Below are 86,018 nucleotides of genomic sequence, written 5' to 3'. Positions count from 1 at the left end.
CTATGTGCGGAAGGGATAAGTGCTGAAAGCATCTAAGCATGAAGCCCCCCTCAAGATGAGATTTCCCATAGCGTAAGCTAGTAAGATCCCTGAAAGATGATCAGGTTGATAGGTTCGAGGTGGAAGCATGGTGACATGTGGAGCTGACGAATACTAATAGATCGAGGACTTAACCATATAATATGAAGCAAATGTTATCTAGTTTTGAAGGAATATGCCTTCATAGTTTGGTGATGATGGCAGAGAGGTCACACCCGTTCCCATACCGAACACGGAAGTTAAGCTCTCTAGCGCCGATGGTAGTTGGGACCTTGTCCCTGTGAGAGTAGGACGTCGCCAAGCAAAAACCTAAGTCGATTCGACTTAGGTTTTTTTGTGTTTATTTTTATTTACCAAATGTCATAATCCATAAATTAAATAATCTTAAAGAAGAGAAAAGAATGGAATAGAGGCTGTTTAAAGTACTAGCAATGATTTTTTGTTCTCTAGGTTTTCCGAGTGTTCCTAAAATAATCTTTATGATAGGAAACGTTATTTCTACCACAAGTATATATTTAAAAATGTGGGATGATATAAATAAGTATTCAATCATTACAGCAAAGACTGCGATAAAAAGGAATAAATACGAAAAAAGTGTAGTTCGTTTTTTCATTATTGTCTTCCTTATAAATAAAATGAATATAAATGATATGCTTTATATTAAAGCATACGGAATAAGTATACAAACCGTTATGTGTACAATAGATCTCTAGAAATATAAATTCTAATTTCTTATCCTTCTTGCATATAGTTACAATTATTCTTTTGAATATAACTAAAACACGAACGTTATTGGCGAGTAATAAAAAAACATTCGATTATTTATTGACATTGTTTATGAAATATTGTTAATATAGCCATAGAAAGAATAATATATAAGACCTCATATAATCGCGGGGATATGGCCTGCAAGTCTCTACCTAACGACCGTTATTCGTTAGACTATGAGGGAAAGTCACTCGGTATTTTTCTATTCACAAGGGATACGTATGCCTGAGTAGAGCACTTTCTCTCATAGTAAAAGAGAAACTGTTCTATTTCAGGCTTTTTTTATTTGAATCGGGGGGATTCTAATATGAAATCACTAGTTGGAGTCATAATGGGAAGCACGTCAGACTGGGAAACAATGAAATATGCTTGTGACATTTTAGATGAATTAAATATACCGTATGAGAAAAAAGTTGTATCTGCTCATCGGACTCCGGATTATATGTTTGAATATGCAGAGACGGCTCGTGAACGTGGGTTGAAAGTTATTATTGCTGGAGCTGGTGGAGCAGCGCATTTACCAGGGATGGTTGCAGCGAAGACGAATCTTCCTGTAATCGGAGTTCCAGTTCAATCAAAAGCGTTAAACGGCTTAGATTCATTATTATCCATCGTCCAAATGCCAGGAGGGGTTCCAGTTGCAACTGTTGCAATTGGTAAGGCTGGTTCAACAAATGCTGGTTTACTTGCTGCACAAATACTTGGATCATTCCATGATGATATACATGATGCATTAGAATTGAGAAGAGAAGCAATTAAAAAAGATGTGCGCGAAGGTAGTGAGCTAGTATGACGAGAATCATTTTACCTGGAAAAACAATCGGCATTATTGGAGGCGGCCAGCTAGGAAGAATGATGGCATTGGCAGCTAAGGAGATGGGATATAAAATTGCTGTTTTAGATCCTACAAAAAATTCACCATGTGCACAAGTTGCTGATATTGAAATTGTTGCACCATATGACGATTTAAAAGCAATTCAGCATTTAGCGGAGATCAGTGATGTTGTCACATATGAATTTGAGAACATTGATTATAGATGTTTAAAATGGCTTGAAAAACATGCTTACTTACCGCAAGGCAGTCAGTTGTTAAGTAAAACACAAAATCGTTTTACAGAAAAGAATGCGATTGAGAAAGCTGGGCTACCAGTAGCAACGTATAGAATAGTTCAAAATCAAGATCAGCTTACTGAAGCAATCACTGAGTTATCATATCCTTCCGTCTTGAAAACGACGACAGGCGGATATGATGGGAAAGGTCAAGTTGTTTTAAGAAGTGAGGCTGACGTTGATAAAGCGCGAGAGCTTGCGAATGCAGCAGAGTGTATTTTAGAGAAATGGGTGCCTTTTGAAAAAGAAGTATCAGTTATTGTGATTCGTAGTGTAAGTGGTGAAACGAAAGTATTTCCGGTAGCGGAAAATATTCATGTAAATAACATTTTGCATGAATCTATCGTTCCAGCTCGCATTACAGAAGAACTTTCTCAAAAAGCAATTGCTTATGCAAAAGTGCTCGCGGATGAACTAGAACTTGTGGGAACACTAGCGGTAGAGATGTTTGCTACAGCTGATGGTGAGATTTATATTAATGAATTAGCACCAAGACCTCACAATTCAGGACACTATACACAGGATGCATGTGAAACGAGTCAATTCGGTCAACATATTCGAGCAATCTGTAATTTACCTCTTGGAGAAACAAATTTGTTAAAACCAGTTGTCATGGTAAACATTTTAGGCGAACATATAGAAGGGGTCCTAAGACAAGTGAATAGATTAACCGGGTGCTATTTACACTTGTATGGAAAAGAAGAAGCAAAAGCGCAGCGAAAAATGGGGCATGTTAATATTTTAAATGATAATATTGAAGTCGCTCTAGAAAAAGCGAAGAGTTTGCATATTTGGGACCATCAAGAACAACTGTTGGAGGGAAAAAGATGATTAGTCGTTATACACGCCCAGAAATGGGTGCAATTTGGACGGAAGAGAACAAATTTAAAGCATGGTTAGAAGTTGAGATTTTAGCTTGTGAAGCATGGGCTGAGCTTGGCGATATTCCAAAAGAAGATGTTAAAAAAATCCGTGAGCATGCATCATTTGATATTGATCGTATTTATGAAATTGAAAAAGAGACACGTCATGACGTAGTTGCATTCACTCGTGCTGTATCAGAAACACCAACATTAGGTGAGGAACGTAAATGGGTTCATTACGGTTTAACATCTACAGACGTAGTAGATACAGCGCTATCTTACATCTTAAAACAAGCGAATGAAATCATATTAAAAGACTTAGAAAACTTTGTAAGCATTTTAGCTAACAAAGCGAAAGAGCATAAATACACGATCATGATGGGAAGAACACACGGTGTTCATGCAGAACCAACAACATTTGGTTTAAAACTTGGTCTTTGGTATGAAGAAATGAAACGTAACGTAGAGCGTTTCAAACAAGCTGCTGATACAGTTCGCGTTGGTAAATTATCTGGTGCGGTTGGTACATACGCAAATATCGATCCATTCGTAGAAAAGTATGTTTGTGAAAACTTAGGATTAGAAGCAGCACCAATTTCAACACAAACATTGCAACGTGATCGCCATGCTCATTACATGTCAACACTTGCACTAATCGCAACATCTATCGAAAAGATGGCAGTTGAGATTCGTGGTTTACAAAAGAGTGAAACACGTGAAGTTGAAGAGGCTTTTGCAAAAGGCCAAAAAGGCTCTTCTGCAATGCCACATAAACGTAATCCAATCGGATCAGAAAATATGACTGGTTTAGCTCGTGTTATCCGCGGTTATATGATGACAGCATATGAGAATGTTCCATTATGGCATGAGCGTGATATTTCTCACTCTTCGGCAGAACGCGTAATTTTACCAGATGCTACAATCGCATTAAATTATATGTTAAATCGTTTCGGTAATATCGTTAAAAACTTAACTGTATACCCAGAGAATATGAAACGCAATATGACAAGAACATACGGCTTAATTTATTCTCAGCGTGTAATGCTTACATTAATCGACAAAGGTATGGTACGTGAAGAAGCTTATGATATCGTACAGCCTAAAGCGATGGAAGCTTGGGAAACACAAGTGCAATTTAAAGAGCTTGTAGAAGCTGATGAGCGTATTACGAGCAAGTTATCACAAGAAGAAATTAATGAATGCTTCAACTATGAGCATCATATGCAACACGTTGATACAATCTTTGAACGCCTTGGGTTAAATGAAGCGTAAAATTTCATATGGCACAGAATAGAGTCATTCTGTGCCATTCTTTATAAAAACATTATTCACATTTTTCAAACTACAGGGGGCTTGCGAAATGCAAAAGCTAGAATTGCTGTATGAAGGTAAGGCAAAAAGAATTTATCGTACAGAATCAGCAGATATGGTTTGGGTAGAGTACAAAGATAGTGCGACTGCTTTCAATGGGGAGAAAAAAGAGACGATTACAGGAAAAGGTCGTTTGAACAATGAGATTACAACTTTATTGTTCAGAAAGTTACAAGAAGTAGGAATAAAAACACATTTTGTAGAGAAGTTATCTGAAACAGAGCAACTTGTTAAAAAAGTGAGTATTATTCCTCTAGAAGTTGTCACAAGAAATGTAATTGCAGGAAGTCTTTCAAAACGATTAGGAATGGAAGAGGGAACTGTACTTGCAGAACCGATCGTAGAATTTTACTTCAAAGATGATGATTTAGGAGATCCGCTTGTAACGGAAGATCATATTCGTGTATTAAACGTTGCATCACCAGAGCAAGTAAGCGTATTACGAGATATGGCTCTACAAATCAATCAAGTGTTGATTGATCATTTCGCAAGCTGTCGTGTAAGACTAGTAGATTTCAAATTAGAGTTTGGTGTAACAGATGAAGGAAAAATCATTTTAGCAGATGAAATTTCACCAGATACTTGCCGTTTATGGGATGAAACGAGCAATGAAAAATTTGATAAAGACGTATTCCGTCGTGACCTTGGAAATTTAACAGAAGCTTATGAAGAGATTTTAAAACGTTTAGGGGGAATTTCACATGTATAAAGTTAAGGTATATGTAACATTAAGAGAAAGCGTATTAGATCCACAAGGAACAGCAGTAAAAGGGGCACTTCATAGTCTTTCGTTCACAGAAGTACAAGACGTTCGAATCGGAAAATATATGGAATTAACAATTGATAAATCAGTATCTGACCTTGACGCAAAGGTAAAAGAAATGTGTGAAAAACTATTAACAAACGTTGTAATGGAAGACTTCCGTTATGAAGTTGAGGAGGTTGTCGCACAGTGAAATTTGCAGTCATAGTATTCCCAGGTTCGAACTGTGATGTCGATATGTTCCATGCAATTAAAGATGAGCTTGGTGAAGAAGTAGATTACGTTTGGCACGATAGAGAGAATTTAGATGAATATGATGCAATTTTACTACCTGGTGGATTCTCTTACGGTGACTATTTACGTTGTGGTGCTATTTCTCGCTTCGCGAATGCAATGAAAGCAGTGCAAAAAGCTGCTGAGCAAGGAAAGCCGATTTTAGGTGTATGTAATGGATTCCAGATTCTTGTTGAATCAGGATTACTACCAGGAGCGTTAATGAGAAACGAAAACTTAAAATTTATGTGCCGAACAGTTCAGCTGCGTGTTGAAAATAATGAAACGATGTTTACATCACAATATGAAAAAGATGAAGTAATCAATATTCCAATCGCGCATGGTGAGGGGAATTACTATTGTGATGAAGAGACTCTTAAACAATTAGAAGAGAATAATCAAATCGCATTCCGTTACGTAGAAAATCCGAATGGAAGTGTTTCAGATATTGCTGGTATTGTAAATGAAAAAGGAAATGTACTTGGTATGATGCCACACCCAGAGCGTGCTGTAGATGAATTACTTGGCGGTGCTGAAGGGTTAAAAGTCTTTCAATCTATCTTAAAACAGTGGAGGGAAACATATGTCGTTAATGCTTGAACCAAATCCAACACAAATTAAAGAAGAGCGCATATATGCGGAAATGGGGCTAACAGACGAAGAGTTTGCCATGGTTGAAAAGATTTTAGGCCGTCTGCCAAATTATACAGAAACAGGATTATTCTCTGTTATGTGGTCTGAACATTGCAGTTATAAAAATTCAAAACCAGTACTTCGAAAATTCCCAACAACAGGTGAGCGCGTTCTGCAAGGACCTGGGGAAGGTGCTGGAATTGTAGATATCGGTGATAATCAAGCGGTTGTATTTAAAATGGAAAGTCATAACCATCCTTCTGCTATTGAACCATATCAAGGAGCAGCAACAGGCGTTGGTGGTATTATCCGTGACGTATTCTCTATGGGAGCACGCCCGGTAGCTCTATTAAACTCACTTCGCTTCGGTGAATTACAGTCACCACGTGTGAAATATTTATTCGAAGAAGTAGTAGCAGGGATTGCAGGATACGGTAACTGTATCGGCATTCCGACTGTTGGCGGCGAAGTACAATTTGATCCATGTTATGAAGGAAATCCACTTGTAAATGCAATGTGCGTAGGCTTAATTAATCATGAAGATATTAAAAAGGGGCAAGCGCACGGTGCTGGAAACACAGTAATGTACGTAGGAGCATCAACTGGTCGTGACGGTATTCACGGTGCAACATTCGCATCTGAAGAGTTATCTGAAAGCTCAGAAGCGAAGCGTCCAGCAGTTCAAGTAGGAGATCCATTTATGGAAAAACTTCTTATTGAAGCTTGCTTAGAACTTATTCAGTCGGATGCACTTGTTGGAATTCAAGATATGGGTGCAGCTGGTTTAACATCATCTTCTGCAGAAATGGCAAGTAAAGCAGGTATGGGTATTGAAATGTACTTAGATGATGTACCACAACGTGAAACAGGAATGACACCATATGAAATGATGCTATCTGAATCACAAGAACGTATGCTAATCGTTGTGAAAAAGGGTAGAGAGCAAGAAATAGTAGATTTATTTGAGAAGTATGGTCTTGCAGCCGTTACGATGGGGAAAGTAACGGAAGACAAAATGCTTCGCTTATTCCATAAAGGTGAAAAGGTAGCTGAAGTACCAGCAGATGCTCTTGCAGAAGAAGCACCAATTTATCATAAGCCATCAAAAGAAGCAGCATACTTTGCTGAATTCCAGGCAATGAAAATGGAAACACCAAAAGTAGAAAATTATAAAGAAACGTTATTCGCTCTATTACAACAACCGACGATTGCAAGTAAAGAGTGGGTTTATGATCAATATGATTATCAAGTTCGCACAAGCACAGTTGTTACACCAGGTTCAGATGCAGCAGTTGTACGTGTACGCGGTACAGAAAAAGGATTAGCAATGACGACAGATTGTAACTCTCGCTACATTTATTTAGATCCAGAAGTGGGCGGTAAAATTGCAGTAGCAGAGGCAGCGCGTAATATCGTATGTTCTGGGGGAGAGCCACTTGCAATTACAGATTGCTTAAACTTCGGTAATCCAGAAAAACCAGAAATCTTCTGGCAAATTGAGAAATCAGTAGATGGTATGAGTGAAGCTTGTCGCATATTACAAACGCCAGTTATCGGCGGAAACGTATCAATGTATAACGAACGTAGTGGTGAAGCTGTATACCCAACACCGACAGTTGGGATGGTTGGACTTGTACACGATTTAAAACATGTAACAACACAAGAGTTTAAGCAAGCTGGCGATTTAGTTTATATCATCGGAGAGACGAAAGCTGAGTTTGGTGGAAGTGAATTACAGAAAATGATTCACGGCAAAATTTTCGGTCAATCACCAAGCATCGATCTAGACGTAGAATTAAAACGTCAAAAACAAGTATTAGCAGCAATTCAAGCTGGTCTTGTTCAATCTGCTCATGATGTTGCAGAAGGTGGTTTAGCAGTTGCAATTACTGAGAGTGCAATTGGTGCAAATGGTTTAGGTGCTACTGTGAAATTAGATGGAGAAGCAACAGCGGCATTATTTGCTGAATCACAATCTCGCTTCGTTATAACTGTAAAACGTGAAAATAAAGAAGCGTTTGAGACGGCGGTAGAAGCAATTCAAGTTGGAGAAGTGACAAATACAAATGAAGTAACAATTCATAATGAAGAAAATGAAGTATTACTTACAGCAAATGTAGATGAAATGAGAAAGGCTTGGAAAGGGGCAATCCCATGCTTGCTGAAATAAAGGGGTTAAATGAAGAATGTGGCGTTTTCGGAATTTGGGGGCATGAAAATGCAGCACAAGTTTCGTACTACGGATTGCATAGTTTACAGCACCGTGGACAAGAAGGCGCAGGCATCGTCGTAAATAATGGTGAGAAAATCGTCGGTCACAAGGGGTTAGGTTTAATATCGGAAGTATTTTCAAGAGGTGAGCTAGAAGGCTTAAACGGAAAATCAGCAATTGGACACGTACGATATGCGACAGCTGGCGGAAGTGAAGTTGCTAACGTTCAACCATTATTATTCCGTTTTTCTGATCATAGTATGGCATTAGCTCATAACGGAAATTTAATTAACGCAAAGATGCTTCGTCGTGAATTAGAGGCAGAGGGAAGTATTTTCCAAACAAGTTCAGATACAGAGGTACTTCTACATCTCATTAAACGTAGTACGAAAGATTCTTTAATTGAAAGTGTAAAAGAAGCTCTAAATAAAGTGAAAGGTGCGTTTGCATATCTTTTACTAACTGGAAATGAAATGATCGTTGCGCTAGACCCGAATGGATTCCGTCCTCTTTCAATTGGAAAGATGGGAGATGCTTACGTTGTAGCATCAGAAACATGTGCTTTCGATGTAGTAGGTGCAACATACATTCGTGATGTAGAACCAGGTGAATTACTTATCATCAATGATGAAGGAATTCATGTAGATCGTTTTACAAATGAAGTAGATCATGCAATTTGTAGTATGGAGTACATTTACTTTGCACGTCCGGATTCTAATATTGCAGGTATTAACGTCCATGCAGCACGTAAAAACATGGGAAAACGTTTGGCGGCAGAAGCTCCTATTGAAGCTGATGTTGTTACTGGTGTACCAGACTCTAGTATTTCAGCGGCAATTGGTTATGCGGAAGCCACAGGAATTCCATATGAGTTAGGATTAATTAAAAATCGTTACGTTGGACGTACGTTTATTCAACCTTCTCAAGAACTGCGTGAGCAAGGGGTTAAGATGAAGCTTTCAGCAGTAAGAGGCGTAGTTGAAGGAAAACGAGTTGTGATGATTGACGATTCTATCGTAAGAGGAACGACGAGTAAACGAATTGTTCGTATGCTTCGCGAGGCTGGAGCGACAGAAGTCCATGTAAGAATTGCTTCACCACCTCTTAAGTATCCATGTTTCTATGGCATTGATATTCAAACAAGAAAAGAATTAATCGCAGCAAATAATTCAATAGAAGAAATCCGTCAAATCATCGGAGCAGATTCTTTAACGTTTTTAAGTGAAGATGGATTAGTAGATGCAATTGGACGTCCATATGAAGGGAAATACGGCGGTCTATGTATGGCGTACTTCAATGGAGATTATCCAACAGCTCTTTATGATTATGAGCAAGAGCTTTTAGAAAGTATGAAATAAGAAGAAAAAAGCTTCTACTTCTTTTGATGTAGAAGCTAGCTTCTTTCTTAAAATGGCCCGCCCTGAATAGGGAGAAATTAAAAGACGAGGTGTAGATAACGATGGCGAATGCATATAAGCAAGCAGGAGTAGATATTGAAGCTGGATATGAAGCGGTATCTCGCATGAAAAAACACGTACAAACAACAATGAGAAAAGAAGTACTAGGCGGTCTAGGCGGTTTTGGAGGTATGTTTGATTTATCAAAATTTGCATTAGAAGAACCTGTATTAGTATCTGGAACAGATGGCGTGGGAACAAAATTGATGCTCGCTTTTATGGCAGATAAACATGACACAATTGGTATTGATGCAGTAGCAATGTGTGTAAATGATATTGTTGTCCAAGGAGCAGAGCCGCTTTTCTTCCTTGATTATATTGCTTGTGGTAAAGCTGAACCTAGTAAAATTGAAAACATCGTCAAAGGTATATCAGAGGGCTGTCGCCAAGCTGGTTGTGCATTAATTGGTGGAGAAACAGCTGAAATGCCAGGAATGTATTCTATGGAAGAATACGATTTAGCTGGTTTTACAGTTGGAATTGTTGATAAAAAGAAAATTGTAACAGGTGAAAAAATTGAAGGTGGTCAAGTATTAATTGGCTTAGCATCTAGCGGTATTCATAGTAATGGTTATTCTTTAGTACGAAAATTATTACTAGAAGATGGAGAACTATCTTTAGATCGCATTTACGGACGCTTAGAACTACCTCTTGGTGAAGAATTATTAAAACCAACGAAAATTTATGTCAAACCTATTTTAGAACTATTGAAGAAATATGAAGTATACGGTATGGCGCATATTACAGGTGGCGGATTCATTGAAAATATTCCACGTATGTTACCAGAAGGAATCGGTGCAGAAATTGAATTAGGATCTTGGAAAATTCAACCGATCTTCAGTTTACTTCAAGAAATGGGAAAACTAGAAGAGAAAGAAATGTTCAATATTTTTAACATGGGTATTGGTATGGTAGTAGCGGTGAAGGAAGAAGAGGCAAAAGATATCGTTCGTCTTCTTGAAGAGCAAGGAGAAACAGCTCGTATTATTGGACGTACTGTACAAGGAACTGGCGTTACCTTCAATGGGGGCACGGCACTATGAGTAGATTAGCAGTTTTTGCTTCTGGAAGCGGCTCTAACTTTCAATCTCTCGTTAATGCGGTAGAAGAAAAAAGATTGGATGCAGAAATTAGTTTATTAGTATGTGATAAACCAGAAGCACGTGCTGTTGGACGGGCACATTATCATCATATTCCGTGTTTCGCCTTTTCAGCGAAAGCATATGAGTCAAAAGAAGCATTTGAAAAAGAAATATTAAAGAAGCTAGAAGAGTATGAGATTGATTATGTCATTTTAGCTGGATATATGCGTTTAATTGGGCCGACTTTATTAGGAGCGTATGGTGGGAAGATTATTAATATTCATCCGTCACTATTACCGAGTTTTCCTGGTAAAGATGCTGTCGGTCAAGCGTTAGAAGCAGGTGTGAAAGTAACTGGAGTAACAATTCATTATGTAGATGCAGGTATGGATACAGGTCCAATTATTGCGCAAGAAGCAGTAGTTGTTTCTGAAGGGGATACGAGAGAAAGCTTACAAAAGAAAATTCAACAAGTTGAACATAAATTATACGTAAATACAGTGAATCAAATTGTTCAGTCTGCGAAAGAAACAACTGTTAACTAACATACAACCAGGGGTGAAGGATAAATGAAAAAGCGTGCATTAGTAAGTGTTTCAGATAAAACAGGAGTAGTAGAATTTGTTAAAGGTTTACTAGAACAAGGGATTGAAGTTATTTCAACAGGTGGTACGAAAAAATTACTAGAAGAAAACGGCTTACAAGTAATCGGTATTTCTGAAATAACTGGTTTCCCGGAAATTATGGATGGACGTGTAAAAACATTACACCCAAATATTCATGGTGGGCTATTAGCGGTTCGTGATAATGAAACGCATGTAGCACAAATGAATGAATTAGGTATTCAAGCAATTGATTTTGTTGTTGTTAACTTATACCCATTTAAAGAAACAATCGCTAAGCCTGATGTAACATTTGCTGATGCAATTGAAAATATTGATATCGGTGGTCCAACAATGATTCGCTCTGCTGCGAAAAATCATAAATTTGTATCGGTAATTGTAGATCCAGTAGATTACGATGTTGTATTAGCAGAACTGAAAGAGAACGGTGAAGTAAAAGAAGAAACAAAACGTAAATTAGCAGCGAAAGTATTCCGTCATACAGCGGCATATGATGCGTTAATCTCTAACTACTTAACAGAGCAAATGGGTGAAGAAAGCCCAGAAACATTAACAGTGACATTTGAGAAAAAACAAGATTTACGCTATGGAGAAAATCCACATCAAAAAGCAACCTTCTATAAAGCACCATTCGCTGTAACTTCTTCTGTTGCATACGCAGAACAATTACACGGTAAAGAATTATCTTACAACAATATTAATGATGCAGATGCAGCACTTAGTATTGTAAAAGAATTTACAGAGCCAGCAGTAGTAGCAGTAAAACATATGAATCCATGTGGTGTTGGAGTGGGTACTGATATTCATGAAGCATACACACGCGCTTATGAAGCAGATCCAGTATCAATTTTTGGTGGAATTATTGCAGCAAATCGTGAAATTGATAAAGCTACAGCAGAAAAGTTACACGAAATTTTCTTAGAAATCATTATTGCACCTTCTTTCTCAAAAGAAGCTTTAGAAGTATTGCAAAGTAAGAAAAACTTACGTCTACTAACTGTAAATATTGAAAAAGCGACAAGTGCAAGCAAAAAACTAACTTCTGTACAAGGTGGTCTTCTCGTTCAAGAGGAAGATACGTTATCATTAGATGAAAGTACAATTTCAATTCCGACAAAACGTGAACCATCAGAGCAAGAGTGGAAAGATTTAAAACTAGCTTGGAAAGTTGTAAAACATGTGAAATCAAACGCAATTGTTTTAGCGAATGATAACATGACAGTTGGTGTAGGCGCGGGACAGATGAACCGTGTAGGTTCTGCAAAAATCGCAATTACACAAGCTGGCGAAAAGGCACAAGGTAGCGCACTTGCATCTGATGCTTTCTTCCCAATGCCAGATACAGTGGAAGAAGCAGCAAAAGCAGGGATTACAGCAATCATTCAACCAGGCGGATCAATCCGTGACGAAGATTCTATCAAAGTTGCGGATAAGTATGGGATTACGATGGTGTTCACTGGCGTACGTCATTTCAAACACTAATAGAGGATATTTAAAAAGTCCGGTCAAGATAACTGTCGCATGTCGTCGTTGCTCTTGATCCTCCTTTTTAAACTTTTATTGATATGAAAACAAACTAGGAGCAGAGCTTCTAGTTTGTACTTATTTAAGTATTGGGGGATGAAATATGAATGTTTTAGTAATTGGCCGCGGTGGGCGTGAGCATGCTTTAGCTTGGAAGTTTGCGCAATCTGAAAAGGTGGAAAAGGTATATGTAGCACCTGGTAATGAAGGTATGCGCGATGTTGCAACACCAGTTGATATTGATGAAAATGATTTTGACGCATTAGTTTTATTTGCTAAAGAGAATAAGGTTGAATTAACTTTCGTTGGACCAGAAATTCCGCTTATGAATGGAATTGTTGATCGCTTTAAAGAAGAGGGACTTCGTGTGTTTGGCCCAAATAAGGCGGCTGCTGTTATTGAAGGTAGTAAGGCTTTTACGAAAGAATTGATGAAAAAATATGATATTCCAACTGCGGCATATGAAACTTTTACAAACTATGAAGAAGCAGTACAGTATATTCAAAAAGTTGGTGCGCCAATCGTTATTAAAGCTGACGGCCTAGCTGCTGGTAAAGGTGTAACGGTAGCAATGACGCTTGAAGAAGCATTACAAGCTGTGAAAGAGATGCTACAAGATGTGAAGTTCGGCGAAGCGAGCAAGAAGGTCGTTATTGAAGAGTTTTTAGATGGACAAGAATTTTCATTAATGGCATTTGTAAATGGAACAACTGTGCATCCGATGGTAATTGCGCAAGATCATAAACGAGCTTTTGATGGTGATAAAGGTCCAAATACAGGCGGAATGGGTGCGTATTCTCCAGTACCACAAATTTCGGAATCAGCAGTTCAAGAGGCGATAAAAACAGTATTACATCCAACTGCTAAAGCGATGATTGCAGAAAATCGATCGTTTACAGGGATTTTATATGCGGGACTTATTTTAACAAATGATGGCCCAAAGGTAATTGAATTTAATGCACGCTTTGGTGATCCTGAAACGGAAGTAGTATTACCTCGCTTAGAAAATGATTTAGTTGATGTATGTAACGCTGTATTAAATGAAAGTGAATTAACGTTACAGTGGTCAGAGGAAGCGGTAATTGGTGTTGTACTTGCTTCGAAAGGGTATCCGGAAGCATATAAAAAAGGTGACATTATTAAAGGATTAGATGCACTGAACGATGTAATTGTTTTCCATTCAGGTACAGCGATGAAGCATGGTGACTTTGTAACAAATGGTGGCCGTGTACTATTTGTTGCTTGTAAGGCGGACAGTTTACAAGCGGCGAAAGATAAGGTGTATAAAGAAATCGGTAAAATTGAGAGTGATGGTCTATTTTACCGAAGTGATATAGGATATCGTGCAATTGGTCATGAGATGACGAGAAGCTAGTAATATTAAATGTTTTAGCGGTAAGAAAAGCGGAGAATGAGGTAGTTCATTCTCCGCTTTTCTTATTATTTTATTTAGGAACTTTTATAAGATCAATAATGTCAGGGCATTGTAATTGATAAGTTATTGCTGTTGATGAAACTTTCTTTGAAATTTTTCGGCAACTACTATTGGAATATTGAATTTTTTTGTTTTCTGTATTTCGGTCGCTTGTTTTTGAGTAATCAACATCATAATACAAAGATGTTGTCTCTCTTCCTTTTTTTACTGTTAAATCTATGATGAGAGGCTCATCTTTTTCGTTAAATCGAGTGATGCGAATGGAGTGACTCTTATTTGAATTATATTTTTTAATGAAGATATCTAATTTTTCGATATTGTAAACTGTGTCATTCTTTTGAATGACATCACCATATTTTTCGGCGGTTTCAAAACTATATTCTTTATTGGATGTATCAATTGTTGGTCGTTTATTTGAGCAAGTGACAAGATTGAATGAGAGTAGTGCAATAAATAATAAACTCGTTTTTTTATAGTAATGTTTTATAGGCAAAGCGAACCACCTCTATTAATAATGTTATATTTGTATTTTTCGATATAATTACAAAGAAAACATCATCATTGTATTAAAAAATCCCGCTGATTTCTCAGCGGGATTTTTTATGCATCTTTATCTTTTTTCAATTTTCCTTTTTGCTTTGCCATTTCTCGAAGTAAATACTCGATGTGTGCATTGACGCTACGAAACTCATCATTCGCCCATTTTTCGATGACTGCGTGTAATTCAGGATCAATACGTAATGGAAAGCTTTTCTTTTTAGCCATAATGATTTACAACCCTTTAGTATAGGCTTCCTGTATTAATAACTGGTTGCGCACCTTTATCTGAAACGATGGCAACTAATAAGTTGTTCACCATATTTGCTTTACGCTCGTCATCTAATTCAAGTACGCCTTCCTCATCTAACATATGGATTGAATCTTTCGCCATCTTCACAGCACCTTCAACAATCTCTTTTCTAGCAGCTAATACTGCTTTTGCTTGTTGACGTTGTAGCATTGCATGGGCAATTTCTGTTGCGTAAGCTAAATGTGTTAAACGAGTTTCTAATACTTCTACGCCAGCGATTTCAAGGCGCGCTTCTAACTCACGTTTTAATTCTTCAGAGATTTCTTCAGTATTTCCTCGTAACGTGATGCAAGTTTCATCTTGGAAATTGTCATAAGGATATTTTGTTGCGACGTGGCGGATTGCTGTTTCACTTTGAATTTCTACAAATCGATCGTAATGTTCAACACCGAACATTGCTTTTGCAGAATCAACTACTTTATATACGATAACGGCTGCAATTTCAATTGGATTTCCCTCAATATCGTTTACTTTTAACTTCTTACTATTAAAGTTTTCAACACGTAACGATACAGTTTGACGGAATGCGAATGGAATTGTTAAAAATAAACCATTTTGACGAATTGTTCCTAAATAATTACCGAAAAACGTAATAACTTTTGCTTGGTTTGGTTGAACAATACCAATACCTGTAGCAAGAACGGCGGCTAAAATAATAGTTAATGCCGCTCCTATGAAAATTTCTTGTACAAGGAAAAATACACCGATAGCGGCTAAAATTAAAATCCCGATAATACCGAGAAAACCATTTACATAAAAAACTTGTTTTTCTTTCATATGATCGCCTCCTGATATAAAAATGATATCACTTTTATATCATTTTATGCAAGGGCTTTACACCTAATTTTCTGAAATTATTGATTAGGTATTTCTTATGTATATTTTGAGGTTTGAAATGAGAATGTATGTTCTATTTTGTGGTAAAATAAAGAAGACTTAACCGCCCACTGCAGCAGCTAAGTCCCTTTGAGAGCATCTTGCATCGTGACAAATGATTCAAAGCGGTTTTGCCAGGATTATATCTTCAATCGCTGACTCAATCTCTTTGTCAGAAGTGTCATAACTTCCATTTGACTTTGGTTTGTCGTGGTTGGAAGTTTGGTTCACTTCTTCTTTAGCATGTCCCTTTTCGGTAAAATTCATGCTAGGCATTTTAAATGCCCCCATATTCATGTATTTTCCGAATTTCCACATTTCAACAACGGGGCAGAAACGAACAATTCCCTCTGCGATTTTCATTGCACCAATCCATAGCAAGACGTTAGACCAAGTGCACCACGGCTTGCGTACAAGTTTAGCACTACTACAGCCGAAGAGGATAAGTCCGAGTGTAATTCGAATTAGGGCATTTATTGTACCGATGTTTTGCTTCATTAGAAAAACACTCCTTTTTATGAAAGTTGAAATAGATAATACTATTTCTCTTATTAGTATCCCGTGTGATTTTGGGGATATGTAATCCAACATTTGACGTTGAAAAAGATGTTGGAATGTGCGTGTGTGTAAGTAGCTTTTTTTGTTATAATGAAAGAATGCACAAAAGGAAGTTCAAAATTAAATCCTCTCGTTTGAAAAACTATGGAAGAGGGAATTCCAAACTTAATTCTCCGTTTTAAACAAATATTTAAGATGAAGTTAAAAAAATCCTGATGAAAATAAACTGTTATTTTGAGCAGAAATATATATAACTAGAGAAAAGAAAGGGTGTTTTCATGTACGATATTTCCGGGTGGAAACATGTATTTAAGCTTGATCCAAATAAGGAGTTAAGTGACGAACATTTAGAAATGATTTGTGAGTCTGGAACAGATGCTGTTATTGTAGGCGGAAGTGATGGAGTTACAATTGATAATGTATTACACATGCTAGTTAGCATTCGTAGATATGCAGTTCCTTGTGTGTTAGAGGTTTCTGATGTGGAAGCAATTACACCAGGATTTGATTTTTATTATATCCCAAGCGTTTTAAATAGCCGAAAGGTAGAATGGGTAACAGGTGTTCATCATGAGGCTTTGAAAGAATTTGGGGATATTATGGACTGGGACGAAATTTTCATGGAAGGGTATTGTGTTTTAAATCCGGAAGCGAAAGTAGCTCAGCTTACAGATGCGAAATGTGATGTAACAGAAGATGATGTAATTGCATACGCGCGTTTAGCAGACAAGCTATTACGTTTACCGATATTTTATTTAGAATATAGCGGTACGTATGGAGACGTTGAACTTGTTAAAAATGTAAAAGCAGAATTAAAACAAGCGAAGTTATATTATGGCGGCGGTATTTCTAATGCTGAACAAGCGAAGGAAATGGCACAATACGCTGATACAGTAGTGGTTGGGAATATTATTTATGATGATATAAAATCCGCGTTAAAAACAGTTAAAGCAGTAAAAGGAGAGTAGGTGCAGGCGTATATGAGTAAGACAGATAAGTTATTAAATGGTTTAAATCCGCAGCAACAAAAAGCAGTACAAACAACGAACGGACCACTTCTATTAATGGCAGGTGCAGGTAGTGGTAAAACACGTGTGTTAACACATCGTATTGCGTATTTACTTGGTGAAAAAGGTGTAGCGCCATGGAATGTACTAGCTATTACCTTTACAAATAAAGCGGCTCGAGAAATGCGCGAGCGTATTGATACACTTGTCGGACCAGAAGCAGAAGATATTTGGATTTCTACGTTCCACTCTATGTGTGTACGTATTTTACGACGTGATATCGATCGTATTGGTATTAATCGTAACTTTACAATCTTAGATTCAGGCGATCAGTTAACTGTAGTCAAAAAAATTATGAAAGAGCGCAATATTGATCCGAAGAAATTTGAGCCACGCTCTATTTTAGCTGGTATTAGTAATGCGAAAAATGAATTGTTATCTGCAGATAAATATGCGAAAAAAATTACAATCGCTGATCCATATGAAAAATTAACGAGTGATGTATATACAGAATATCAAAAACGTCTTCTGAAAAATAACTCATTAGACTTTGATGATTTAATTATGACAACGATTCAGCTATTTGAACGTGTTCCAGAAGTACTAGAGTTTTATCAGCGTAAGTTCCAATATATTCACGTGGATGAGTATCAAGATACGAACAAAGCGCAGTACCTTCTTGTAAAACATTTAGCAGCACGTTTTAAAAATTTATGTGTTGTAGGTGACTCAGATCAGTCTATTTACCGCTGGCGTGGGGCTGACATTTCTAACATTTTGTCATTCGAAAAAGACTATGAGAATGCGCAAGTTATTCTGTTAGAACAAAACTATCGTTCGTCACAAAATATTTTAAATGCAGCGAATGCTGTTATTGAAAAAAATTCAAACCGTAAACCGAAAAAATTATGGACAGACAATCAAGTTGGAAGCAAAATCTCATATTACCGTGCTGCGACGGAAAAAGACGAAGCATATTTTGTTGCGAAAAAAATTCGTGACGATATTCAAATGGGAAAACGAAAATATACGGACTTTGCAGTATTATATCGTACAAATGCCCAGTCTCGTATGGTCGAGGAGATTTTCCTGAAATCTAATATTCCTTACAAAATTGTCGGCGGTACGAAGTTCTACGATCGTAAAGAGATTAAAGATATTTTGGCGTATTTACGTTTAATTGGGAATCCAGATGATGAGATTAGTTTCGCACGTATTATTAACATGCCAAAGCGCGGAATTGGTGCGACTTCTATCGATAAAATTATTAATTACGGTGTACAAAATGGAATTTCATTAACTGCTGTATTCGATGAGATTGAGCATGTTGGTGTAAGTGCAAAAATAACAAAGGCAGTAAAAGAATTCGCAGGTCTATTACACAACTGGGTAAATATGCAAGAGTATTTATCTGTTACAGAATTGGTAGAAGAAGTTATTGAAAAAACAGGCTATCGCGATATGTTGAAAAACGAGCGTACTTTAGAAGCAGAAGGTCGTTTAGAGAACTTAGATGAGTTTTTATCTGTTACGCAAACATTTGAATCTCAAAGCGAAGATAAGAGCCTTGTTGCATTCTTAACAGACTTAGCGCTTGTTGCTGATATTGATCGTGTCGATGAAGATCCAACTGCGGGTGAGGAAGTTATTTTAATGACGATGCACTCAGCGAAAGGGTTAGAGTTCCCAGTTGTCTTTATTGTTGGGTTAGAGGAAGGAATATTCCCACATACTCGTTCTCTAATGGAAGAAGATGAAATGCAAGAAGAGCGTCGCCTTGCTTATGTAGGTATTACTCGTGCAGAAGAAGAGTTATATTTATCCAATGCACAAATGCGTACTTTATTTGGTAGAACAAGTATGAACGCTGCTTCTCGATTTATTACAGAAATCCCGGCAGAGCTAGTAGAATCGTTAAATGAAACAGCGCCAAAGCGTGAAACTTCGTTTGGTGCAAAAGGAAGAACGACAAGTACAAGTAGAATGACAACTACAACCACAACACGCTCTCGTTCAGCTTTCGTGCGTCCTGCAGCTAAGACGACAGGTGGCGAGCAAATTGGCTGGGCAGTAGGCGATAAAGCTTCCCACCAAAAATGGGGAGTCGGTACAGTTGTCAGTGTAAAAGGTGAAGGTGATGCAAAAGAATTAGATATTGCGTTCCCAAGCCCAATTGGTGTTAAACGTTTGTTAGCAAAATTTGCACCTGTGACGAAACAATAGGAAAGGAATGAGGATATGTCAAAAGAGATAGCAAAACAACGTATAGAAGAACTGCGTGATTTGTTAAATACATTTAATTATCAGTATCACGTATTAGACAATCCTTCTGTTTCTGATGCGGAGTATGACCGTAATATGCAGGAGCTTATAAAATTAGAAGCAGAGAATCCAGAGTTTATGAGTGAAGACTCTCCCTCCATTCGCGTTGGGGGAACTGTTCTAGATATATTTGAAAAAGTAACACATAAGTCACCGATGTTAAGTTTAGGAAATGCATTTAACGAAGGAGATTTACGTGATTTCGACCGACGAGTACGCCAAGGAATTGATGATGCGAATGTAAGATATATATGCGAATTAAAAATTGACGGACTTGCTGTTTCACTTCATTATGAAAAAGGACGCTTCATTCAAGGGGCAACGCGTGGTGATGGTGTAACAGGTGAAGATATTACTCAAAATTTAAAAACGATTAAAGCGATCCCGCTCCGTTTAAATGAAGAAGTAACATTAGAAGCACGAGGCGAAGTTTATATGCCGAAGCGTTCATTCGTTAAGTTAAATGAAGAAAAAGAACAAAATGGTGAAGATGTATTTGCGAATCCGCGTAATGCGGCAGCAGGTTCAATACGCCAACTTGATCCAAAAATTGCAGCGAAGCGTAACTTATCTATGTTTGTGTACGGTCTTGCGAATGTAGAAGAAAAAACAATTCCATCACATAGTGAATCGCTTGATTTCTTAGGTGAACTTGGATTCAAAACAAATCCAAATCGTCGTACATGTGAAACAATCGAAGAAGTTATAGCTTATGTAGAAGAATGGCAAGAAAAACGCCCGCATCTTGATTATGAGATCGATGGAATCGTTATAAAAGTGGATGATGTTGCTCTTCAAGAAAGTTTAGGAACTACAGCAAAGAGTCCAAGATGGGCGATTGCTTATAAATTCCCGGCTGAAGAAGTTGTAACAAGATTAACAGGCATTGAATTAAGTGTTGGTCGCACAGGGGTTGTAACACCGACTGCAGAGCTAGAGGCAGTGCGAGTGGCTGGTACTATCGTTCGTCGTGCCTCTTTACATAACGAAGATTTAATTCGTGAAAAAGACATTCGAATTGGTGACTATGTTGTTGTGAAGAAGGCCGGAGATATTATTCCTGAAGTTGTGAACGTTATTTTTGATAAGCGTACTGGTGAGGAAGAAGAATATCATATGCCAACGCATTGCCCAGCATGTGAGAGTGAACTAGTTCGTTTAGAAGAAGAGGTAGCACTTCGCTGTATAAATCCAACTTGTCCGGCTCAAATTCGAGAAGGATTAATCCATTTCGTTTCAAGAAATGCAATGAATATTGATGGACTTGGAGAACGTGTCATTACACAACTCTTTGATGCTGATTATATTCGTACATTCGCTGATTTATATTCGTTGACGAAAGAGCAATTATTGCAGTTAGAACGATTCGGTGAAAAATCAGCAACGAATTTAGTACAAGCAATTGAGAATTCTAAAGAAAACTCATTAGAGCGATTATTATTCGGTCTTGGTATTCGCCATGTCGGAGCGAAAGCAGCCCGTACATTTGCAGAGCATTTTGAAACGATGGATGCGCTTGTGAAAGCAACGGAAGAAGAACTAAAAGCAATTAATGAAATTGGTGAAAAAATGGCTCAATCTGTCGTGACGTATTTTGATAATGAAGACGTATTAGAGTTATTACAACAATTTAAAGAGTATGGCGTGAATATGGCATACAAAGGTATAAAAATGGCTGATTTACAAAATGTTGAATCTTGCTTCGCAGGAAAAACTGTCGTTTTAACAGGTAAATTAGAAGTTATGGGACGTAGTGAAGCGAAGAAGAAGATTGAGGCATTAGGTGGAAAAGTCACAGGAAGTGTTAGTAAAAGTACGGATTTAGTTGTTGCAGGTGAAGCGGCAGGTTCGAAATTAGCACAAGCAGAGAAGCATAATGTTGAGGTTTGGAATGAAGAGAGGTTCTTACAAGAGCTAAATAAGTAAGAGGTGCAAACTTACCATGAAAAAAATAGCATTAGCGGTATTAAGCCTTGGCCTACTCGTAAGTGGGTGTAGTGCAGGTGCCGATAAAGATGAAAAAGTGGTTGAGAAATCGGGGAAAGCAAAAGAACAAGCAATCGTTCCGAAGTACGCTATTTCGGATGAATATTATAAGGCGACTATTCCATTTGAAGCAGGAGCTGCACGCGGATTAGTTGTACAAGGATTAAGTAATCGTCTTGATATAGATGAATTTGAAACAGGATTAATGCGTATTGCAAAAGAATCCTTTAGTACGAAAGATCATTTCTTTAAAGGTGGAGATGTTCTAGATACTCAAAATGTGCAGATGCTTGTTAAAAGAAAGCGTACAGATGCTGAACAAAAGGAACTAGAGGACAAATTAAAAAAAGATGCAGTTAAATTTCCAAACATTGGGTTAAACCCAGCGTTAGGTGGAGGATCTGAATCATTAGAGGCAAAAAATAAAAAAAATCCAATATATATTTCAAATATTTTAGAGCATGATTATTATGTGAAAAAAGGCGAAACAGATGAGCGCAAAGGCATAGTAGTTGGTTTAGCGATGAATTCGGTTCATTATTACGAGGAAGAGCATGGTTATCCGCGTGAGGCTGAAATTGAGCAAGAAAAAATGTTAGCGGAAGGGAAAAAAATGGCGCAAGAAGTCTTGAAATTTATGCATCAAAGACAGCCTGCAACAAAAAATCTTCCGATAACATTTGCAATTTATCGTCAGGCTCCAAAGGCTTCACTCGTGCCAGGTAACTTTGTTTCTTATGCAAATGTCGAAAAAGGCAGTGAAACGGTTGAGGATTGGAAACAAATTAATGAGAACTATTATTTGTTCCCATCTGAACAAGCGAAAACAGATAATAAACGTGAAGATCTGGCGAGAGTATCAAACTTTAAAGCAAAACTAGGGGATTATTTCCAAGGAGACTATACAGCTGTTATCGGTACTGGTATGTATAGAGATGATGAATTAAGAGAAATAAAGCTTGATATTCCTGTCCAGTTTAATGGGAAAGCAGAAATAATTGGTTTTACACAATATGTAGCCGGGCTTGTTATGGAATACTTCCCGAATTATATGAAAGTACAAGTAACGATTAAATCTGTAGAACGTCCAGAAGCGATTATTATACGTGAAGCGAAGCAAGATGAACCATTTGTGAAAATTTTAGATTAAATAGAAGGGCCGTTCCTTTGTGGAACGGCTTTTTTTCTTAGGTAATTTTGTTATAATTTAAAATGTTATAAATAATGGGGCAAGGGGTAAAGCACATGGACGAATTAAGTTTTCAAGTCATTATTTTATTAATTGCATTCGGCTTTTTAGCAGCTTTTATTGATTCAGTTGTTGGCGGTGGAGGATTAATCTCGCTTCCGGCACTTATGTTTGTTGGTTTGCCACCAGCTTCGGCAATTGCAACGAATAAATTAGCTGCAACGATGGGGACGTTTACGAGTGCAGTTTATTTTATTCGATCAGGAAAGGTCGATTTTAAAATTGTAGGAAAGTTAATCCCGTTAACTGTTATAGGAGCGGTCGCAGGCACTTTAGTAGTAAAGTTTATTCCGCCGGATATTTTACGTCCGTTAGTGCTTGTGATGTTGGTGTTTATTGCCATTTATATTATTGCAAAAAAGGATTGGGGAAGTGTATCTACCTATAAGAAGATGACGAAAAGAAAAACATTAATATTTTTCTTTGTTATTTTAATGATAGGGTTTTACGATGGTTTTTTTGGACCAGGGACAGGATCCTTTTTAATTTTTGCATTTTTATTAGTTGGTTTGGATTTTATTCAAGCGGCAGCATCTGGAAAACTTTTGAACTTTGTTAGTAATATCGTATCTTTAATTACTTTTTTATTTTTAGACGTAATTCATTTTGAATACGGTATTATTATGGGATTGTCGATGATTTTTGGCGCTTATTTTGGATCGAAGTTTGCAGTACAAAAAGGTGTTGGATATGTAAGAACTTTATTTTTGTTAGTAACTATTTTATTGATTGGAAAAAACATTTTGGAATATACTCATATTTTGTAGAGTTATACGTATGTATAACTCTATTTTTTTATTATATTTTAAAAATTTATTAATTTTTAAAATATAAGTCTAGGAATATTTGAATAAATCTAAATTATCGTGTAGAATAATGTTGTAAAATGTAAACGTTTTTCTAAGGGGAGGCTAAAAAGAATGGTAGTAGCATACAAACATGAGCCATTTACAGATTTTTCAGTGGAGGCTAACAAATTAGCGTTTGAAGAAGGTTTAAAGAAAGTAGAATCTTATCTTGGACAAGACTATCCATTAATTATTGGAGGAGAAAAAATCACTACAGAAGACAAAATTGTTTCTGTAAACCCTGCAAATAAAGAGGAACTTGTTGGTCGCGTTTCAAAAGCAAGCCGTGAGTTAGCTGAAAAAGCAATGCAAGTAGCGGATGAAACATTCCAAACTTGGAGAAAATCAAAGCCAGAAATGCGTGCAGACATTTTATTCCGTGCTGCAGCAATCGTTCGTCGCAGAAAGCATGAATTCTCTGCTATTCTTGTAAAAGAAGCAGGTAAACCGTGGAATGAGGCAGATGCTGATACAGCAGAAGCAATCGACTTTATGGAATATTATGGTCGTCAAATGTTAAAATTAAAAGACGGAATTCCAGTAGAAAGCCGTCCAATTGAATATAATCGTTTCTCTTACATTCCATTAGGAGTAGGTGTTATCATTTCTCCTTGGAACTTCCCATTCGCAATTATGGCAGGTATGACAACAGCTGCTTTAGTTTCTGGTAACACAGTATTACTAAAACCAGCTAGTACAACTCCTGTAGTAGCAGCTAAATTCATGGAAGTATTAGAAGAAGCTGGCTTACCAGCTGGCGTAGTAAACTTCGTTCCAGGTAATGGTTCTGAAGTTGGTGACTACTTAGTAGATCACCCTCGTACACGTTTCGTGAGCTTCACTGGATCTCGTGATGTAGGTATCCGTATTTATGAGCGTGCAGCGAAAGTAAACCCAGGCCAAATTTGGTTAAAACGCGTTATCGCTGAAATGGGTGGTAAAGATACAATCGTTGTTGATAAAGAAGCAGATCTTGAATTAGCAGCTAAATCTATCGTAGCATCAGCATTCGGATTCTCAGGACAAAAATGTTCTGCATGTTCTCGTGCAGTAATCCATGAAGATGTATACGATTACGTATTAAATCGTGCTGTTGAATTAACGAAAGAATTAACAGTTGCTAATCCAGCTGTTTTAGGTACAAACATGGGTCCTGTTAATGACCAAGCTGCATTTGATAAAGTGATGAGCTATGTTGCAATTGGTAAAGAAGAAGGTAGAATCTTAACAGGTGGCGAAGGAGACGATTCTAAAGGCTGGTTCATCCAACCAACAATCGTTGCTGACGTTGCAGAAGATGCTCGCTTAATGAAAGAAGAAATCTTCGGACCAGTAGTAGCATTCTGTAAAGCAAAAGACTTTGATCATGCACTTGCAATTGCAAACAATACAGAATACGGTTTAACAGGTGCTGTTGTTACTAATAACCGTGACCATATTGAAAAAGCACGTGAAGAATTCCATGTGGGTAACTTATACTTCAACCGTGGATGTACTGGTGCAATCGTAGGTTACCAACCATTCGGTGGCTTTAACATGTCTGGTACAGACTCTAAAGCTGGTGGCCCTGACTACTTAGCACTTCACATGCAAGCAAAAACTACTTCTGAAACTTTATAAGAAATAGTAGAAGAGATCTTCGCAGTCTGCGAAGATCTCTTTTTTTTTTTTTTTTTTGAAAAAATTTCTATATATGGATTAAGATAGATATAAGTAGAGAAACTAATAATGTAATAAGGTTTACTTCAGTAAATAAGGTATATTATATTTGTTGAATAGATTCTCTTTAAAGACAAGAAAAGTAGGTGAACAAAGTGGGAAAATATCAATTGGATTACAAAAGTCAGGTATCTGTGGCAAAGTTTCATGAAAAACAGACGCCTGCCAAATTTGATAAAAAGCAGCAAATTGAAAAATTGCGTGCGGAGTATTTGAAAAAGAAGCAAAAACAAACAGATAAATAATATGTTACGTTTTTGATAGGAGAAACTAGTTCTAATTACCGTATATTACCATTCGATAATTAGAACTAGCTAAATCCTATTAATATCGGGATAAACATGTAAATAGAAACAAAACAATGAGAAAAGTTGACTTATTAGTCATATTTTTTAGTATTCATTTTAAGGATTTCCTGTATAATACAATTTGAAAGAAAATCTATGGTTTGACAAGAAACACTCTTTTCGGTTTTGCTCACTGAAGGGAGTGTTTTTTTGTAGCCACAAACTCCTCTGTACTCATTATAGTTGCGTATACTCCATTTAAACTAGCCAAAATTGTGTTATGAATATAAACGGCTGGTATAGTAGCATTCTTAAAAGAAAGATCTTTTGTAGCACAAGCATCATGTATAACGGTACATGGAAAGCCGAAATCAAAAGCAGCCCTTACGGTAGCATCAATACACATATGAGTCATCATCCCGCATATGACGACGTGCTCAATGTCTAAACGTTGTAATTGTTCTAGAAGATCAGTTTCGCGAAAACTATTTGGATAATGTTTGAGTATAACGGTTTCTTCTCTAAGTGGACGTACGCTTTCATGAATATGTACACCCTCTGTATTGGGTAGGAAAAAAGTAGCGTCATCTTTTATTGCTACATGTTGGATATGAAAAATAGGTTCGTTTTTCGTTCTAAAGAGTTGTAGCAGCTGACGAGCATATTTGCTTGCTTCTATTGGATTACGCAATTCCATCTTTCCGTGTTGAAAATAATCATTTTGAATATCAACGAGTAAAAGAGCTGTTTTCATATATTTATCTTCCTCCGGTTTCATATTCAAATAATGGTATTCAATTTATCCGACATTAACGGGCAGTAAAACTCCCACCTCAAAATTAGGCTGGAGCAAAGAAGTTAGGTGGGAGATCAACTGTCCGTAAATGTCCGATTGGTTCAACTAATAATCAGTGGGGGATGAACAAAACCCCCACTGATTATAGTTTCACTTTATAGAGAGGATTCTCCTTTTAAAAAAATATGAAGGAGAAGAATTTTACATAACTTTAAAAAGCAATATTATATTGTGATTTTTTATTTGAAAATTTTAATAGAGAAATAATTAATATTTTTCTGAAAAATGTATTGACTCTTATTATTCTGAGTTCTATAATGAGAATTAATTAAACGACAATTAAATCGATACATTCTTATCCAGAGAGGTGGAGGGACTGGCCCTACGATACCTCAGCAACGGGTTTTTTAATACCGTGCTAACTCCAGCAAGCCTTATAAAAGGCTTGGAAGATGAGAAGATGTGACCGAGTACATATAAGTGCTCTCCTTCTTAATCTTTACGGTTGATAAGAAGGAGAGCACTTTTTATTTTACCTCGAAAGCTCTACTTCAAGTTTTTACAGCATATAGGAGGCGAAAAAATGATTTCTTTTAACAACGTAAGTAAAGTATATGAATCAGGTGGGCAATCTGTTCATGCGGTGGAGGATGTAACATTATCAGTTGAGAAGGGCGAAATTTTTGGCATTATCGGTTTTAGTGGCGCTGGAAAGAGTACGTTATTACGCCTAGTAAATATGTTAGAGAGACCAACGGCGGGAACGATTTCAATAGATGATAAAGATATTACATCACTATCGACGAAAGAATTACGGAAGCTAAGACAAAGAATCGGGATGATTTTTCAAAGTTTTAATTTATTTAATTCAAGAACAGTGTTTGGGAATATTGCTTATCCATTAAGGTTAGCGAAAGTACCAAAAAATGAGATAAAAGAAAGAGTAAATGAACTGCTAAAGTTTGTAGGATTAGAAGATAAAGCAAACTATTATCCAGAGCAACTATCAGGCGGACAAAAGCAGCGTGTTGGCATTGCAAGAGCACTTGCAACATCGCCAGACATTCTTATATGTGATGAGGCAACATCAGCTTTAGATCCAGAAACAACGACAGAAATTTTGAACTTATTAAAGAAAGTAAATCGAGAATACAATGTAACAATTCTTCTTATTACACATGAAATGCATGTTGTGAAAGAAATTTGTCACCGTGTAGCTGTAATGGAGAAGGGAAAGGTTATTGAAGAAGGAAAACTGTTTGATGTTTTCACACAACCAAAAACAAAGACAACTCAAAACTTTGTACGCTCCATCATTAATGATCATTTACCGGAAAGTGTTCTAGGGAAAATTCAAAATGGTGGACAGATTTATCGCTTAACATTTACTGGGGAAGAGACAGGGCAGCCGGTACTATCATATATCGCGAAAAACTATAACGTCGATGTAAACGTACTGTACGGAAATATTATTGAACTTCAAAATGTGCTATTTGGAAATCTACTTGTAGAACTGCAAGGTGAGCAGAAAGAAATTCAAAAAGCATTACAACATCTAAGACTGCAAGTGCAGCTGAAGGAGGTAGAAGCTCATGCGAGTTGATTGGAGTATATTTTGGCCTCGCATAGTAGATGCGACGGGGGATACCCTCTTAATGGTAATCGTAACCCTTATATTTGCTACAATTCTTGGTATACCTCTAGGTTTACTGTTATATGTAACGAGGAAAGGAAACTTTTTAGAAAATAAATGGGTCTTTTCTATTCTTAATATCATTATTAATACAATTCGTCCGGTTCCATTCATCATCTTCTTAGTAGCTTTAAGCCCACTAACAAGAAGTGTTATCGGAACGACGATTGGAACAGCAGCAGCAATCTTTCCAATGACGTTAGTTGCGTCAATTGGTATTGCTAGAATGGTTGAAACAAATCTTGTTTCAGTTCCAAAGGGAGTCATTGAAGCAGCTCAAGCGATGGGTGCTTCACCATTTAGAATTGTTTTTGAAATTCTTGTACCAGAAGCGTTAGCGCCATTGATTTTAGGTGTTACGTTTATGACAGTTGGTTTAATTGAATTTTCTGCAGTTGCTGGGCTTGTCGGTGGTGGCGGTCTTGGTGACTTAGCGATGACATATGGTTATCAACGTTTTGATACATCAGTTATGTTCGTAACGGTCGTTTTACTTATTATTCTCGTACAGGTAGCTCAAAATTTAGGAAACTACTTTGCGAAAGTCTTTTTACGTAGATCATAAAAAGGAAGAGGGGAAAAGAAAATGAAGAAAATTTTAGCATTTGCATTATCAGCGATTGTAGGAATTTCAGCGTTAAGCGGCTGCTCAAGTGGAGACACGGGGGCAGGAGCAAAAGAGAAAGTAGTTCGCGTTGGCGTAACCGGAACAGATGGAGACGCTTGGGAAATTTTAAAGAAAAAAACTGAAAAAGAGGGAATTAAAATTAAACTGGTTGAGTTCTCTGATTACACAACGCCAAATAAAGCGTTAGCTGATGGAGATATTGAACTAAACTCATTCCAGCACGTTGCTTTCTTAGAGCAATTTAAAAAAGAGCATAAGTTAGATATTACAGCTGTCGGTACAACGCAAATTGCACCAATGGGCTTATACTCTGAAAAATATAAGAAGGCAAATGAAATTCCAGATGGTTCAGAAATTGCGATTCCAAATGATCCAACGAACCAAGCTCGTGCATTAAAACTTCTTGATGCAGCTGGATTATTAAAGCTTAAGAAAGACTTTGGCTTATTCGGAGATCCAAGTGGCATTGCTGAAAATCCGAAGAAGTTAAAAATTACACCGGTTATCGCACAGCAAACACCTCGTGTATTAAAAGATGTTGCAGCTTCAGTTATTAATAACGGTGTTGCTGGTCAAGCTGGATTAGATCCAGCGAAGGATCCAATTTTCTTAGAAGATCCAAAGAATGAAAATGCGAAGCCATATATTAATATTTTCGCAGCTCGTACAAAAGATAAAGATGATCCAACACTGAAAAAAGTAATTGAACTATATCATTCAAAAGAAGTAACAGATGCAATTAAGAAAGAAACAAATGATGGTTCCATTTCAGTAGATCTTTCACTTGAGGAGCTTGAAAAAATCGTAAAATAATTATCGGGTTTAACGATTAACAGTAGGAACCCCTCCGCTGTTAGCTCGTTCAACATATAATCTACTTAACAAACAAAACCCTAATTTTGTACCTTCCAATTCTGTATAACGTAGAATCCAATGTTTGTTAAGTAGAGTGATGGACCAGGAGTTTTCCTGGTCTTTTTTTATGAATGAAAGTAGCTAGCGAATAGTAAGGTAATCCAAATTATAAAAGGGTAAGCAAATAAGCTGAAAATGAGTGTAATTACGAATTGTTTTTTATGAATGAGGTGTTTTTCGAATGAAAAAAAGAAAATAGAAAAAATCATAATGAAAACGGCTGATATTACGCCAGGATTATATGAACGATAAATGAAAAACAAAATAATATGTTGAACAGAGTTGAAGAATATCGCCCCCTGTATAAAAATAATCCAGTATATAGAAGACAAGAAGTTTAGTTGATATAGAAAGACGATAAGTAAGACAAAGATTGTTAATACGAAAATCGCAATGAAAAATTGTCGGCTTGTTATAAAATGAATTGAAAATTGATTAGCAAGATATTGTGGCATTTGAAAAGATTCTTCAAGGTTATGAACGAAAAATAATAAAGGAATGATCCAGAGTATAATAGTGGAATGTTTTTTCATCAACTTACATCACTCCAATAAAATATAGAAAGCCTAAAAAAGGCCCTCTATACAGGGATAGTTATTCAATTATGATACTTTTTAAATTATCCTCATGATGCTCTTGTTTTTTCGGATAAGTAGCTAGTTCCTCTTGCAAAATGTTTAGTGCTTGCTTAGCTGATTGCTGGATTGGGGCAGGTAACTCTTCTAATATATTCATACCGACTTTTATTTTTGTACGAATTACCTTCCTTAGTAGTTCCTCACGCATGTACTACACCTCCAAATCGAATGTTTAGTACATCATCTTCGAATTTTGCTCCTTGAATAGAAAGGTGTGTTAACGTTTTGGGTAATGTGATGTTCCGTTTCACAGAACCTGAACGAATGATAAGTTCATCACCTTTTTGATTTAATGAAAGTTCACTTTTATTTGAGAAGGGAATGGATAATACAAAAATATATTCATCGCCATCTTTTGTTACATATTGAGTGCGACCGTTAAATTTCACTTCCGTAGGAGAAGAATCTGATTTAAATAAAGCATCTCCTACACGCTCTAACATAGACAAACCGACAACCTCTTGTTCAAACATAGGAGCTTCGTAAATAGGAAGCGGCTGAAAACTATCTTGAATCAATGTTTTATATTTCTTTTGAGTATCTTTCCATGCTTGAAAATAAGGATCGGTGACAGTGTTAGGGATGACGCGATTAATCATAATGGCATCCACGTTATAATCGTATAAGTTTAAATACGTAAAGCTGCGCTGAGCTTCTTTAATGACCATCTTTTCAGGATTTACAACGATGCGGATACTTGTTATGTCTCGGTTTGATAAAATATCTCTCATTTCTCCAAGTTGTTCAAGTGTATTCGTTAATTCGTCCATAATATCATCGGTTGGAAGGGGGACACCAAGAAGTGGTTGAGCTACAGGACGAACAACTTTTAAAACTTTTCTTTTAATAGGAAATAATTTTTCCATCCACCAGCCGAGCATGTCTGGAAAGCTGAGCATTGCTAATGTTTCTCCTGTTGGAGCACAATCAATGATAATAACATCATATGTGTTTTGTTTATAATAATCGAGTACGCGAAGTAAGCTAATTAAATCTTCCATACCAGGAAACATTGTTAATTCTTCTGTTGTAATATCATCAGCTGCTTTGAAAGTGAAGAGTACTGTAATATATTTCTGTAATTTCCCCCAGCCTTTTTCCATCTCATAAATCGTATTAATTTCTTGTGCCCACAAATTTTCACGAATTGCTAATGGCTCAGAAGATAGCTTTATACCAAATGAATCTCCTAAACTATGAGCAGGATCTGTACTCATTACTAATGTTTTTAACCCTTGTTTTGCGCTTTGAAGTGCTGTTGCTGCTGAAATGCTAGTTTTTCCTACGCCGCCTTTACCTGTATACAAAATAATTCTCATTATTCTATCCCCTTTGTTTCGAGTATCGAATATTACGAGTTCCGAAATAAAATGTTGAATAAAAACCCAACTAGGGTTTTATTCAATCGGAATGTTTTTCATTTTAGGTGTAGAAACCTTTTCTTCTGTTTTTTGCTGTGACGTAGCAATGTGATTCATAATCTTTTGGAAGATTTGTAGTAAGAATGCTTTTTCTTCTTCTGATAATGCTTCTGTCACTAGGTTAAAGTAATGGGCTGCATTTTGTTTTACTTCTTGAACGAGCATTACGCCGTTTTCTGTTAAACGAATTAATACAATGCGTCGGTCGTTTTCATCACGGTACCTTTCAATATATCCCTTTTTTACGAGGCGATTTACAACACCTGTCGTTGTACTCATCGGTATATCAAGAAGGTCAGCGATTTTTGTCATTGTAATATCTGTATTTCGCTCCATCCAAAGTAAACAAAATACTTCTGTTTTAGAAAGTGTTAAATCTAGGCTTACCCATTCTTCAGGATAAAAAAGTTTCTTGGCGTTATCTAGCAGTAAGTCTAAAAAATGTTCGTATTGCAACAATTATTTCCACTCCCGTATATTTCGAGGTTCGTAATATTTGTTTTTATTTTATGCAGAATTGAAATAAATGTCAATATTTTTAACTGTTTTTTCAGATTAGACAGAAAACTAACTTTAAAATAGCATTCTTTTATGATAGATTTATAAATATAAAACTAGAATTTACATAAAAATCCATCATAGTAAATATACTTATCTATAATGGATGTACAGCTAACGAGGGGGAGAACAATGAGAAGACGTAATACGCAAGCGTTCACGTTTTTAGCATGGACTTCATTTGTTTGTGCACTTTCAGGTATGCTAATTGGAATTTATACGTTAGATGAAACGCTTAGTGTAAAAGGATATTATTTAATTGGAACATTATTTTTAACGATGTCTTGTTTTGTATTACAAAAAACAATTCGTGATAATGAAGAAGATAACGAGAGATTTCCGAAAAATAAACCGTTAGATAAAGAGTAAATCGTAAAGAAAGGCATTCGCCTTTCTTTTTTTATGTAAAAATGCAGTAAGTGCCGTGTGTTGACTTGCTTGAAGTACTGAAAATTTGGTATCATCAATAGTATTGTAGATTGAACGATATATTATGGAGGTGGCCTAGCCGTGTCAAGAATTTCCGTTGAGAATGTAAAGCACGTAGCACATTTAGCACGTCTTGCAATTACTGATCAAGAAGCTGAAAAATTTCAAAAACAACTAGATGCAATTGTTACATTTGCAGAACAGTTAAATGAATTAGATACAACTGATGTAAAACCAACAACTCATGTATTAACTATGAAAAATGTTATGCGTGAAGATGTACCAGAAAAAGGTTTACCAGTCGAAGAAGTATTAAAAAATGCACCGGATCACAAAGATAATCAAATCCGTGTTCCAGCAGTATTAGAATAGAGGAGGGGAATTTCGATGTCATTATTTGATCATTCCGTATCAGAGTTACATAAGAAGTTAAACAACAAAGAAATTTCCGTTACGGATTTAGTAGAAGAATCTTACAAACGTATTGCGGATGTTGAAGATAACGTAAAAGCTTTTCTTACATTAGATGAAGAAAACGCACGCGCGAAAGCGAAAGAATTAGACGCGAAAATTGGTGCTGAAGATAATGGTTTATTATTCGGTATGCCAATTGGTGTAAAAGATAACATTGTAACTAACGGTCTTCGTACAACTTGTGCGAGCAAAATGTTAGCAAACTTTGATCCAATTTATGATGCAACAGTTGTGCAAAAGTTAAAAGCTGCTGACACAGTTACAATAGGTAAGTTAAATATGGACGAGTTCGCAATGGGTTCTTCAAATGAAAATTCAGGTTTCTACGCTACGAAAAATCCATGGAACTTAGATTACGTTCCAGGCGGATCTAGTGGTGGTTCTGCAGCAGCTGTAGCAGCAGGAGAAGTATTATTCTCTCTAGGTTCTGATACGGGTGGTTCTATCCGTCAGCCAGCTGCATATTGCGGCGTTGTAGGTTTAAAACCAACTTACGGACGCGTATCTCGTTACGGATTAGTAGCATTCGCATCTTCACTTGACCAAATCGGACCGATTACACGTACAGTAGAAGATAATGCATACTTATTACAAGCTATTTCAGGTATTGACCGTATGGATGCAACTTCTGCTAACGTTGAAGTAGGAAACTACTTAGCTGGTTTAACAGGCGACGTTAAAGGTTTACGCATTGCTGTACCGAAAGAATACTTAGGAGAAGGTGTTGGCGAAGAAGCTCGTGAGTCAGTACTAGCTGCTTTAAAAGTATTAGAAGGTATGGGCGCAACTTGGGAGGAAGTATCTCTTCCGCACTCTAAATACGCTCTAGCAACGTATTACTTATTATCTTCTTCTGAAGCATCTGCTAACCTTTCACGCTTTGATGGCGTACGTTACGGTGTTCGTTCTGATAATGTAAATAATTTATTAGACCTTTACAAAAACACACGTAGCGAAGGTTTTGGTGATGAAGTAAAACGTCGTATTATGCTTGGTACATTTGCACTTAGCTCTGGTTACTATGATGCATACTACAAGAAAGCACAACAAGTACGTACATTAATTAAAAACGACTTTGAAAATGTATTTGCTAACTACGATGTTATTATTGGACCAACAACGCCAACTCCGGCATTTAAAGTGGGCGAAAAAGTTGATGATCCAATGACAATGTATGCAAATGACATTTTAACAATCCCAGTAAACTTAGCGGGTGTTCCAGCGATTTCTGTTCCATGTGGATTCGGTGCTAACAACATGCCACTTGGTCTACAAATCATTGGTAAACACTTTGATGAAGCGACAATTTACCGCGTTGCACATGCGTTTGAGCAAGCAACAGACTATCATACAAAAAAAGCAAGTCTGTAAGGAGGCGAGCATAGATGAATTTAGAAACAATTATTGGTTTAGAGGTTCACGTTGAGTTAAAAACAAATTCGAAAATTTTCTCTGCGAGTCCAACAGAATTCGGAGCGGAGCCAAATACACAAACAAGTGTAATTGACTTAGGATACCCAGGGGTACTTCCTACTTTAAATAAAGAAGCAGTTAACTTTGCAATGAAAGCTGCAATGGCATTAAACTGTGAAATCGCAACGGAAACGAAGTTCGACCGTAAAAACTATTTCTACCCAGATAATCCGAAAGCTTACCAAATTTCTCAATTCGATAAGCCAATTGGTGAAAATGGTTGGATTGAAATTGAAGTAGACGGTAAAAAGAAACGTATCGGTATTACACGTCTTCATTTAGAAGAAGATGCTGGTAAATCAACGCATACAGCTGATGGTTCATTAGTAGATTACAATCGTCAAGGTATGCCTTTAATCGAGATCGTATCTGAGCCAGATATGCGTACGCCAGAAGAAGCATATGCATACTTAGAGAAGTTAAAATCAATCATTCAATACACTGGCGTATCTGATTGTAAGATGGAAGAAGGTTCCTTGCGTTGTGATGCGAACATTTCCCTTCGTCCAGTTGGACAAGAGAAGTTCGGTACAAAAGCGGAACTGAAAAACTTAAACTCATTCACTTACGTACAAAAAGGTCTTGAGCACGAGCAAGTGCGCCAAGAGAAAGAATTGTTATCTGGTGGTATCATCCAACAAGAAACACGTCGTTATGATGAAGCAACGAAGAAAACAATCTTAATGCGTGTGAAAGAGGGATCTGACGATTACCGTTACTTCCCAGAGCCAGACTTAGTTGAACTTTACATCGATGATGAGTGGAAAGAAGAAATTCGTGCTTCGATTCCAGAACTTCCAGATGCACGTAAAGCTCGCTACGTTGCAGAAATTGGCTTACCAGCTTATGATGCACACGTATTAACATTAACGAAAGAGATGTCTGATTTCTTTGAAGCAGCAATTGAAGATGGAGCAGATGCGAAACTAACATCAAACTGGTTAATGGGTGAAGTGCTTGCATACTTAAACAAGCAACAAAAAGAATTAAAAGACGTTGCATTAACGCCTGCTGGTTTATCTAAAATGGTTCAATTAATTGAAAAAGGTACAATTTCTTCTAAAATCGCGAAGAAAGTATTTAACGAGTTAATTGAAAAAGGTGGAGACCCAGAGGAAATCGTTAAAGCAAAAGGTCTTGTTCAAATTTCTGACGAGGGTACACTTCGTAAAGTTGTAACAGAAATTCTTGATAATAATGAGCAATCTATCGAAGACTTTAAAAACGGTAAAGACCGTGCAATTGGCTTCTTAGTTGGTCAAATTATGAAAGCTACAAAAGGACAAGCAAATCCGCCGCTTGTTAACAAAATCTTACTTGAAGAGATTAATAAGCGATAATAATAGTAACTTGTAAAGATTAAGCAGAAAAACACCCGTACATGGGTGTTTTTCTAGGTTAATCAAACGTTTGTTTAAATGAGAGAAGATCGTTTAAACAAACGTTTGATTAACTGTCAAAAGTGTAAAAATGTTTGTATAGCAACTATGGTATGATAGTTGCAAAAAGGTGGGAATAATGATAAATCTAGACATAGAGGTTTTTTTCATCTCATGAAATAATAGATAATTATTATTCGTTATATGTAAATTGTTGTGAGGAAATAGATGGACATAAATTTTTTGTCAAATAAAACAAAACCATTGAAATGAATATTTACTTTTGATGGACTACACGAATCGGGTTCTTACTGCCTGTTTGAGCGAGATAAAAGAAGGATAGGAAGATGAGAGGAGGTAGGCATGGGAATACTGAATAGAAGTTCGGTATGTTCTTTTTCAATATATAAAGAAATTTCCTGTGCTAATAAATGATGAAGCGAGCAAGAATTATTTATAATCCTACTTCTGGGCGCGAGCTATTTAAGAAGAGCTTACCGGAAGTATTACAAAAATTAGAACAAGCTGGATATGAAGCGTCTTGTCATGCGACAACTGGTCCTGGAGATGCGACTGTGGCAGCGAGGCAAGCTGCGGATCGTAAGTTTGATGTTGTTATCGCAGCTGGTGGTGATGGTACATTAAATGAAGTGGTGAACGGCTTAGTAGGACATGAACATCGTCCAAAGTTTGGAATTATTCCAGTTGGAACGACAAATGATTTTGCGCGTGCGATCGGTGTACCTCGTGCTATTGAAGAGGCTGCGGATATTATTTGTGAAGGGAAAACAGTTCCGTTAGATCTTGGTAGAGCGAATGATACATATTTCATTAATATCGCTGGTGGCGGCCGTATTACAGAATTAACATATGAAGTGCCAAGCAAGCTAAAGACGGTATTAGGCCAACTTGCTTACTATTTAAAAGGAATCGAAATGTTACCGTCATTACATCCAACATATGTTGAAATTGAGTATGATGGGAAATTACTACAAGAAGAAATTACGATGTTTTTAATTACGAATACTCGTTCAGTGGGCGGCTTTGAAAAGGTAGCACCATATGCATCGATTAACGATGGATTATTTGATTTATTAGTACTGAAAAAAGGTTCTATTGCTGACTTAATTAAAGCAGCAACACAAGCGCAGCGTGGTGAACATATTAACAATCCAAAAGTACTATACACACAAGCAAATCGAATTAAAGTGCATTCACCAGATAAACTAATGATTAACTTAGACGGTGAATACGGTGGAGATGCACCGATGGAATTCGAAAATATATATCATTGTCTTGAACTATTTGTTCCTGAACAACAAGAGGATGCCCTGTAAAGGCATCCTTTTTATTATATAGAGGAATTGTAAATTGGAAGTTAGTTTGATTTTTATGGTATTTTTACAATTCGTTTATTTTATATCCATACTTTATTGATACACTGGAGGAGATAAGAAACGAGAGGTAGGATGCTATGGAGAAGGTAAAGGCAATACTATTTGATAAAGATGGGACATTAATGGATTTTCATTCAATTTGGATAAAAGTGGCTGAAGAGCTTGTCGCTGAATGTATAAAATTATATCAACTCCCACAGTCAATGCAGCAGGCTTTATTAAAAGAAATCGGTGTGGATGGGGCATTTGTTCATCCTCGTAGTGCAATAGCTGCCGGAACAAGCCTCGATGTAGCAAAGGGGCTTTGTAAGTATATTACGTCATCTAAGGAAGAGGAAATGCATGAGTGGGTAAGTGAAAAATTATTTTCTCTTATGTATGAACACCGCTCCTATATGAAAATGACGGCGGATTTACCGAGGATTTTACAAGGTTTAAAGGATAGAGGATTTATTTTAGGTGTTGTGACAGCTGATGATTTTGCACCAACAGAATTATTTTTGAAACAATATCAATTAGAGTCCTTTTTTGATTATGTTGTAGCTTCAGATACATTTCCGGCACAAAAACCAGATAAAAGAATTGTAGAATCTTTTTGTGAGAAGTTTCATTTAGAAGCATGTGAAGTAGCCGTCGTTGGAGATACACCAACTGATTTATATTTAGCGAGAAATGGTGGCAATTGCTATGCAATTGGAGTACTGTCTGGTACAGGAGATCGTCAAACGTTAGAACCACTTGCGGATTTGGTAGTACAATCTGTTGGGGAGTTTATTTCTCATTCGGGTGAGTTGATTTGGGAACAAGGAAAGTCTAATGTGTAAGAAAAATAAGTCTATAAGGACTCTTAATGAGTCTTTATAGACTTATTTTTTATGTCGACATAGAAGGTATGCAGGATGAATGCTGGGAAAGAACGTTGGCATACATTTTGCAATGAAAAGAGAAAACAATGTAAAGAAAAGGATGGGGTACGTAATGAACACAAAAAAATTTGCTAAAGTAAATGAACAAATTCCTGGACCGAAAGCAGCGTCTTTATTAGAACGCCGCCAAAATATAGTACCAAAAGGAGTAAGTAACGGCATCCCAACGTTTGTACAATCTGCAAATGGTTCTCTTGTAACAGATGTTGATGGCAATCAGTACATTGATTTCGCGGGAGCAATCGGAACAATTAACGTAGGGCATTGTCATCCAGCTGTTAAAGAGGCGCTCCATAAACAAGTAGATCAATACATTCATACTGGATTTAATGTCATGATGTATGAGCCATATATTGAATTAGCAGAAAAACTTGCGGCATTAGCGCCGGGAAGTTTTGATAAGCAAGTACTATTTTTAAATAGTGGTGCAGAAGCGGTTGAGAACGCTGTGAAAATCGCTCGTAAATATACAAAAAGACCTGGTATTATCGCATTTTCTAAAGGATTCCATGGGCGTACATTAATGACAATGACGATGACAAGTAAAGTAAAACCATATAAATTTGGATTTGGTCCATTTGCGCCTGAAGTCTATAAAGCACCATTCCCGTACGAATATCGCCGCCCAGAAGGATTAACGGAAGAGCAGTACGATGACTTTATTATTGAAGAGTTTAAGAATTTCTTCATATCAGAAGTAGCACCAGAAACAATTGCAGCCGTTGTAATGGAACCTGTTCAAGGGGAAGGCGGATTTATCGTTCCAAGTAAGAAGTTTGTGCAAGAAGTACGCAATATTTGTTCAGAACACGGCATCTTATTTGTAGCGGATGAAATTCAAACAGGATTTAGTCGTACAGGAAAATATTTTGCCATTGATCATTATGATGTCGTTCCAGATTTAATTACGGTATCTAAATCATTAGGCGCTGGTGTACCGATTAGTGGTGTTATTGGGCGCAAGGAAATTATGAATGAGTCTGCGCCGGGAGAGCTTGGTGGAACGTATGCAGGAAGCCCACTAGGATGTGCAGCAGCATTAGCAGTGCTTGATGTAATAGAAAAAGAGAATTTAAATGATAGAGCGATAGAATTAGGAAAAGTTGTAATGAATCGATTCGAAGAGATGAAAAATAAATATAATTGCATCGGTGATGTGCGTGGTTTAGGAGCAATGTGTGCATTCGAGCTCGTTCAAGATCGGAAGACGAAAGCACCTGATAAAACGTTAACAGCTAATTTGTGCGCAGAGGCAAATAAACGCGGATTACTCCTACTATCAGCAGGGACATACGGTAATGTTATTCGTGTGTTAATGCCATTAGTTATTACAGGTGAGCAACTTGAAGAAGGATTAAATATAATTGAAGAATCATTGCAAGTCTGTTATGAGAAAGCAAATACTGCTCGTGTTTAAAAGTTAAATAATAAATCGCAAACATTCTAGCTGACTCTATATAAAATACAGAAAATTCACTTTATAATAAGGGTAGTGAAGTGAATCGATGGATTGGAAGTTAGGGGTGGCTAGGATGGTTGGAGAAAAGGAACGAGTGTTAATGGATTTACAAGATGTATTTGAATATGCGTTTGACGAAATTTTTGTGACTGACGAAAAGGGAATCGTTGTGCGTGTAAATAGTACATGTGAAAGGCACTATCAACTAGCTGCTAAAGAGTTGGTAGGTAAGCATGTGAAAGAATTGCAGAAGGATGGTATCTTTTATCCATCGGCAACGTTAGAAGTAATTGAAAAAAAGAGACCGATTGAACTCGTTCAAACGACAAAATCAGGAGAGTATTTACACGTTCGTACAAGGCCTGTTTTTGATAATGAGGGAAATTTAAGAAGAGTAATTAGTTATTCACGTGATCTGACAGAGCTCTACCAATTACGTCAAAAGGTAGAGGAAATGGATAATCAGTTAAAAACATATAAAAAAGAATTAAGAGAAACATATGAACATGAAGGACTTATTTTTAAAAGTATCGCTATGCAAAAAATAGTCGAGACAATCAAGAAAGTATCCGTGGTAGATAGTACAGTTCTCGTTTTAGGTGAGACAGGAGTAGGGAAGAGTCGATTAGTACGTCATTTACATGAAGTGAGTAACAGGAAGAATGAAAGTTTCTATGAAATTAATTGTGCGGCATTGCCAACGAATTTAATTGAATCAGAGCTTTTTGGATACTCAGGTGGATCTTTTACAGGTGCGAATCGTGAAGGGAAAAAGGGATTATTAGAATCAGCTCATAAAGGAACCCTTTTCTTAGATGAAATTGGCGAAATGCCACTTGAAATTCAAGCGAAACTTTTGCAAGTGTTGCAAGAAAAAACGTTTCGTCCTATTGGCGGAAGAGAATTAAAAAAGGTGGACGTTAGAATTGTAGCGGCTACAAATAGAGATTTAAATATGATGGTGAAACAAGGAACATTCCGGAAAGATTTATATTATCGTCTGAATGTCATTCCAATTGTAATTCCACCACTCAGGGAAAGAACCGAAGACATTTTGCCACTCATTTATCATTATTTACAGCACTTTAACGAAAAATATGGCCGGAATGTAAAATTAGCGCCTAGCACATTGCAAATGTTTGTTGGTTACCCGTGGGAAGGAAATAATAGAGAAATTGAAAATGTGATTGAGCGAATTGTTATAACTGCTGATGATATCGTTACGATAGAAGATTTGCCAATAGCGATGCAAGAATCAACGGTTGAACAGTCCGGCCAAAGTCTCTATAAAATGTTAGAAGAAGTAGAACGGAATATTATTTTGAAAGCATATAAAACATATGGATCGAGTTATAAAGTAGCGGAGTTTTTAAAAATAAGTCAATCTGCTGCCACTAGGAAGATAAAGAAACTTATAGAGGAGGAAGAACACATTGGATAAAAAAGCGACATTTGTAAATGTAGAGAAAAAGGCGATGTATATAAATGGTGAGTGGATTACATTGCAAGAACAAATCGAAGTAAATAATCCAGCAACGAAGGAAATATTTGCGACGGTACCAAAGGGCGGGGTAACAGAGGCAAAGCAAGCTGTTGATGCTGCTCATGAAGCTTTTAAATCATGGTCTAAGTTAACAGCAGCAGACCGTGCAGTGAAGTTAAAAAAATGGTTCACACTTATCGATGAAAATAAAGAAGAGATTGCAGCGATTATGACGAGAGAACAAGGAAAGCCATTTGTAGAAGCACTTGGTGAAGTGAATTATGCCAATAGCTTTGTTGAATGGTATGCAGAAGAAGGTAAACGCGTATATGGCGAAATGATTCCTGCTTCTCATCCGAATAAACGTATTTTAGTTATGAAACAACCGGTTGGAGTTATGGCCGCTATTACACCTTGGAACTTCCCGGCTGCTATGATTACGAGAAAGGTAGCCCCGGCGCTTGCAGCGGGATGTACGGCAGTTGTAAAACCGGCAAGCCAAACACCTTTAACTGCTTTGAAATTAGCTGAATTAGCCCATGAAGCGGACATTCCAAAAGGTGTAATAAATATTGTAACAGGTAGTGCGAAAGCAATTGCTGATACGTGGATGGAAGATGGGCGTGTTCGAAAAGTTTCCTTTACAGGATCAACTGAGATTGGGAAAGAATTAATGGCTAGTGCTGCACAAACGATGAAAAAGGTTTCACTTGAGTTAGGTGGTCACGCGCCGTTTATTGTTATGAATGATGCGGACTTAGATAAAGCGGTAGAGGCGGTAATCGGTTCGAAATTCCGTAACGCAGGACAAACGTGTATATGTACAAACCGAGTATTTGTTCAGGAAGAAGTGTATGAAGTATTTGCAGAGAAGTTTCAAAAGGCAGTAGGGCAGTTAAAAGTAGGAGACGGTTTCGGTGATGGAACGACTGTAGGACCACTTATTGACGAGAATGCAGTTTCGAAAGTACAGGAACATATCGAAGATGCTATTCAAAAGGGTGGAACAGTTTTAGTTGGTGGTCAAAAGGTTGCAGAGCTAGATGGACACTTTATGCAACCAACTGTAATTGGATTGGCGAACGATACGATGCTTTGTATGAATGAAGAAACATTCGGACCAGTAGCACCAGTTGCGAAATTTAAAACGGTTGAAGAAGTAATCGAACGTGCAAATAATACACCATACGGCTTAGCTGCTTATATTTTCACAAAAGATATTAGTCAAGCATTCCAAGTTAGCGAGGCATTAGAGTACGGTATTATTGGATTAAATGATGGACTTCCATCAGTTGCACAAGCACCGTTTGGTGGCTTTAAAGAAAGTGGCATTGGCCGTGAAGGAGGGCATTTCGGTATCGAGGAATATTTAGAAATTAAATATATTTCATTAGGACTATAAGTAGTATACTAGAATCTCTATAAGGTAACAGAGAAGGAGATTCTAGTATGGTATATTGGTTATTATTACTTGTTACAATTATTTTTGAAGTAGCTGGAACAATTGCGATGAAACTATCAAATGGTTTAACAAAGCTTGTTCCAAGTGTACTTATTTTCGTATTTTATGGAATTTGTTTCAGCGTATTTGCTATCGTTGTCAAAAAAATTCATTTAAGTATTGCTTATGCGATTTGGTCTGGTGTAGGAACATTACTTATTACAATTATTAGCGTGTATTTCTTCAAAGAGCACATTAACTTATTCCAAGCATTTTGTATTCTTTTTATTGTTTTAGGAGTAATTGGACTTAAGGTTTCATCGGCATCATAAAAGGCTATCTTCCGGTGTGGAAGATAGCCTTTTGTTTTTATTAAAATGCCCAGTTACCTTTACGGAAGATTGGTTCATGTCTTCCATCATCTGTAATACCATCGATATCAAGCTCAGCTGATCCAATCATGAAGTCGTTATGTGTAATACTATTGTTTGCTCCATTTTCGGCAAGTTCTTCTTTAGACATTGTTTTTCCGCCAACTAAGTTGAAAGCATAAGCACTTCCGATTGCAAGGTGGCAAGATGCGTTTTCGTCAAATAGTGTATTGTAGAATAAAATATTTGTATTTGAAATTGGTGAATCATGAGGTACTAAAGCAACCTCGCCTAAGAAGTGAGAGCCTTCATCTGTTTCTACTAAATGTTTTAAAGCCTCTTCACCAGTTTCAGCTTTATAGTCTACGATACGTCCGTTTTCAAATGTTAACGTGAAGTTATCGATAATATTACCTGCAAATGCTAACGGTTTTGTGCTAGATACTTGGCCGTTTACACCTGTTTTAAGTGGCATTGTAAATACTTCTTCAGTTGGAATGTTCGCCATAAATGGTACGTTCTTTTCATTTAAGCTACCAGCACCAGCCCATACATGCTTTTCTGGAAGTTCGATCGTTAAATCTGTTCCAGGAGCTGTATAGTGAAGGGCTTTATAATGCTTTTCGTTTAAGTAATCAACTTTTGTATGTAACGTTTTATCGTGTTCTTTCCATGCTTCCACAGGATTTTCTAAATCCGCACGAGTAGCTTTGAAAATAGCATCCCATAGTTTTGCTTCTTGTTCTTCTGGTGCAACGTCAGGGAATACTTTCGCAGCCCATTCTTTCGTAGGAACAGAAATGACACACCAGCTTACTTTATCAGCTTGTACGTAATCACGGTATACTTTCATTGCTTCACCAGCTACTTTATGAGCTGTTGCGATACGCGTTGCTTCTACACCTTTTAATAAATCCGGGTTTTCTGCATAAATAGACATAAATGCAGCGCCTTCTTTTGCTAATTCTTCACGAGCGTGTGCTTTCCAAGATGGGAACTCAGCGAATGCTTCTTCAGGAGCTAGGTCGAACTTTAAGCGTGTTAACGTCTCATCATTCCAGTCCACATATACGTGTTTTGCACCAGATTTATATGCTTTTTCTGTAACGAGGCGCACAAATTGTACAGCTTCAAGAGGTGCACTAATTGATAGTGTTTGTCCTGGTTGAATATTAACACCAACATTGACTGCAAGAGCAGCATATTTCTCTAACGTTTGTTCAAATGACATATGTATAATCTCCTTTAATTTGAAAGATTTCTTACTATATATAATACAAGAAAATTCAAAAAATATATATAAATATAGCGTAAAAAGAGAGCTCAAAATATATTGAGCTCTCATCGTTATTTAATCGAAGAAGCAAATTGTTCTACAGTCGTCGAATTGTGTATGCGAACACGCTTCATTTTTAGTAATTCATCGGGTTCACCTTTCGTAATGAACTTTCCGGGTTTTGTTGTCGTCGCAAATTGATAATATTTCTTCGTTTCTGCAACAACTTTATCATCCACATGACCGAATGGATAAGCAACTGCAATAACAGGCTTACCTGTTATTTTCTCTAGCTTTTCCTTTGATTCTTTTAATTCTTCTTCATAGTTTGTAATTTTCGGCAAGTCTGCATGTGTTGCAGTATGAGATTGCATAGAGAAAATGCCGGAATCAACCATTTCTTTTATGTCAGATGTAGAAAGTGATCCTTCTACATCAACGTTATCAACAATCATATATTCTGTTGCTGTAGGTTTAAACGTATCGTCTTTTAGTTTTTGTAAAACATGAAATGCATTCATATTATTTTTCATACCGTCATCAAATGTAACAAAGATAGGTTTATTTACTTTATTAATATCGCCCCAACGTTCAAAAGTTAGTAATGTATAGCCGTTGTCCTTTAAATATTTCATTTGGGCTTCAAAATTAGCAGGTGATACGAATAAATCTTTAATGCCTTGTCCGTAATAATCATCGATTGCATGGTACATAAGAACGGGAACCTTTTGCTCGAAAGTAATAGTAGATTTTGTGAGTGGAATGTTTTTCCCATCTTCTTTCATTCCTATTGCTTCAATTTGAAACTCACCGCGTTTTCCTTCAAATTCTTTTATGTCAAAAGGAAGTGTAAACTGTTTCTCCTTTTCTTTAGAAGAAAAAGATTTAGCGTGTTCCTTTCCGTCAGCTGTGCGCCAGATTTTATATTGTACTTCGGTTAAAGCATCTTTTATGCCTGCAATATGAATACTTGTGTTTGTAGATTCGTGTGTAATAGGAGTATAAGAAATTTTACCTTGTTCTTGCATAATCTCTTCTTGTTTCTTAGATTCTTGAACCTTTTTCTCTTTTTTAGGCTCTTGACTTACATCGCTAGTATTACAACCTGCTAGAATGGCAGACGTACATAAAGCGATTGCTGCGTATTTTCTCATAAGATCACCTTCTATTGTGTATTATGTTGCATACGTATTTAAAATCCCCACCGCTGTAAGAGAGGTGGGGACATACCCTTGTTCATCATATCATTTTAGTAATGTTTACTTTATCCCGCTATTTGTGGGCAGTAAGATCCCACCTCAGAATTCAGCAAAAGCAAAGAGGTTAGGTGGGGGGATCAACTGCCCGTAAAAGCCCAATTGGTGAGGGCTAATAATCAGTGGGGGTGAACAAAACCCCCACTGATCAAAGTTTTACTTTATAAGAGATATGAATTTTTCCATTGATGTATTAGGCCCTACAAAGTGGCGTTTAATTAAGTACTGTTCGTTTGGCATCCCTTTTGTAATGTGATTACCGTGATCAGTAGTTACTGCGAACTCATAATGTTTTTTTGTTTCTTCAACAGCTGGGTCATTATAAGAACCTACTGGATAGGCGAGAGCGATGACCTTTTTACCAGTAAGGGCTTCGATTTTTTCTTTCGAACTACGTAATTCCTCATCATAATTGCTTGAATGAGCCATCATCGTATGATTAGCAGTATGTGATTGAATAGAAAAAATGCCTGAATCCATCATTTGTTTTATCTCATCTGTTGATAGACGATTTGGTTTGTCTATCTCATTTGCAGTAAGAAATTCAGTAGCCGTAGGTTGGAATCTATCATCCTTTAATTTTTGTAAAATATGAAGAGCATTCATATTATTTTTTCGACCATCATCCATCGTTACAAAAACAGGTTTATTTACACGATTTATATCATTCCAACGTTCAAACGTAAGCATTGTATAACCGTTATCTTTCAAATATTGCATATGCTTTTCGAATTGCTCAGGTGGTACGTATAAGCCGTAATCCCCATCACTTGGTCCAGGGTATTTTTCAATCGCATGGTACATTAATACGGGTACATGTTGCTGGAATGTAATTTTAGATGTTACTAGATTTGTTTCAGTATGATCTTCTTTGATTCCTACTGTTTCAATTTGAAATTCGCCACGTTTTAAATGAAATGATTTTAAATGTAGTGGGAGGGCAAAGTCACGTTCTTTTTCTTGTGAAGTAAAAGTTTGTTTGCTTTCAGGACCATCAGCAGTACGCCAAATATTGTAACGTACTTGTGTGAATGAATCTCTTAAATCCTTTGTATAAAGCGTGGTGTTTTGTGCGTTATATTCATACGGATCCCATGTAATAATCCCTTGTGTTAAAGGCAGTTCAACCGCTTTCGCTTTTTTTGGTTCAACTGTTTGTTTCGCCGTTGATTCTTTTATTTGTTTATCACTAGTGCTACTAGTGTTACAACCTACGAGAATAGCAGAAGAAAGTAAAGCGATATATGTATATTTTTTCATTCTATCATCCTTCTATTGTGTTTTAATTATCATCACTTATGTCTTGAAATTATCATTCGTATAAGTGACACTAACTCAAATTTTCGATTTTAAAAATTTGAATTATACCCTTGTACATCATATCACTATAGAATATAGAGGGGAATACATTTTTGGGATAATTCGGAAAAACACCTTATATTTTTCTGGTGAGGTTTACATAAAAATACATATAGAAGAAAGTAAAAAAACTCCACCTAAATTTCCTTTTGAAAAAGGAGAAGTAAGGTGGAGTTTTTTATTATATAAACAATCCAGCGATTGTTGCAGATAAGATAGAAGCAAGTGTTGATGCAAATAACATTTTCCAACCGAATCTAGATACGACACTTCCCTGTTTTTCAGAAAGAGCACGGATTGTCCCAACGATCGCACCAATTTGGCTAATACTTGCGAAGCTAATTAAGAATACTGTAACGATTCCGACTGTACGTGGAGATAATGTTGATGCAACACCTTTTAAATCAAGGATTGCTACAAACTCGTTTAATACAATCTTCGTACCCATAATTCCACCAGCTGGGATAATATCTTGAGTTGGAATACCCATTAAGAATGCGAATGGAGCAAGTATATAACCGAAGATTTGTTGTAAAGTAACAGCATATCCCATTGCACCTGAAGCTGCGCTAATTACGTAGTTTACAACTTCCATCACACCGATGAAGGCAATCATTAATGCAGCAACGATACCAGCTACTTTTAAACCATCAAGCGCACCGTTAATCATTGCGCCGATAAAGCTGTCTCCGAATAAAGTTCTATCAAATTTTTGAATCACTTCATCTTCTTTCTTCGTATCAACTGGTGTTAATAGCGAACAAACGATTAAGCTTGAGAATAAGTTTAGCGGAAGAGCGGCTAGTACATATTTCGCATCTAACATCATTACGTATGATGCTGTAACAGAAGCAGAAACGGAACTCATTGCAGAACAACAAATGATAAACATACGGTTTTTGTTAAAATGCTGTAAATCGTTTTTAATAACGATTAACGCTTCACTTGAACCGAAGAATACAGAGTTTACTGCGTGGAATGACTCGACGCGTGGTAAACCAGTAATTTTTGAAATTGCACCGCCGACAACGCGAACGATGAATGGTAAAACACCTAAATAACTAAAGATAGAAAGTAGTGCTGAGAAAAATACGATAATTAATAATACATTTAAGAAAAAGACAAAATCTCTTTGAATTCCATTAAAGAGAAAATCGACGCCTGTCGTACCAAGTTTAATTAGTTTGTTGAAAACTTTACTAATGAAGATGATAATTTGTTGACCAATTTTTGTGCCAAACATAAACCAACCGATTAAAATTTGGAAACCAATCATAATAGCAATTGCACGGAAGTTGATTTTACTTCTATTGTTTGACAAAGCAAAGCATAAACCTAAAACGACAAGAATACCGATAATGCTCATTACATATTGCATGTAGTTGCCCCTTTCAGAAGTTCGTATAAAGTTTGTACATAAAACGCTCGTTATATTACTAAAAATAAAACAAAGAGGTTTTATGTCATACGTAAGATGTCTGACCTTTTAGAAAAATGAAAATAAAAAAAGACCCATATGGATTCACTTTCATCTATGAGAGAAAGCTAATCAATATGAGTCCTTTTTGCACATAGGCTAATATTCATTAGTTTTCCCCATAGTCCAGCAATTTAAGGTTGCCGGGTAGAAACTCTCGATCCATATTATCGAGTATATATGAGGTAACATCGTCCGTATTAAATTAGTAGTAGCGTAACATTAACAGAGAACTATCGTCAATAGCTTTTTTTCTTCCGATAGAAATAGACCATATAAGTATGATAAAATGTAACGCAGTGTTATGAAAAAGAGAGGTCGGAAAATGAGTACAAAAATGACGCCACCAGTTGAGAAAAATGAGTTTATAGATGTAGTATTTGAAGATTTAACACATGATGGTGCCGGTGTTGCGAAAGTAAAGGGCTATCCTATTTTCGTTAAAAACGGATTACCAGGTGAAGAAGCACAAATTAAAATTATTAAAGTGAAGAAAAACTTCGCATTCGGTCGTTTAATGAAGCTTCATACAGAGAGCCCATATCGTAAAGATGCAGAATGCCCAGTGTACAATCAGTGCGGCGGTTGTCAGCTTCAGCACTTAACATATGAAGGACAATTACAAGCGAAAGAAAAACAAGTACGTGACGTTATGCAGCGCATTGGCGGATTAAGCGATGTTCCTGTGCACCCTGTACTTGGTATGAAGAACCCATGGGTATACCGTAACAAAGCACAAGTACCAATTGGAGAACGTGAAGGTGGACTTGTAGCTGGTTTCTATCGCCAAGGAACACATGACATTATTAATATGGAATCATGTTTAATTCAGGCAGAAGAAAACGATACATTAATCCAGGAAGTAAAACGTATTTGTGAGAAACACGGTATTTCGGCATACAACGAAGAGCGTAACAAAGGAACACTTCGCCACGTAATGGCTCGTTACGGACAAGTAACAGGAGAAATCATGCTTGTCTTCATTACTCGTACAGCAGAATTACCAAACAAAAAAGCAATCATTGAAGAAATTGCTGCGAAATTCCCAGAAGTAAAATCGATTGTTCAAAACGTAAACACGAAACGTACAAACGTAATCTTCGGAGACACGACGACAGTACTGTACGGATCAGAATACATTTATGACTTTATCGGTGACATTAAATTTGCAATTTCAGCACGTTCATTCTATCAAGTAAACCCAGAGCAAACGAAAGTGCTATATGATAAAACGTTAGAATATGCAAAACTAGATGGCAACGAAACAGTAATTGATGCCTATTGCGGAATTGGATCAATTTCCTTATTCCTAGCGCAAAAAGCGAAAAAAGTGTACGGCGTTGAAATCGTCCCAGAAGCAATCGAAGACGCAAACCGAAACGCAGCACTAAACAACATGACAAACGCTGAGTTTGGCGTAGGAGAAGCAGAAGTAGTTATTCCAAAGTGGTACAAAGAAGGCATAATCGCCGACACAATGGTCGTAGATCCACCGCGTAAAGGTTGTGATGATGCACTACTAAACACAATCATCGACATGAAACCAAAACGCGTCGTATACGTATCATGTAACCCAGCAACATTAGCACGTGACTTAAAAGTACTAGAAGAAGGCGGATATAAAACGCAGGAAGTACAACCTGTTGATATGTTCCCGCATACGACTCATGTGGAGTGTGTAGCTTGGCTTAAGTTGGTATAATAGGAAAGCAGTTGATATAGGAGAATCTATACCATCTGCTTTTTGGTTTACAAAAATACCATTTATAAGCGATTTTAGTTAAAATAAATATTGCTGATTTTCATAAATTAAAAATTGAGAGTTTGAAATTGCATTCATATTGAGAGGATTTGAATTTGAAATGATAGATAATTTTTGGAGTGATTTACCACGACCATTTTTTGTACTTGCACCAATGGAAGATGTGACAGACGTTGTTTTCCGTCACGTAGTAAGTGAAGCTGGTAGCCCAGATGTATTCTTCACAGAGTTCACAAACTCGGATAGCTATTGTCATCCAGAAGGTATGAAAAGTGTACGTGGCCGTTTAATTTTTACAGAAGATGAACAACCGATAGTGGCGCATATTTGGGGAGATAATCCTGAATATTTCCGCCAAATGAGTATTGGTATGGCAGAGTTAGGATTTAAAGGCATCGATATTAACATGGGTTGCCCTGTACCGAACGTAGCATCAAGAGGAAAAGGTAGTGGCCTTATTCTACGTCCAGACGTTGCGGCAGAACTTATTCAAGCAGCAAAAGCAGGCGGACTACCTGTCAGCGTAAAAACACGACTGGGCTTTAAAGAGTTAAGGGAATGGGAAGAGTGGTTAACGCATATTTTCAAACAAGATATCGCAAACCTTTCTATTCACTTGCGTACAAGAGAAGAAATGAGCCAAGTCGATGCGCACTGGGAGCTAATTCCGGAAATTAAAAAATTGCGTGATCGCATTGCACCAAATACGTTAATAACAATCAATGGAGACATCCTTGATCGTAAAATGGGGCTGGAACTTGCTGAAAGATACGGCATTGATGGTGTAATGATCGGACGAGGTATCTTTAAAAATCCATTTGCTTTCGAAAAAGAGCCAAGAGAGCATAGCAGTAAAGAACATCTTGATCTTTTAAGACTACAACTTGATCTTCAAGATCAATATGCAGAAGTATTACCACGCTCTATCACAGGACTACATCGCTTCTTCAAAATTTATGTAAAAGGCTTCCCTGGAGCTGCTGAACTAAGAAATCAATTGATGAGCACAAAATCGACGGATGAAGTGCGTGCGTTGCTTGATAAGTTTGAGGCGAGTGTTAATGTGGTAGAAGGTAGTGAAACAGTGTAACTTTTGAAAGTTACACTGTTTCATTTTAATTAAGGTGAACCGTACCACAAATAAAAAGTAAAACCTAAGTAAACATAATCAATCTATTTCACCTGAATTTTGCGTAACATTTACGTTTGAGTTGCCTACTAAATTAGAGTTGCATAAAAAGAAATGGACTAACCTATATCAGGTTAGTCCATTTTTTAGTGTGTTAATTAATAGTAAATCCCCATCCTTTTTTGCTTTATTAATATCATCCTCAAAGGAAGGAGCTATCCCACTACCAACTAAAATACTTTTTACAGTATTTGATTGAAGGCGTTTCTATCGATAGGACCTTTCTTAATTTCTAATACAATAAATTCGTTATTAGAAGTATCTCTTAATAATAAATAAAATCATCCCCACAAGCATTAATCCACCTAAGACTACAAAACCTACCTCTAAAATGTTAAAGTAGTAATTTGACGACATTAATTTATACATGCTAAAAAGCATTATTATATTTAACATTTCAGGAGGCAAAACAATGGCAATGAGCAACAACGATATATTAAAAAGAGTAAGGTACGCTTTAGATATAAGAGATATAGATATGGTAGAAATCTTTAAACTTGGTGGTATGGATGTAACGAAAGAAGACGTAGTTGATATGCTTACAAAAATAAAGAGAGCACCTCAGCATGAAGCTGAAAATGATGATGTAATCGAAGATGAGTACGTAAAAACATGCGATATGATGATGTTAGAGGCATTTTTCAATGGATTTATTACTTTAAAAAGAGGGAAGCAAGATCCGAAACCAGGACAACCGGCACCTGTACAAAGCAAAGAGAGTGCGAATAACCTTCTTCTAAAGAAAATGAAAATTGCACTATCTTTAACGAGTGAGGATGTACTTGATATATTAGATAGCGTAGGCGTTACGGTAACAAAGGGAGAATTAGGAGCCCTATTAAGAAAGAAAGGCCATAAAAATTACAAAGAGTGCGGCGATAGATACGCAAGGAATTTCATTAAGGGATTAGGTGTAAAGTATAGAGGGTAATGAGTTTGTTAAAGCAGCAAATGATATAATAGGTAGAGTAGGGCGTTCGTATCCTACTCTTTTTTATTTGTAAAAATAATATGCTAGGTGATGAAATGGTACATACATATTTAGGTGAGACAATTAATTTTCATATAACTTATAAAAAGAAAAAGTCGGTGCGTCTTTTTGTAGATTCGTACGGAAATGTGGAAGTGCAGGCTCCGAAAGGGACACCTGTTGAATACTTAGTACAGTTGCTGGAGGAGAAGTGGGATTGGATTCAGAAAACACGTAAGGAAATGCAGGAGCGAGCGCTTGGACCACAGGAAAAGGATTATGATCAAGGAGAGGGTTTTCTGTATTTAGGGAATACGTATCCGATACAGATCTCCCAAGATGCAAGTATTACACAAGACAATGCAGTGTTTGAAGAAGATAAGCTACATATTTATGTGAAAGAGCTTAAGGATGAGAAAATTCAACAAGCGTTAAAACGATTTTACTATAAGCAGTGTAAGTCATTAGTAGAGAAGAGTATTAAAGCACATCAAAGTAACTTCAAAACAAAACCACGTTCTATTCGTATTACAGATAGTAGCCGCACATGGGGCACTTGTGATTCAAATTTACAGCTAACATTCAATTGGAAGCTAGCGATGGCACCACAGCGAGTACTTGATTATGTAGTTGTTCATGAAATGTGCCATATGGTTCATTTAAATCATGATCGCTCTTTTTGGCGTCTTGTCGGGAAGATAATGCCTGATTATAAGGAAATGGAAAACTGGTTAGCGTTATCTAGTTGGAAGATGACGGTTTAGTGGTGAAATTTATATAGGTTGCGATTATTGTCAATACTTGTCGGTAAGTCGATATAATTCAAAAATCGCTGATATATTTGGAGTTGCAATCGATATGATCAATGAAGAGAAAGTAAAAGGAGATGTCACAGCAGACATCTCCTTTTTTTCAGGTATATAAATCATCGTCCAAACTTCACAACAAAATCTCCGTCTACTTTCTCCATTCCATACCCACGATAACCGTTCGAAAGTAAAGCTTGCTGTCCAACAGCATCACTCATCGGAACACTCTTAACATCCGTCCAATTTCTTTTCTTGCTTCCACGCAATTCCTTCACAAACACATACCGCATACTACCACTATACTTCTCCTTCAATGCAGCAATCTCCATTCCTTGCGAAAACTTATCTTTTAAACTTGGAATGTTAAAAGGAGCAACGGTGCAGCAAACATAGTCGTACTGGCCATCTTCTTTTTGTAATTCGTCCATGATGACTGTTGCTAATATTTTTTGGATCCCATTTCCTCGGTTGTTCGGGTGAACATTTGAAATTTCTTGATAGATGACGCGATGTAGTTCGCTTTCTGCTATGCCAATATCAAGTCCTAAATGTTCGTCGTCGATAGGAGGAACGAGTAGCGCACGAAATGCGATGAGTTCGTTTTCGATAAAAGCACCGATCATCATGCCGTTTCCTTCTAGAATGTATTGAAATTCTTCTAGCGAGAGTGGCTGTAAGCGACTTTTATCCTCTAGCGCCTCAACTACAACGTTTTGTAATGATAAGATTTGTTCAATGTTCTCTAGTGTTAGTAATGTAACGTGAAATGGTTCGTTATTTTGTTTTAATGATCCTTTGTATAGAACTGTCATGCGTTAGTCCTCCTTTAGCGTACAACGTCTTGAAAGACGGTTAGTTCTTGCAATGTATCTTCATTTATTTCAATGCCGAGTCCTCGCTTTTCGTTTAAGCGAATAAATGGTACGTCGTAATGTAAGTTTCCGATGTCTTTCGTGAACTTTAATGGACCTGTAAGTTCAACGCTCGTAATGATTTTTTTCGAGAAAGCGACATGGAATCCTGCGGAAGAGGCAACGGATGATTCGACCATAGATCCAACTTGGCATTCAATGCCTGCCATTTCTGCTTGATGAGCGAGTTTTACAGCGGGATATATGCCGCCGCATTTCATTAGTTTTATATTTACTTTATCAGCCGCGTCTAATTTAATGATTTGGCGCATTTCACGAGAACCTTTTAATCCTTCATCAATCATAAGCGGAAGGTCTGTTTTAGAACGAATGTGAGCCATTGCGTCAATATCGTCTGCGACAACAGGCTGTTCAATCCAGTCGATGTTTAAATGACCTAATGAACGAAGTGCCGTTAATGTGTTGGCGCTATTTTTCCATCCTTGGTTTACATCAACGCGAATCGCAATATTATTTCCTACACGTTCACGTACCGCTTCAATTCTTTTTACATCTTCTTTTACATTCGTACCGACTTTCATTTTGAAAGATTGGTAACCTTTTTGAATCATGGAAGCAGCTTCTTCAGCCATGTCTTCAGGTTCGGCGATACTTAAGACGTGAGTGACAGGGAAGTCTTCATGGTAGCGTCCGCCAATTAATTGATATACAGGTTGATTTAGTTTTTTGCCCATTATATCAAAACAAGCAATATCAATCGCGGCCTTCGCAGTAGGCACACCGTAAATTGTATTGTCCATCATATCGTGTATTTTCTCGATATTCATTGGATTTTGCCCAATGAGCGCAGGAGCAAGTGTATGTTTTAAAGTATGGAAAGTACTTTCCCATGATTCGCCTGTAACGTGATCATCAGCAACGCCCTCACCGTAACCGATAATGCCTTCATCTGTTTCCATTTTGACAATAATAGAAGGCATATCAGAATAAGAACCATAACTAATAACAAACGGATCGCGAAGCGGTAAACGAATTGCGTAAAGATGAATAGCTGTAATTTTCATTGGGTAGAGACCCCTTCCTGTTTACAATAGTTTTGTACATTTGATATAGTTGACGTTAAATAGTCGTTAATTAATGATAAGGAGTTAGAGAAATGATGATAAAAATTGCAGTTGTCGGTTCAAAAGAGTTTATGGAGACACTTTTACCTGTCGCTCATAAACTAGAAGAAATAGAGATTGATCCATATATTTACCTTCATCCGGCGGAATCTTCTGAACTTTTAAAGCGTTTAAAGCCGTGTGATTTCATCTTTTTCTCAGGTGCTTTACCTTATTATATGGCAAAAGAAATAAGAGAACAATTACGAATTCCAAGTACGTACTTACAGCAAGACGAGACAACTGTCGCATCTTCCATTCTTTCTGTCATGTATCACCAAGGTATTCAACCACATAAAATTTCAATTGATTTAGTAGACCGCTCATTCATTACAAATGTGTTCCATGATATCGGTATAAAAGAAAATCCACAAGTGTTAGATTATGAAAATATGCTGTGGAGTAAAGATGAAATAAATAGAGTTATTGATTTTCATGTAGCTAAATATCAATCTGGAGATGCTCATTTAGCTTTAACTAGTATTCACGCTGTCTATGATGAACTTCAAAAAATAGGTATTCCTTCAGAGCGTATGATAGATCCAAAGCAATCCATTATACATGGGTTAAAAGATGCGAAAATAAAAGCTGAGTTAGCAAAAAGCCATTCAGCTACTGTTGGTGCTTGTATGATTTCTTCTTTAGAATTACGAGAAGGTTTGCTTGAGCAATTAGATGCTATTTCAAAAGAACTACGGGGTTCATTTAAAAAAGTTGATGAAATGACGTTCATTTTGTATACGACTCGTGGTGATATTGAATCGATTATAAAAACAAATATGATAAATAATTTATTTGCGAGTATAGAAGGAACAATAGCTATTGGATTTGGTTACGGAAAAACTGTTAAAGAAGCGGAGCAAAATGCTAAAATTGCTCAAAGTTTCGCGAAGAATAATCCAATAGACCACTGTTTTTATATACTAACAAGTGATAAAGAACTATTTGGTCCGTTCCCGAAAGAACAGAGAGTACAAAGTTTGAAGAATGACAACCCAGAACTCATGAAAATAGCGAAGGAAACGAAACTTAGTCCAGCCAACTTGTCAAAAATTATTCAATTTAGTCAATCACATCCATCATTGAAGTTTACAGCAGCGGATCTTTCTGAATACTTACAAGTGACTCGCCGATCAACAGAAAGGTTATTAAAGAAACTAGTTGATTATGGGTATGCTCATATTTGCGGCGAGGAAATGCCCTATCAACAAGGGCGCCCTCGCGCAATATATGAAATGAATTTACCGGTATCTCTAAGCTTCTAGTTGAGCCTTTTGTTTTTTTAGTAGTTCCGCTTTTTCAATGTCTGATAGTTTCGTAATTGTGAGACCAGTTATGCCGTAAATGATTGAAATAATAGGTACGATGAAATTCAATATAGCATAAGGAGCATATTCGAATGCGCCAACTCCAAGTGTTGCGAGTATAAATACACCACATGTATTCCAAGGTACGAAAACAGAAGTTAATGTTCCGCCATCTTCTAATGCTCTGGATAAATTTTTAGAATGTAGTCCTTTTTCTGTGTATGCATTTGCGTACATTCTTGAAGGAACAACAATCGAAATATATTGTTCAGAGCAAGTAAGGTTGGTTGCAAAGCAAGATGCGATAGTAGAAGCGATAAGTCCTTTTGCTGATGTCGCTAATTTTAAAATTTGATTTACAATTGCGCGAAGAATACCAGTATGTTCTAATACTCCTCCAAAGGTCATAGCGACAATTGTCATCGAAACTGTATTCATCATCGAATTTAAGCCACCGCGGTTAAAGAGTTCGTCTACTAGCTTGTTGCCAGTGTCTATGACAAATCCATTTTGGAGTGCACCGACAGACGCGGAGACAGAACCACCTTGAATAAAGACTTGTGATAAAAATCCTAAAATTATACCTACGAGAATAGCTGGTATAGCAGGAACTTTTTTAGCGACCAATACCATAACGACTACAGGTATGATTAGTAGGAAAGGGGAGATAACAAAGTTTTGTTGCAATACTTGTAACGTTTGATCGATACCTTTTGCATCAATATTGTTAGCGCCAAAATTTCTTCCTAAGAATGCATAAACGATAAGAGTAATAATTAAACCTGGAATTGTAGTAAATAACATATGACGAATATGTGTGAATAAATCTGTATTTGTTAATCCTGCGGCTAAGTTTGTTGTGTCTGAAAGCGGTGACATTTTATCGCCGAAGTAAGAACCGGAAATGATAGCACCGGCAACCATTGGAGCTGGGATTCCCATACTTAGGCCAATTCCCATTCCTGCAACACCAATTGTTCCCATTGTAGACCAAGAGCTACCGATAGCTAATGCAACAATAGAACAAATAATTGTAATTGAAACTAAAAATAGTGATGGAGTTAAAAGATTTAAACCGTAATAAATCATTGTTGCGACGATTCCGCCGCCAATCCAAGCACCAATCGTTAAACCTACTAGAATAATGATAACGATAGCGGGTAATGCGAGGCGAATTCCTTTATACATTGCTTCTTCAATGTCGTTCCATTTGTAACCGTAACGCCAAGCGACGATAGAAGCAACGGTTGTACCGATAATAAGTGGGACGTGAGGGCTTTGTTTTAATACAACAATTGTAACCATCATAACTGCAACTGTAATGATAATAGGGATTATTGCTACGCCAAAAGGTATTTCTTTTTTCATAAACTGCCTCCTCATTATGTATGTTTATATTTTTAGAATTGTCGCAAAATAGACGCTATTAAGTTATAATAACTAAAAAATGATATAAGCGTCAATAAAAAACAGAAAATAAGGAATGTTCTATCGTTATGAAGTGAGTTGTCGATCGCATTTAAAAATAAACAATTGACTTTTTTCTTAAAATTCAATATGTTCATAAAAACATCTGTTTTTCATAAGTATAATTAACCTGAATGGTTTTGGAATTTGGGAAGGAGAATGTAGCTTTGAAAACATTAGAACTACAAGAGCGGTTAACTGAAATTTTTCAGCATTTACATGAAAACCCTGAAGTGAGTTGGAAAGAGCATGAAACGACAGCGTATATTACTAACTTTTTAAAAGAAGAAGGAATTTCATATAAAATATTTGATGATTGCCCAGGTGTGATTGCTGAAATTGGAAGCAGAAATCCAGTTATTGCAATTCGTGCCGATATGGATGCACTTTGGCAAGAAGTGGACGGAGAGTTTAAAGCGAATCATTCATGTGGTCACGATGCTCATATGACAATTGTGATGGGGCTTATTTTACAATTGAAAAATATGAGATGGGATAGTGGAACGGTTAGATTTATTTTTCAGCCGGCAGAGGAAAAAGGAAATGGTTCTTTAAAGATGGTAGAGAAGGGTGCCGTGGATGATGCTGACTTCTTATTTGGTGTTCATCTAAGACCGATTGAAGAACTACCTTTGAAACAAGCTGCCCCATCTATTCGTCACGGAGCAGCAGGATTTTTAGAAGGAACGATTCATGGAGATGATGCACATGGGGCACGCCCACATCAAGGGATAAATGCAATTGATGTCATTTCTATGATCAATATCGGTTTGAAAAATATATGGCTACCACCGCAAAGCTCATATTCAGTGAAGATGACAAGGTGCCAGGCTGGCGGGGATAATTTGAATATTATTCCGGGTAACGGCCATTTTAGCTTAGATGTTAGGGCAGAGAGTAATACATTATTAGAAGAATTGAAGAAAAAAATAGAGCATGTAATAGAATCGGCCGCATCTATGGGATCGAAAACCTCATACAAATGGATCGACCTTGCACCAGGAGCTGAAGTGTCAGAAGAAGCTGAGCGCTTTATGCGAAAAGGCATTCTTGAAGTGTACGGGGAAGAGGGATGCACTGGACCACTGTATACAACAGGAAGCGATGATTTCCATTACTACACAGTGAAGAGACCACATTTAAAAGCTGTCATGCTTGGACTAGGTGCCAACCTACAACCTGGATTACACCATCCGTATATGAAGTTCGATCATAGTTGTATTATGGATGGAGTAGAAATATTGAAACAAACTGTATTGAAAGTATTAGAGGACAGGGGCTAGATAGCTCCTGTTTTTTTGTAGGAATGTGTCGTTAAGTCGATATATTGAAAAAATCGTTGATATATTCTAAGTTACGATAGATATATTCAGAAAATCATTCATATAATTTCACGTATCAGTTAACTTGATGCAAAATGAGTCTTCAGTACATGGTGTATAATAATAAGTACCATTTTCTAATAGGAGAAGACGAATGAATGAACAATATTACGATGCAGTATTACATATAAAAACTGTCGGTGAGCAAAAGGGTTTTAACAAGTCTATGCATTATCACCGTTATGAACCGACGCCATATAGCGGATTAGATGAGTTATTGAATCAATATGAAATAAGAAGTAGCGACCAGGTTGTAGATTTTGGATGTGGAAAAGGACGATTAAATTTTTACATGCACCATAAGTGTGGTGCTTCAGCAGTTGGAATTGAAATGAATGAAGAGTTTTATAAAGAAGCAATGGATAATCTTGAGCGCTATGCACGAAAGGTAAGAAACAGTAAAGATAAAATTGGGTTTGAATGCTGTTTAGCGCAAGAATATGAGATTGATCCACGTGATAATCGGTTTTATTTCTTCAATCCATTTTCTGTACAAGTGTTTATGAACGTAGTAAATAACATTTTGCTTTCGGTAGAGGAAACAGAGAGAGAAGTAGATATTATTTTATACTATCCTTCTGAAGATTATATTTTCTTCTTAGAGAACCAGACTACGTTTGAGCTGAAGAGAGAAGTAAGGTTGCCAGGTGCTTATGAGAAGAATGGGAATGAGAGGTTTTTAGTTTATACATTAAGATTATAAAAAAAGCAGGTGCCAAGGCACCTGCTTTTCTTTACTCACGTCTATATAATTAGTTACGGATTAAGTAATCAAATGCACCTAAAGCTGCGTTTGCACCTGAACCCATAGAGATGATGATTTGTTTGTACGGATTATTTGTACAGTCACCTGCAGCAAACACTCCTGGTACGTTTGTAGCGCCGTGCTTGTCTGTTACGATTTCACCGCGAGCGCGTTCAACTGTTTCGCCTAACCAGTCTGTGTTTGGCACAAGACCGATTTGTACGAATACACCTTGTAATTCAACGTGATGAACTTCTTCAGTTTCACGATCGATGTAAGAAATACCGTTTACTTTATCAGTACCAGTGATTTCTTTCGTTTGAACGTTTTTCAGAACAGTTACGTTTGGTAAGCTGTTAAGACGCTCTTGTAATACAGCATCAGCTTTTAATTCTGGCATGAATTCAAGAACAGTTACGTGCTTAACGATACCTGCTAAGTCGATAGCTGCTTCAATACCAGAGTTACCTCCGCCGATAACTGCTACGTCTTTTCCGATGAATAATGGACCGTCACAGTGTGGGCAGTATGCTACACCTTTATTTTTGAACTCAGCTTCACCTGGTACGCCAACGTTACGCCAGCGAGCACCTGTTGAAACGATTACGCTTTTACTTTTCAGAATAGCGCCGTTTTCAAGTTCCACTTCAATAAGTTCTTTTTTCTCTAAACGTTTTGCACGTTGTAGATTCATTACATCGATGTCGTATTCTTTTACGTGCTCTTCAAGGCTTGCTACTAGCTTAGGACCTTCAGTGCGTTTTACGCTGATGAAGTTCTCAATGCCCATAGTATCCATTACTTGACCACCGAAGCGCTCAGCAACGATACCAGTGCGGATGCCTTTACGTGCTGCATAAATTGCTGCACTTGCACCAGCAGGGCCGCCACCAACAACAAGAACATCGTATGGATCTTTATCAGAAAGCTCTGATGCATCTGGACCGTTACCCATTTTAGCTAAAATTTCTTCAAGTGTCATACGACCGCTTCCGAAAGATTCGCCGTTTAGGAAAACTGTTGGTACTGCCATGATGTCTTTGCTTTCTACTTCCTCTTTGAATGCAGCGCCATCAATCATAGTATGTGTAATACCAGAGTTTAGAACGCTCATTACGTTAAGAGCTTGTACAACATCAGGACAGTTATGACAACTTAGGCTGATATAAGATTCAAAATGATATTCGCCTTGAATGTTTTTAATTTGATCGATTAATTTTTGTTCAACTTTTGGAGCGCGTCCACTTACTTGTAGTAAAGCTAACACTAATGAAGTAAATTCGTGTCCTAATGGAATACCAGCGAATACGACACCAGTGTCTTCACCAGGGCGATTTACGCTAAAGCTTGGTGTTCTCTCTAATCCAACTTTTTCTACTGTAATCTTAGATGACATAGTAGCTAATTCGTCTACTAGAGCTAACATATCTTTAGATACGTCGTCGTCTCCAGCGCTTACTTTAAGTAAAATATCGTTCTCCATTAACTGAAGGTATTGGGATAGTTGTGTTTTTATATCTGCATCTAGTATCATTTTGATCGAACTCCTTAGATTTTGCCTACAAGGTCAAGGCTTGGTTTAAGTGTTGCAGAACCCTCTTGCCATTTAGCTGGGCAAACTTCACCTGGGTTGTTACGTACGTATTGAGCTGCTTTAATTTTGTTAACAAGAATGCTTGCGTCACGGCCGATACCGTCAGCATTGATTTCCATAGATTGGATAACGCCGTCTGGATCGATGATGAATGTACCACGAGCAGCAAGACCTTCTTCTTCCATTAAAACGTTGAAGTTTGTAGTGATTGTGCGAGTTGGGTCACCAATCATAATGTATTCGATTTTGCCGATAGTTTCTGAGCTATCATGCCATGCTTTATGAGTGAAGTGAGTGTCTGTAGATACAGAGTATACTTCAACGCCTAAGTCTTTAAGAGTTGCATATTGGTTTTGTAAGTCTTCAAGTTCAGTTGGGCAAACGAATGTGAAGTCAGCTGGGTAGAAACAAACTACACTCCATTTTCCTTTTAAACTTTCGTCAGTAACTTGGATAAATTCTCCATTATGGTAAGCATTAGCTTTAAACGGTTTTACTTCTGTGCCGATTAATAACATATTAAAATTCCTCCTAAATGTTGGTTTTGAGCATCAAAAAATAGTGTGCTCATAAAATATATTTTTTAATTAACTATAATAATTCTAATTCGATATTAATTATCATATAGAAGTGGTTATTTTGTCAAGAGAATAAACCAACTTTATATCAATTTAATTAATATTTATTCTCAATTAAGTTTATTAGAGAATGAAAAGGTAATTTTCATGTAATCGATTTTCAATGAGTATGTAAAAGAGTAGTGTGTATGTTAGAGACATGGTGTAAGTATAAATTGTTAGGAAGAGAATACTTCTTAGAAGTTGTGGAGTTGAAAAGGATTGCTTATTTCTATTTTACAAAGAATTGTGTGATAAATAAAATAAAATGAATTAAAATCTTTTTGAACAATTTTTGTCATCTCAAATATATAATTAGGAAGTATATTGCAATGATATAGAAAGATTGACTCAAGGTGCTAACAAGATATAATAAAATCTAGATATACCTTTCAAAAAGAAGATATAATATAGGATGAAAAAATTTCACCCTATTATTTTTTTATGACCTTTAGAAAACGCTTACAATTAGTGTGGAGGGGAAACCATGTCTAAGTTCACGAAGTATTTTTTAATGGAAGCTAACGATGTGATTGTATATGTGAAAGAGAAATTATGTAAGTTCGAGGATGCAAAGGGGTTACAGTGTAAAGAAATAGGCGATGGTAATTTAAATTATGTATTCCGCGTTTGGGATGAACAGAAGGATATTTCTGTCATTGTAAAGCAAGCTGGGGATACAGCTCGTATTTCAGATGAGTTTAAGTTGTCGACGAATCGTATTCGTATAGAATCAGATGTTTTGCGGTTAGAGGAGGAGTTAGCATCTGGACTTGTTCCAAAGGTGTATTTGTTTGATAGTGTGATGAATTGTTGCGTAATGGAAGATTTATCAGACCACACAATATTACGTACAGCACTTATAAATCATCAAATATTTCCGAGGCTTGCTGACGATGTAACGACTTTTTTGGTAAACACACTTTTATTAACATCGGATGTTGTAATGAATCATAAAGAGAAGAAGGAGCTTGTAAAAAACTATATAAATCCTGAATTATGTGAGATTACAGAAGACCTCGTATACGCTGAGCCATTTACAAATCATAATAAGCGTAATGAGCTGTTTCCGTTAAATGAAGGATGGATTAGAGAGCATATTTATAGTGATAAAGAGCTTCGTATGGAAGTAGCAAAACGTAAGTTTTCTTTTATGACGAATGCACAGGCGCTTATTCATGGTGATCTGCATACTGGTTCCGTTTTTGTGAAAAGTGATTCCACGAAGATTATTGATCCTGAGTTTGCCTTTTATGGACCGATGGGATATGACGTTGGAAATGTAATGGCGAATTTAATGTTTGCTTGGGTGAATGCAGATGCAACGATGCCGCCCGGTACTGAGAAAGATACGTATATGAGTTGGCTACAATTGACAATGGTAGAGGTAATTGATTTGTTTAAGAAGAAGTTTTTAAATGCTTGGAATATTCATGTGACCGAGATTATGGCGAAGGAAGAAGGCTTTAACGAAGTATATTTACAATCTGTATTAGAGGATACAGCTGCAGTAACAGGTCTTGAGTTAATTCGTCGTATTGTTGGGCTAGCGAAAGTAAAAGATATGACTTGTATCGAGAATGAGGAAGCACGTGCTAGAGCAGAACGCATTTGTCTTCAAGTAGCAAAGAGATTTATTTTACAGGCGAATCAATATAAAACAGGCACAAGCTTTGTAGAAACGTTAAAAGAACAGTCAATGAACTATGCGAAGTAAGGGGAGAAGATGATGGAAGAGCAATTAATACCCATTCAGTGGAAAGATGATTCGTTAGTTTTATTAGATCAAACATTATTACCGAATGAGGTTGTCTATGAATCTTTCAAGACAGCTGAAAGCGTGTGGGATGCTATTCAAGTAATGAAAGTACGAGGAGCGCCAGCGATTGGTGTTTCAGCAGCGTATGGTGTGTATTTAGGCGCTAAGGAAGTTACTCAAAGTACGGTGGAAGACTTTATAGCGGAAGTCAAAAAGGTGTGTGCATATTTGGCAACATCAAGGCCGACAGCAGTAAATTTATTTTGGGCACTTGAAAGAATGGAGGCAGTCGCGGCAGAGAACTCACATTTATCAATCGCTCAGTTGAAAGATAGATTACTAGAAGAGGCGAAAGAGATTCATAGGGAAGATGAGGAAATTAACCGTCAAATCGGGGAACATGCATTAACGTTATTCCATGATGGAATGGGAGTATTAACACATTGTAATGCTGGTGCGTTAGCGACGACTAAGTATGGTACTGCGACAGCTCCAATGTACTTAGCGAAAGAAAAAGGATGGGACTTAAAAATCTATTCAGATGAAACTCGTCCTAGGTTACAAGGTTCAACGTTAACAGCATTAGAACTACAGCGAGCGGGAATTGATGTTACTGTCATTACGGATAATATGGCAGCTATGGTCATGTCACAAGGAAAAATCGATGCTGTAATCGTTGGATGTGACCGCGTGGCAGCAAACGGTGATGTAGCAAATAAAATTGGGACATTAGGCGTATCTATTTTAGCAAAATACTACAACATTCCGTTTTATGTAGCGGCACCAACACCGACAATCGACTTGAAAACAAAGGCAGGAAAAGAAATTCCGATTGAGGAAAGAGACGCTTCTGAAGTGATTAATCGTTTCGGACAATATTCTGCTCCAAAAGAAAGTAAAGTATATAATCCAGCATTTGATGTCACACCACATGAAAATGTAACAGCGATTATTACGGAAAAAGGGATTGTAAAAGCACCGTTTACGGAGAACTTAAAAAAGCTATTTCAATAAGTAGATAGAATGAAAAAGTCAGTCATCATAAGCTTCATACTTAGGGGGATGTATATGTTATTACAAAAAGAAAGAGAAGAAATTGTAGCGTATGGAAAGAAAATGATTTCTAGCGGTTTAACAAAGGGGACAGGCGGTAATATTAGTATTTTCAATCGCGAGCAAGGTCTTGTTGCGATTAGCCCAAGTGGTTTAGAGTATTATAAAACAAAACCTGAAGATGTAGTTATATTAAACTTGGATGGTGAAGTGGTAGAGGGAGAGAGAAAACCATCAAGCGAGTTAGACATGCATCTTATTTATTATAGAAATCGTGAAGATATAAATGCGCTTGTGCATACACATTCACCTTATGCGAAGACGATTGCATCATTAGGGTGGGAGCTTCCTGCTGTATCATATTTAATTGCTTTCGCAGGCCCGAATGTTCGCTGTGCACCGTATGAAACATTTGGTACGAAGCAATTAGCAGAGGCTGCTTTCGAAGGCATGATTGATCGCCGTGCTGTTTTACTTGCGAACCACGGTTTAATTGCAGGTGCAAATAATATAAAAATGGCATTTACTGTTGCGGAAGAAATTGAGTTTTGTGCGCAAATTTATTATCAAACGAAAAGCGTCGGAGAGCCGAAGCTATTGCCAGAAGATGAGATGGCGAATTTGGCGAAGAAGTTTGAAGGATATGGGCAGCAGTAGAATGAAACAAAACCCCCCCTCAAGATTTCACTCTTGAGGGGGGTTCCTTTATATTTTTTTCAATAACAAATACATAAAGTAAGGAGCACCAATTAAAGCAACGACAATACCTGCTGGAATGCCATTAGGTTCAACGATGTTTCGTCCAATTGTGTCTGCTAATAGCAATAGCCATCCGCCGATTAAAACGGCGATAGGCATGAAGATTTGATGTCTTGGACCCACTAAAGATTTCGCGATATGAGGAGCCATTAGCCCGATAAAGCTAATTCCTCCTGTTACGGAAACAGCTGCAGCAGCAAGCGCAACGGCTGCAATTAATAAGTATCGGCGTTCTTTTTCAATTTCAATTCCAACGCCGATTGCGACTGGCTCGTTTAATGCTAGAATGTTTAATCGATTTGCTTTATAGAAAACGAACGGAATTAATACGATTAACCACGGGAGCATTGCTAAAACGAAGATCCAGTCATCTCCCCAAATATTTCCGGCAATCCATTTTGAAATAAAGTCCACTTTCATACGATCAGCGGATGAAATAAGGACAATCATCATTCCAGATAGTGCAAATGCAAAACCGATACCAGTTAATGTTAATCGTATTGGCTGAAGCCCAGTTGATTTACTATATGAAAATACGTAAATTAGAACAGCTGTCAGAAATGCTCCGATAAATCCAACGACAGGTAGTAAGTAAAGAAATGAACCTACATCTATTGGAAAGTATAAAAAGAAAATAGCAACGGCAACACCGGCCCCAGAATTGAACCCGAGAATACCAGGTTCAGCTAAATCGTTTCGGGTAATTCCTTGCAGAATAGCCCCTGATAAAGCGAGAGCCATACCAGCTAATAATGTAATGACAATTCTAGGTAGTCTTAAAGAGTATAAAACGAACTCCTCTTTAAAGGTCCCTTGTCCCATTAATGTTGGGAGTAGTCGATCATAAGATAAAGATGCTGAACCGAGTCCCATTCCAACTACAATGGTTGTGATGATTAGTATAAGTAAAGCGAGTATAATAAGACGTTGTTTTCTTAGAATAGATTGCATCATGAGAATATTTTTCCTCCTTTACGTACAATGAATAGGAAGAATGGTAACCCTACAATTGCGACAATAGCAGCAACTGGTGTTTCGTACGGAGCGTTAATAGTACGTCCGATTGTATCTGCAAGTAGCATAAAGGAAGCTCCAGCAATTGCTGACATCGGTATAACAAATCGGTAATCTGGACCGACAATTGGGCGTACCATATGAGGCACCATTAAACCGATAAATGCCATATTTCCGACAAGCGCTACAGACGCACCTGCAAGTAAGATAATAATGATAAATAGAATGGTTTTAATAACAATAATTTTTTGACCTAGTCCAATAGCGACTTCTTCACTGAAACTAAGAACCGTCAATTTTTTTGCTAGTAAGATAGCGATAAAGATACTAATTGAAATGACTGGAATAATAATTTTTAATTGGTCCCAAGTTGTTCCAATTACGCCCCCAGCAGTCCAAAGTGATACCTCTTGTGAAATTTTAAAGTAAATGCCAACGCCTTCTGAAATTGCAAGCAGAAATGCTGAAACGGCAGCACCAGCTAATACAATTCGAAGAGGAGAGAGCCCACCTTTTTTCACCATGCCAATGCCAAATACCATAATTGCGCCAATTGCAGCACCGATAAAGCAAGCAAATGTTAAGTAAAGATAGCTGATGGAAGGGTGGAAGGCTATCGTTAACGCAAGTGCAGCATTTGCTCCACCAGCTAATCCTAATAATCCAGGATCTGCAAGTGGATTTCGTGTTAACCCTTGCATAATTGCTCCAGAAACAGCAAGTCCAGCTCCTACAAAAATAGCAGCAACTTCACGTGGCAAACGAATTTCGCGAATAATAGATAGTTTGTCCCCTTTAGCGGAGGAAGTGAGTGCTAACCATACATCTTTTATTGAAGTATCTGCAGCCCCTAATACCATTGCCACCATAAAAATAAGAAAGAATGCAATTATACTCAAAATGAGTTTGTACGTAAAAGCTATAGAACGTGGATTATCGTGATCTTTTGTCATTCGTTTCACATCTTTTCTGTTCATAGAATAAAGGAAGAGGAATTCTTAAATTAAGAATTCCTCATGTTTGTATTATTTACCAAGAAAGCTCTTCTTGAAGAAGTCTAGTTGGAAATCTAATGTAAGTGGATCATTGAAATAGAATTCCATCATGTTTGCTTCATATACGCGATTATTTTTTACTGCTGGGATGTTTTTATATGATTCTGTCTCTTGGAATGAGTTATCAGTATCTTTGTTTTTACTTACGATTAAGTAATCACCAGCAAACTCAGGTAATACCTCAGTAGATAATGCGTAGTAACCTTCTTTTAATGCTTTTTCTTTTACTTTTTCAGGCATTTTTAATTTCATTTCTTGGTACAGAATTTCTGTTCCACGGCCCCAGTTCTCGCCGTATACATAAAGCTGTTTGTTGAAGTTTTCTACAACAGAAACTGTTGCATCTTCACCGATTTTTGCTTTAATTTCTTTACCAGCGTCTTGTGCACGTTTCTTGAAGTCATCAACCCAAGTTTTTGCTTCTTTTTCTTTGTTTAATAACTTACCGATTTCTAAATGCTGTGTTAAGTAATCAACTTTTCCGTAAGTGTATGTTACAGTAGGAGCAATCTTCTTTAACTTATCAACATTTTTAATATTTGATAAACCAATGATTAAATCTGGATTTAGTTCAGCGATTTTTTCAACATTTTCATCTGATACTTCAGCAACATCTTTAAGTTTGCTATCAAAGCGTGGGTTTTGTTTAGACCATGAATCTACCCCAACAAGATTTACATCTAATGACATTACGTTACCAGCGAATGATGATAAAACAACAACGCGTTTTGGATTTGCAGGAACTTCTACTTTACCATTTTCAGATTGGTATGTAATTGTTTCTGATTTACTACCTTTTGCATCGTTCTTTTTGTCTGTAGAGCCATTGCTACAAGCGCTCATAACAAGAACGAAAAGAACTGTTAGTGAAATAAATAACTTTTTCATTGTCTTTCTCCTTTAACATAGATGATATGTGTATATAATAATTTGTTTAACTGCAATCTGTTTGAAAGAGTAGTGGTAATACAAAATACTTATTAAAAATCTTGAATATGAGATTTTACAATATAGTATTAACCATATTAGTGAAAGAAGATGTAATCTCAAATTTGCTAATTATTAACAAATTGATAATGATTATCACTATTGATTCTTTAAATAATATAATTTTATATAGGTGTATTGTCAATAGTAATTTTGATTGTAAATTTTGCGGAAACAGGTTATATTTTATTGAGAATGATAATCAACGACTGGTAGCTGAGGAGTGACACGAATGAATCAAGAAGAATTGTTTGATGTAACTGTGATAGGCGGAGGACCTGCAGGGCTTTATTCAGCTTTTTATAGTGGACTCAGAGAGATGAAAACGAAAATAATAGAATTTCAACCACAGTTAGGTGGAAAAATACATGTTTATCCAGAGAAGATGATTTGGGATGTAGGAGGGCTGCTGCCAGTTACAGGTGATAAATTAATTGAACAACTTGTACAGCAAGGGCTAACATTTAAGCCAGAAGTGGTATTAAATACAAAAGTAGAATCGATTATTCGTAACGAAGATGGCACTTTTACGTTAAAAGCAAGCACTGGAGAAGAACATTTTTCAAAAACAGTTATCGTCGCAACTGGAAGTGGTATATTGAAACCTCAAAAGTTATCAATTGAAGGTGCTGAGCGATTTGAAGTATCTAATTTAAATTATACAGTGAAATCTTTAAAGCGTTTCAAAGGTAAGACGGTCATTATTTCCGGCGGAGGAAATTCTGCTGTTGATTGGGCAAATGAATTAGAACCAATTGCGAAAAAAGTGTATGTAACATATAGAAAAGAAGAATTATCTGGTCATGAAGCACAAGTAAAACAACTGCTGAACAGCTCGGCGGAGTGTTTCTTTAATACATCGATTACAAAACTCATTGCTGGTGATAATCATGAAGCGATCGAATATGTAGAATTAACGAATCATGAAACAAGTGAAATTTCACATTTACCTATTGATGAAGTGATTATTAACCATGGATATGAACGTGACATTACGTTATTAGAAAATAGTGAGTTAGACGTTGCAATTATAGATAATTATTATATTGCAGGTAATGCGAATAGTGAGTCCTCTGTAGACGGATTATATGCTGCGGGAGATATTTTAAAGCACGAAGGGAAATTACACTTAATTGCGGGAGCATTCCAAGATGCTGGAAATGCTGTAAATAAAGCGAAACAATTTATTCAACCTGATGCAAGTGAGTACGGAATGGTTTCTTCGCATAATGAAGTATTTAAGAAGAGAAATCGTGAATTGATCAAGCAGATGATGAAATAATAAAGTTAAACTGTAATCAGTGGGGCTATTCTCAGCTGAGTATGGCCGCGCACTAATAGCGGGATAAAGAAACAAGTAACCCCCATTTACTTCTCTTCTCGAGTGACGAGAGAGGTAAATGGGGGTTTTCCTGTTTACTATATTTTCAATCATTGTAATGACACCGGTTTCATCAGTTCATGTGATATGAACGTTTTATTTGTAAATCTTCCTAGAAAACAATGAATCTATGTTTTACTGCCGCAGAACAGTATTACATTATGCTGTCCCTTTAGCTCGTTCGTTAGGAAATGGCATATTTAATATAGAGGCAATGTACTGTTTTCCATGCATTCGAGCTAATGATTCTAATATTTGACGGACGCGTTTTGTAAGATGTCCTTGTTCCTTTATAGCTTCACAATATGCGTCATAGAAAGCGTATTTAGCCCAAAGGAAATCATCTTGTTGGAATAAAAAATGATTTTTGTACCATTCCCCAATTGTATGGTAACAATTGTTTTCATGTATTGCTGCGCTTTGAGAAAGAATACGATCAGATAAAGATGTAGTTAAATGAGAAATTGTGTTTTCTGTTTCAAATTGTAATGTTTTTTCTAACATTGTAATGATGTGACGAGTAGCCATATGTTAACTCTCCTTTGTGTAAATGGGTAATACCATTCTATATTTAAAAAATCCTTACTATATTATTATACAATATATGGAATGCATCCACCTTCTTTTTAAATTGCATTTACAAAATCTTTTTTATTTGTTTACAAAAATAAAGTAAGATACAGTATATATGAAAAAATAATAAAGGAATGAACGCGTTGTATATAACAGTAGAAGAAGCTGCGGAGTATTTGAATTTACCAAAGTCGTATATTGAAGAGCTAATTCAGCAAAAGAAAATTCGTGCACTATTTGATGGAGAGCAATATTTATTAAATAAAGAACAATTCAATACACATTTAGAACAAATGGAGAAATATAAGCAATTAGTGGAAGATATATTGAACGAACCAATTCCAGAAGATATGGATGTTAAAGACGAAGATTAAACTATGGGAAATCCCGTATGAAGATATGCAGAAATGTATCTTCATACGGGATTTTTTGTTTAAAGATATTAAAAGCCTAAGGAGCGTTTAGCATTTCTTCGAATTTTGATAGGTAGTAGTCTACCATGTTAAAAGCATATTTTTTTCTAGCTAGGACAAACATAGAGAACGTAACCTGTACAGATACATATACTATCAGTGCAAATGCTTATAAATTAATGGAAGGGGTTTTCTCGTGAGTTTATTTCATTGTGATTTTTTGAAAGACTTAATTGGATCTTTTGTGAGAGTAAACAGGGGTGGTCCAGAATCTCAAAAAGGAACAATAATATCAGTATGTCCGGACTACTTCGTATTGCAGAATGAAAAAGGTGAGCTTTATTACTATCAACTTAGTCATCTAAAAAGTATTACAAAAAATGCGAAAGACTGTGGATCAAGTGATTGCGATTGGGAAGATTGTGCATGTGCAGAAGACTTTAAAGCGCTACTTCAAAGCTTCAAATATTGCTGGGTGAAAATTAATCGCGGTGGTCCAGAGAAAGTAGAGGGCATCTTACAAGATGTTTCGTGTGATTTCGTGACATTGATCGTAAAAGAAGAAATTATATTAGTTGCAATAAAGCATATTAAAAGCGTTAACTATAATGCATTAGCATGCGGAGAGAGCGATGAGAGCGACGATAGTAGTAAGGAAAGTAGTAGCAATAATTCAGGTCGCGCTCGTGCACAAAGACAATCAAGTAGAGGAAGATAATAAGAAAGGGGGATACGAAATTGGAGAATGTATTATGCTGTGACCAAATTAAATGTTTAGTTGGTGAGACTGTAAAAGTAAATCTTCGTGGACCAGAGAGTCGAGTGGGGGTACTTGTATCGTTAGGAAGAGATTACCTTACATTACAACTTCCTCTTGGTGAATTAGTATATTACCAACTAAAGCATGTGAAGAGTCTAGTTAAGAAAGTGAAAGAAAGTAAATGTAGCGATTGCTATGTTTCATGTTTCTGCTCTGATGATGATACTTTTGTCGATGTATTACGTGACTTGAAGTATAAGTGGGTAAAGATTAATCGTGGCGGTCCAGAATGTGTAGAAGGTTTGTTAAGTGAGGTACACCATGACTGTATTACACTAGTAAACTGCGATGAAGTTATTTATGTAATTAAGTCTCATATTAAGAGTGTGAGCCAAGTAGTGAAATGTAAAAAGAATGAAGAAGAATAATGTTTGATAAATAAGAGGGGCATTATGGTTGAAGGTGAAGAACGATTTCTTATTTCGGATAGTATGAAAAGGAAGTCTTTACTATTAAGACGGAACATTGCCCCTGATTATTTTTTTGAATGGAGAATAGGGAAGCAAAAAATTTATAGGAAGGAGGATATAGATGAATGAGTTAAACAAAAGTATTGGAGAAAATATATATGTTAAACTAATCGGTGAAAAAAGATTTAAAGGTGTATTAATAGACGTAGGAAATGATATTGTTGTTCTTTACAATGGACAAGACTACGTATATATATCTTTATACCATGTACAATATTATAAATTTTTAAGACCATATGATGAGGAAATATCAAAACCAGATGTTGACTCTGTAATTAAGAGGGAATCGCCTTCTATTTCTTTAAGAAAAGTATTAAGCACTTCTAAAGGGATTTTTACAGAGGTTTATGTAGCAGGAAATGCTCCAATACATGGTTATGTTACAAGCGTAATGAACGATTATATTGTTTTTTATAGTCCAGTTTATAAAACAGTATATATATCTTTAAAGCATTTGAAATGGTTAATTCCGTATAAAGAAAACCAAGTCCCGTACGCCCTCAATAAAAATGAACTCCCCGTGAATCCATTAAATATTACGTTAGCTAGAACATTCGAAGAACAGCTTATTAAAATGTCCGGCAAAATCATGGTGTTCGATTTAGGTGAGGAATCTAATAAAATCGGAAAGATGGCAAAGATTGATGAAGGGCATATTGAAATATTAAAAGCACGTGATGCAAAAATGTATGTGAATATTCAACATGTGAAATCTGTCCATTGTCCGTAATCTAGTTGAAAGGGCTGGCTTTTTCTTTTATATGCAGAAGAAAAGGTCGAGCCTATTTGTTTAGCTCGATTTGAATATGAGAGGGAAAATGAATTGAATATAAATGTGTTAGTGTGACCTTTGAAGAGGAAATCTTGTGCAAAATTATAAAAAATATGTACGAGCCATTTTTTATATATTCAATTTATTTTTTTGTGGGAGAACTGCTCAACTAATATATTAAAGGGGTTTTGTTTGTGGAGCAGTTTCCAAATTCGTTATCGATTACATTACTTGGTAGTGCTGGTGGAGCAGCAAAAGCAGTTTTAGCAATTTTAAATCAAGCGATAGCAAATGAAAAAGACCCGATTTATGAAGCGATAAAGAATGTTACATTTCATTTGGTTGACATAAAACAAAAAGATAGGGCTTATTATGGTGAGTTGTTTCCAAATTTGAAAGATCAATTGTTTTTATATGAAATTGACCTTCAAGATGTAGTGAAATTCAAACAACATTTGAAAGAAAAAAGCACGGGTGTTGTTATTGATGTTTCGGGGGCAGATACAATCAGAGTATTAAGTTGTTGTAATGAACTTGGAATTTGTTATATTAATTCAGCTTTGGAAAATGAGGAAGTAGATCAGGACGATAGTTTAATCGGTTTTCAGCTTACGGAAAGATATACGAGGTTTGAGAAGGAGAAAGAGAAATTTACAAATACAAAAGCAATTATAGGCTCAGGTATGAATCCAGGTGTTGTTCAATGGATGGTTGTTGAACTTATGAAGGAACGTCCAAAGGAAAAGCCAAGGGCATGTTATATAGTAGAACATGATACGTCATTTTTAAATGATGCAGCACTTATAAAGCCTTATACACTTTATGCTTCATGGGCAGTAGAGCGATTTCTAGATGAAGCGATATGGAGTTATCCGATGTATATGAGTCATCATCGTCCTCTTTATTTTTATGAAGATGTATATGCTTCAGAGTATAAAGTAAAGTTAGGAGAGAAAGAGTTTTATGGCTGTTTAATGCCACATGAGGAAGTTTTAATTTTAGGAAAAAACTTCAATATGGAAGTGGGTTTTCTTTACCGAATTAATGAGTATACGACTAATGTAATTAGACAGAACTTAGATCAAGTAGAAGATTTATGGAGTTGGAATCGTAAAGTATTTAATCCAGCCGAAGAAGAGATTGCGGGCGAGGATCTAGTAGGTGTATTACTCGTTTATGAAAATAGTGAGACATATATGTATAACGTGATGAATAGCAGTCAAGTTTTTCATAAATATAAAACGAATGCGACTTACTTCCAAGTAGGATGCGGAATTTATGCTGGCTTGTGTAGTTTACTGTTCGATAACTTTAAACAAGGTGCCTATTATGTAGAGGAATTATTATTAAATACAGAGAGTAAGTACGGAGAATATTTGAATTTATATATGAAGGATTTTGTAGTGGGCGGAAATGACTTTACGGATGGATTGCTACATGATCGGGTAAGATGGATATAAGTTGCGACGAAAAGGAAGGGGAAATCTCCTTCCTTTTCGTATGATAAGGTTACATCTTACTCTGAAAGCAATTTCATACTTATAATTTAAGGAGATAACATGTAGAGCTTTTGTATTGAGTATGAGGAATGTTTATATGAACAAATTTAAAAGCTTGATATATGAGGAAAGAGAAGCTTTTAAAGTATTTAAAAAAATTAACGGATTTGTTAGAGAAAATCGGTAAAGCTTTTTACAAAACAAAGGAGAATGGTACGGGACTGGGGTTAATGATTACATATAAAATCATTGAGGAACATCAAGGAAGTATCGCGATTCAAAGTAGCATGGGGATAGGAACGAAAGAGAAAATTTTTTTACCGACAGCATAATGTGCTAGAGAAAAATATTTTTCAGAAAAGTGTTCTTGTTGTGTAAATATAAACATTTTATAAAATGTTTCAAGAAGGGTTTTTTTTATAAAATACTTCGTTTATAATGGAGGAAAATATCGACATGAGATTTGTTATTCATGTAACGGTTCGGTAGTGTTAGAGAAAGAAGGGGTGCACGCGCATCCTTTTTTCTATGCAGATATTATGAAAGAGGTGGTATGATGGAATTAACATTAAATTCGACTGTATGTTTACACACGATTCAATTTCGAAAAGAGCAAAAGAATTATATTGTAAAAGATACAATTACAGGAGAAAAATATGAAATGCCGCCACTTTGGATTGATGCATTGGCAATGATGCGTGACGGTTTTTTATTGGGGGAAATTGAGGAGAAATTAAAAGAAGAGTATCCAGACGAAGAAATAAATATGTTAGCATTTACGAGGCAACTGTTAGAGCTAGAGCTTGTCGGAATGGTAGATGGCGAAGAAATAGCTTGTACAAAGAAGAAAGAGAAAGATTATTTAGCTTGGTTACGTCCTCGTGTTGAGCAATTCTTTCTTAGTTTAAATAAAAAAAATAGAAGCAAAGGTCAATGATGATCTTTGCTTTTTTGTATAGTTTGTTTAAAAAATTACAGCGAATGCCCTTGCGAAAGCACCGTCGCTATCTTTAATTTTTAAAGGTACCGCTGAGAAAAAGAAACGTTTCGTGTTAATTGCATCTAAGTTTGTTAAGTTTTCGATTAAATAAATATTATTCCCAAGTAGTATGTGATGAATTGGCGATGTTTCTGTCGTTACCTCATCAGGAGAGATGAAATCTAAACCGACAGATTTTACTTTTAATTGAACGAGTTCTTCAGCTAATTCTTCAGAAAGATAAAAAGCTTCTTTCTCATATGCTTCTGTATTCCATTTCGTAGATAGATTGGAATGGAAAATGACAATATCACCTTCTTTTATGTCAGCGTTGTGTAATACTTCTTTAGGTAGTTTTCGTTCTTGTACATGAGTTACATCAATAAGAGCAGCTTCGCCTACAAATTGATCTAGGGGTAATTGATCAATAGTCGTTGCGCCTGAAATGAAATGAGCAGGAGCATCACAATGCGTGCCAACATGAACGACAGAATGAAAATCTGTAACTTGATAGCCTGTCTCTTCAACGCTTGTAATGGCTCCTAAATTGATTTTTGGTGTTCCAGGGAATTGGGACATATTGTTTTCAAATGTTTGTGATAGGTCAATTACTTTCATTTTAAATACCTCCAATATATGTTTTGAAATAAAAAAACTCACCTTTCATAATCAAGAAAGATGAGTTTTGTACACAATAGTTACGTTTTATCTTTCAAAATGCAATGCATTTTGCAGGAATTAGCACCTATTCAGTTTGTATAAACTGAGGTTGCTGGGCGTCAAAGGGCCGGTCCCTCTGCCTCTCTTGATAAAGACATATTAAGTTTTTGTTTCTGAATATTCACTACTTTTAAATTGTAATTCATTTCCTTTTTTCATGCAATACAAAATAGGTATTCACCCAAATAAAGTTGCTCGCATATTGTAGCTTATGTAAATAGAATGCTGCGAAGGAGTGAGTGCAGTGACAGGGAATGTATTGAATTATTACGCTGGTGGAAATACAGCTAGAGGATTTCATAATTTATACGACGAGAATTTAAAAGGGCTAAACAGGTTATTTATTTTAAAGGGTGGTCCTGGAACCGGGAAATCTTCTTTAATCAAAGCAATAGGCCGTGAGTGGGTTGAAAAAGGATATGATATTGAATTTTTACACTGTTCTTCTGATAATAAATCGGTTGATGGTGTAATTATCCCGAAGTTAAAAGCAGGAATTGTTGATGGAACATCACCGCATGTTATTGAGCCGAAAATGCCAGGAGTTGTCGAAGAGTATATTAATTTAGGGGTTGCTTGGGACTCAGATAAATTAAGAAAGCAGAAGGTGGAAATTGAACGATTTGTTTCAGAAGCAAGCAAGGCTTTTCAAACTGCTTACGCTTGTTTTAACGAGGCACTAGTTATACATGACGAGTGGGAGAAAATATATATTAATAATATTGATTTTAATAAAGCAAATGAACTAACTGATCAGCTGATTCAGAAGTTATTTACAGATAAAGGCGGGAAACAATCGCTTGTGAAACATCGGTTTTTAGGGGCAGCTACACCGAAAGGAGCAGTTGATTTTGTTCCTAATTTAACAGAGGGATTACCACATCGTTATTTTATAAAAGGACGCCCAGGATCTGGGAAATCAACAATGCTTAAAAAATTAGCTAAGGCAGCAGAAGAAAAAGGATTTGAAGTTGAAGTATATCATTGTGGATTTGATCCAAATAGTCTTGATATGGTTATCGTAAGAGAATTAGGGTTTGCAATTTTTGATAGCACCGCACCACATGAATATTTTCCGAGCCGCGAAGGTGATGAAATTATAGATATGTATGCCTTGATTGTGACACCAGGGACAGATGAGAAGTATGCGACAGAAATTCGTGACGTGTCGATTCAATATAAAGCAAAAATGAATGAGGCGATGTCTTTCTTAGCGAAAGCGAAATCAGTTCGTGATAAATTAGAACGAATATATATTGCTGCTATGGATTTTTCAAAAGTAGATGCATATAAAGAGGAGATTCAAAAAGAGTTTGAACGAATTGCGGTTAGTGTAAAAGAAAAGAACAAGTAAAAAATAAAGGATTTTGGTAGGCTGTCGGGAATTTTCTGACAGCTATTTTAGTATGTAGTAAAATTAGGAGTATATTTGTCGAATTTCCAAGGAAATAATCAAAAAATGGAGAGGGTATGAAATGAGAGAGAAAATTAGAGTGGAGTTAGCAAGAATTGAACAAGAGAATGATGTGAAAATTTTATTTGCAGTGGAATCAGGGAGTCGTGCTTGGGGATTTCCATCGAAAGATAGTGATTATGATGTTAGATTTGTTTATATGCATCCGGTAGAGTGGTATTTATCAATTCATGATAAACGAGATGTAATTGAGTATCCGATTAGTGATGATTTAGATATAAGCGGGTGGGATATTAAAAAGGCGTTACAGTTATTCGCAAAGTCAAACCCAGCTTTACTCGAATGGATTCGATCACCGATTTTCTATTCGAAAAACTCTCATTTTCCAGAACAGCTTCAGCAAATGAGTGATAAGCACTTTGATCCAAAAGCAACGATATATCATTACTTACATATGGCTTCAAAAAATTATCGTGAATTTTTGCAAGGTGAGGACGTAAAATTGAAAAAATACTTTTATGTATTGCGTCCGATTTTAGCTTGTAAGTGGCTAGAGGAGAAAACAACTTTACCACCTGTAGAATTCGATCGATTGATTACAGAATTATCGTTAGAACGTAGCGTATTAGATGAAATTGAACAGTTGTTAATAAAGAAAAAGGCAGGTACTGAATTAGATGTTGGATTAAAAATTGAGGTGTTGAATCAATTTTTAGAAGAACAAATTCATTACTATCAGCAATATGTAAAAGGAATTGAAAAGGGATCAGGAATCGATATTGAGAGTTTAAATACATTGTTTCGAGATATGTTGTTTGAAGTATATGAAAAAGAGCACAAGTGAGTTTGTGCTCTTTTTTTATTTTGTAGGAATAAAGAAAACAGATATAGCTGCAAGAAGACCCGCGAATGAGAATAAGTAAAAATTCCATGCTAAGTCATATTGCATTGTCATAATAATACCGACAAGAATAGGACCAGCAATCGCACCAACTCGGCCAAGTCCAAGTCCCCAGCCTAAGGAGGTAGCTCGGATATGGGATGGGAAGTATTGTGTTACATATGCATTTAATATTTGAGTAATACCGACTGATCCAATTCCAGCAAGGCCGATTAAAAGATAAATGATTGTAACAGATGGTTTAATTGTTAATAGTCCAATACATATAGCTGCCATAAGATAGGAGATGCTAATAACAATTTTAGCCCCTATACGATCCGCGATTGCTCCAGCAAATAATGCACCGATAGCGGCAGTAATATTTAGCATAAGTAAAAATGATAGACTAGATCCAAGAGGGTATCCTGCTTGGCGCATCATCTGCGGTAACCAAGTGTTTAAACCGTATATTAAAAACATTCCCATTATATAAGTAATCCAAAAAAGCAGCGTCGCTTTTATGTACTCTTTTGAGAATAACGTAAGAAATCCATTTTTCTTTCGTATATTAGGTGGGGCTTGATGAGTTTCCTCTTTTGCATTGAATTCAATTTGAAAACGATTAAGGATTTGTTCCACTTCTTCTTGTCGATTACGTGATAACAAAAATTGAATGGATTCAGGTAAATAACGAATGATGAAAGGAATGAGGAGTAGTGGAATCATTCCGATGCCAAACATAATTCTCCATCCGAAATCTTCTAACATAAACATAGACAAAATAGCACCTAACACGATACCTAAAGGATAGCCAGTAAACATAAGAGCATAAATAAAAGATTGTCGCTTTTTTGGTGAATATTCAACAGTAAGTGCTGAAGCTGTTGGAATAACACCGCCTAATCCGATTCCTCCGATAAATCGAGATAAACCAAATAATTCAGGGGAAGGAGCAAGTGCAGCAAGGCCCATTGTGATGGAGAAAAGTGCTAAACAGCATATAAGCGTCCATTTTCGTCCAATTAGATCTGTAATGGTTCCAACTAGAATAGCGCCAATAAACATCCCAAATAAAGCATAGCTAGCAATTGTACCAGCGTGTGCCGGTGAAAGTGCCCAGCTTTTGTCTTCTAGGAGCTTTGGCAGAACGGCACCGTAAATACCTAAATCATATCCATCAGCTAGAATGGCTAGCCAACAAATAAAAACAACAAGTTTTGTAATAGAGCTTGAAAAGATAATTTTTGTAGATTCTAGATGAGGTGGAGCTGAAGTTTGCATAGTATTCCCTCCTTTTATTTATAGATAAATATATTATTTTATTTGATGTTAATATTTCCCTTCTTATGTCGAAGTTTATCTGAAAAGGTTTTATAACAAATAAAGAAGTTCAACAGGAATCCTGTTGAACTTCTTTATTTGTTTACTCATGATCAACTCGTTTTAACGGTTGATCTGCTGGACCTTCCATAACATCTCCCTCAATTGAAAAGCGGGAACCATGGCAAGGGCAGTCCCAAGTACAATCACCATTATTCCATTCAACTTCGCAGCCGAGATGTGTACAAGTTGTATCGACAATATGTAATTTCCCATCTTTGTCCTTATAAGCACCTGCTCGTTTCCCATTAACATGTACGACAGATCCTTCACCAACTTCGAGATCTTCTGGCTTACGTAATGCGGTTTCAATCTTTCCTTCAATTAAATGTTTCGCAACATCAATGTTCTGGGAGAGGAATGTTTTTATATCTGGATTTGCATGGAAGCGTGATGGTGCATACAGTTCCTTATAGGGATTATGGACTTTTAGAATGGAGTCCTTCAGTAAATGAGCGGCAGCAGTTCCAGTTGTCATTCCCCATTTACGATATCCAGTTGCAACAAATATATTTGGATTTCTTTCGTTAATATGTCCGATATAAGGAAGCTTATCTAGCGTGATTAAATCTTGTGCTGACCATCTATAGGGAACTTCATCTACTCCAAACGTTGCTTCCGCAAAAGAATACAGTGCTTCGTAATGAAGCATCGTGTTTATTCCTTGTCCTGTTTTATGACTTTCTCCGCCAATTAAAATTAATTGTTCTCCATTGTTTGTTGTATAGCGTAAGGAGCGTTTTGGATCATCAATACTTAAATACATGCCACCTGGATAATCTGTTTTTGCTTTAATGGCAAGAGCATAAGAGCGTTCTGCGTACATTCGCGTAAAGAAAAAGCTATTCGCATCATAAAAAGGAAAATGTGAACAAGAGACAACATATTCACAAGTGATGCGATGTCCGCTCTTTGTAATGACTTGTGGATAATCACCCTTTTCCACATCAATAGCTGTTGTTTGTTCATAAACTTTTCCGCCCATCTCTACAAACTTTTCTAAAAGTGTTTTCAAATAAAGAAGGGGATGGAATTGGGCTTGATTTTTCATGACAAGTGCAGATTGTACTGGAATTGGAATCGATAGAGATTGAACATAGTCACAAGGTATATTTAATTTTTGATAGGCTTCATATTCTTTCGATAAATTTCTTAATCCATTATCAGTAGTTGTATATAAAAATGAATCTTCATTTGAGAAATTACAGTCGATTTTATATGTTTGCACAGTTTCATTAATAAATTGTAGAGCATGATTATTTGATTCATAGTAAAGCCCGGCTTTTTCCAAACCGAAATGATTTATTAATTCATCATAAATAAGATCATGTTGAGCTGTTACCTTTGCTGTTGTATGCCCAGTCGTTCCATTTAAAATAAGACCAGAATCAATTAAAACAACATCGATGCCTTCTTTCGCAAGTAAATAGGCAGTAGTAATACCTGTAATACCGGCACCGATAACGGCAACTTTTGTCTTTACATTTTCAGATAAAGGGGGAAAAGCAGGGATTTGAGTAGATTCAATCCAATAAGATAATGGGAATTGTGGAAATGTATCGCTTGTCATTATAGAAACCTCCCGATTTTAGAACAATTTTCCTTTTAATATTTCCATAAGATATGAAATTCATGTGTGCTGTTTTAGAGAGAGCCTATTTTTATTAAAAGAAAGATAAAATTATTTTAATATAATTTTGGTGTTGTCGGTATGAAGCGATAGGAGTTGTGCAAAGCTAGATTCAGGTGAGTTTATTTGTTGTTTACACAGAGAGTTCTTGAATAAGATAGAGTCTATAGTATGTCAGCATATGTATATGCATAATGGGTAAAACCTTATAAAATCTATGTTTTTTCTTTAGTGGAATAAAGTATGATTATAAAAATATAATCAACTTTTATTACTAGGTCATAAAAGTTGTTGACAATATGGAAATTCTATTGATATGATTCATCATGTGGAAAGGTTGATAGAGAGTAAAAAGAGAAATGTTTTTCATTGATAATAAAAGCGAAAAGATAAGTGACGATAGAGTGAGTATATTTTCCTTATACATAGATGCTTTTTAATCAGCTAGTAAAATCAATCTGGAAGCAAGAATTGATATATGTAAGTTGCGCAAGACGCGGCATAAGAAAGGGGCAAAAGGATGAAGGAGCTTCATACGTTTGGGTGGTATGCAGCACGTGTATCACCACATTTGCCGAAAAAAGCATTTAAACCAGTTCCTACACGTTTATTTGGTGGACTGGCTTATTTGCTTGTGGCATTGGCGGGGTTAATATCGATTGGTGTATTTGAATTGAATTTGTGGGCGAATCTAGGAATTGCGATTGTTCTTGGATTATGTTTTGCTTCACTTGGATTTTTAGGACATGAAATTTTACATGGAACTGTTGTAAGAAAAGCATGGCTTCGTGATTTTTTAGGCGCGATAGCATTTATGCCATTATCAACTGGCCCGAAGCTTTGGAGAAAGTGGCATAATGCAACGCATCATGTTCATACACAACATGAAGAAAATGATCCAGATGCATGGCCTACACTTGAGAAACTGAAAAAGAGTAAGTTTTTAAGGTGGGTATATCGCATGCCTCTTCATGTTCGTTCATTCTTTAGTTTTCTGTCACTAACCATTCAATTTACGTTACATTCGACTCGAATGTTCTTTCATTTTATAAAGGAATTTAAGTCATCCAATCAAAAATCTGTATGGCTTCAACTTCTTTTGCCTTGGACTGTTTGGATTAGTTTATTGTTTATTATGGGACCTGGAAAATGGTTATTTGCATATGTAATTCCATTGTTAATTGCTAACTTTATTGTAATGGCATATATCGCAACAAATCATCGCTTAAATCCAATTGTTCCAGTAAATGATCCGTTAGCGAACTGTTTATCAGTAACAGTGCCGCGCTGGGTAGACGTTTTACATTTCAATTTCTCATATCATACAGAACACCATTTGTTCCCTGCTATGAGCTCTAAATACTATCCGTTAGTAAAAGAGAAAATTAAAGAAATGTGGCCGGAACGCTATCATGAGATGCCAATGACAAAAGCTTTGGCAGCGCTATGGAATACACCACGTGTGTATTATCAAGGAAGTGAATTAGTGGATCCGCATAGAGAGCATTTCTATGGTTCTTTAGGAAATGGACTAGATCCTCATAATATTTCATATCGTGAGGAACATATAGAGGAAGAAGAGAGTATTAAAAAAGTAAATCAGTAAAAATTGATATATTTTGCAGTGAAAAAGCAAGCCATTTCAGGCTTGCTTTTTTTTATAAAGAGACTTCTTTTTTATTCTTTTTGCTAAATTGAACTGAATTTGTTTCTTTTCTTTGTAATCGTTTCTCTAAAAGATTAACAAAATAAGTAAATAGAAGAACAAGTACGAGGTAATATAAACCAACGATTATGTATGTATCTAATTGTTGGAAGTTACTTGCAGCAATTGATAAACCTGATCCCCATAATTCGGACAATCCTACATATGCAACGAGAGAAGAGTCCTTTAATCCAATAATAAACTGATTTCCTAAAGGAGGAAGAGATTGACGAAATGCTTGCGGTAATACAATACGGCGCATTGCTAAAGGATAAGGCATACCTAAAGAACGAGCGGCTTCCAATTGTCCACGGTCGACAGATTGAATGGAACCGCGGAAAATTTCAGTAATATATGCACCGTTATGGATTGCTAAAGCAATTGCTCCTGCCCAAAAAGGAGTGAAGACAATAATCGATGTAATACCGAAATAGAGAATGGCAATTTGAACAATTAAAGGTGTACCACGAATAATGGCGATATATACATGAGCAATACTATTTAAAATCTTATTGTTAGAGATTCGAAAAAAAGCGAATAGTAATCCAATTAGTGAACCAAGTAATAGGGATGTTAGTGTTAATTGTAATGTGACAATAGTAGCCTTTAAGAGTGTGGGATAAGTAGACATAAAAATTTCAAACATATGTGTCACCTCATATTGTATGGATTTTGGTAGGGAATGAAATACCCCACATAAAAAGTGGGGCATAATGTATGAAACATTTGACTAGCTAATTTACTTCGTTTTTTCTTCTTCACCGAGAATATTACGCCCAAACCATTTTTTACTGATCTTTTCATACGTACCATCTTTAATGATTTCATCTAAAGCTTTATTTACTTTCTCAACCATTTCTTTATCATCTTTACGAATAGCAATTCCCATTTCATCAAGATTTAATGGTTTTCCAGCTTCTTTTATATTTGATTTACCTTCTTTGATCATACGTAAACCAACCATTTGATCAGTGATTACTGCATCAATACGTCCAGGCTCTAAGTCCATAAGTGCAGTAATATCGCTGTCATATTCTGTGATTTGATCTGTATGTTTTGCAATAAGGTCTTTAAAGGTACTAGCCTTTACAACACCAATTTTCTTACCTTTCAAATCTTCTGGAGAAGAGATAGATGTATTCTTTTTAGCCACAAAAATTTGGGCACCAGAACGATAATAAGGATTTGAGAAACTAACAGCTTTTAAGCGTTCTTCTGTAATTGCCATACTGCCCAATATAGCATCATATTTTTTCGATTGTAGACCTTGAATTAGCGTTTCCCATGGATTTGTAATAGGAGTGGGTTTCATATTCATTTTTTTCGCAAGTGCCTCACCAATTTCCACATCAAAACCGGCAAGCTTTCCGTCATTTTCTTTATAGTTAAAAGGTTTATATAAGCCACTCATCGCATAACGAAATTCTTTTTTACCATTTGAAGAAGTAGTAGCACTTTCCTTACTACAGGCTCCTAGTATGAAGGATGTACATAATGTAATACTCGCAACAATGGTTAATAGTTTTCTTTTCATAAAACCCCTCCTATATATTGATCATACGGATGGTTTTAAGTATGTTACTGAGATATTTTATTTGGACAATTAGTTGTGCACCGTATGAATGTATTTCTTTTCATTTGAAACAGAAGTAACATTATAAAACGTTGCGTAAAAATTGTTTTGCTCGTTCATGTGATGGAGCTGAAAAGAATTGTGCTGGCGGAGCGTCCTCTACAATCTTTCCGTCATCCATAAATATGACGCGATCAGCTACATCTCTTGCGAAATTCATTTCATGAGTAACGATAACCATGGTCATTCCTTCTTCAGCAAGTTCTTTCATAACTTGCAATACTTCTCCAACAAGTTCAGGGTCTAAGGCTGAGGTAGGTTCATCAAATAGCATAATTTTAGGATTCATGGCAAGAGCTCGTGCAATGGCAATGCGCTGCTTTTGACCACCTGACAGGAGGTGGGGAGTTACATCTGCTTTATCTTGTAGACCGACTTTTTGCAAAAGCTGATTTCCAATCTCTTTTGCATTTGCTGTTTCTAATTTCTTTACATGAATAGGTGCTTCTATGATGTTTTCTAGTGAGGTCATATGGGGAAAGAGGTTAAAGTGTTGAAAAACCATACCGACATTTTCACGGACTTTGTTTAAATTTGAATG

At 36.5% G+C, this 86,018-nt stretch carries 81 protein-coding genes, 2 rRNA genes, 1 pseudogene and 4 riboswitches (1 of these 88 only partly in view); of the genes and pseudogenes, 55 read left to right on the top strand and 29 right to left on the bottom strand.

Annotation, left to right across the window (positions count from 1 at the left end; genetic code table 11):
* Window positions 1–177, top strand: a 23S ribosomal RNA gene (locus ACSG5Z_RS26440); the annotation flags it as partial.
* 49 nt (window positions 178–226) lie between these two features.
* A 5S ribosomal RNA gene (gene rrf, locus ACSG5Z_RS26435) occupies window positions 227–342 on the top strand.
* A gap of 43 nt (window positions 343–385) precedes the next feature.
* Here rrf and ACSG5Z_RS26430 read toward each other — a convergent pair.
* Window positions 386–652 carry a hypothetical protein gene (locus tag ACSG5Z_RS26430; protein ID WP_087982199.1) on the bottom strand — a complete coding sequence of 89 codons (267 nt, stop codon included), beginning with the start codon at window positions 650–652 and terminating at the stop codon, window positions 386–388.
* A 250-nt stretch (window positions 653–902) separates the two neighbouring features.
* Window positions 903–1,004: riboswitch (purine riboswitch) on the top strand.
* Window positions 1,005–1,114: 110 nt separating this feature from the next.
* On the opposite strand from ACSG5Z_RS26430, the gene purE reads away from it, so the two are divergent.
* The 12 genes from purE (at window position 1,115) to purD (ending at window position 14,093) form a co-directional block, all read left to right on the top strand.
* Window positions 1,115–1,600, top strand: a complete 486-nt coding sequence (purE, locus tag ACSG5Z_RS26425; protein ID WP_000839368.1) for a 5-(carboxyamino)imidazole ribonucleotide mutase — start codon at window positions 1,115–1,117, stop codon at window positions 1,598–1,600.
* Window positions 1,597–2,748 (top strand): 5-(carboxyamino)imidazole ribonucleotide synthase, encoded by a 1,152-nt coding sequence (gene purK / locus ACSG5Z_RS26420; RefSeq protein ID WP_088061521.1) that lies wholly within the window; start codon window positions 1,597–1,599, stop codon window positions 2,746–2,748. The genes purE and purK overlap by 4 nt, the downstream gene beginning before the upstream one ends.
* The gene (gene purB, locus ACSG5Z_RS26415) at window positions 2,745–4,052 is read left to right on the top strand and encodes an adenylosuccinate lyase (protein ID WP_000625686.1); all 1,308 of its coding nucleotides are present in this window, start codon (window positions 2,745–2,747) and stop codon (window positions 4,050–4,052) included. The genes purK and purB overlap by 4 nt, the downstream gene beginning before the upstream one ends.
* An 88-nt stretch (window positions 4,053–4,140) precedes the next feature.
* Window positions 4,141–4,860 carry a phosphoribosylaminoimidazolesuccinocarboxamide synthase gene (gene purC, locus ACSG5Z_RS26410; RefSeq protein WP_087982204.1) on the top strand — a complete coding sequence of 240 codons (720 nt, stop codon included), beginning with the start codon at window positions 4,141–4,143 and terminating at the stop codon, window positions 4,858–4,860.
* Entirely contained in the window at window positions 4,853–5,107 is a 255-nt protein-coding gene (gene purS / locus ACSG5Z_RS26405) for a phosphoribosylformylglycinamidine synthase subunit PurS (protein WP_000278821.1), read from the top strand. The genes purC and purS overlap by 8 nt, the downstream gene beginning before the upstream one ends.
* Window positions 5,104–5,787, top strand: coding sequence for a phosphoribosylformylglycinamidine synthase subunit PurQ (gene purQ / locus ACSG5Z_RS26400; protein WP_000666772.1), 684 nt, complete (start codon window positions 5,104–5,106; stop codon window positions 5,785–5,787). Before purS ends, purQ begins: the two co-directional genes overlap by 4 nt.
* Window positions 5,771–7,990, top strand: coding sequence for a phosphoribosylformylglycinamidine synthase II (purL, locus tag ACSG5Z_RS26395; protein ID WP_435712553.1), 2,220 nt, complete (start codon window positions 5,771–5,773; stop codon window positions 7,988–7,990). Before purQ ends, purL begins: the two co-directional genes overlap by 17 nt.
* Window positions 7,975–9,390 carry an amidophosphoribosyltransferase gene (gene purF, locus ACSG5Z_RS26390; protein ID WP_000879030.1) on the top strand — a complete coding sequence of 472 codons (1,416 nt, stop codon included), beginning with the start codon at window positions 7,975–7,977 and terminating at the stop codon, window positions 9,388–9,390. Before purL ends, purF begins: the two co-directional genes overlap by 16 nt.
* A gap of 101 nt (window positions 9,391–9,491) precedes the next feature.
* Window positions 9,492–10,532 (top strand): phosphoribosylformylglycinamidine cyclo-ligase, encoded by a 1,041-nt coding sequence (gene purM / locus ACSG5Z_RS26385; RefSeq protein ID WP_087982210.1) that lies wholly within the window; start codon window positions 9,492–9,494, stop codon window positions 10,530–10,532.
* Window positions 10,529–11,116, top strand: a complete 588-nt coding sequence (gene purN / locus ACSG5Z_RS26380) for a phosphoribosylglycinamide formyltransferase (protein WP_000088583.1) — start codon at window positions 10,529–10,531, stop codon at window positions 11,114–11,116. Before purM ends, purN begins: the two co-directional genes overlap by 4 nt.
* A 24-nt stretch (window positions 11,117–11,140) precedes the next feature.
* Window positions 11,141–12,676 carry a bifunctional phosphoribosylaminoimidazolecarboxamide formyltransferase/IMP cyclohydrolase gene (purH, locus tag ACSG5Z_RS26375; RefSeq protein WP_087982214.1) on the top strand — a complete coding sequence of 512 codons (1,536 nt, stop codon included), beginning with the start codon at window positions 11,141–11,143 and terminating at the stop codon, window positions 12,674–12,676.
* Window positions 12,677–12,821: 145 nt separating this feature from the next.
* Complete coding sequence (gene purD / locus ACSG5Z_RS26370) at window positions 12,822–14,093, top strand: phosphoribosylamine--glycine ligase (RefSeq protein WP_435712552.1); 1,272 nt, start codon at window positions 12,822–12,824, stop codon at window positions 14,091–14,093.
* Window positions 14,094–14,163: 70 nt separating this feature from the next.
* On the opposite strand, the gene ACSG5Z_RS26365 is transcribed toward purD, so the two are convergent.
* From ACSG5Z_RS26365 to ACSG5Z_RS26350, 4 genes are all read right to left on the bottom strand, one after another.
* Window positions 14,164–14,646: a DUF4362 domain-containing protein gene (locus tag ACSG5Z_RS26365; RefSeq protein WP_435712550.1), complete on the bottom strand. Its 483-nt coding sequence runs from the start codon at window positions 14,644–14,646 to the stop codon at window positions 14,164–14,166.
* 107 nt (window positions 14,647–14,753) lie between these two features.
* Window positions 14,754–14,918, bottom strand: coding sequence for a type II toxin-antitoxin system antitoxin (locus tag ACSG5Z_RS26360; protein ID WP_001085171.1), 165 nt, complete (start codon window positions 14,916–14,918; stop codon window positions 14,754–14,756).
* A 16-nt stretch (window positions 14,919–14,934) separates the two neighbouring features.
* A complete protein-coding gene (locus tag ACSG5Z_RS26355; protein ID WP_000660682.1) occupies window positions 14,935–15,780 on the bottom strand; it encodes an SPFH domain-containing protein in 846 nt (281 codons plus the stop codon).
* Between the two features lie 219 nt (window positions 15,781–15,999).
* Window positions 16,000–16,377: a YgaP family membrane protein gene (locus ACSG5Z_RS26350; protein ID WP_088609269.1), complete on the bottom strand. Its 378-nt coding sequence runs from the start codon at window positions 16,375–16,377 to the stop codon at window positions 16,000–16,002.
* A 338-nt stretch (window positions 16,378–16,715) separates the two neighbouring features.
* On the opposite strand from ACSG5Z_RS26350, the gene pcrB reads away from it, so the two are divergent.
* The 7 genes from pcrB to ACSG5Z_RS26315 all read left to right on the top strand — a co-directional run bounded on the left by pcrB (window position 16,716) and on the right by ACSG5Z_RS26315 (window position 25,813).
* Window positions 16,716–17,405, top strand: coding sequence for a heptaprenylglyceryl phosphate synthase (gene pcrB, locus ACSG5Z_RS26345; protein ID WP_000272092.1), 690 nt, complete (start codon window positions 16,716–16,718; stop codon window positions 17,403–17,405).
* Between the two features lie 12 nt (window positions 17,406–17,417).
* Entirely contained in the window at window positions 17,418–19,667 is a 2,250-nt protein-coding gene (gene pcrA, locus ACSG5Z_RS26340) for a DNA helicase PcrA (protein WP_435712547.1), read from the top strand.
* Between the two features lie 15 nt (window positions 19,668–19,682).
* On the top strand, window positions 19,683–21,692 hold the full coding sequence (gene ligA / locus ACSG5Z_RS26335) for an NAD-dependent DNA ligase LigA (RefSeq protein ID WP_435712545.1): 2,010 nt from the start codon (window positions 19,683–19,685) through the stop codon (window positions 21,690–21,692).
* A gap of 16 nt (window positions 21,693–21,708) precedes the next feature.
* Window positions 21,709–22,902, top strand: coding sequence for a CamS family sex pheromone protein (locus tag ACSG5Z_RS26330; protein ID WP_435712544.1), 1,194 nt, complete (start codon window positions 21,709–21,711; stop codon window positions 22,900–22,902).
* A 95-nt stretch (window positions 22,903–22,997) separates the two neighbouring features.
* On the top strand, window positions 22,998–23,768 hold the full coding sequence (locus ACSG5Z_RS26325) for a TSUP family transporter (protein WP_435712542.1): 771 nt from the start codon (window positions 22,998–23,000) through the stop codon (window positions 23,766–23,768).
* Between the two features lie 153 nt (window positions 23,769–23,921).
* Window positions 23,922–25,469: an L-glutamate gamma-semialdehyde dehydrogenase gene (gene pruA / locus ACSG5Z_RS26320; protein WP_087982225.1), complete on the top strand. Its 1,548-nt coding sequence runs from the start codon at window positions 23,922–23,924 to the stop codon at window positions 25,467–25,469.
* 194 nt (window positions 25,470–25,663) lie between these two features.
* Complete coding sequence (locus ACSG5Z_RS26315; protein WP_000521654.1) at window positions 25,664–25,813, top strand: hypothetical protein; 150 nt, start codon at window positions 25,664–25,666, stop codon at window positions 25,811–25,813.
* 232 nt (window positions 25,814–26,045) lie between these two features.
* On the opposite strand, the gene ACSG5Z_RS26310 is transcribed toward ACSG5Z_RS26315, so the two are convergent.
* Entirely contained in the window at window positions 26,046–26,609 is a 564-nt protein-coding gene (locus ACSG5Z_RS26310) for a cysteine hydrolase family protein (RefSeq protein ID WP_435712539.1), read from the bottom strand.
* A 394-nt stretch (window positions 26,610–27,003) separates the two neighbouring features.
* Window positions 27,004–27,110: riboswitch (SAM riboswitch) on the top strand.
* A gap of 124 nt (window positions 27,111–27,234) precedes the next feature.
* On the opposite strand from ACSG5Z_RS26310, the gene ACSG5Z_RS26305 reads away from it, so the two are divergent.
* From ACSG5Z_RS26305 to ACSG5Z_RS26295, 3 genes are read left to right on the top strand one after another with little or no spacing between them, the layout of a single operon-like run.
* The gene (locus ACSG5Z_RS26305) at window positions 27,235–28,254 is read left to right on the top strand and encodes a methionine ABC transporter ATP-binding protein (RefSeq protein WP_046953719.1); all 1,020 of its coding nucleotides are present in this window, start codon (window positions 27,235–27,237) and stop codon (window positions 28,252–28,254) included.
* Window positions 28,244–28,909, top strand: coding sequence for a methionine ABC transporter permease (locus ACSG5Z_RS26300; RefSeq protein WP_001261880.1), 666 nt, complete (start codon window positions 28,244–28,246; stop codon window positions 28,907–28,909). The genes ACSG5Z_RS26305 and ACSG5Z_RS26300 overlap by 11 nt, the downstream gene beginning before the upstream one ends.
* 21 nt (window positions 28,910–28,930) lie before the next feature.
* A complete protein-coding gene (locus ACSG5Z_RS26295; RefSeq protein WP_435712538.1) occupies window positions 28,931–29,785 on the top strand; it encodes a MetQ/NlpA family ABC transporter substrate-binding protein in 855 nt (284 codons plus the stop codon).
* A 167-nt stretch (window positions 29,786–29,952) separates the two neighbouring features.
* Here the strand turns inward: ACSG5Z_RS26295 and ACSG5Z_RS26290 are convergent, their stop codons facing one another.
* From ACSG5Z_RS26290 to ACSG5Z_RS26275, 4 genes are all read right to left on the bottom strand, one after another.
* Entirely contained in the window at window positions 29,953–30,420 is a 468-nt protein-coding gene (locus ACSG5Z_RS26290) for an HXXEE domain-containing protein (RefSeq protein ID WP_137036623.1), read from the bottom strand.
* Window positions 30,421–30,481: 61 nt separating this feature from the next.
* Window positions 30,482–30,673: a DUF3926 domain-containing protein gene (locus ACSG5Z_RS26285; protein ID WP_087982231.1), complete on the bottom strand. Its 192-nt coding sequence runs from the start codon at window positions 30,671–30,673 to the stop codon at window positions 30,482–30,484.
* Entirely contained in the window at window positions 30,666–31,847 is a 1,182-nt protein-coding gene (locus tag ACSG5Z_RS26280) for an ArsA family ATPase (protein ID WP_435712561.1), read from the bottom strand. Before ACSG5Z_RS26280 ends, ACSG5Z_RS26285 begins: the two co-directional genes overlap by 8 nt.
* A gap of 75 nt (window positions 31,848–31,922) precedes the next feature.
* A complete protein-coding gene (locus ACSG5Z_RS26275) occupies window positions 31,923–32,405 on the bottom strand; it encodes a MarR family winged helix-turn-helix transcriptional regulator (RefSeq protein ID WP_000942477.1) in 483 nt (160 codons plus the stop codon).
* Between the two features lie 231 nt (window positions 32,406–32,636).
* Between ACSG5Z_RS26275 and ACSG5Z_RS26270 the strand changes: the two genes are divergently transcribed.
* The 10 genes from ACSG5Z_RS26270 to ACSG5Z_RS26225 all read left to right on the top strand — a co-directional run bounded on the left by ACSG5Z_RS26270 (window position 32,637) and on the right by ACSG5Z_RS26225 (window position 43,297).
* Entirely contained in the window at window positions 32,637–32,873 is a 237-nt protein-coding gene (locus ACSG5Z_RS26270) for a YiaA/YiaB family inner membrane protein (RefSeq protein WP_001254393.1), read from the top strand.
* A gap of 141 nt (window positions 32,874–33,014) precedes the next feature.
* Entirely contained in the window at window positions 33,015–33,305 is a 291-nt protein-coding gene (gatC, locus tag ACSG5Z_RS26265) for an Asp-tRNA(Asn)/Glu-tRNA(Gln) amidotransferase subunit GatC (RefSeq protein ID WP_000086999.1), read from the top strand.
* 15 nt (window positions 33,306–33,320) lie between these two features.
* Window positions 33,321–34,778 carry an Asp-tRNA(Asn)/Glu-tRNA(Gln) amidotransferase subunit GatA gene (gatA, locus tag ACSG5Z_RS26260; protein ID WP_000051449.1) on the top strand — a complete coding sequence of 486 codons (1,458 nt, stop codon included), beginning with the start codon at window positions 33,321–33,323 and terminating at the stop codon, window positions 34,776–34,778.
* A gap of 14 nt (window positions 34,779–34,792) precedes the next feature.
* On the top strand, window positions 34,793–36,220 hold the full coding sequence (gatB, locus tag ACSG5Z_RS26255; protein WP_001047688.1) for an Asp-tRNA(Asn)/Glu-tRNA(Gln) amidotransferase subunit GatB: 1,428 nt from the start codon (window positions 34,793–34,795) through the stop codon (window positions 36,218–36,220).
* A gap of 470 nt (window positions 36,221–36,690) precedes the next feature.
* Entirely contained in the window at window positions 36,691–37,596 is a 906-nt protein-coding gene (locus ACSG5Z_RS26250; protein WP_000977669.1) for a diacylglycerol kinase, read from the top strand.
* Between the two features lie 137 nt (window positions 37,597–37,733).
* Window positions 37,734–38,480, top strand: a complete 747-nt coding sequence (locus tag ACSG5Z_RS26245) for an HAD family hydrolase (RefSeq protein WP_088080305.1) — start codon at window positions 37,734–37,736, stop codon at window positions 38,478–38,480.
* A 154-nt stretch (window positions 38,481–38,634) separates the two neighbouring features.
* The gene (gene gabT, locus ACSG5Z_RS26240) at window positions 38,635–39,999 is read left to right on the top strand and encodes a 4-aminobutyrate--2-oxoglutarate transaminase (RefSeq protein WP_435712534.1); all 1,365 of its coding nucleotides are present in this window, start codon (window positions 38,635–38,637) and stop codon (window positions 39,997–39,999) included.
* 115 nt (window positions 40,000–40,114) lie between these two features.
* Window positions 40,115–41,482: a sigma-54 interaction domain-containing protein gene (locus tag ACSG5Z_RS26235; RefSeq protein ID WP_000232671.1), complete on the top strand. Its 1,368-nt coding sequence runs from the start codon at window positions 40,115–40,117 to the stop codon at window positions 41,480–41,482.
* Window positions 41,475–42,926, top strand: coding sequence for an NADP-dependent succinate-semialdehyde dehydrogenase (gene gabD, locus ACSG5Z_RS26230; RefSeq protein ID WP_137011693.1), 1,452 nt, complete (start codon window positions 41,475–41,477; stop codon window positions 42,924–42,926). Before ACSG5Z_RS26235 ends, gabD begins: the two co-directional genes overlap by 8 nt.
* Window positions 42,927–42,973: 47 nt before the next feature.
* Window positions 42,974–43,297 carry a DMT family transporter gene (locus ACSG5Z_RS26225; RefSeq protein ID WP_000263259.1) on the top strand — a complete coding sequence of 108 codons (324 nt, stop codon included), beginning with the start codon at window positions 42,974–42,976 and terminating at the stop codon, window positions 43,295–43,297.
* Window positions 43,298–43,337: 40 nt separating this feature from the next.
* On the opposite strand, the gene ACSG5Z_RS26220 is transcribed toward ACSG5Z_RS26225, so the two are convergent.
* The 4 genes from ACSG5Z_RS26220 to ACSG5Z_RS26205 form a co-directional block, all read right to left on the bottom strand.
* Entirely contained in the window at window positions 43,338–44,567 is a 1,230-nt protein-coding gene (locus tag ACSG5Z_RS26220; RefSeq protein WP_087982243.1) for an aminopeptidase, read from the bottom strand.
* Window positions 44,568–44,683: 116 nt separating this feature from the next.
* Window positions 44,684–45,766 (bottom strand): polysaccharide deacetylase family protein, encoded by a 1,083-nt coding sequence (locus ACSG5Z_RS26215; protein ID WP_227557413.1) that lies wholly within the window; start codon window positions 45,764–45,766, stop codon window positions 44,684–44,686.
* A 258-nt stretch (window positions 45,767–46,024) separates the two neighbouring features.
* Window positions 46,025–47,128, bottom strand: a complete 1,104-nt coding sequence (locus ACSG5Z_RS26210) for a polysaccharide deacetylase family protein (protein WP_435712531.1) — start codon at window positions 47,126–47,128, stop codon at window positions 46,025–46,027.
* A 280-nt stretch (window positions 47,129–47,408) separates the two neighbouring features.
* A complete protein-coding gene (locus ACSG5Z_RS26205) occupies window positions 47,409–48,605 on the bottom strand; it encodes a NupC/NupG family nucleoside CNT transporter (RefSeq protein ID WP_001200511.1) in 1,197 nt (398 codons plus the stop codon).
* Between the two features lie 201 nt (window positions 48,606–48,806).
* A riboswitch (purine riboswitch) is annotated at window positions 48,807–48,908 on the bottom strand.
* Between the two features lie 121 nt (window positions 48,909–49,029).
* Between ACSG5Z_RS26205 and rlmD the strand changes: the two genes are divergently transcribed.
* From rlmD to ACSG5Z_RS26185, 4 genes are all read left to right on the top strand, one after another.
* Window positions 49,030–50,406, top strand: coding sequence for a 23S rRNA (uracil(1939)-C(5))-methyltransferase RlmD (gene rlmD / locus ACSG5Z_RS26200; protein ID WP_000105045.1), 1,377 nt, complete (start codon window positions 49,030–49,032; stop codon window positions 50,404–50,406).
* A gap of 160 nt (window positions 50,407–50,566) precedes the next feature.
* Window positions 50,567–51,556, top strand: a complete 990-nt coding sequence (locus ACSG5Z_RS26195; RefSeq protein ID WP_435712530.1) for a tRNA dihydrouridine synthase — start codon at window positions 50,567–50,569, stop codon at window positions 51,554–51,556.
* Window positions 51,557–52,067: 511 nt separating this feature from the next.
* Window positions 52,068–52,586: a YehS family protein gene (locus tag ACSG5Z_RS26190; protein WP_435712528.1), complete on the top strand. Its 519-nt coding sequence runs from the start codon at window positions 52,068–52,070 to the stop codon at window positions 52,584–52,586.
* A 95-nt stretch (window positions 52,587–52,681) separates the two neighbouring features.
* Window positions 52,682–53,389, top strand: coding sequence for a M48 family metallopeptidase (locus tag ACSG5Z_RS26185; protein WP_435712527.1), 708 nt, complete (start codon window positions 52,682–52,684; stop codon window positions 53,387–53,389).
* 161 nt (window positions 53,390–53,550) lie between these two features.
* On the opposite strand, the gene ACSG5Z_RS26180 is transcribed toward ACSG5Z_RS26185, so the two are convergent.
* Both ACSG5Z_RS26180 and ACSG5Z_RS26175 read right to left on the bottom strand, forming a co-directional pair.
* Window positions 53,551–54,246: a GNAT family N-acetyltransferase gene (locus ACSG5Z_RS26180; RefSeq protein WP_435712526.1), complete on the bottom strand. Its 696-nt coding sequence runs from the start codon at window positions 54,244–54,246 to the stop codon at window positions 53,551–53,553.
* 14 nt (window positions 54,247–54,260) lie between these two features.
* On the bottom strand, window positions 54,261–55,370 hold the full coding sequence (locus ACSG5Z_RS26175; RefSeq protein ID WP_435712525.1) for a mandelate racemase/muconate lactonizing enzyme family protein: 1,110 nt from the start codon (window positions 55,368–55,370) through the stop codon (window positions 54,261–54,263).
* 92 nt (window positions 55,371–55,462) lie between these two features.
* Here ACSG5Z_RS26175 and ACSG5Z_RS26170 point away from each other — a divergent pair, with 92 nt between their 5' ends.
* Entirely contained in the window at window positions 55,463–56,734 is a 1,272-nt protein-coding gene (locus tag ACSG5Z_RS26170; RefSeq protein ID WP_435712524.1) for a transcriptional regulator, read from the top strand.
* Here ACSG5Z_RS26170 and nhaC read toward each other — a convergent pair.
* Window positions 56,723–58,144, bottom strand: a complete 1,422-nt coding sequence (nhaC, locus tag ACSG5Z_RS26165; protein ID WP_097907542.1) for a Na+/H+ antiporter NhaC — start codon at window positions 58,142–58,144, stop codon at window positions 56,723–56,725. The two genes, ACSG5Z_RS26170 and nhaC, sit on opposite strands and share 12 nt — an antisense overlap.
* Window positions 58,145–58,410: 266 nt before the next feature.
* Here nhaC and ACSG5Z_RS26160 point away from each other — a divergent pair, with 266 nt between their 5' ends.
* Window positions 58,411–59,526, top strand: a complete 1,116-nt coding sequence (locus ACSG5Z_RS26160; RefSeq protein ID WP_137011714.1) for a M20 peptidase aminoacylase family protein — start codon at window positions 58,411–58,413, stop codon at window positions 59,524–59,526.
* A gap of 193 nt (window positions 59,527–59,719) precedes the next feature.
* On the top strand, window positions 59,720–60,328 hold the full coding sequence (locus ACSG5Z_RS26155; protein ID WP_353841711.1) for an SAM-dependent methyltransferase: 609 nt from the start codon (window positions 59,720–59,722) through the stop codon (window positions 60,326–60,328).
* A 49-nt stretch (window positions 60,329–60,377) separates the two neighbouring features.
* Here the strand turns inward: ACSG5Z_RS26155 and ahpF are convergent, their stop codons facing one another.
* Both ahpF and ahpC read right to left on the bottom strand, forming a co-directional pair.
* Entirely contained in the window at window positions 60,378–61,904 is a 1,527-nt protein-coding gene (ahpF, locus tag ACSG5Z_RS26150; RefSeq protein WP_435712523.1) for an alkyl hydroperoxide reductase subunit F, read from the bottom strand.
* 14 nt (window positions 61,905–61,918) lie between these two features.
* Window positions 61,919–62,482 (bottom strand): alkyl hydroperoxide reductase subunit C, encoded by a 564-nt coding sequence (ahpC, locus tag ACSG5Z_RS26145; protein ID WP_000924420.1) that lies wholly within the window; start codon window positions 62,480–62,482, stop codon window positions 61,919–61,921.
* A gap of 586 nt (window positions 62,483–63,068) precedes the next feature.
* On the opposite strand from ahpC, the gene mtnK reads away from it, so the two are divergent.
* Genes mtnK through ACSG5Z_RS26130 form a run of 3 tightly spaced genes read left to right on the top strand, consistent with a single transcriptional unit; the run spans window position 63,069 to window position 66,050 of the window.
* Window positions 63,069–64,298 carry an S-methyl-5-thioribose kinase gene (gene mtnK, locus ACSG5Z_RS26140; RefSeq protein WP_435712522.1) on the top strand — a complete coding sequence of 410 codons (1,230 nt, stop codon included), beginning with the start codon at window positions 63,069–63,071 and terminating at the stop codon, window positions 64,296–64,298.
* A gap of 12 nt (window positions 64,299–64,310) precedes the next feature.
* Complete coding sequence (gene mtnA, locus ACSG5Z_RS26135) at window positions 64,311–65,354, top strand: S-methyl-5-thioribose-1-phosphate isomerase (RefSeq protein ID WP_435712521.1); 1,044 nt, start codon at window positions 64,311–64,313, stop codon at window positions 65,352–65,354.
* Between the two features lie 54 nt (window positions 65,355–65,408).
* On the top strand, window positions 65,409–66,050 hold the full coding sequence (locus ACSG5Z_RS26130; RefSeq protein WP_435712520.1) for an L-fuculose-phosphate aldolase: 642 nt from the start codon (window positions 65,409–65,411) through the stop codon (window positions 66,048–66,050).
* A 48-nt stretch (window positions 66,051–66,098) separates the two neighbouring features.
* Here the strand turns inward: ACSG5Z_RS26130 and ACSG5Z_RS26125 are convergent, their stop codons facing one another.
* The 3 genes from ACSG5Z_RS26125 to ACSG5Z_RS26115 are packed head-to-tail and all read right to left on the bottom strand — an operon-like array spanning window position 66,099 to window position 69,109.
* A complete protein-coding gene (locus tag ACSG5Z_RS26125) occupies window positions 66,099–67,106 on the bottom strand; it encodes a FecCD family ABC transporter permease (protein WP_435712519.1) in 1,008 nt (335 codons plus the stop codon).
* A complete protein-coding gene (locus ACSG5Z_RS26120) occupies window positions 67,103–68,143 on the bottom strand; it encodes a FecCD family ABC transporter permease (protein WP_435712518.1) in 1,041 nt (346 codons plus the stop codon). The genes ACSG5Z_RS26125 and ACSG5Z_RS26120 overlap by 4 nt, the downstream gene beginning before the upstream one ends.
* A gap of 48 nt (window positions 68,144–68,191) precedes the next feature.
* Window positions 68,192–69,109: an iron-hydroxamate ABC transporter substrate-binding protein gene (locus ACSG5Z_RS26115; protein ID WP_000732569.1), complete on the bottom strand. Its 918-nt coding sequence runs from the start codon at window positions 69,107–69,109 to the stop codon at window positions 68,192–68,194.
* Between the two features lie 331 nt (window positions 69,110–69,440).
* Between ACSG5Z_RS26115 and ACSG5Z_RS26110 the strand changes: the two genes are divergently transcribed.
* Window positions 69,441–70,490 (top strand): NAD(P)/FAD-dependent oxidoreductase, encoded by a 1,050-nt coding sequence (locus ACSG5Z_RS26110; RefSeq protein WP_001070939.1) that lies wholly within the window; start codon window positions 69,441–69,443, stop codon window positions 70,488–70,490.
* Window positions 70,491–70,748: 258 nt separating this feature from the next.
* Here ACSG5Z_RS26110 and ACSG5Z_RS26105 read toward each other — a convergent pair whose 3' ends face one another.
* On the bottom strand, window positions 70,749–71,117 hold the full coding sequence (locus ACSG5Z_RS26105; RefSeq protein WP_046953739.1) for a hypothetical protein: 369 nt from the start codon (window positions 71,115–71,117) through the stop codon (window positions 70,749–70,751).
* 179 nt (window positions 71,118–71,296) lie between these two features.
* Here ACSG5Z_RS26105 and ACSG5Z_RS26100 point away from each other — a divergent pair, with 179 nt between their 5' ends.
* The 7 genes and pseudogenes from ACSG5Z_RS26100 (at window position 71,297) to ACSG5Z_RS26070 (ending at window position 76,073) form a co-directional block, all read left to right on the top strand.
* Window positions 71,297–71,536: a helix-turn-helix domain-containing protein gene (locus ACSG5Z_RS26100; protein WP_002006755.1), complete on the top strand. Its 240-nt coding sequence runs from the start codon at window positions 71,297–71,299 to the stop codon at window positions 71,534–71,536.
* Window positions 71,537–71,771: 235 nt separating this feature from the next.
* Window positions 71,772–72,293 (top strand): spore coat protein, encoded by a 522-nt coding sequence (locus tag ACSG5Z_RS26095; RefSeq protein ID WP_435712517.1) that lies wholly within the window; start codon window positions 71,772–71,774, stop codon window positions 72,291–72,293.
* A gap of 20 nt (window positions 72,294–72,313) precedes the next feature.
* Window positions 72,314–72,763 (top strand): spore coat protein, encoded by a 450-nt coding sequence (locus ACSG5Z_RS26090; protein WP_435712516.1) that lies wholly within the window; start codon window positions 72,314–72,316, stop codon window positions 72,761–72,763.
* 163 nt (window positions 72,764–72,926) lie between these two features.
* Window positions 72,927–73,595 carry a YwrJ family protein gene (locus ACSG5Z_RS26085; protein WP_001004279.1) on the top strand — a complete coding sequence of 223 codons (669 nt, stop codon included), beginning with the start codon at window positions 72,927–72,929 and terminating at the stop codon, window positions 73,593–73,595.
* A 236-nt stretch (window positions 73,596–73,831) separates the two neighbouring features.
* Window positions 73,832–75,097, top strand: a complete 1,266-nt coding sequence (locus ACSG5Z_RS26080; RefSeq protein WP_435712515.1) for an S-adenosylmethionine decarboxylase related protein — start codon at window positions 73,832–73,834, stop codon at window positions 75,095–75,097.
* A 209-nt stretch (window positions 75,098–75,306) separates the two neighbouring features.
* Window positions 75,307–75,468, top strand: a pseudogene (locus tag ACSG5Z_RS26075) (ATP-binding protein); the annotation flags it as partial.
* 224 nt (window positions 75,469–75,692) lie between these two features.
* Entirely contained in the window at window positions 75,693–76,073 is a 381-nt protein-coding gene (locus tag ACSG5Z_RS26070) for a hypothetical protein (protein WP_000424111.1), read from the top strand.
* Window positions 76,074–76,100: 27 nt separating this feature from the next.
* Here ACSG5Z_RS26070 and ACSG5Z_RS26065 read toward each other — a convergent pair whose 3' ends face one another.
* Window positions 76,101–76,733, bottom strand: a complete 633-nt coding sequence (locus ACSG5Z_RS26065) for a cyclase family protein (RefSeq protein ID WP_435712514.1) — start codon at window positions 76,731–76,733, stop codon at window positions 76,101–76,103.
* Window positions 76,734–76,817: 84 nt separating this feature from the next.
* Window positions 76,818–76,930, bottom strand: a riboswitch (SAM riboswitch).
* A 149-nt stretch (window positions 76,931–77,079) separates the two neighbouring features.
* On the opposite strand from ACSG5Z_RS26065, the gene ACSG5Z_RS26060 reads away from it, so the two are divergent.
* Together ACSG5Z_RS26060 and ACSG5Z_RS26055 are read left to right on the top strand one after the other, a co-directional pair.
* The gene (locus tag ACSG5Z_RS26060; RefSeq protein WP_137036609.1) at window positions 77,080–78,189 is read left to right on the top strand and encodes a PRK06851 family protein; all 1,110 of its coding nucleotides are present in this window, start codon (window positions 77,080–77,082) and stop codon (window positions 78,187–78,189) included.
* A gap of 121 nt (window positions 78,190–78,310) precedes the next feature.
* The gene (locus tag ACSG5Z_RS26055) at window positions 78,311–79,093 is read left to right on the top strand and encodes a nucleotidyltransferase domain-containing protein (protein WP_088609252.1); all 783 of its coding nucleotides are present in this window, start codon (window positions 78,311–78,313) and stop codon (window positions 79,091–79,093) included.
* 15 nt (window positions 79,094–79,108) lie between these two features.
* Here ACSG5Z_RS26055 and ACSG5Z_RS26050 read toward each other — a convergent pair whose 3' ends face one another.
* The gene (locus ACSG5Z_RS26050) at window positions 79,109–80,410 is read right to left on the bottom strand and encodes an MFS transporter (protein ID WP_137011734.1); all 1,302 of its coding nucleotides are present in this window, start codon (window positions 80,408–80,410) and stop codon (window positions 79,109–79,111) included.
* A 142-nt stretch (window positions 80,411–80,552) separates the two neighbouring features.
* Window positions 80,553–82,079, bottom strand: a complete 1,527-nt coding sequence (locus ACSG5Z_RS26045) for an FAD-dependent oxidoreductase (RefSeq protein WP_087982290.1) — start codon at window positions 82,077–82,079, stop codon at window positions 80,553–80,555.
* Between the two features lie 580 nt (window positions 82,080–82,659).
* On the opposite strand from ACSG5Z_RS26045, the gene desB reads away from it, so the two are divergent.
* Entirely contained in the window at window positions 82,660–83,745 is a 1,086-nt protein-coding gene (desB, locus tag ACSG5Z_RS26040; protein WP_435712513.1) for a Delta(10) desaturase DesB, read from the top strand.
* A gap of 52 nt (window positions 83,746–83,797) precedes the next feature.
* Here desB and ACSG5Z_RS26035 read toward each other — a convergent pair whose 3' ends face one another.
* The 3 genes from ACSG5Z_RS26035 to ACSG5Z_RS26025 all read right to left on the bottom strand — a co-directional run.
* Entirely contained in the window at window positions 83,798–84,490 is a 693-nt protein-coding gene (locus tag ACSG5Z_RS26035) for an amino acid ABC transporter permease (RefSeq protein WP_000461606.1), read from the bottom strand.
* A 93-nt stretch (window positions 84,491–84,583) separates the two neighbouring features.
* On the bottom strand, window positions 84,584–85,378 hold the full coding sequence (locus ACSG5Z_RS26030; RefSeq protein WP_098147507.1) for an ABC transporter substrate-binding protein: 795 nt from the start codon (window positions 85,376–85,378) through the stop codon (window positions 84,584–84,586).
* A gap of 121 nt (window positions 85,379–85,499) precedes the next feature.
* Window positions 85,500–86,018, bottom strand: the 3' portion of a protein-coding gene (locus ACSG5Z_RS26025) for an amino acid ABC transporter ATP-binding protein (RefSeq protein ID WP_098147510.1). 204 nt of this gene lie beyond the right edge of the window; 519 of the gene's 723 nt are visible here — the last part of the coding sequence; its start codon lies beyond the right edge, outside the window; it ends in the stop codon at window positions 85,500–85,502.

This window comes from Bacillus pretiosus, from assembly GCF_051294775.1.
Taxonomy (GTDB): Bacteria; Bacillota; Bacilli; order Bacillales; family Bacillaceae_G; genus Bacillus_A; species Bacillus_A wiedmannii.
Note: the sequence above shows the minus strand (reverse complement) of the source record. Positions and strands in the feature narration are given on the sequence as shown.

Bases quoted from the DNA above. Each gene is read 5' to 3' on its own strand.
- ACSG5Z_RS26430 (WP_087982199.1), bottom strand. From the start codon at position 652: ATGAAAAAACGAACTACACTTTTTTCGTATTTATTCCTTTTTATCGCA.
- purE (WP_000839368.1), top strand. From the start codon at position 1,115: ATGAAATCACTAGTTGGAGTCATAATGGGAAGCACGTCAGACTGGGAA.
- purK (WP_088061521.1), top strand. From the start codon at position 1,597: ATGACGAGAATCATTTTACCTGGAAAAACAATCGGCATTATTGGAGGC.
- purB (WP_000625686.1), top strand. From the start codon at position 2,745: ATGATTAGTCGTTATACACGCCCAGAAATGGGTGCAATTTGGACGGAA.
- purC (WP_087982204.1), top strand. From the start codon at position 4,141: ATGCAAAAGCTAGAATTGCTGTATGAAGGTAAGGCAAAAAGAATTTAT.
- purS (WP_000278821.1), top strand. From the start codon at position 4,853: ATGTATAAAGTTAAGGTATATGTAACATTAAGAGAAAGCGTATTAGAT.
- purL (WP_435712553.1), top strand. From the start codon at position 5,771: ATGTCGTTAATGCTTGAACCAAATCCAACACAAATTAAAGAAGAGCGC.
- purF (WP_000879030.1), top strand. From the start codon at position 7,975: ATGCTTGCTGAAATAAAGGGGTTAAATGAAGAATGTGGCGTTTTCGGA.
- purM (WP_087982210.1), top strand. From the start codon at position 9,492: ATGGCGAATGCATATAAGCAAGCAGGAGTAGATATTGAAGCTGGATAT.
- purN (WP_000088583.1), top strand. From the start codon at position 10,529: ATGAGTAGATTAGCAGTTTTTGCTTCTGGAAGCGGCTCTAACTTTCAA.
- purH (WP_087982214.1), top strand. From the start codon at position 11,141: ATGAAAAAGCGTGCATTAGTAAGTGTTTCAGATAAAACAGGAGTAGTA.
- purD (WP_435712552.1), top strand. From the start codon at position 12,822: ATGAATGTTTTAGTAATTGGCCGCGGTGGGCGTGAGCATGCTTTAGCT.
- ACSG5Z_RS26360 (WP_001085171.1), bottom strand. From the start codon at position 14,918: ATGGCTAAAAAGAAAAGCTTTCCATTACGTATTGATCCTGAATTACAC.
- ACSG5Z_RS26355 (WP_000660682.1), bottom strand. From the start codon at position 15,780: ATGAAAGAAAAACAAGTTTTTTATGTAAATGGTTTTCTCGGTATTATC.
- ACSG5Z_RS26350 (WP_088609269.1), bottom strand. From the start codon at position 16,377: ATGAAGCAAAACATCGGTACAATAAATGCCCTAATTCGAATTACACTC.
- pcrB (WP_000272092.1), top strand. From the start codon at position 16,716: ATGTACGATATTTCCGGGTGGAAACATGTATTTAAGCTTGATCCAAAT.
- pcrA (WP_435712547.1), top strand. From the start codon at position 17,418: ATGAGTAAGACAGATAAGTTATTAAATGGTTTAAATCCGCAGCAACAA.
- ligA (WP_435712545.1), top strand. From the start codon at position 19,683: ATGTCAAAAGAGATAGCAAAACAACGTATAGAAGAACTGCGTGATTTG.
- ACSG5Z_RS26330 (WP_435712544.1), top strand. From the start codon at position 21,709: ATGAAAAAAATAGCATTAGCGGTATTAAGCCTTGGCCTACTCGTAAGT.
- ACSG5Z_RS26325 (WP_435712542.1), top strand. From the start codon at position 22,998: ATGGACGAATTAAGTTTTCAAGTCATTATTTTATTAATTGCATTCGGC.
- pruA (WP_087982225.1), top strand. From the start codon at position 23,922: ATGGTAGTAGCATACAAACATGAGCCATTTACAGATTTTTCAGTGGAG.
- ACSG5Z_RS26310 (WP_435712539.1), bottom strand. From the start codon at position 26,609: ATGAAAACAGCTCTTTTACTCGTTGATATTCAAAATGATTATTTTCAA.
- ACSG5Z_RS26305 (WP_046953719.1), top strand. From the start codon at position 27,235: ATGATTTCTTTTAACAACGTAAGTAAAGTATATGAATCAGGTGGGCAA.
- ACSG5Z_RS26300 (WP_001261880.1), top strand. From the start codon at position 28,244: ATGCGAGTTGATTGGAGTATATTTTGGCCTCGCATAGTAGATGCGACG.
- ACSG5Z_RS26295 (WP_435712538.1), top strand. From the start codon at position 28,931: ATGAAGAAAATTTTAGCATTTGCATTATCAGCGATTGTAGGAATTTCA.
- ACSG5Z_RS26290 (WP_137036623.1), bottom strand. From the start codon at position 30,420: ATGAAAAAACATTCCACTATTATACTCTGGATCATTCCTTTATTATTT.
- ACSG5Z_RS26285 (WP_087982231.1), bottom strand. From the start codon at position 30,673: ATGCGTGAGGAACTACTAAGGAAGGTAATTCGTACAAAAATAAAAGTC.
- ACSG5Z_RS26270 (WP_001254393.1), top strand. From the start codon at position 32,637: ATGAGAAGACGTAATACGCAAGCGTTCACGTTTTTAGCATGGACTTCA.
- gatA (WP_000051449.1), top strand. From the start codon at position 33,321: ATGTCATTATTTGATCATTCCGTATCAGAGTTACATAAGAAGTTAAAC.
- gatB (WP_001047688.1), top strand. From the start codon at position 34,793: ATGAATTTAGAAACAATTATTGGTTTAGAGGTTCACGTTGAGTTAAAA.
- ACSG5Z_RS26250 (WP_000977669.1), top strand. From the start codon at position 36,691: ATGATGAAGCGAGCAAGAATTATTTATAATCCTACTTCTGGGCGCGAG.
- ACSG5Z_RS26245 (WP_088080305.1), top strand. From the start codon at position 37,734: ATGGAGAAGGTAAAGGCAATACTATTTGATAAAGATGGGACATTAATG.
- gabT (WP_435712534.1), top strand. From the start codon at position 38,635: ATGAACACAAAAAAATTTGCTAAAGTAAATGAACAAATTCCTGGACCG.
- ACSG5Z_RS26235 (WP_000232671.1), top strand. From the start codon at position 40,115: ATGGTTGGAGAAAAGGAACGAGTGTTAATGGATTTACAAGATGTATTT.
- ACSG5Z_RS26225 (WP_000263259.1), top strand. From the start codon at position 42,974: ATGGTATATTGGTTATTATTACTTGTTACAATTATTTTTGAAGTAGCT.
- ACSG5Z_RS26220 (WP_087982243.1), bottom strand. From the start codon at position 44,567: ATGTCATTTGAACAAACGTTAGAGAAATATGCTGCTCTTGCAGTCAAT.
- ACSG5Z_RS26215 (WP_227557413.1), bottom strand. From the start codon at position 45,766: ATGAGAAAATACGCAGCAATCGCTTTATGTACGTCTGCCATTCTAGCA.
- ACSG5Z_RS26210 (WP_435712531.1), bottom strand. From the start codon at position 47,128: ATGAAAAAATATACATATATCGCTTTACTTTCTTCTGCTATTCTCGTA.
- ACSG5Z_RS26205 (WP_001200511.1), bottom strand. From the start codon at position 48,605: ATGCAATATGTAATGAGCATTATCGGTATTCTTGTCGTTTTAGGTTTA.
- rlmD (WP_000105045.1), top strand. From the start codon at position 49,030: ATGAGTACAAAAATGACGCCACCAGTTGAGAAAAATGAGTTTATAGAT.
- ACSG5Z_RS26195 (WP_435712530.1), top strand. From the start codon at position 50,567: ATGATAGATAATTTTTGGAGTGATTTACCACGACCATTTTTTGTACTT.
- ACSG5Z_RS26190 (WP_435712528.1), top strand. From the start codon at position 52,068: ATGGCAATGAGCAACAACGATATATTAAAAAGAGTAAGGTACGCTTTA.
- ACSG5Z_RS26185 (WP_435712527.1), top strand. From the start codon at position 52,682: ATGGTACATACATATTTAGGTGAGACAATTAATTTTCATATAACTTAT.
- ACSG5Z_RS26180 (WP_435712526.1), bottom strand. From the start codon at position 54,246: ATGACAGTTCTATACAAAGGATCATTAAAACAAAATAACGAACCATTT.
- ACSG5Z_RS26175 (WP_435712525.1), bottom strand. From the start codon at position 55,370: ATGAAAATTACAGCTATTCATCTTTACGCAATTCGTTTACCGCTTCGC.
- ACSG5Z_RS26170 (WP_435712524.1), top strand. From the start codon at position 55,463: ATGATGATAAAAATTGCAGTTGTCGGTTCAAAAGAGTTTATGGAGACA.
- nhaC (WP_097907542.1), bottom strand. From the start codon at position 58,144: ATGAAAAAAGAAATACCTTTTGGCGTAGCAATAATCCCTATTATCATT.
- ACSG5Z_RS26155 (WP_353841711.1), top strand. From the start codon at position 59,720: ATGAATGAACAATATTACGATGCAGTATTACATATAAAAACTGTCGGT.
- ahpF (WP_435712523.1), bottom strand. From the start codon at position 61,904: ATGATACTAGATGCAGATATAAAAACACAACTATCCCAATACCTTCAG.
- ahpC (WP_000924420.1), bottom strand. From the start codon at position 62,482: ATGTTATTAATCGGCACAGAAGTAAAACCGTTTAAAGCTAATGCTTAC.
- mtnK (WP_435712522.1), top strand. From the start codon at position 63,069: ATGTCTAAGTTCACGAAGTATTTTTTAATGGAAGCTAACGATGTGATT.
- mtnA (WP_435712521.1), top strand. From the start codon at position 64,311: ATGGAAGAGCAATTAATACCCATTCAGTGGAAAGATGATTCGTTAGTT.
- ACSG5Z_RS26130 (WP_435712520.1), top strand. From the start codon at position 65,409: ATGTTATTACAAAAAGAAAGAGAAGAAATTGTAGCGTATGGAAAGAAA.
- ACSG5Z_RS26125 (WP_435712519.1), bottom strand. From the start codon at position 67,106: ATGATGCAATCTATTCTAAGAAAACAACGTCTTATTATACTCGCTTTA.
- ACSG5Z_RS26120 (WP_435712518.1), bottom strand. From the start codon at position 68,143: ATGAACAGAAAAGATGTGAAACGAATGACAAAAGATCACGATAATCCA.
- ACSG5Z_RS26115 (WP_000732569.1), bottom strand. From the start codon at position 69,109: ATGAAAAAGTTATTTATTTCACTAACAGTTCTTTTCGTTCTTGTTATG.
- ACSG5Z_RS26110 (WP_001070939.1), top strand. From the start codon at position 69,441: ATGAATCAAGAAGAATTGTTTGATGTAACTGTGATAGGCGGAGGACCT.
- ACSG5Z_RS26105 (WP_046953739.1), bottom strand. From the start codon at position 71,117: ATGGCTACTCGTCACATCATTACAATGTTAGAAAAAACATTACAATTT.
- ACSG5Z_RS26100 (WP_002006755.1), top strand. From the start codon at position 71,297: ATGAACGCGTTGTATATAACAGTAGAAGAAGCTGCGGAGTATTTGAAT.
- ACSG5Z_RS26085 (WP_001004279.1), top strand. From the start codon at position 72,927: ATGAATGAGTTAAACAAAAGTATTGGAGAAAATATATATGTTAAACTA.
- ACSG5Z_RS26070 (WP_000424111.1), top strand. From the start codon at position 75,693: ATGGAATTAACATTAAATTCGACTGTATGTTTACACACGATTCAATTT.
- ACSG5Z_RS26065 (WP_435712514.1), bottom strand. From the start codon at position 76,733: ATGAAAGTAATTGACCTATCACAAACATTTGAAAACAATATGTCCCAA.
- ACSG5Z_RS26055 (WP_088609252.1), top strand. From the start codon at position 78,311: ATGAGAGAGAAAATTAGAGTGGAGTTAGCAAGAATTGAACAAGAGAAT.
- ACSG5Z_RS26050 (WP_137011734.1), bottom strand. From the start codon at position 80,410: ATGCAAACTTCAGCTCCACCTCATCTAGAATCTACAAAAATTATCTTT.
- ACSG5Z_RS26045 (WP_087982290.1), bottom strand. From the start codon at position 82,079: ATGACAAGCGATACATTTCCACAATTCCCATTATCTTATTGGATTGAA.
- desB (WP_435712513.1), top strand. From the start codon at position 82,660: ATGAAGGAGCTTCATACGTTTGGGTGGTATGCAGCACGTGTATCACCA.
- ACSG5Z_RS26035 (WP_000461606.1), bottom strand. From the start codon at position 84,490: ATGTTTGAAATTTTTATGTCTACTTATCCCACACTCTTAAAGGCTACT.
- ACSG5Z_RS26030 (WP_098147507.1), bottom strand. From the start codon at position 85,378: ATGAAAAGAAAACTATTAACCATTGTTGCGAGTATTACATTATGTACA.